92 protein-coding genes and 2 pseudogenes (2 of these 94 running past the window's edge) are annotated in these 115,343 nt (G+C 60.6%); 56 read left to right on the forward strand and 38 right to left on the reverse strand.

Translation table 11 applies throughout. The annotated features are described in order from the left end of the window. A protein-coding gene (locus tag U862_RS0123330; protein ID WP_025112627.1) for a GTP-binding protein crosses the window boundary here: on the forward strand, nucleotides 1-255 show its final stretch. Its footprint begins 717 nt before the window's first position; 255 of the gene's 972 nt are visible here — the last part of the coding sequence; its start codon lies off the left edge, out of view; its stop codon occupies nucleotides 253-255. A gap of 1 nt (nucleotide 256) precedes the next feature. On the opposite strand, the gene U862_RS0123335 is transcribed toward U862_RS0123330, so the two are convergent. Continuing rightward, nucleotides 257-670: a DUF3301 domain-containing protein gene (locus U862_RS0123335; protein WP_025112628.1), complete on the reverse strand. Its 414-nt coding sequence runs from the start codon at nucleotides 668-670 to the stop codon at nucleotides 257-259. A gap of 117 nt (nucleotides 671-787) precedes the next feature. On the opposite strand from U862_RS0123335, the gene pdxY reads away from it, so the two are divergent. Further along, complete coding sequence (gene pdxY / locus U862_RS0123340; protein ID WP_025112629.1) at nucleotides 788-1,660, forward strand: pyridoxal kinase PdxY; 873 nt, start codon at nucleotides 788-790, stop codon at nucleotides 1,658-1,660. Between the two features lie 135 nt (nucleotides 1,661-1,795). On the opposite strand, the gene U862_RS0123345 is transcribed toward pdxY, so the two are convergent. Then, a complete protein-coding gene (locus tag U862_RS0123345) occupies nucleotides 1,796-2,278 on the reverse strand; it encodes an acyl-CoA thioesterase (protein ID WP_003229693.1) in 483 nt (160 codons plus the stop codon). A 282-nt stretch (nucleotides 2,279-2,560) separates the two neighbouring features. Here U862_RS0123345 and U862_RS0123350 point away from each other — a divergent pair, with 282 nt between their 5' ends. Then, on the forward strand, nucleotides 2,561-4,324 hold the full coding sequence (locus U862_RS0123350) for a cation:proton antiporter (RefSeq protein WP_025112630.1): 1,764 nt from the start codon (nucleotides 2,561-2,563) through the stop codon (nucleotides 4,322-4,324). Nucleotides 4,325-4,345: 21 nt separating this feature from the next. On the opposite strand, the gene U862_RS0123355 is transcribed toward U862_RS0123350, so the two are convergent. The 4 genes from U862_RS0123355 to uvrD all read right to left on the reverse strand — a co-directional run bounded on the left by U862_RS0123355 (nucleotide 4,346) and on the right by uvrD (nucleotide 8,710). Then, nucleotides 4,346-4,753 carry an SMI1/KNR4 family protein gene (locus U862_RS0123355; protein WP_008078852.1) on the reverse strand — a complete coding sequence of 136 codons (408 nt, stop codon included), beginning with the start codon at nucleotides 4,751-4,753 and terminating at the stop codon, nucleotides 4,346-4,348. Between the two features lie 136 nt (nucleotides 4,754-4,889). Beyond that, nucleotides 4,890-5,765 carry a Tim44 domain-containing protein gene (locus tag U862_RS0123360; protein ID WP_025112631.1) on the reverse strand — a complete coding sequence of 292 codons (876 nt, stop codon included), beginning with the start codon at nucleotides 5,763-5,765 and terminating at the stop codon, nucleotides 4,890-4,892. 175 nt (nucleotides 5,766-5,940) lie between these two features. Then, on the reverse strand, nucleotides 5,941-6,381 hold the full coding sequence (locus U862_RS0123365) for an EamA family transporter (RefSeq protein WP_025112632.1): 441 nt from the start codon (nucleotides 6,379-6,381) through the stop codon (nucleotides 5,941-5,943). A 145-nt stretch (nucleotides 6,382-6,526) separates the two neighbouring features. After that, nucleotides 6,527-8,710 carry a DNA helicase II gene (gene uvrD / locus U862_RS0123370; RefSeq protein WP_025112633.1) on the reverse strand — a complete coding sequence of 728 codons (2,184 nt, stop codon included), beginning with the start codon at nucleotides 8,708-8,710 and terminating at the stop codon, nucleotides 6,527-6,529. A gap of 201 nt (nucleotides 8,711-8,911) precedes the next feature. On the opposite strand from uvrD, the gene U862_RS0123375 reads away from it, so the two are divergent. From U862_RS0123375 to U862_RS0123385, 3 genes are all read left to right on the forward strand, one after another. Continuing rightward, nucleotides 8,912-11,842 (forward strand): bifunctional diguanylate cyclase/phosphodiesterase, encoded by a 2,931-nt coding sequence (locus tag U862_RS0123375; protein ID WP_177327367.1) that lies wholly within the window; start codon nucleotides 8,912-8,914, stop codon nucleotides 11,840-11,842. Between the two features lie 127 nt (nucleotides 11,843-11,969). Continuing rightward, nucleotides 11,970-12,836: a transcriptional regulator HexR gene (gene hexR / locus U862_RS0123380; protein WP_007962240.1), complete on the forward strand. Its 867-nt coding sequence runs from the start codon at nucleotides 11,970-11,972 to the stop codon at nucleotides 12,834-12,836. A gap of 232 nt (nucleotides 12,837-13,068) precedes the next feature. Then, on the forward strand, nucleotides 13,069-13,281 hold the full coding sequence (locus U862_RS0123385) for a PA3496 family putative envelope integrity protein (RefSeq protein WP_025112635.1): 213 nt from the start codon (nucleotides 13,069-13,071) through the stop codon (nucleotides 13,279-13,281). Here U862_RS0123385 and U862_RS0123390 read toward each other — a convergent pair. Next, entirely contained in the window at nucleotides 13,223-14,185 is a 963-nt protein-coding gene (locus tag U862_RS0123390) for a LysR family transcriptional regulator (protein WP_025112636.1), read from the reverse strand. The genes U862_RS0123385 and U862_RS0123390 overlap by 59 nt on opposite strands. Before the next feature lie 190 nt (nucleotides 14,186-14,375). Here U862_RS0123390 and U862_RS0123395 point away from each other — a divergent pair, with 190 nt between their 5' ends. Both U862_RS0123395 and oadA read left to right on the forward strand, forming a co-directional pair. Then, nucleotides 14,376-15,791, forward strand: coding sequence for an acetyl-CoA carboxylase biotin carboxylase subunit (locus tag U862_RS0123395; protein WP_025112637.1), 1,416 nt, complete (start codon nucleotides 14,376-14,378; stop codon nucleotides 15,789-15,791). A gap of 98 nt (nucleotides 15,792-15,889) precedes the next feature. Then, nucleotides 15,890-17,698, forward strand: a complete 1,809-nt coding sequence (gene oadA / locus U862_RS0123400; RefSeq protein ID WP_025112638.1) for a sodium-extruding oxaloacetate decarboxylase subunit alpha — start codon at nucleotides 15,890-15,892, stop codon at nucleotides 17,696-17,698. Between the two features lie 179 nt (nucleotides 17,699-17,877). Here oadA and U862_RS0123405 read toward each other — a convergent pair whose 3' ends face one another. The 4 genes from U862_RS0123405 to U862_RS0123420 all read right to left on the reverse strand — a co-directional run bounded on the left by U862_RS0123405 (nucleotide 17,878) and on the right by U862_RS0123420 (nucleotide 22,105). Continuing rightward, complete coding sequence (locus U862_RS0123405) at nucleotides 17,878-20,073, reverse strand: autotransporter domain-containing protein (protein WP_025112639.1); 2,196 nt, start codon at nucleotides 20,071-20,073, stop codon at nucleotides 17,878-17,880. Nucleotides 20,074-20,340: 267 nt separating this feature from the next. Then, on the reverse strand, nucleotides 20,341-21,012 hold the full coding sequence (locus U862_RS0123410) for a GNAT family N-acetyltransferase (protein ID WP_025112640.1): 672 nt from the start codon (nucleotides 21,010-21,012) through the stop codon (nucleotides 20,341-20,343). 12 nt (nucleotides 21,013-21,024) lie between these two features. After that, nucleotides 21,025-21,471 carry a GNAT family N-acetyltransferase gene (locus U862_RS0123415; RefSeq protein ID WP_025112641.1) on the reverse strand — a complete coding sequence of 149 codons (447 nt, stop codon included), beginning with the start codon at nucleotides 21,469-21,471 and terminating at the stop codon, nucleotides 21,025-21,027. A gap of 10 nt (nucleotides 21,472-21,481) precedes the next feature. Beyond that, the gene (locus U862_RS0123420) at nucleotides 21,482-22,105 is read right to left on the reverse strand and encodes an FMN-binding negative transcriptional regulator (RefSeq protein ID WP_025112642.1); all 624 of its coding nucleotides are present in this window, start codon (nucleotides 22,103-22,105) and stop codon (nucleotides 21,482-21,484) included. A gap of 92 nt (nucleotides 22,106-22,197) precedes the next feature. Between U862_RS0123420 and U862_RS0123425 the strand changes: the two genes are divergently transcribed. Next, nucleotides 22,198-23,754: a PLP-dependent aminotransferase family protein gene (locus U862_RS0123425; protein ID WP_025112643.1), complete on the forward strand. Its 1,557-nt coding sequence runs from the start codon at nucleotides 22,198-22,200 to the stop codon at nucleotides 23,752-23,754. Nucleotides 23,755-23,766: 12 nt separating this feature from the next. Here the strand turns inward: U862_RS0123425 and U862_RS0123430 are convergent, their stop codons facing one another. The 8 genes from U862_RS0123430 to aspA form a co-directional block, all read right to left on the reverse strand. After that, nucleotides 23,767-28,302, reverse strand: a complete 4,536-nt coding sequence (locus U862_RS0123430) for a DUF6543 domain-containing protein (protein ID WP_025112644.1) — start codon at nucleotides 28,300-28,302, stop codon at nucleotides 23,767-23,769. 28 nt (nucleotides 28,303-28,330) lie between these two features. Next, on the reverse strand, nucleotides 28,331-32,899 hold the full coding sequence (locus U862_RS0123435) for a hypothetical protein (protein ID WP_025112645.1): 4,569 nt from the start codon (nucleotides 32,897-32,899) through the stop codon (nucleotides 28,331-28,333). 162 nt (nucleotides 32,900-33,061) lie between these two features. Continuing rightward, the gene (locus tag U862_RS0123440; protein WP_025112646.1) at nucleotides 33,062-34,162 is read right to left on the reverse strand and encodes a polyamine ABC transporter substrate-binding protein; all 1,101 of its coding nucleotides are present in this window, start codon (nucleotides 34,160-34,162) and stop codon (nucleotides 33,062-33,064) included. Beyond that, on the reverse strand, nucleotides 34,159-35,184 hold the full coding sequence (locus U862_RS0123445; protein ID WP_025112647.1) for a histone deacetylase family protein: 1,026 nt from the start codon (nucleotides 35,182-35,184) through the stop codon (nucleotides 34,159-34,161). The genes U862_RS0123440 and U862_RS0123445 overlap by 4 nt, the downstream gene beginning before the upstream one ends. A gap of 311 nt (nucleotides 35,185-35,495) precedes the next feature. Then, entirely contained in the window at nucleotides 35,496-36,491 is a 996-nt protein-coding gene (locus tag U862_RS0123450; RefSeq protein WP_025112648.1) for an AraC family transcriptional regulator, read from the reverse strand. A 167-nt stretch (nucleotides 36,492-36,658) separates the two neighbouring features. Further along, complete coding sequence (locus U862_RS0123455; protein ID WP_025112649.1) at nucleotides 36,659-37,663, reverse strand: asparaginase; 1,005 nt, start codon at nucleotides 37,661-37,663, stop codon at nucleotides 36,659-36,661. A 169-nt stretch (nucleotides 37,664-37,832) separates the two neighbouring features. Further along, on the reverse strand, nucleotides 37,833-39,278 hold the full coding sequence (locus U862_RS0123460; protein ID WP_025112650.1) for a sodium:alanine symporter family protein: 1,446 nt from the start codon (nucleotides 39,276-39,278) through the stop codon (nucleotides 37,833-37,835). 532 nt (nucleotides 39,279-39,810) lie between these two features. Next, entirely contained in the window at nucleotides 39,811-41,235 is a 1,425-nt protein-coding gene (gene aspA / locus U862_RS0123465; RefSeq protein ID WP_003229645.1) for an aspartate ammonia-lyase, read from the reverse strand. A gap of 180 nt (nucleotides 41,236-41,415) precedes the next feature. Here aspA and U862_RS0123470 point away from each other — a divergent pair, with 180 nt between their 5' ends. The 5 genes from U862_RS0123470 (at nucleotide 41,416) to U862_RS0123490 (ending at nucleotide 45,233) form a co-directional block, all read left to right on the forward strand. After that, a complete protein-coding gene (locus tag U862_RS0123470; RefSeq protein ID WP_007962273.1) occupies nucleotides 41,416-42,324 on the forward strand; it encodes a LysR substrate-binding domain-containing protein in 909 nt (302 codons plus the stop codon). 333 nt (nucleotides 42,325-42,657) lie between these two features. Continuing rightward, entirely contained in the window at nucleotides 42,658-43,149 is a 492-nt protein-coding gene (gene purE / locus U862_RS0123475; RefSeq protein ID WP_003229641.1) for a 5-(carboxyamino)imidazole ribonucleotide mutase, read from the forward strand. 10 nt (nucleotides 43,150-43,159) lie between these two features. Next, on the forward strand, nucleotides 43,160-44,242 hold the full coding sequence (locus tag U862_RS0123480; protein WP_025112651.1) for a 5-(carboxyamino)imidazole ribonucleotide synthase: 1,083 nt from the start codon (nucleotides 43,160-43,162) through the stop codon (nucleotides 44,240-44,242). 106 nt (nucleotides 44,243-44,348) lie between these two features. Further along, the gene (locus U862_RS0123485; RefSeq protein ID WP_003229635.1) at nucleotides 44,349-44,594 is read left to right on the forward strand and encodes a GlsB/YeaQ/YmgE family stress response membrane protein; all 246 of its coding nucleotides are present in this window, start codon (nucleotides 44,349-44,351) and stop codon (nucleotides 44,592-44,594) included. 102 nt (nucleotides 44,595-44,696) lie between these two features. After that, nucleotides 44,697-45,233, forward strand: coding sequence for a DUF3299 domain-containing protein (locus U862_RS0123490; RefSeq protein ID WP_025112652.1), 537 nt, complete (start codon nucleotides 44,697-44,699; stop codon nucleotides 45,231-45,233). 126 nt (nucleotides 45,234-45,359) lie between these two features. Here the strand turns inward: U862_RS0123490 and U862_RS0123495 are convergent, their stop codons facing one another. Both U862_RS0123495 and U862_RS0123500 read right to left on the reverse strand, forming a co-directional pair. After that, nucleotides 45,360-46,259, reverse strand: coding sequence for a D-hexose-6-phosphate mutarotase (locus tag U862_RS0123495; protein ID WP_025112653.1), 900 nt, complete (start codon nucleotides 46,257-46,259; stop codon nucleotides 45,360-45,362). 58 nt (nucleotides 46,260-46,317) lie between these two features. After that, nucleotides 46,318-46,722 (reverse strand): acyl-CoA thioesterase, encoded by a 405-nt coding sequence (locus U862_RS0123500; RefSeq protein ID WP_003229628.1) that lies wholly within the window; start codon nucleotides 46,720-46,722, stop codon nucleotides 46,318-46,320. Between the two features lie 378 nt (nucleotides 46,723-47,100). Between U862_RS0123500 and U862_RS0123505 the strand changes: the two genes are divergently transcribed. The 8 genes from U862_RS0123505 (at nucleotide 47,101) to U862_RS0123545 (ending at nucleotide 57,984) form a co-directional block, all read left to right on the forward strand. Beyond that, nucleotides 47,101-48,399 (forward strand): MFS transporter, encoded by a 1,299-nt coding sequence (locus U862_RS0123505; RefSeq protein ID WP_025112654.1) that lies wholly within the window; start codon nucleotides 47,101-47,103, stop codon nucleotides 48,397-48,399. A 256-nt stretch (nucleotides 48,400-48,655) separates the two neighbouring features. Then, complete coding sequence (locus U862_RS0123510) at nucleotides 48,656-49,660, forward strand: phosphate ABC transporter substrate-binding protein PstS (RefSeq protein ID WP_025112655.1); 1,005 nt, start codon at nucleotides 48,656-48,658, stop codon at nucleotides 49,658-49,660. Nucleotides 49,661-50,141: 481 nt separating this feature from the next. Next, complete coding sequence (locus U862_RS0123515; protein WP_177327368.1) at nucleotides 50,142-52,175, forward strand: ABC transporter permease subunit; 2,034 nt, start codon at nucleotides 50,142-50,144, stop codon at nucleotides 52,173-52,175. Between the two features lie 15 nt (nucleotides 52,176-52,190). Further along, nucleotides 52,191-53,861 (forward strand): phosphate ABC transporter permease PstA, encoded by a 1,671-nt coding sequence (gene pstA / locus U862_RS0123520; protein ID WP_025112657.1) that lies wholly within the window; start codon nucleotides 52,191-52,193, stop codon nucleotides 53,859-53,861. Nucleotides 53,862-54,022: 161 nt separating this feature from the next. Continuing rightward, nucleotides 54,023-54,856: a phosphate ABC transporter ATP-binding protein PstB gene (gene pstB / locus U862_RS0123525; protein ID WP_025112658.1), complete on the forward strand. Its 834-nt coding sequence runs from the start codon at nucleotides 54,023-54,025 to the stop codon at nucleotides 54,854-54,856. 125 nt (nucleotides 54,857-54,981) lie between these two features. Beyond that, nucleotides 54,982-55,743 carry a phosphate signaling complex protein PhoU gene (phoU, locus tag U862_RS0123530; RefSeq protein ID WP_007954334.1) on the forward strand — a complete coding sequence of 254 codons (762 nt, stop codon included), beginning with the start codon at nucleotides 54,982-54,984 and terminating at the stop codon, nucleotides 55,741-55,743. A 180-nt stretch (nucleotides 55,744-55,923) separates the two neighbouring features. After that, nucleotides 55,924-56,880 carry a response regulator gene (locus tag U862_RS0123535; protein ID WP_025112659.1) on the forward strand — a complete coding sequence of 319 codons (957 nt, stop codon included), beginning with the start codon at nucleotides 55,924-55,926 and terminating at the stop codon, nucleotides 56,878-56,880. 207 nt (nucleotides 56,881-57,087) lie between these two features. Next, nucleotides 57,088-57,984: a M23 family metallopeptidase gene (locus U862_RS0123545; RefSeq protein WP_025112660.1), complete on the forward strand. Its 897-nt coding sequence runs from the start codon at nucleotides 57,088-57,090 to the stop codon at nucleotides 57,982-57,984. A gap of 114 nt (nucleotides 57,985-58,098) precedes the next feature. Here U862_RS0123545 and U862_RS0123550 read toward each other — a convergent pair whose 3' ends face one another. From U862_RS0123550 to phoB, 3 genes are all read right to left on the reverse strand, one after another. Further along, nucleotides 58,099-59,439 (reverse strand): hemolysin family protein, encoded by a 1,341-nt coding sequence (locus U862_RS0123550; protein ID WP_025112661.1) that lies wholly within the window; start codon nucleotides 59,437-59,439, stop codon nucleotides 58,099-58,101. 123 nt (nucleotides 59,440-59,562) lie between these two features. Then, on the reverse strand, nucleotides 59,563-60,849 hold the full coding sequence (gene phoR, locus U862_RS0123555; protein WP_256214734.1) for a phosphate regulon sensor histidine kinase PhoR: 1,287 nt from the start codon (nucleotides 60,847-60,849) through the stop codon (nucleotides 59,563-59,565). 74 nt (nucleotides 60,850-60,923) lie between these two features. After that, the gene (gene phoB / locus U862_RS0123560) at nucleotides 60,924-61,613 is read right to left on the reverse strand and encodes a phosphate regulon transcriptional regulator PhoB (RefSeq protein WP_007896474.1); all 690 of its coding nucleotides are present in this window, start codon (nucleotides 61,611-61,613) and stop codon (nucleotides 60,924-60,926) included. A gap of 151 nt (nucleotides 61,614-61,764) precedes the next feature. Here phoB and U862_RS0123565 point away from each other — a divergent pair, with 151 nt between their 5' ends. Then, on the forward strand, nucleotides 61,765-62,148 hold the full coding sequence (locus U862_RS0123565; RefSeq protein ID WP_025112663.1) for a hypothetical protein: 384 nt from the start codon (nucleotides 61,765-61,767) through the stop codon (nucleotides 62,146-62,148). A gap of 113 nt (nucleotides 62,149-62,261) precedes the next feature. On the opposite strand, the gene ubiA is transcribed toward U862_RS0123565, so the two are convergent. Both ubiA and U862_RS0123575 read right to left on the reverse strand, forming a co-directional pair. After that, nucleotides 62,262-63,152 (reverse strand): 4-hydroxybenzoate octaprenyltransferase, encoded by an 891-nt coding sequence (gene ubiA, locus U862_RS0123570; RefSeq protein ID WP_025112664.1) that lies wholly within the window; start codon nucleotides 63,150-63,152, stop codon nucleotides 62,262-62,264. Further along, on the reverse strand, nucleotides 63,152-63,712 hold the full coding sequence (locus tag U862_RS0123575) for a chorismate lyase (RefSeq protein ID WP_025112665.1): 561 nt from the start codon (nucleotides 63,710-63,712) through the stop codon (nucleotides 63,152-63,154). The genes ubiA and U862_RS0123575 overlap by 1 nt, the downstream gene beginning before the upstream one ends. Nucleotides 63,713-63,911: 199 nt before the next feature. On the opposite strand from U862_RS0123575, the gene U862_RS0123580 reads away from it, so the two are divergent. From U862_RS0123580 to U862_RS0123590, 3 genes are all read left to right on the forward strand, one after another. Next, nucleotides 63,912-64,079 (forward strand): rubredoxin, encoded by a 168-nt coding sequence (locus tag U862_RS0123580; RefSeq protein ID WP_025112666.1) that lies wholly within the window; start codon nucleotides 63,912-63,914, stop codon nucleotides 64,077-64,079. A gap of 19 nt (nucleotides 64,080-64,098) precedes the next feature. Further along, entirely contained in the window at nucleotides 64,099-65,247 is a 1,149-nt protein-coding gene (locus U862_RS0123585) for an NAD(P)/FAD-dependent oxidoreductase (protein WP_025112667.1), read from the forward strand. A 190-nt stretch (nucleotides 65,248-65,437) separates the two neighbouring features. Beyond that, on the forward strand, nucleotides 65,438-65,713 hold the full coding sequence (locus U862_RS0123590; RefSeq protein ID WP_003213368.1) for an HU family DNA-binding protein: 276 nt from the start codon (nucleotides 65,438-65,440) through the stop codon (nucleotides 65,711-65,713). A 101-nt stretch (nucleotides 65,714-65,814) separates the two neighbouring features. On the opposite strand, the pseudogene U862_RS29805 reads toward U862_RS0123590, so the two are convergent. From U862_RS29805 to U862_RS0123620, 6 genes and pseudogenes are all read right to left on the reverse strand, one after another. Further along, a pseudogene (locus U862_RS29805) lies at nucleotides 65,815-65,960 on the reverse strand (phosphatidate cytidylyltransferase); the annotation flags it as partial. 108 nt (nucleotides 65,961-66,068) lie between these two features. After that, entirely contained in the window at nucleotides 66,069-66,452 is a 384-nt protein-coding gene (locus U862_RS0123600) for a DUF2388 domain-containing protein (protein ID WP_115675194.1), read from the reverse strand. A 118-nt stretch (nucleotides 66,453-66,570) separates the two neighbouring features. Then, nucleotides 66,571-68,907 (reverse strand): lipase, encoded by a 2,337-nt coding sequence (locus U862_RS0123605; protein WP_025112669.1) that lies wholly within the window; start codon nucleotides 68,905-68,907, stop codon nucleotides 66,571-66,573. Beyond that, nucleotides 68,904-69,695 (reverse strand): hypothetical protein, encoded by a 792-nt coding sequence (locus U862_RS0123610; protein ID WP_025112670.1) that lies wholly within the window; start codon nucleotides 69,693-69,695, stop codon nucleotides 68,904-68,906. Before U862_RS0123610 ends, U862_RS0123605 begins: the two co-directional genes overlap by 4 nt. Next, a complete protein-coding gene (locus U862_RS0123615; protein ID WP_025112671.1) occupies nucleotides 69,692-70,540 on the reverse strand; it encodes a DUF4123 domain-containing protein in 849 nt (282 codons plus the stop codon). The genes U862_RS0123610 and U862_RS0123615 overlap by 4 nt, the downstream gene beginning before the upstream one ends. Beyond that, nucleotides 70,537-72,561: pseudogene (locus U862_RS0123620) on the reverse strand (type VI secretion system tip protein VgrG). Before U862_RS0123620 ends, U862_RS0123615 begins: the two are co-directional and overlap by 4 nt. A 715-nt stretch (nucleotides 72,562-73,276) precedes the next feature. On the opposite strand from U862_RS0123620, the gene tssA reads away from it, so the two are divergent. The 30 genes from tssA (at nucleotide 73,277) to U862_RS0123770 (ending at nucleotide 108,507) form a co-directional block, all read left to right on the forward strand. After that, a complete protein-coding gene (gene tssA / locus U862_RS0123625; protein WP_025112672.1) occupies nucleotides 73,277-74,839 on the forward strand; it encodes a type VI secretion system protein TssA in 1,563 nt (520 codons plus the stop codon). A 32-nt stretch (nucleotides 74,840-74,871) separates the two neighbouring features. Further along, on the forward strand, nucleotides 74,872-75,375 hold the full coding sequence (tssB, locus tag U862_RS0123630; RefSeq protein ID WP_003229587.1) for a type VI secretion system contractile sheath small subunit: 504 nt from the start codon (nucleotides 74,872-74,874) through the stop codon (nucleotides 75,373-75,375). A gap of 28 nt (nucleotides 75,376-75,403) precedes the next feature. Next, a complete protein-coding gene (gene tssC / locus U862_RS0123635) occupies nucleotides 75,404-76,879 on the forward strand; it encodes a type VI secretion system contractile sheath large subunit (RefSeq protein ID WP_025112673.1) in 1,476 nt (491 codons plus the stop codon). 9 nt (nucleotides 76,880-76,888) lie between these two features. Then, the gene (gene tssE / locus U862_RS0123640) at nucleotides 76,889-77,296 is read left to right on the forward strand and encodes a type VI secretion system baseplate subunit TssE (RefSeq protein WP_003229582.1); all 408 of its coding nucleotides are present in this window, start codon (nucleotides 76,889-76,891) and stop codon (nucleotides 77,294-77,296) included. 11 nt (nucleotides 77,297-77,307) lie between these two features. Then, entirely contained in the window at nucleotides 77,308-77,832 is a 525-nt protein-coding gene (locus U862_RS0123645) for a PAAR domain-containing protein (RefSeq protein WP_025112674.1), read from the forward strand. 1 nt (nucleotide 77,833) lies between these two features. After that, nucleotides 77,834-78,511 (forward strand): DUF6695 family protein, encoded by a 678-nt coding sequence (locus U862_RS0123650; protein ID WP_025112675.1) that lies wholly within the window; start codon nucleotides 77,834-77,836, stop codon nucleotides 78,509-78,511. Beyond that, nucleotides 78,508-78,873 carry a hypothetical protein gene (locus U862_RS0123655; protein WP_025112676.1) on the forward strand — a complete coding sequence of 122 codons (366 nt, stop codon included), beginning with the start codon at nucleotides 78,508-78,510 and terminating at the stop codon, nucleotides 78,871-78,873. The genes U862_RS0123650 and U862_RS0123655 overlap by 4 nt, the downstream gene beginning before the upstream one ends. Before the next feature lie 11 nt (nucleotides 78,874-78,884). Further along, nucleotides 78,885-79,046 (forward strand): hypothetical protein, encoded by a 162-nt coding sequence (locus U862_RS30810; RefSeq protein ID WP_157836083.1) that lies wholly within the window; start codon nucleotides 78,885-78,887, stop codon nucleotides 79,044-79,046. 20 nt (nucleotides 79,047-79,066) lie between these two features. Then, nucleotides 79,067-79,450, forward strand: a complete 384-nt coding sequence (locus U862_RS0123665) for a hypothetical protein (protein WP_025112677.1) — start codon at nucleotides 79,067-79,069, stop codon at nucleotides 79,448-79,450. Between the two features lie 63 nt (nucleotides 79,451-79,513). After that, nucleotides 79,514-81,301, forward strand: a complete 1,788-nt coding sequence (gene tssF, locus U862_RS0123670; protein ID WP_025112678.1) for a type VI secretion system baseplate subunit TssF — start codon at nucleotides 79,514-79,516, stop codon at nucleotides 81,299-81,301. Next, nucleotides 81,265-82,272 (forward strand): type VI secretion system baseplate subunit TssG, encoded by a 1,008-nt coding sequence (gene tssG / locus U862_RS0123675; RefSeq protein ID WP_025112679.1) that lies wholly within the window; start codon nucleotides 81,265-81,267, stop codon nucleotides 82,270-82,272. Before tssF ends, tssG begins: the two co-directional genes overlap by 37 nt. An 11-nt stretch (nucleotides 82,273-82,283) precedes the next feature. Continuing rightward, complete coding sequence (gene tssH / locus U862_RS0123680) at nucleotides 82,284-84,941, forward strand: type VI secretion system ATPase TssH (protein WP_025112680.1); 2,658 nt, start codon at nucleotides 82,284-82,286, stop codon at nucleotides 84,939-84,941. Between the two features lie 10 nt (nucleotides 84,942-84,951). After that, nucleotides 84,952-86,472 (forward strand): sigma-54-dependent Fis family transcriptional regulator, encoded by a 1,521-nt coding sequence (locus tag U862_RS0123685; RefSeq protein ID WP_025112681.1) that lies wholly within the window; start codon nucleotides 84,952-84,954, stop codon nucleotides 86,470-86,472. A gap of 192 nt (nucleotides 86,473-86,664) precedes the next feature. Beyond that, a complete protein-coding gene (locus U862_RS0123690; protein ID WP_003229566.1) occupies nucleotides 86,665-86,805 on the forward strand; it encodes a hypothetical protein in 141 nt (46 codons plus the stop codon). An 18-nt stretch (nucleotides 86,806-86,823) separates the two neighbouring features. Beyond that, the gene (tagH, locus tag U862_RS0123695; RefSeq protein ID WP_025112682.1) at nucleotides 86,824-88,017 is read left to right on the forward strand and encodes a type VI secretion system-associated FHA domain protein TagH; all 1,194 of its coding nucleotides are present in this window, start codon (nucleotides 86,824-86,826) and stop codon (nucleotides 88,015-88,017) included. A gap of 5 nt (nucleotides 88,018-88,022) precedes the next feature. Then, nucleotides 88,023-88,523, forward strand: coding sequence for a type VI secretion system lipoprotein TssJ (gene tssJ, locus U862_RS0123700; RefSeq protein ID WP_025112683.1), 501 nt, complete (start codon nucleotides 88,023-88,025; stop codon nucleotides 88,521-88,523). 2 nt (nucleotides 88,524-88,525) lie between these two features. After that, nucleotides 88,526-89,857 carry a type VI secretion system baseplate subunit TssK gene (tssK, locus tag U862_RS0123705; RefSeq protein WP_025112684.1) on the forward strand — a complete coding sequence of 444 codons (1,332 nt, stop codon included), beginning with the start codon at nucleotides 88,526-88,528 and terminating at the stop codon, nucleotides 89,855-89,857. 5 nt (nucleotides 89,858-89,862) lie between these two features. Beyond that, on the forward strand, nucleotides 89,863-90,738 hold the full coding sequence (icmH, locus tag U862_RS0123710; RefSeq protein ID WP_008078709.1) for a type IVB secretion system protein IcmH/DotU: 876 nt from the start codon (nucleotides 89,863-89,865) through the stop codon (nucleotides 90,736-90,738). A gap of 12 nt (nucleotides 90,739-90,750) precedes the next feature. Continuing rightward, a complete protein-coding gene (gene tssM / locus U862_RS0123715; protein ID WP_025112685.1) occupies nucleotides 90,751-94,290 on the forward strand; it encodes a type VI secretion system membrane subunit TssM in 3,540 nt (1,179 codons plus the stop codon). Further along, entirely contained in the window at nucleotides 94,290-95,018 is a 729-nt protein-coding gene (locus U862_RS0123720; protein ID WP_025112686.1) for a PP2C family serine/threonine-protein phosphatase, read from the forward strand. The genes tssM and U862_RS0123720 overlap by 1 nt, the downstream gene beginning before the upstream one ends. Beyond that, nucleotides 95,015-96,016 carry a serine/threonine-protein kinase gene (locus U862_RS0123725; RefSeq protein WP_025112687.1) on the forward strand — a complete coding sequence of 334 codons (1,002 nt, stop codon included), beginning with the start codon at nucleotides 95,015-95,017 and terminating at the stop codon, nucleotides 96,014-96,016. The genes U862_RS0123720 and U862_RS0123725 overlap by 4 nt, the downstream gene beginning before the upstream one ends. A gap of 28 nt (nucleotides 96,017-96,044) precedes the next feature. After that, a complete protein-coding gene (locus U862_RS0123730; protein ID WP_025112688.1) occupies nucleotides 96,045-98,099 on the forward strand; it encodes a type VI secretion system tip protein VgrG in 2,055 nt (684 codons plus the stop codon). A 51-nt stretch (nucleotides 98,100-98,150) separates the two neighbouring features. Further along, nucleotides 98,151-100,859: a chitinase gene (locus tag U862_RS0123735; RefSeq protein WP_025112689.1), complete on the forward strand. Its 2,709-nt coding sequence runs from the start codon at nucleotides 98,151-98,153 to the stop codon at nucleotides 100,857-100,859. A 13-nt stretch (nucleotides 100,860-100,872) separates the two neighbouring features. Further along, nucleotides 100,873-101,409, forward strand: coding sequence for a hypothetical protein (locus tag U862_RS0123740; protein WP_025112690.1), 537 nt, complete (start codon nucleotides 100,873-100,875; stop codon nucleotides 101,407-101,409). 114 nt (nucleotides 101,410-101,523) lie between these two features. After that, complete coding sequence (locus U862_RS0123745; protein WP_025112691.1) at nucleotides 101,524-102,879, forward strand: lysozyme inhibitor LprI family protein; 1,356 nt, start codon at nucleotides 101,524-101,526, stop codon at nucleotides 102,877-102,879. Nucleotides 102,880-103,012: 133 nt separating this feature from the next. After that, nucleotides 103,013-104,407: a TIGR01777 family oxidoreductase gene (locus U862_RS0123750; RefSeq protein ID WP_081794915.1), complete on the forward strand. Its 1,395-nt coding sequence runs from the start codon at nucleotides 103,013-103,015 to the stop codon at nucleotides 104,405-104,407. 9 nt (nucleotides 104,408-104,416) lie between these two features. Beyond that, the gene (locus U862_RS0123755) at nucleotides 104,417-106,867 is read left to right on the forward strand and encodes an alpha/beta fold hydrolase (RefSeq protein ID WP_025112693.1); all 2,451 of its coding nucleotides are present in this window, start codon (nucleotides 104,417-104,419) and stop codon (nucleotides 106,865-106,867) included. Nucleotides 106,868-106,935: 68 nt separating this feature from the next. Further along, entirely contained in the window at nucleotides 106,936-107,385 is a 450-nt protein-coding gene (locus U862_RS0123760) for a hypothetical protein (protein ID WP_049828045.1), read from the forward strand. A 10-nt stretch (nucleotides 107,386-107,395) separates the two neighbouring features. Beyond that, nucleotides 107,396-107,794 (forward strand): hypothetical protein, encoded by a 399-nt coding sequence (locus U862_RS0123765; protein ID WP_025112695.1) that lies wholly within the window; start codon nucleotides 107,396-107,398, stop codon nucleotides 107,792-107,794. Nucleotides 107,795-108,123: 329 nt separating this feature from the next. After that, the gene (locus U862_RS0123770) at nucleotides 108,124-108,507 is read left to right on the forward strand and encodes a helicase (protein WP_025112696.1); all 384 of its coding nucleotides are present in this window, start codon (nucleotides 108,124-108,126) and stop codon (nucleotides 108,505-108,507) included. 90 nt (nucleotides 108,508-108,597) lie between these two features. Here the strand turns inward: U862_RS0123770 and U862_RS0123775 are convergent, their stop codons facing one another. The 6 genes from U862_RS0123775 to exbB all read right to left on the reverse strand — a co-directional run. Then, a complete protein-coding gene (locus U862_RS0123775) occupies nucleotides 108,598-109,998 on the reverse strand; it encodes an aminoacyl-tRNA deacylase and HDOD domain-containing protein (RefSeq protein WP_025112697.1) in 1,401 nt (466 codons plus the stop codon). 79 nt (nucleotides 109,999-110,077) lie between these two features. Beyond that, on the reverse strand, nucleotides 110,078-112,153 hold the full coding sequence (gene recG, locus U862_RS0123780; protein ID WP_025112698.1) for an ATP-dependent DNA helicase RecG: 2,076 nt from the start codon (nucleotides 112,151-112,153) through the stop codon (nucleotides 110,078-110,080). Between the two features lie 9 nt (nucleotides 112,154-112,162). After that, a complete protein-coding gene (locus tag U862_RS0123785; protein ID WP_025112699.1) occupies nucleotides 112,163-113,092 on the reverse strand; it encodes a hydrogen peroxide-inducible genes activator in 930 nt (309 codons plus the stop codon). Nucleotides 113,093-113,353: 261 nt separating this feature from the next. Next, complete coding sequence (locus U862_RS0123790) at nucleotides 113,354-114,100, reverse strand: energy transducer TonB (RefSeq protein ID WP_025112700.1); 747 nt, start codon at nucleotides 114,098-114,100, stop codon at nucleotides 113,354-113,356. Continuing rightward, nucleotides 114,097-114,525 (reverse strand): TonB system transport protein ExbD, encoded by a 429-nt coding sequence (exbD, locus tag U862_RS0123795; protein WP_025112701.1) that lies wholly within the window; start codon nucleotides 114,523-114,525, stop codon nucleotides 114,097-114,099. The genes U862_RS0123790 and exbD overlap by 4 nt, the downstream gene beginning before the upstream one ends. Before the next feature lie 6 nt (nucleotides 114,526-114,531). Further along, nucleotides 114,532-115,343 carry the 3' portion of a tonB-system energizer ExbB gene (gene exbB, locus U862_RS0123800; RefSeq protein WP_025112702.1) on the reverse strand. 142 nt of this gene lie beyond the right edge of the window, so 812 of the gene's 954 nt are visible here — the last part of the coding sequence; the start codon falls outside the window, past its right edge — the gene reads right to left on this strand; the stop codon is at nucleotides 114,532-114,534.

Consider the following 115,343-nt stretch of genomic DNA (forward strand, 5'->3'; position numbering starts at 1 on the left):
CGTTGGCATCCGGGCCAGACGTTCGATACGCAACGCATGAGCGCATGGCTACAGGCCCTGAACTGGCGGCGGGCCAAGCTGGTTATCCACAGCGATGAGGGCTGGGTTTCGGCCAATGCTCTGGATAACGTTGAGCTCAACTGGCAGCCGAGCGAATGGCGCCGGGATTCGCGTATCGAACTGATCTTCGCCGATTCGCAGCATATCGATGCTTTGCAGGCAGGCCTGGCGCGATGCCGGGTTCAGGCGGATTAGTTTACGGCTTCCACTTGTTGTGTTCCTGGCGCCACTGGCTCAGCTCGATCACCTCGGCCCGTGGGCGGGTGACTTCGACCACCGGCGGCGTATCGTCGAACGGCGCCGGGTAGGGCGCCAGTTCGATCTGCGCGCTGTGCGCGCCAAACTGGGTGATGGTGCCGTTGTGCCGGGTTTCGCCGGTCACGGTGAACTCGAAGTTGTAGACCCGGGCCAGGCGCCGCCGACCGCTGGCATCCTTGATCAAACCGATTTTCTTCAACGCCACGTTGCCGTCCAGCAGCTCGACGCCGACGTTGATGCAATGCTGCTTGACCCGCTCCAGCGCCCGCTCGCGCAAGCCGTGGTTGTGCCATAGCCATGCGCCGGCAGCGGCGAACAGCATCAGCACGAAGATGTTTTCAAGGGTCAGCATCAACAGGAAACTCCAAAAGATAGGTCCAGCTTAACTGCGTCGCCGGTCTGTCGTACAGGCTGTGTTTCGTCGCATACTGCGCGGCTTGAATTTCAATCGTTTTACGGAATAACCCGAATGAAACGTACGCCTCATCTGCTCGCCATTCAGTCCCATGTGGTCTTCGGCCATGCCGGCAACAGCGCTGCGGTTTTTCCGATGCAGCGGGTCGGGGTGAATGTCTGGCCGCTCAACACCGTGCAGTTTTCCAACCACACCCAGTACGGCCAATGGGCCGGTGAAGTGCTGGCGCCGCAGCAGATTCCCGAACTGGTCGAAGGCATCGCTGCCATTGGCGAGCTGGGCAACTGCGACGCGGTGCTCTCCGGCTACCTGGGCAGCGCGGCGCAGGGCCGGGCGATTCTCAGTGGCGTTGCGCGCATCAAGGCGGTCAACCCGAAGGCGCTGTACCTGTGTGACCCGGTCATGGGCCACCCGGAAAAAGGCTGCAGTGTGCCGGCTGAAGTCAGCGATTTCCTGCTGGAGGAAGCAGCGGCAGTGGCGGACATCATGTGCCCGAACCAGCTGGAGCTGGACAGCTTCTCCGGGCGCAAGCCGCAGTCGCTGTTCGATTGCCTGGCAATGGCTCGGGCGCTGCTGACGCGCGGACCCAAAGCAGTGCTGGTCAAGCATCTGGATTATCCGGGCAAGCCGGCAGATAGTTTCGAGATGTTGTTGGTGACCGCTGACGAAAGCTGGCACCTGCGCCGTCCGCTGCTGGCGTTTCCGCGTCAGCCGGTGGGCGTGGGCGATCTGACGTCGGGGCTGTTCCTGGCGCGGGTGCTGTTGGGCGACAGTCTGGTGGCGGCGTTTGAGTTCACCGCAGCGGCGGTGCATGAAGTGCTGCTGGAGACCCAGGCGTGTGCCAGCTATGAGCTGCAACTGGTACGGGCGCAGGACCGGATCGCGCATCCGCGGGTGAAATTCGAGGCGACGGCGATCAGTCTGTAAGACCGCGTTACGTCCATTCGCGAGCAAGCCCGCTCCCACATTCGGCGGCGTTCTCATGGGGGAACGGCGATTAAATGTGGGAGCGGGCTTGCTCGCGAAGGCTATCTGTAAAGCGACATCATTCCAAAGGGCTGATCAGGCGTCGCCCTTGATCTCCTGATAACGCTTCTCCAGCTCCTGGCGAATCTGCCGGCGCTGCTGAGCCTGCATGTAGCGGCGCTTGTCTTCGCTGTTCTGCGGTTGCAGCGGCGGTACTGCCGCCGGTTTGCGCTGGTCATCCACCGCGACCATGGTGAAGAAGCAGCTGTTGGTGTGGCGCACCGAGCGCTCGCGGATGTTCTCGGTCACCACTTTGATGCCGACTTCCATCGAGGTGTTGCCGGTGTAGTTGACCGACGCGAGGAAAGTCACCAGTTCGCCGACATGGATCGGCTCGCGGAAAATCACCTGATCCACCGACAGCGTCACCACGTAGCGGCCGGCATAGCGGCTCGCGCAGGCGTAGGCCACTTCGTCGAGGTATTTGAGCAGGGTACCGCCGTGGACATTGCCAGAGAAGTTGGCCATGTCGGGGGTCATCAGTACCGTCATCGACAGTTGGGCGTTTCCGGGTTCCATAACGTTCTCACGGATCAAGGCTGGATTGCTGGAAGCACCTCTGCGGGTGCCTGGTCGCTTTTTCAAAAGCACCGTTATCGGGACGCCAGGCGACTGGCTGCCGTCACGCCGGTATCGATCTGTTTCCTTATATTGCACCGCCTTCCAGCCGGAAGTCGCGGTGTTAACCTGCAAAAGGCCCTGCCCAAGGGCAATTCCCACACCAAAAGCGGATTTTTACCCAGCTCGCTCAGACCTTTCTGATGTCTGACCGCGGGTCACGTCATACAAGGAGCCCACACCATGCATGCCATCAGCTTTATTCAGGACCTGGCAGTGATCATGCTGGTCGCAGGTGTGGTCACCGTGCTGTTTCACCGCTTCAAGCAGCCGGTGGTGCTCGGCTACATTGTCGCCGGTTTCATCATCGGTCCGCACACGCCGCCGTTCGGCCTGATCCACGACGAAGAAACCATCAAGACCCTCGCCGAACTGGGGGTGATCTTCCTGATGTTCTGTCTCGGTCTCGAGTTCAGTCTGCGCAAGTTGTTCAAGGTCGGCGCCACGGCGTTCATCGCGGCGTTCCTCGAAATCGTGCTGATGATCTGGATCGGCTACGAAATCGGTCGCTGGTTCGACTGGAACACCATGGATTCGCTGTTTCTGGGGGCGATCCTGGCGATTTCCTCGACCACCATCATCGTCAAGGCGCTCAATGACCTGAAGATGAAGAACGAGCGCTTTGCCCAGCTGATCTTCGGCGTACTGATCGTCGAGGACATCCTCGGCATCGGCATCATCGCCTTGCTGTCGAGCATTGCCGTCAGCGGCACGGTGAGCTCAGGTGAAGTGTTTTCCACGGTCGGCAAGCTGTCGCTGTTCATGATCGTCGCGCTGGTGGTCGGCATTCTGCTGGTGCCGCGCCTGCTGGCGTACGTCGCCAAATTCGAAAGCAACGAAATGCTGCTGATCACCGTGCTGGGCCTGTGCTTCGGCTTCTGCCTGCTGGTGGTCAAGCTCGAATACAGCATGGTGCTCGGCGCCTTCCTGATCGGCGCGATCATGGCCGAGTCACGGCAGTTGCTGAAAATCGAGCGCCTGATCGAGCCGGTTCGCGACCTGTTCAGTGCGATCTTCTTTGTGGCGATCGGTCTGATGCTCGATCCGATGATCCTGCTGCAATATGCGTGGCCGATCGCGGTGATTACCGTGGCTGTTGTGCTCGGCAAGATGTTGTCCTGCGGCCTCGGCGCGTTTATCGCCGGCAATGACGGACGCACCTCACTGCGCGTCGGTATGGGGCTGTCACAGATTGGCGAATTTTCCTTCATCATCGCTGCACTCGGGATGACACTTCAGGTCACCAGCAACTTCCTGTATCCGGTAGCGGTGGCGGTTTCGGTGATTACCACGCTGCTGACGCCGTACCTGATCCGCGCGGCTGATCCGCTGTCGATCAAGCTGTCTGCCGCAGTGCCCAAGCGTCTCGGGCGGGTGTTCGGAATGTACGGCGAATGGCTGCGCAGCATCCAGCCGCAAGGTGAGGGTGCGATGCTGGCGGCGATGATTCGGCGGATCCTGCTGCAGGTCGGAGTCAATCTGGCGCTGGTGATCGCGATTTTCTTCAGCGGTGCGTTCTTTGCCGGACGGCTGTCGGTGTGGATGCAGGACTGGATCGGCGACCCGAGCTGGCAGAAAGCCTTGATCTGGGGCGGAGCGCTGATGCTGTCGTTGCCGTTTCTGATCGCCGCTTATCGCAAGCTCAAGGCGCTGTCGATGCTGCTGGCGGAGATGGGCGTGAAGCCGGAGATGGCCGGGCGGCACACCCAGCGAGTGCGGCGGGTGATCTCCGAGGTGATCCCGATTCTCTCGCTGCTGGTGATCTTCCTGCTGCTGGCAGCCTTGTCGGCCAGTATCCTGCCGACCAACAAGTTGCTGGTGCTGATCGCCGTGGTCGCGGCCGCCGTGGCGGCGCTGCTCTGGCGCTGGTTCATCCGCGTGCACACGCGGATGCAGGTAGCCCTGCTGGAAACCCTCGACAACCACAAGGAGTCGTCGGGGCACTGATCAGTCGGGGCGTCTGGCCACTCAGCTTTCCAGCCAGACGTCCCGTGCCCAGTGCCAGACCGATTCCCAGGACTCTTCGGTGATCAACTCTTCTTCGCCGGACCACAGCACCACGGTGCCGTCCTCTTCGACGCAGTAGTAGTTCTCGCCGTCCTGGCAGATCGGGATCAGGTCGCGCGGTACACCGATGTCCCACGCATTGGCTGCGACGTCCGGCAAGTAGGTGTGCGATTGCGGGTCGGTGACAGTCACCGGCTCAAGGCTGCCGTAAACCACATCGCTGACGGTCAGCAAAAACTCTTTGAAGACAAATGGGATGTTGATGAAGAGTTCTTCTTCGACTTCCACCAACTGGTCTTCGTCAGGCAACTCCAGGGGAACCGGTACGGGTTCGTTGGCTTCGCGCAGTTGTTCGATGATTTCTTCCACGTCCGGGATCCTCTTGCTTGAATGGCGCGGTTTATATGGGCCGGTTTATACAGTAGCTCGCTATAGATGCAACCGCGAAATAGAAAACCCCAGCCGAGGCTGGGGTTTTTATTACCACATGCGTAGCGCAGAGGGATCAGCCGTTCTGGCGGATACCGGCCACCAGCCAAGGCTGGTTGTCGCCCTGCGGACGTTCCATGTTCCAGCTTTCGCTGAACACTTCGCCCTGGTCGAAACGCGAGGTCTTCGACACGCCGCTGAAGGTCAGGGTGGCGATGGTCTTGTCGGCACGATCATCCACGCCGTCCAGCTGCACTTGCAGGTTGTCGATGTAGGTCGACTGGAAGCCTTCGCCCAGGTCCGCACGCTCACGCTTGAGGAAGTCGAGCATCTGCGGGGTCACGAACTCGGCGATCTTGTCCATTTCGTTGGCGTCCCAGTGCTGCTGCAGCGACTGGAAATGACTACGAGCGGCGGCAAGGAAGTTCTGCTCGTTGAACCAGGCCGGTGCGTTGATCACCGGACGAGCGGCAACCGGAGCGGCCGAGCCACCGAAGATCGAACCCATGGCAGCAGGCTTCTGCTCGAACACTTCACGCTGCATCGGCGCGCCGGCCGGAGCCAGGTGCTCCTGCTGCTTGCGTCGACGGGCGGCAATGAAGCGGAAGATCACGAACGCGATCACGGCCATGATCAGGATGTCGAAGATCTGCATGCCCTGGAAGCCGCCGCCCATGAACATGGAAGCGAGCAGGCCACCGGCGGCGATGCCGGCCAGAGGACCGAGCCATTTCGAGGCGCCACCGGCCTTGGCAGCGGCGCCAGCGGCACCGGCAGCACCAGCGGTCGCTGCTGCGCCGCCCATGCCTGGAGAAGAAGGAGCCATCTGGCTGGTCTGGTGCGTCGGCGCAGCGCCGGCGCTTTTGCCACCACCGAAGCGCTTGGCGTTGGCGTCGAGGCTCATCGTCAGGCCGATGCACAACGCCATGGCGATGCTAAGAAAACGTTTCATAAAGGGAATTCCCGTTTGTGGAGACACGCGCGCCATGTTGCACAGCTGAAGTGTTACTGGCTAGCGAGAGAGTGTTTCGGGCTTTTGCCTGACAGGTTACGTTCAGCTCGTTCGAGGCAATCAGGCCATGTACTTTTGGCTGTAGGAAAACTGGATAGGTTCAGCGAGAAATTGCTTAGCGACGAAACGCCAGCATCACCACACCCGCCGTGATCAGACCGATGCCGCCCCATTGGCGCAGGTCGAGTTTCTCGCCCAGCAGGATCACGCCGAGCACCGCCACGAGCACCACGCTGAGCTTGTCCACCGGGGCGACCAGCGAGGCCGGGCCGATTTTCAGCGCGCGGAAGTAGCACAGCCATGACGCGCCGGTACCCAGACCGGACAACAGCAGGAACAAGTAGCTCTTGGCGGAGATCGATCCCAAGGACTGATATTGGCCCGTGGCGTACAAAATCAAGGCCAGACTGACCAGTACCACGATGGTGCGCAGCAGGGTGGCGAAGTCGGAATTGACATTTTCGATGCCGACTTTGGCGAAGATCGCCGTCAATGCGGCGAAAGTCGCCGAGAGCAGGGCCCAGAATGTCCAGGAAGAAAAGAAGCCTGAGCCCATGAATTGCTCCCGTGTCGAATCGAGGTTTACACAAAACCCTGTGGGAGCGAGCCTGCTCGTGAAAGCTTCACTGCGGTTTATCAGATAAGCCGAGGTGATTTCATTCGCGAGCCGGCTCGCTCCCACAGAAACGCAAAACCAGTATTCAGATCGCTTCCAGCTTGGCGTAGCCCAGCATCAGCCACTTGCTGCCTTCGCTGAAATTCACCTGCACCCGCGCCTGCGCGCCGGCACCTTCGAAATTCAGGATCACACCGTCGCCAAAGATCGAATGGCGTACGGTCTGGCCCAGGCTGAAGCCGGTTTCCGGAATCTCGCTGCCGCTGAACAGGTTGCTGCCGCTCATCGACTGGTTGCCGCCGAACGGTCGGCTGACGCTGTTCGACAGGCGCACTTCCTGAATCAGGCCTTTCGGCACTTCTCGGACGAAGCGCGAGACCTTGTTGTAGGTTTCGCTGCCGTACAGGCGTCGGGTTTCAGCATAGGTCATCACCAGATTCTGCATGGCCCGGGTGATGCCCACGTAGGCCAGGCGTCGTTCTTCCTCAAGACGCCCAGGCTCTTCCAGGCTCATCTTGTGCGGGAACAGGCCTTCTTCCATGCCCACCAGGAACACGTAAGGGAATTCCAGGCCTTTGGCGCTGTGCAGTGTCATCAGCTGAATGCTGTCTTCGTGCTCGTCGGCCTGGGTGTCGCCGGCTTCCAGCGAGGCGTGGCCGAGGAACGCCGCCAGAGGCGACAGCTCTTCGTCTTCTTCGGTGTTCTCGAAGTTGCGCGCGGCGCTGACCAGTTCCTCAAGGTTTTCCACCCGGGCCTGGCCTTTCTCGCCTTTTTCCGCTTCGTGATAGGCGATGAGGCCCGATTGCTCGATGACAGTTTGCGTCATCAAGTGCAGCGGCATCTCCATGCACTTGGCGGCGAGGTTTTCGATCAGCTCGATAAACGCACCCAGTGCACCGGCGGCGCGTCCGGTCAGACCTTTATTGGCCACCAGTTGGCGCATCGCTTCCCACATCGACACGTCGCTGTGGCGTGCATGGTCGCGGATCGCTTCGACGGTTTTTTCGCCAATGCCACGGGCCGGCACGTTGATCACCCGCTCCAGCGCCGCATCGTTGCCGCGACCTTCGAGCAAACGCAGGTAGGCCATGGCGTTCTTGATTTCCGCGCGCTCGAAGAAGCGCTGGCCGCCGTAGATGCGGTACGGAATGCGTTCGCGCAGCAACGCTTCTTCGAGAACGCGCGATTGGGCGTTGGAGCGGTAGAGAATCGCGATATCGCTGCGTGCCAGGCCGGTTTTCAGCGCGCTTTCGATGGTTTCGACAACGTAGCGTGCTTCGTCGTGCTCGTTGAACGCGGCGTACAGGTTGATCGCTTCGCCGTCGCCGCCATCGGTCCACAGCTCTTTACCCAGACGCCCGGTGTTGTTGGCGATCAGGGCGTTGGCGGCCTTGAGGATGCCGGCGGTGGAGCGGTAGTTCTGCTCCAGACGAATGGTCACCGAATCCGCGAAGTCGGACGAGTACTGATGAATGTTCTCGATTTTCGCGCCACGCCAGCCGTAGATCGACTGGTCGTCGTCGCCGACCACCATCAGGCTGTCGCCGCCCTTGCCCAGCAGACGCAACCAGGCGTACTGCACGGCGTTGGTGTCCTGGAACTCGTCCACCAGAATGTGCCGGAAGCGCTTCTGATAGTGCGCCAGCAGGCCCGGGTGATCGCGCCACAAATCGAGGGCGCGCAGCAGCAGTTCGGAGAAGTCGATGACGCCGGCGCGCTGGCAAGCGGCCTCGTAGGCCTCATAGATGCCGCGCATGGTGGCCAGGTACAAATCGCCGCTGGCCTGAATGTGTTGCGGACGCAGACCTTCGTCTTTCTGCCCGTTGATGAACCACTGGGCCTGACGGGCCGGCCAGCGTTGTTCGTCCAGCCCCAGCTCGCGGATCACCCGCTTGACCAGCCTTTGCTGGTCGTCACTGTCGAGAATCTGGAAGGTCTGGCTCAAGCCCGCTTCCTGCCAGTGCGCCCGCAGCAAGCGGTGCGCCAGGCCGTGGAAGGTGCCGACCCACATGCCGGCCGGGTTGATACCCAGCAACTGCTCGATGCGGTGACGCATCTCGGCAGCGGCCTTGTTGGTGAAGGTCACCGACAGAATGGAGTGGGGCGAGGCGTTTTCGACCTGGATCAACCAGGCGATACGGTGCACCAGCACTCGGGTTTTACCGGAACCGGCACCGGCCAGGACCAACTGACGGCCAACGGGGGCTGCTACGGCCTGGCGTTGGGCATCGTTGAGGGAGTTCAGCAGAAGGGAGAGATCATCGCGCATCGGGGCATTCTAGGGTGCGCCGCAGGCCCGGGCAAACCGAGCTTTGCATTAGCCGATGAAAGTGCCGCCAATGACGACCGGTCGGTCACTGGCTACAGGCTTTGGCCCGCCTCGCTCTGCGGGTTTTGCCAGCGATCGGGCGGGGAAAAGTTTCGCTCAAATTATGATCTGGAGCAGTTTGGCAACGGGATCGGCTTGTGTATGCTCCGTCCACGTTTCGGGCCCATGCTCACTCCTATAAGAACAAAAACATTGCAAAAGACCCTCAGCTCAGACCTGTCGGGCCCCTCTGTGGAACCCCGGGTCATCCGCAAGCATTACGCCACCGAAATGGCGGTGGAACGCACGCGCCTGCTTTATCAGGGCTCACTGCTGCCCACGTTGTTCATGTTACTCAATGGTCTGGTCTGCGCCGGTTTGCTCTGGAGTCCGCAGCGCTATTTCGTGGTCAGCATCTGGCTGGTCTGGTTGTTGTCGCTGGTGGCGCTGCGAGTGATTCAGGTCGCCGCGTTCGATTCGGCGATCCCCGACCGTCAGGCCCAGCCGATCTGGTTCCGCATGTTCCTGCTGGGCTCGACCATGACCGGTCTGACCCTGGCCGGCGCCGGTATTGCGCTGGTGCCCGCCGACAACTTCATGCAGCAAGCCTGGGTGTTCGGCCTGATCGGCGCCGCGACGTTGTCCGCCAGCGTCGCCTACGCGGTCAGCCTGCCGGCGTTTCTGTCCTTTACCTTGCCGTGCCTGCTGCCGGCGATCGGTTACCTGTTCTGGGGCGGCGATGAACAGGCGCGCGGCTGGGGCTGGCTGGGGCTGATCCTGCTCGGCTCGCTGAGTGTGGTGGCGTGGCAAGTCAGTCGGTTGATCGATCGCGGGCTACTGCGGCGCTTCCAGAATCAGCACCTGATCGAGCATTTGCAGCAGGCGCAGAGCCGTAGCGAACAGCTCAATCAAGCACTGGGCAAAGAGGTCGAGCAGCGCCGTTGTGCCGAAGGTGCATTGCGTGAGGCGCAGGTCGAACTGGAAGACCGCGTGGCACAGCGCAGCCGCGAACTGGACGCGGCCAATCAGGCGCTGAGCAAAAGCGAAGCCCGTCTGGCTCTGGCTTTGAAGGCCAGCGAGCTGGGGCTGTGGGACTGGAACCTGCAAACCGACGAAGTTCACCACACACAGATCCAGGAGCTGTTCGGCCTGGCACCGGAATACGTCACGGCGATCCTGCGCGACCTCAAGCCACGCCTGCACCCCGAAGATGTGCCGTCGCTCAAGCAGGCGCTGATCGAGCACCTGAAAGGTCGCACCGAGGACTATCAGATCGAGTACCGCGTACGTCACGGCGACGGTCATTGGGTGTGGATCGAGGATCGCGGCCGCGCCGTGGAGCGCAGTGACAGTGGGCGGGTGATCCGCATGGTCGGCACCCGACGCGACATCAGCGCCAGCAAAAGCCTTGAAGAGCAGCAAAGACTGGCTGCCACGGTGTTCGAAGCGGCCAGCGAAGGCATTGTGATTCTCGACCCGAACTACGCGCTGATCGCGATCAATCAGGCGTTCAGCCGGGTCACCGGTTATGACATCGAAGACATGCTCGGGCGCAATGTCGTCGAACTGCCGTGCAGTCGTGATGCCCGGCGCCATTACGTCGCGATCCGTCACGCGCTGGAGCAGGACGGCAGCTGGCAGGGCGAACTGGTCGAGACCCGCAAGAACGGCGAGCTGTATCCGCAGTGGCTGCAACTCAACGCGGTGCGCGACCGTCGGGGAAATGTAAGCCATATTGTGGGCTTCTTCGCCGATCTTTCCGCGCGGCGCGAATCCGAAGAACGCATGCGCTACCTGACGCATTACGATGAACTCACCGGGCTGGCCAACCGCTCGCTGTTCCGCGAGCGCCTGCACGAAGCCCATCAGCGCGTGCGTCAGGGCGGACGGCGCAGTCTGGCATTGCTGCATATCAACCTGGATCGCTTCAAATTGCTCAACGACAGCCTCGGTCACGAGGTGGCGGACCAACTGCTGCAGAAAATGTCCCGGCGACTGGTCAACGCGTTGCCGGAGGCTGACACCATCGCGCGCTTGTCCGGTGATGAATTTGCCGTGCTGTTCGATGCCTATGGCAACTTGTCGAGTCTGGCGCGAGTCGCCACGCGACTATCGAGCAAGCTGCGCCTGCCACTGACCGTTGAGGGGCATGAGTTGGTGGTCAGCGCTTCGATGGGCATCAGCATGCTACCGGACAACGCCCGGGAAATTTCTGCGCTGGTCAGTCAGTCGAACATGGCCATGCAACACGCCAAGCACTTGGGCGGCAACAATTTCCAGTTCTATACCGACAGCCTGCAGGCCAGCACCCTGGAGCGGCTGCAACTGGAAAACCAGCTGCGCAAAGCCATCGAGGACAAACAGCTCAAAGTGTTCTATCAACCGAAGCTGTGCCTGCAAACCGGGCGCCTGAATGCGGCGGAAGCGCTGGTGCGCTGGGACCATCCGAGCATGGGTCGAGTGCCGCCGGGGGACTTCATCGGGCTGGCCGAGGAGACCGGGCTGATCGGGCCGATCGGCGAATTCGTCCTGCGCCAGGCTTGCTGGCAGGCGTGCGAGTGGCAGCGCCAGGGTCTGGAACCGATCCGCGTGTCGGTGAACCTGTCGGTGCATCAACTGCGTCAGGGCAAACTGGTCAGTCTGGTGCGCCAGGTGCTGGAAGAAACCGGGCTGGCGCCGCACTACCTGGAACTGGAGCTCACCGAAAGCCAGTTGCTCGACAGCGTTGAACACATCATCGCCACTTTCCAGCAACTGCGCGATCTGGGCGTGAAGCTGGCGATCGATGATTTTGGCACCGGCTATTCGTCGCTGAGTTACCTCAAGCGCATCCCGGTGGATTACGTGAAGATCGATCAGGCGTTCATTCGTGGACTGGGGCAGAGCAGTGAGGATGCGGCGATCACCCGCGCGATCATTGCCATGGCCCATGGATTGTCGTTGAAGGTGGTAGCCGAAGGTGTCGAGCGGCAAGAGCAGCTGGAGTTTTTACGCGTCGAGCATTGCGATGAAGTGCAGGGCTATCTGATCAGTCGCCCCGTGGAGGCTGCCGCTCTGGCCGGGCTTTTGCGCGAACAGGAAAAACCGTTTTAAGGGCTACATGCACCCCATCGCGCCTGATATGGGGACATGGAGTTACGCATTGAGCAGGCAAAAAGCCAATTCATGTAGTATAACTACAAGCGTGCTACATCCTTGCCCATAAGAAGAGTCCAGCCCCTTGAATCTGCTGCAACACATCGCCCAGTCACGTCACCTGTTACGCAAGTCGGAGCTCAAGGTCGCCGACCACGTGCTGCTTGACCCTGCGGCCGTGATGCACAGTTCCATGGCCGACCTGGCCCACAGCGTTGGCATCAGCGAGCCGACCATCGTGCGCTTCTGCCGGGCCATTGGCTGCTCCGGGTTTCAGGATCTCAAGCTCAAGCTGGCGCAGAGCCTGGCTGCCGGGGCCAGCTTCGGTCAGTTCGCGATTCACGAAGACGACTCGGTCGCCGACTACAGCCTGAAGATTTTCGACACCACGTTGCACACCCTGATGGAAGTTCGCGAGAAGCTCGATCCGGTGGAGTTGCAGCGGGCGGTGACGTTGATGTCGCAGGCGCAGCGCGTCGAGTTCTATGGCTTCGGCGCGTCCGGCGCGGTGGCGGCGGACGCGCAGCACAAGTTCTTCCGTTTGCTGCTGACCGCAGCGGCGTACTCCGATCCGCACATGCAGGCGATGTCAGCGGTAACTTTGAAGCCGACCGACGTGGCGATCTGCATTTCCCAGTCCGGCCGCTCTAAGGACCTGCTGATCACCGCCAACCTTGTTCGCGAGAGCGGCGCTTCGCTGATCACCCTGTGCCCGAGCCAGACACCGTTGGCTGAGCTGTCGACCGTCAACCTGGCGATCGATGTGCATGAAGACACCGAAATCTACACACCGCTGACCTCGCGCATCGCCCACCTGGTGGTGATCGATGTGCTGGCGATGGGCGTGGCCATGGCGCGCGGGCCGAGCCTGGTCAATCACCTCAAGAGCGTGAAACGCAGCCTGCGCAGCTTGCGTTTGTCGCCGAAGGCCGTAAAGGCGCTGGACGATTAAGCAAGGTCATTGCGACCTTGTTCGCGAGCAAGCCCGCTCCCATAGTTGATCTCGGTAGACACAGAATTTGTGGTCACCGTAGATCCTCTGTGGGAGCGGGCTTGCTCGCGAAGGCGGCCTCCAAAACACCACATCTCTGTGAAACTTTCATCGCACTGTCATCCCCGCGCAGCCAAACCGTCATCCCCCGCGCCTATCGTGAAACTCCCGTACTCGCCTTGGGAGACTCGAAATGGCTCAGCCCTACGAAGAACGCAACAGCGCCGCGAAAACCCGTCGTCAACAGGAAGACCAACGCCGCATGGAATTCCGTCGCGCGATCGAAGATCGCTTCGAACTCCGTCAGCTTCAGAGCGAAATCAGCGATTTTCCCGAGGACATCGAACTCAATTACTGGCAGGCCGCACCGGCAGTTTCCCGTCGAAGCGCTCAACCAGCGCGCTGATTTGCACCCGTTCGCTGCGGATAAACGCCAGGAAGGCGTGCGCCACCGGTGACAGCCGTTTGGCCTTGGCCTGCACCAGGCACCAGCTACGAAACAGCGGCAATTCTTCGACCGGCAGCTCGACCAGGCCGCCGGTCGCCAGCTCCAGGTTCAGGGCGTGGCGCGTCAACAGCGCCAGGCCCAGACCCGCCGCCACGCATTCGCGCTGAGCTTCGGCAGACGCCACTTCCTGGGTCTGGGTGAAGTGCACGCGTTTCTCTTTGAAGTATTCCTCGCAGGCCAGTCGTGTGCCCGAACCCGGTTCGCGGATCAGCAGTGTGTAAGGCTCAAGATCCTGCAGGCGCAGCGCTCCCATGTGCGCCAACGGATGATCCGGGCGTGCCACGGCGACAATCGGATTATTGAGAAACGGCAGAAACTCCAGGCCCATGTCCTGCGGCACCATCGACATGATCACCAGGTCGTCGCGGTTGTCCGAGAGGCGGCGGATCACCTGGCCACGGTTGACCACCGTCAGTTGCAGGTTCACTTCCGGGTGCTGGCGCTTGAAGGCGGCGAACAGGTGTGGCACGAAGTACTTGGCGCTGGATTCTACTGCCAGCTTCAGTTGGCCTTGCAGCGAGCCCTGCATGTCCGACAGCTGCATGTCGAGGTTTTCCAGGCGGCCGAAGATATCCCGGCTGGCCCGCTGCAGGGCTTCGGCAGCCTCGGTCATGTAGAGTTTTTTGCCGACATAATCGAATAATGGCTGGCCGATCAGCTCTTCGAGCTGACGAATCTGTAGGCTGACGGCCGGTTGTGTGAGAGACATTTCATCGGCTGCGCGGCTGTAGGAGCGCAAATCACACACTTCGTTGAAAATCTGCAATTGGCGTAATGTCATACGCATCAAGGACTTACGCATTTCTTATGGGCTCTGACGGCGGGCTGATGGTTTAACTATAAGTCTTTGCTTATGCCTGACCCAATTTTTATTCATTTTTGTTAATCCCTTGCGAGCGCTAGTGTGGGGCTGCGACTAAATTGAAACATTTAGTCACGCGTCGACCTGGGTCTAGCAGGTCGTGGTGCCACCGGCTCAAGGGAACCTCCAAGTGATAACAAAGATCCTGATCGCCAACCGTGGTGAGATTGCCGTACGAATCGTGCGAGCCTGCGCCGAAATGGGCATTCGCTCGGTTGCGATTTTTTCCGACGCCGACCGCCATGCCTTGCATGTAAAGCGCGCCGACGAAGCCCACAGCATCGGTGCCGAGCCACTGGCCGGTTACCTGAACCCGCGCAAGCTGGTGAACCTGGCGGTGGAAACCGGTTGCGATGCACTGCACCCCGGTTATGGCTTCCTTTCGGAAAACGCTGAGCTGGCAGACATCTGCGCCGAACGCGGAATCAAATTCATCGGCCCGTCGGCAGAAGTCATTCGCCGCATGGGCGACAAGACCGAAGCCCGGCGCAGCATGATCAAGGCCGGTGTACCGGTGACACCGGGCACCGAAGGCAACGTTGCCGACATCGAAGAAGCCTTGGCCGAGGGCGACCGCATCGGTTACCCGGTGATGCTCAAGGCCACCTCCGGTGGCGGCGGTCGTGGCATCCGTCGCTGCAACAGCCGCGAAGAGCTTGAACAGAATTTCCCTCGCGTCATCTCCGAGGCCACCAAGGCTTTCGGTTCGGCCGAAGTGTTCCTGGAAAAATGCATCGTTAACCCGAAACACATCGAAGCGCAGATCCTTGGCGACAGCTTTGGCAACGTGGTGCACCTGTTCGAGCGTGACTGCTCGATCCAGCGTCGCAACCAGAAGTTGATCGAGATCGCCCCGAGCCCGCAACTGACTCCGGAACAGCGCGCCTATATCGGTGACCTGTCGGTGCGCGCGGCCAAGGCCGTGGGTTACGAGAACGCCGGCACCGTGGAGTTCCTGCTCGCCGAGGGCGAGGTGTACTTCATGGAGATGAACACGCGGGTGCAGGTGGAACACACCATCACCGAAGAAATCACCGGGATCGACATTGTCCGCGAACAGATCCGTATCGCCTCCGGCCTGCCGTTGTCGGTCAAGCAGGAAGACATTCAGCACCGTGGTTTCGCGTTGCAGTTCCGCATCAACGCCGAAGACCCGAAGAACAACTTTCTGCCGAGCTTCGGCAAGATCACCCGTTACTACGCCCCCGGCGGTCCGGGCGTGCGCACCGACACGGCGATCTACACCGGTTACACCATTCCGCCGTTCTACGATTCGATGTGCCTGAAGCTGGTTGTCTGGGCACTGACCTGGGAAGAGGCGATGGACCGTGGGCTGCGCGCCCTCGACGACATGCGTCTGCAAGGCGTGAAGACCACCGCCGCGTATTACCAGGAAATCCTGCGCAATCCGGAATTCCGTAGCGGCCAGTTCAATACCAGCTTCGTTGAAAGCCATCCTGAACTGACCAACTACTCGATCAAGCGCAAACCCGAAGAGCTGGCCCTGGCCATCGCCGCCGCCATCGCCGCCCACGCAGGCCTATAAATCCAGCTGCGAGCTGTCAGCGACAAGTTTCAAGTGAGAGCGACTCGGCTTTTTCTTGCAGCTCGTAACTTGAAGCTTGCCGCTATGAGGAGATACCAATGACTAAGAAGATCTTCGTTACCGATACCATCCTGCGCGACGCTCACCAATCGCTGCTCGCTACCCGCATGCGTACCGAGGACATGCTGCCGATCTGCGACAAGCTCGACAAAGTCGGCTACTGGTCGCTGGAGTGCTGGGGCGGCGCGACGTTCGATGCCTGCGTGCGCTTTCTGAAAGAAGACCCGTGGGAGCGCCTGCGTCAACTGCGCGCGGCGTTGCCTAACACTCGCCTGCAAATGCTTCTGCGCGGGCAGAACCTGCTGGGCTACCGCCACTACAGCGACGATGTGGTCAAAGCCTTCGTCGCCAAAGCTGCAGTCAATGGCATCGACGTGTTCCGCATCTTCGACGCGATGAACGACGTGCGTAACCTGCGCGTGGCCATCGAAGCAGTGAAGGCTGCCGGCAAACACGCCCAAGGCACCATCGCCTACACCACCAGCCCGGTGCACACCATCGACGCTTTCGTCACGCAGGCCAAGCAGATGGAAGCCATGGGCTGCGACTCGGTAGCGATCAAGGACATGGCGGGTCTGCTGACCCCGTACGCCACTGGCGAACTGGTTCGCGCACTGAAGGCCGAGCAGTCGCTGCCGGTGTTCATCCACTCGCACGACACTGCCGGTCTGGCGACCATGTGCCAGCTCAAGGCCATCGAAAACGGCGCCGACCACATCGACACCGCAATCTCCAGCTTCGCTTCGGGCACCAGCCACCCAGGCACCGAGTCGATGGTCGCGGCGCTCAAGGGCACCGAGTTCGACACCGGTCTGAACCTCGAACTGCTGCAAGAGATCGGTCTGTACTTCTACGCCGTGCGCAAGAAGTACCACCAGTTCGAAAGCGAATTCACTGCGGTCGACACCCGCGTACAAGTCAACCAAGTGCCGGGCGGGATGATCTCCAACCTCGCCAACCAGTTGAAAGAGCAGGGTGCTCTCAACCGCATGGGTGAAGTCCTCGCGGAAATCCCGCGCGTGCGTGAAGACCTCGGCTTCCCGCCGCTGGTGACCCCGACTTCGCAGATCGTCGGCACTCAGGCGTTCTTCAACGTGCTGGCCGGCGAGCGCTACAAGACCATCACCAACGAGGTGAAGCTGTACTTGCAGGGCGGTTATGGCAAGGCGCCGGGCGTAGTGAACGAAAAACTGCGTCGCCAAGCGATTGGCAGCGAAGAGGTCATCGACGTGCGGCCGGCCGATCTGCTCAAGCCGGAAATGAACAAGCTGCGTGCCGACATCGGCGCGCTGGCCAAGTCTGAAGAAGACGTTCTGACCTTTGCGATGTTCCCGGACATCGGCCGCAAGTTCCTTGAAGAACGTGCCGCCGGCACTCTGACACCGGAAGTGTTGCTGCCGATTCCTGAAGCAGGTGGTGTGACGAAGGCGGGCGGCGAAGGCGTTCCGACCGAGTTCGTCATCGACGTCCACGGCGAAACCTACCGCGTCGATATCACCGGTGTGGGCGTCAAGGCTGAAGGCAAGCGTCACTTCTACCTGTCCATCGACGGCATGCCGGAAGAAGTGGTGTTCGAACCGCTCAACGAATTTGTCAGCGGTGGCAGCAGCAAACGCAAGCAAGCGTCGGCACCGGGTCACGTCAGCACCACCATGCCAGGCAACATCGTCGATGTGCTGGTCAAGGAGGGCGACACGGTCAAGGCCGGTCAGGCCGTGCTGATCACCGAAGCAATGAAGATGGAAACCGAAGTCCAGGCAGCCATTGCCGGCAAGGTCACCGCGATTCATGTCGCCAAAGGCGACCGGGTGAATCCGGGTGAAATCCTGATCGAGATCGAAGGCTGAGATAACTGCCGCGATCCAGCGTTTTAAACCTCGGGGGGGCATGTGCTCCCCTTTTTTTTGCCCGCGAGACCCTCTGCAGGAGTGAGCCTGCTCGCGATAGCAGGGTATCGGTCTCTACACAGGTCGACTGATCTACCGCTATCGCGAGCAGGCTCACTCCTACAGGGGGGCTCAACGCATCAGAAGGCCATGCGCCACTGGCCCATCACGCCGTAGCTGCGGCTGTCGCTGCCGGCCTCGCCAGTGATGCCGACGCCCAGGGTATTGCGCGCGGACAGGCTGAGGTCGAGACCGGCATCGAGCAGTGCGCTGTTGCGATCCATCTCGGCACCGGTCACCTCAAAGCTTTTCCCGCCCCTCACCAATTGCTGACGCGTGTCGTTGTCGAGCTCGCCGTAGGTGTGCTTCACGCTGGCGCTGAGACGCGGCGTGAGTTGCATGCCATTGGACAGGTGACTGGTTTTCGCCAGACGCAGGCCAACGGTGCTGCTTGGGTTCGCTCGGGTCTGCCCCTCAACGCTCAGCGCCGCATCGCCACCTTTCTCGGTATAAGCGTCGCGCTGGTAGCGCTGATAACCGAGACTGGCGAACGGTTCGATACTGACGTTGCCGCGGCCCAGGTCGTAGCCGACCTCGGCAAAGAGCTGCTGGGTATTGGCGGCGTAGTTGCTCTTCAGCCGGTCGCTGAAACCATTGAAGTCGACATGACGTTTGCCGCTGCCATCGTGTCTGCCATAAGAAGCGCCCAACCGCAGGGCGAATGGTCCATCCTGGCGCAGGGCGTAGGCACCGAGGTGCCAGCTGTCGAGGTCGCCATCGAACTGCCGGGCATCGAAGCGGGTTTGCGCTTTTGCGCCCATCAGGCCGACATGCCATTGCTCGGCGAGTTGCCAGTCGGCACCCAGGATCAGGCCTTGGGTGGAGTGTTTCAACGCACTGTCGACGTCACGGTCGACCTTGCCGCCATGCCCCAGCGCTTGCAGCCATACCCGTGCGGATCCGCCATCGCCCGCCGCCAGGCGCGGCGCATTTCCCGTCCCCTGCGCAGGCGTGCGTTTGTCCAGCTGGTGCATCGCCGAGAGCATGCTGGCGCTGATCGGACTGACGCTGCTCAATGTGGCTTTGGCGAGGTTGGCGTTGCTGCCGGCGGCCAACTGTTCCAGTGCCATGTTAGCTGTTGGCTTGTCGGCACCCAGCAGGGCAGTGACAGCCATGCTGGGAGCAACGGAAGAACTAATGGCTTTCGCAGACTCGCCAGAGGGCTCAGGCTTTTGAGGTTGCTGAGGTTGCTGAGGTTGCTGAGGTTGCTGAGGTTGCTGAGGTTGCCGAGGTGAGGAGGAGGGTTCGTCGATGCTTTGAGCGAGCGCCTGGCTATTCTCCGTGGTCGCGAGGCTTTCAAGTGGTATGTCGCTACGGGCGTACAGCAGACCTACGCGTTGTGCTTCGTAATGCAGCGTGGGAGTCATGAACGCCAGATCGTTTTCGACAGTGCCGAACTGTCCCTCAACCTTTCCCGCCTCAAGAATGGTGTGCTGGCTGCTTTGCGGATAATCGCCGGTGGTCACCAGTTTCAGGGTGGCGTCGCCCAGATGGGCAGTGCCTTTGACGAAGACGGTCGGGCTATTGCCGGAGGCATCCACGGCATAAGCCAGTACGGCGGTGCGAGAAAGGCTCAGGTCTCCCGAGACGTTGGGCGCGCCGTACACCTCGTCGACGCTCATGCGTCCGTCCACGTTCAGATGGTTCACCGCGCCACTGCCGGCAAAGTGACCGTTCTCCTGAACATTCACAACGCCGTCAATGAGGCCCTGGTTGGTCAGGTCTCCTCCTGACTGGACAGTAGCGCCGCCGCTGATTGCACCTTTGTTGATCAAGAGGCCCTCGGTCATTGCCGTGCCAAGAATATGCCCGTCGTTGACCAGCAAGGCCTTCGGATGGACCAGTACACCGAGGCTGAAGTCTCCCGGCCCACTGCGTATCCAGCTCCCGCGCCTGACCTCCAGTGCGCTGAAGTTACGGGTTTCACCCAGCGTCCCTTTCTTGTCTGCGTCGAGTTGCAGCAGGTTGTCACCGTCGCCTCCGTCAATCAGACCGGCGAAACTGCCTCGGGCTTGAACGGTGACGAGGTCATTGCGCCCGTCGAGCGCCAGAGCCACGCCATCCTGCGCCTTGTAAGCCTTGTTGACCTTGAGTTGAACGGTATCTGGATGACTGGCGAGGGTATCGATCTGTGATTTGAGTGTTTTTGGGGGGGCGGACGAGGTGTCTTGAAAGTCGAGCGGTGCCTCCTGGGCCATGGACAGATCAGCACATCCCAGTGCCAGGGCAATGGCCAGTGTCAGGTGTTTGGGTCGATAGTGGAATTGAACGGGCATCGAGTTCAGCCTCGGGTGGAAGGAGGCCAAACTCTAAGTTGGCGCCGGCAGACGCCGATGTCAGCTGGATCGCACGGTGCTGCGGGCTACGTCGGTTTGATCGGCGGAAAAGGGCAGCCCGGCGCAGAAGTACCGATTGCATCCTGCCGGTCTGTCGCCCTTTCCTACAAGTTGTGCTGCCGCTAGCCGCTGGTAATGATCAGAAACCCATCAGCCACTGCCCGATCAGCCCACGGCGAAGGTTTGCTGGCTGTTTGCTTTAAACACTCAGGAACGGCATTCGACCAACCCCTTCACCTGCCCCGTCGGCGTCTGGTTCTCATCGCTCAGCCATTGCTCGAACCCCGGCGCTATCGCCGGCCACTCCGAATCCAGAATCGAGTACCACGCGGTATCGCGGTTCTGGCCCTTGACCACCATGTGCTGGCGGAACACGCCTTCGAAGCTGAAGCCCAGACGCTCGGCGGCATATTTGGAGCGGGCATTGCCGTTATTGCATTTCCACTCCAGGCGCCGGTAGCCCAGTTCGAAGGCGTACTTGGCAAGCAGGTACACCGCCTCGGTGCTTTTCGGTGAGCGCTGCATCGGCGCGCCGAAGGTGACGTGGCCGATTTCGATGCGGCCTTGCGCCGGGACGATCGACATCAGGCTGAGGATGCCTTGCACCTGACCGGTGGTACGGTCGATGACGCTGAAGAAATACGGGTCACTGCTGGCGGCGTGGTTGTTCAGCCAATCGTTGAAGGCACTGCGTTGCGGGAACGGGCCATAAGGCAAGTAATCCCAGAGCTTCGGATCGGCACCGGGGCCTTCGAGTGCGGCGAACAGTTGGTCGCCATGGCGTGCCGGGTCGAGTCTTTCCAGACGAATGAAGCGGCCTTCGAGCAAGGTGGCGGTGGGGGCAGGCACGCCTTTCCAGTCGGCAAGTGAAGTGGTCATGTACGTGGCTCCTTAAATGGCTTTGCGAAACTGGATGAATCCCGGGCGCTCGGCGATGCGCTCGTAGAGCTGGATCGCAGTGGCATTGGTTTCGTGGGTCAGCCAATGCACTTTGCAGCAGCCGTCCGCCTTGGCCGTAGCGTAAACGTGTTCGATCAGCAGACGGCCCACGCCGGTACCACGGGTTTGCGCAGCCACCAGCAAATCCTGCAAGTAGCAGGAGTTTTCGATGCTCCAGTTCGAGCGATGATAGATGTAATGCACCATGCCTACTGCTTTGCCATCGGCCCAGGCCAAGGCCGCGTGGGTCGGTTCGCTCGGGTCGAGGAAGCGCTGCCAGGTGCTGTCGGTCACCGCGTCCGGCAGCTCGCTGTTGTAGAAACCCAGGTAGGCCTGCCACAGCGGCAGCCAGGCGGCGTGGTCGGCGGCGCTGACCTGGCGGATGTCGATCTGACTCATGGTGATTTCCTTAGCGCATCAATTGGGCGAGGGTTTGATCATTGATTTCGGGACTGGCGGCCAGAGCGTCGCGCACGCCGGCGATGTCTTCGGCGCTGCGGTTCTGACTGAGCTTGCGCTTGCCTTCGAGGCGGTCGATGGGAATGGCAAAACCGACGATGGCCTTGAGCATGCCGTCGATATAGTCGGCAGGGGCGTCGTCGACTGACCAGGGCTTTGCGCGGCCGGCTTCGTGACGGTCGGTGAGGGTACTGACGATATCGAGCAGACGACCGCCATCGCTGAAGGTTTCGGCGTGGCCGTAGGCGTGCACGGCGACGTAGTTCCAGGTCGGCACGACTTTGCCGTGTTCGGCCTTGCTGGGGTAAAAGCCCGGGCTGACGTAGGCGTCCGGGCCGGCAAAAATCAACAGGGCTTCGGCGCCGTCGCGTAGATCTTTCCACTGTGGATTGGCCTTGGCCAAGTGTCCGTACAGCGTGCCGTACTCGCCTTGTTCGCAATGCAACAGCACTGGCACATGGCTGGCTTGCAGACCATTTTCACCGTGCGTCACGAGGATGGCGAGGCGGGTGGCGAGGATCAGCTCGTGCAGTTGGGACAGCTCATCGATGGCAAAGGCGCGCGGCGTGTACATGGAGATATTTTCCTTGGCGAATGCCTGCATCCTAGGCAGGCTATTGGTCTGTTGTAAGAGCCATTGATGACCAATTTCATAGGTCCATTGCCATGCCCGAATCGCCCACACTGTCCATGCCGTTCAATCCGGCGGGAATCGAACTCGACCGCCGTCAGGGCTTGAGTCGCCAGTTGTATCAAGCGCTGCGGCTGCGTGTGCTGGACGGGCGTCTGGCCAGCGGTACGCGGTTGCCGGCCAGTCGCGATCTGGCGGCGGCGCTGGCCATCTCGCGCAACAGCGTGGTGCGCGCCTACGATCAGTTGTACGCCGAAGGCTTCATTGAAGGACGGGTGGGTGACGGCACTTACGTTGCGCAATTGCCGCAAACGGTGTTGCCGGCGAAAAAACTATCCACAAAAGTATCCACAGGGTTTTCAACAGGCTTACCCACAGCCTTATCCACAAATTGGTTGGATTTACCTGTGGATCCATCCAGCAAAGTTATCCACAGCGACCCGCTGACCCGAGTCAAAAACAATCATTTGGCGCATCCTCCCAGTGGTCCGCCGCGGGCTTTTCGGGTCGGTGTGCCGGCCTTCGATCTGTTCCCTTTCGACGTCTGGGCCAAGCTGAATGCGGCTTTTTGGCGCAAACCGGATTTGCAGCAGCTGTGTTATGGCGACCCTGCCGGCGATGCACGGTTGCGCGGGATGATCGCAGCCTATTTGCGCAGCTCCCGTGGCATGCAGTGCACGGCTGAGCAAATTGTGATCACCAGCGGCGCGCAGCAGGGGATTAGCCTTTGTGCACAGTTGCTGGTGGAGCCGGGGGACGGCGTGGCGATCGAGAATCCAGGCTACCGCGCGGCGGGCCATGCCTTCGCCGTGGCCGGTGCCCGGTTGCACGGGGTGGCGGTGGACAGTGAGGGCATCGACTGCCAGCAATTGGCGGGACTTGCCGATTGCCGTCTGACCTATGTCACGCCTTCCCACCAGTACCCCACGGGGGTGGTGATGAGTCTGGCGCGGCGGCTCGAACTGCTGGCGTGGGCCGAGCGCACGCAAGGCTGGATCGTCGAGGATGATTACGATGGCGAGTACCGCTACAGCGGGGCTCCGCTGGCGCCGTTGGCCGCGCTCGATCGACAGGGGCGGGTGCTGTATGTCGGCACGTTCGGCAAGGTCGCGTTCCCGGCGTTGCGCTTGGGGTATCTGGTGCTGCCGCCAGGGTTGGTCGATGCCTTTGCCCAGCGACGCGCGGTGGATGTGCGCCATTCCGAAGTCAGCACCCAGGCGGTGATGGCCGAGTTCATGGCCGCCGGGCACTTCCAGCGGCACATCCGCCGCATGCGCCGCGCGGCGCTGAGTCGGCGTAATGTTTTGCTCGATGGCTGGCCGCAGGCTATTGCGGGCGTCGGCCCGTTGCCCGGTGTCGCCGCCGGGCTGCACCTGACCGTGCCGGTCGAGAGCGTGGCGCGCGAAACCGAACTGATCGATCTGGCGCGTAGCGTCGACGTCGAGATCAACGGGTTGAGCAGCTATTGGTTACCGGACTCCAGCACCCCGGTCGATCAACGAGCCGGTCTGGTGCTGGGTTTTGCTGCGGTGCCTGAACGTGAGATCGAGGCGGCTCTCAAACGATTGCGTACGGTATGGCACAACCGCTGAAGCGGACGCCGGTCAAGGTCGCGCTTCCAGTTGCAGGAACGGGCCCGGGTCGCCAATCCGGCGCAGTACATAGTCGAGCGGCGTCAGGCTGGCCAGGGCCTGACGCCGTTCTGCGTTCAGGCTCTTGAGGTGTGCATCGGCGATCTTCAGGTGCGCCGCCGTGAACTGCTCCGGCGGTGCTTCAGGCGAGTCATAGTGAAAGTGTGCCACCCACAGCGGTTGGTCATGCTCAGTGATGTCGAGCACCTGATATTCCTGGAAGTAATCCTTGCGCTTTTGGGTCTTGATCCGGCCTTGGGCGTTTCTGACGATCCGTACCTGGTGATTGTCCAGCAGCCATTGCACATAGGCCTGTCGAGGCTGGCGTTGCTTGAGCAGGCTGGCCCGCACCGCGACACCTTGAGCGCGCAGGCGGACGGCGGCGCTGTTGAGTTCGGCGCTCAGGTCGCCCACCGGAAGTCGCGTCCCGCCTGAGGCGAGCAAGCGCGCCCGGGCCTGCTCGACACCGATCGCGCTTTGCTCCAGTCGGCGGGCCTGATGGTCGAACAGGTCCTGCATGTCCGCCGGAATCCGGTTGGGCCTCAGTGCGTCGCGACGAGTTCGCTCAATGAATCCTCGCACGTCCTCGTTTTGCGTCAGGGCGTTGGCAATGATGTCGATGTCGTCCAGTTGCATCGCTGGCGAGGGTTTGGGTCTGACGGGAAGCATTTCCTCCAGGGGCGACTCAGCGGCGGTCGAGGGTTTGCCGGGCGCAGGGTCGCGTGGCCGGCTCTTGGTGACCTTGGCAACCAGTCGGGAACGCCCGGCAACGGCGGGTTTGGCGGCGGGCGGCGGGGTGCTGGTGCCGGTTCCCGGCAGCAGGTCGCTCAACTGCTCCTGGGCGCGCTGCCTGAATTCGCCGATCAAGGCGCTTATCCGCGCCAGTTCGTCCGGGTCGACCATGCCGGGATGTTCGCCTGGCAAGTCGCCAAGACGCTGGTCGGCATCGACATAGATATCGAGCAGCCGACTCAGCCACTCGATGTGCTGAGTGGCGGATTCGGCGTTTTCAGGTTTTCTGATCAGGGCGGCATGCCGATGGGTGGCGGTTGCCGCTTCGATAATCAACAGGCCGGTCGCTTCGCGGGCCGCCTCGGTGGCGGTGTCGCGCATGCACACCTCATGGGACATGCCGATGGCATTGGATTTCAAGTCCCACGGGGTGAATGTCGGGAGCAGGTTTCGCAAGCGCTGCGCGGTGGTCATGCCTGCGCTGCCGCTAGCGTCGAGGGGCTCCAGCGAGGTCTGCGACAGTTGCAGGCGCTCGATCATGTCCTGGCTCAAGGCCAGGGCCTGGCGCACTTCTTCGACGTAACTGTGCCGGGCCGGCTCTGATTCGATCACGCGGTTATCTGCCAGGTTGCGGGTCAGTATCGAATACGCGTTCCGTTTGAGGACAAACCACAGGCTGAGGTTTTTTTGCAGCAACGTGGTCATGCGTTGCAGCTCAATGAAATAGCCGTCGCTCCCACCCTTGAGGCGCCACCGCCCAAGCGTTTTCAAGGCCTCGTGGTAATCGTCGATCTGCTTTTCGACCTGTTCGAGGTAGCGCCGGGTTGCCTCTTCGTAGGCATGCCCGGTGGTGCCGAGCAAGGCTTTCTGGGCTTTCTCCAGCTCGGCATGGCCGGCCGCTTCCCGGCTTCTGAATGTCTGCAGAGCGGTGCCCAGTTGTTGCCTTTGCAGTTCCTTTTCCTTGCGCTGAGCCTTGAGCTGGCTTTGCAGGCTGGTGCCGCCAGCACCGCCGCGCAGGCGCAAGCGCGTGTCCACGAACCACTGGCCCTGCGCGTTGTGAATCAATAACGGCCCGGTTTTCGAGGGCGTGTCGGGATAGACGATCTGGACCTGCTGGTCATCGTTTTCCGTCACTTGAAACCAGCGTTCGCCTACCTGCGCATAGGTCCGGGAATCGAGGCGATACAAGCTGGCCTTGTCGCGCAGCAGGGTTTCGATGGCCGTTGCGGTGAGATCCGGGGCCGGTACGGCCAGGCTGTTCAGAAACGTGGTCAATGCCGCAGGCGAGCGACGAGGCACCGAGCCGCTGGCCTCGAGCGAGGTGTAGTGGCTGGAGGGCAACTCGTCGCGCAACAAAGTCGGGAGGTGGGTGACCTTGGGTAGTGCAGGCTTTATCACCGGGGGCAGTTGAGGTTGGGGCAACAGTCCCCTGTCATTGCGCGGCACCGTGCGGGAGCCGGTTTTGCGGCGTACGGCGGCATGATGGGCGAGGATCATCCCCAGGTTCAGCAGCATGTCGGCAACGGCGCCCCACTGAGCCTGCGTATCCCCACGTTGATGGGCGTCCACCACCTGGTCGATCTCACTGATGCTTTGCCAGACCCAGATCGCCGCGCCTGCCGGGCCGCAGAGGAAATTCGCGGCAACGTTGAACAGCGCCCAGCCGCTATCACGCAATAAGGTCCAGCGACGTTGCGCGTTGGACAGCGACTGGCGGTCAGCAAGTTCGGCCATTGCCAGCGCATGGGTCTTGAACAGGACCGGGAACACATCGCCGCTCAGCGTTCTGGAGGAGAGCCCGACCGGCCCGGCCCAGCTCACTGAAGTCCAGGGTTCGGAAAGTAATTGCGCGCCCAGCCATGGGCTGGGCAGGCCAGTGGGGAAGGTGTATTGGGCATATTTGAAACTAGTGTCCGAGTCTGGCAGCCAGGCCAGCACCGAATCCCTCAGTTCGCCTGGCTGATGCAAGGCGTACAGCAGGTTTTGCGCGGAAGGGAATTGCAGCAACGGCTGATCAAGTAACGGGCGATACAACAGGCATGGCCCGGCGTCTGGCCGATGCGCGGCAATGATGAACATGTTGGTGACCGTGTCGCCCTGGGTTTCCCCGGCATGGACGAAGGTCAGCGGACGAATGACCACGGTCGGCGGCTGAGCGGGTGCCGGTTTCAGCCAATCGAGGACACGGCGATAGCCTTGTTCATCCACACCACCGAGGCGACGGAGCTTGCACTCCAGTGCAATCAACGGCAGTAGCGCACGCAGTTGACTGATGTAAAAACGTTGTTGCAAAGGGGCCTGGAGCGGGTCGTCGATCAGGCTGTTCTTGATCAGTTCGGGGTACACCTCACCGATGTTGACCTGGCTTGCCATCTTCGTCAGATAGGCGACGGTCAGCCATGACGGCAGCGCTTGTGGCGGGCTGAATTGCAGCGAGGCCAGATATGGCGCGCTGTTCTGCAAGGCGTACTCACCCAGGGTTTCGGTATGGGTGTCATGCGGGTTGGGCAGGGTCACGCCGCCGGATTCGAAGCTGTTGGTGATGTTGATTTGCAGGCGGTCCAGTGGCAATCCGACAGCTGTCGCCTGATCAGCGATGATCGCTTCACGCATACGGTTCTGTGCATAGGTGTTGATCGGCAGAACCGGTTTCAGTGCCGGGTCTGCCTGGCGGTACAGCAGACCCAGCGCGTTGATCGATTGACTGTACTGATCAAGGTCGGACGCCGTAGCGCCGGTCAGCCAGTCGGGGATTGAATCGTCCAGGCTAATCAGGGCTTTTTTCTGCGACTCACTGGCTTGCTCGATCAGCGGCGAGAAGTTGCTGCCGTCCTCGGCATCGGTGTCGAGACTTTGCTGGGTGATCGCCCGGATGGCATCGAGCTGATTGGCGATCAGTGCCCAGGCCATGTGGTCGAAAAAATTCCCCGCTGGCTCGAACAATTGCCACTGCAGGTTCTGTCCGTCTGGCTGCAAGTCGATACGTTGCGGCAACGACGCGCCCAACTGCTGCAGGGAGTCGAACGATTCATAACCGTCCTCTACGGTGTACATCATCACCACATTACGCAGCCCATAGCGGCCGGTCAGTACGGCGGCCCCACCCAGAATCAGGTGCTGGCGGTGGCCTTGGGCGTCGACAGCGTCAATGTCGATCAGGCAGACCTGGATGGCCGAGAGTGTCTGGTCATGGTTGCGGCGCTCCTGCTTGTCGGGGTGCAGCGAGACTGCCCGGGCGATTCGGCACTGTTCATCGTCCCAGCCGTGCGCGCTGCGAACGTTCAGCGCCTTGCGCAGTGAATCGGATAGCTCCTGCCAGTGCGGCATCTGGTGCCGGGTGCTGTTCCAGTAACCCAGTTGGCGCTCTGCAAAGGCCACGAACAGCAGAGGTGCGTAGTCGTTCAGCAACGCGGCAATGGCTTCGATATCGATGTCCAGATGCACCACGGGCGAGGCCTGGGGATTCAAGGTGAGAAAGTGTTGGCCCTCAAGGTAGTTGGCGTGGGAGCTGTTGAAAAATTGTCGGATCAGCGCCTGGGTCAGCGATTCAAACCGGGTGGGCAGAGCGGCCGGCTCGCCGTCGAGCCATTGCCAGTGCGGTGTGCCGATCATCGCCTGGTCAGGGTCGATGTCCTTGTGCGGATACAGCTGCTTCAGCGCCCGGCGCAGTATGCTGGCGGCAACTTCATCGATCGTCGGTCCACGACTGGTCTGATGGACGATCTGGCTCTTTTGCAGCAAAGCCTGGGTTTCGGTGTCATCTGAGTGCTCGGTCATCGTCATTTTCCTTTTTGACGTTCGGGGCTTATGAGAAAAACAGCGAGCGCGCCAGCTGCGGGCTGATTGCGCTGCGATAGACGGCGATCACCTGTGGGCTGCTTGCGGCATCCAGATCGAAGGCGCCGGCCAGTCGTTGATCCTGCAGTTTCAAGTGGGCGGCGGTGAACGCATCGACTGGTGCGTCGAGGCTGGCGTAATGGAAGTGGGCGTACCACAAGGTCTTCCCGGTGCGCCGCTCGCGAATTTCGTATTCCTGCAGGTAATCCCGACGCGGCCCTTTGAGGCGGCGTCGATCAGCGCCCGCCACAATCTCGATTTCATCCTTGCTCAATAGCCATTCGACGCGGGCGGCAGTGGGCGGCTGTTGCTTGATCATCTCGACCCGTACCCGGTAACCCTCGGCGTACAGGCGATTGCGCGCCTCCTGCAATTGCGCGATCAACGCTGGAGGCTCCTCGATGCTGTTCGCTCGCAGCCGGGCCTGCTCCAGGCTCCTGGCACTCTCATCGAGTTGCTCGGCCCTGTGCTGGAACAACTCCTCGATCTCCACCGGGATACGACCGGGCTTATTTGCATGCGCTTCGGTTTTCCGCACGAAGCTTTCCACGCCGTCGAGCAGCGTCTGCCCTTGAGTGATCTGGGTCGCGAGGTCCGGGGCCGGAGCGCTCGGGCGGCGACGTCGGGGTTGAACACGCTCGAGCCAGACGCCGGGGGTTTTCTCATGAAAGGTGGCGATCACGTTGCCGGTCAACGGTGCTTTGACGTCCAGCAGAGTCGGCTGCCCCGGTGCCGTTGGGCGTAATTCACCGACCACCGTGCCCTTGAAGCGGGTTTTGATCACTCGTTTGCGTGACGGTGGTGCGGACCTCGAGGGGCCGGGGCGAGGTTCCACCGGCCGGTGTTCGAGCAGCAGGTTCGCCAGGTGTTCTTCGGTTTGCTGCTGGAATTCACTGATGCGTGAGCGCAGGTGTCCGAACGGCTGATCGAGGACTACCTCCTGATGGTTGAGACTGAATTCTTCGAGCGTCTGGTCGATGGCGGCAAACTGTTCGAGCATGTCATTGAGGCCCTCGATTCGCTCGTTGGCATCCAGATTCGGGTGTTCGAGCATCAGTTCCTGCGAGGTCTGGATGACCAGGCCGGCCGTTTCGATCAGGTGAACCAGCTCGCCCTCGGCCTGACTCAGCGCAGCAGAGGCCTGCTCTTTCAGGCAGATATGGCGCCCCAGCGAAACCTGCAGTGCCTTGAGATCGTTGAGGCTGAAAGCGGGCAATTTTGCACGGTAGGTATTGGCGATTTCGGCGGCACTTTTGCCCAGTCGGCTCATTTCCTGAAAACGCGACTGAGCAAATTCGACTTTGTTGATCACGTCCTCGGTCAGATCGAACATTTGGCGGTAGGTCGCAGGATCCCCGGGACCTTCAGCCGTCTCTTCGGCGTCAAGCAGCACCAGGGTGTCCTTGAGGGTTTGAGTGAAGGCGGGATTGCGTTGATCGAGCCAGGTCTGGTTGAAAAACAACTGGGTCCCGAGCATCTCGGTCATGGCGCTGCGATAGTTGGGAACCGCCTCCAGCAGATTCAGCGATTTGAGCTGGTCAATGGGGGTGACGTATTCCCCGGTGCGGCGCTCCAGCACCTCGAGAAACTTCGCTTGTTCGGCAGGCCGGGTGTCGTCGCTGGCCGCCCTCATGGCGATGTGCGCGGCTGTCAGCTCTTTGCGTGCCTGCTCGCGCTCGGTATCGAATTCGGCCAGTTGTTTCCTGAGCTCGGCGATGTGCTCGAGGTTTTTCTGTTTTTTGGCTTTGCGTCGACTCGACAGACCGCCGCCACGCAGGCGCAGGCGCGTATCGACGAACCATTCGCCGCGCCGATTGCCGATCAATGCAGGTCCCGGGCGTCCTGGTTGCTCGCGTGAGTCGAAGATCGATACTTCGCTCTCGTCCCCGACCGTCACCTCGAACCAGCGTTCAGCCACCTGCGCGTAATAGCGGGTGCCCTGGCGATACAGGTAGCGATAAGGTCCGGTTTCGCTGGTTGGCGGGATGAGTGATTCGGGGCGGGTGATCGCGAAGCGGTCGAGTGTCTTGGCCAGGCTCAGGGCGGCGTCGGTCAGCAACGCCACTGGGTGCCGCGCTGGGGGCTCGCCGATCACATCAGGCCGTTGAACGATGTTCACCAACGGCTGTGGCGCGGGCTCCTTGGTTTCGACTGCAAGGGGCTCCGGCGCTTTTTCGGCCATGTGGCGGGACGGCGAGTTGCGCGTGCTGGCGTGATGCGCGAGGACCATGGCCAGGGTCAGCAACAGATCGGTCATCGCGGTTTTCTGTTGCCCGGTGTCGCCGGTTTCGGCGGCATCCAGGGTTTGTTGCAGATCGTCCAGGACCTGCCAGATCCAGGCGGCTGTGCCGACTGTTCGACCGAGAAAGGGCAGCACCGTGTTGAGGAGCATCCAGCCGGTGCGCTTGAAGCTTTCCCAGCGACTTTCGGCATTGGACAGCGATTGCCGATCGGCCAGTTCGATCATGGCGCTGACGCTGGCCTTGAACAGCGACGTCAGGTAATCCTCGGCGCCGACCCGAGTACCCAGCGCCAGTGTCCCGCTCATTTGCAGGGAGGTCAGTGGATCGGCGAGCAATTGTGAAAGTGTCCATACCGACGGCCGATCGTCGCTGAATACGTAGTTGGCGTAATTGGCCCGCACACGGTCCGGCAACCAGGCGAGTACCGATTGGCGCAGTTTCGGAGAGTGTTTGATGGCATACACCAGGTTGGCCGGCGACGGGTATTGGGCCAACGAGTGATCGAGCAGTGGCCGGTAAAGCAGGCACGGTCCCTTGTCCATCTGCCGTGGACCAATCACGAACATGTTGGCGACTTCGTCCGTGGTCGTGCCCGGGCGCCACGAGGGACTGAAGGCCAGCGGCCGAATGACGATCTCCTGACCGTCCACCCAACGGTTGGCATCGAGGACCTGAACCGCGGCTGCGACATAGCGATAGCCCAACGCGTCGATCCCGGCCTGCGCGCGGATTTTCTGCTGCAGGGCCAGCAACGGCAATTCGACGCGCAGCCGACTGGTAAACAGGTTCTGCCGCCGCAGGCTTTCCAGCGGATCATCGTGCAGCGTGCGTTTGATCAGCGCGGGATAGTGCTGACCGATGTCGACGCTGACGATCAACGCCTGCAGGTAATTGGCCGTCATCCACACCGGCACCACGGTGCTGCCGATACTGTGCACGGTCTTGTTGCCCAGCGGCAGGTCGATCAGGTTTTGCAGCGCCAGATCGACCAGGCTGAAGGTGCTGCGCTCGGGCTCCAGCAACGGCGTATAACTGCCCCAGACCACCACGCTCTCGACCACGATCTGAATATCGGCCAGGTTCAGTTGTGCGGCATCCGCGTGCTCCTTGAGCATGGCCGCGTGCAGTTGCTCCAGCGCATATTCGCGGATCGGTTTGATGCCGTCGTCAAAGGATTGCTCGGCGTTCTGGCTTTGCACCTGCGCAAGATCCATCAGGTGACGGCTGTAGGCAGTCAGGTCGCTGGGCGAAGCGTTGAGCATCCACTGCGGCAATGCCTGATCGACCTGGTTGAAGCGTGAGGAGGATTGTCTGTCTGTCGGGTCGAGCTCGTTGGTGGTGCGGCTGATGTGCGGCGCCAGGTTCGCCGCTGCGGGCTGCGTGGCCAGTGCGCCAATCGCGTCGGCCTGCAGCGCAATCAGATTGCAGGCCAGGTGATCGAAGTAGTTGCCATCAGGTTCGATCAGCCGCCATAACAGAGTCGCAGGCGGACGTCCGTCGATCTGCGTCAGCAGTGACGCCCCCAGTTCCTGCAGCGAGTCGAAGGCCTGAAAACCGCGAATGAGGGTGTGCGTGAGTATCAGCGTGCGGCTGCCGAGGCTGCCGACCAGTACCGCCATGTCGAGAACGTTGATATGCGCCGAAGTCCCGTTATGCGTGGTGTCCAGATCGATCAGGCAGGCGCGCGACTGATAGCGGTCATTGGCGCTGCGGGTACTTTTCTGCGGATCAGTGAAGAGACCTCGGGCCATGGCGCGCTGGTCGTCGTCCCACTCAGGATTGGTTTCGACGTTCCACAGATCGCGCAGGGACTGGGCCAACTCTTGCCAGCGCGGGGAGGAGGCGCGGGTGAACTGGTTCCAGTACTCGACCTGCTGTTCCTGGAACGCGATAAACAGCAGCGGCGCGATTTCGTTGAGCAGCCTGGCGATGGCTTCGATGTTGACCGGCAGTTGCACCGGCCTCTCGTCCAGTGGTTGCAAGGTGAGGTAGTGCTCGCCATCCAGGTAGGTCACCGGGGTATTGGCAACACCATGGTGTACCAGGGCGTCGGTCAGCGATTCGACATGCGTGGGCCCGGGCACGACGCGCTGGTCGCGCAAGGTCCATCGCGGTGTTATCACCATCGCCAGTCGGGGGTCGATCTGCAATTGCGGGTACAGCGCTTTCAGCGCTGGTTGCAGGGCGCGGGTGGCGACTTCCCTGATTGAGGGACCGGCGACCAGTTGGGTGAGCAGGGCATCCTGAGCGTTGGACAGCACGGGTTCGGCAGGGGGGCTGGAAGTTTCTGACATGGTCACATCCTTTGTGGGAGCAACAGGCACCGTGGCGGGTGCGGTGGGCGATCCGTTGCAAGGTAGTGACGGGCAGAGGGCTCTGGGTGGTAGATAGATATCGCAGGCAAAAAAAGACCTGCGCAGGCGCAGGTCCAGGTGACGGCGGGAAAGTGATACGGCTCAGGTGCCGGACTTGATTTTGGTCCAGGCCCGGGTCCGCGCCCGCTCGGCATCGCGGGGCAATGGTTGCAGGGTGTACAGCGTATTCATCGCCGCGTCGGTCGGGTACAGGTTGGGGTTGTTGCGGATCGCCGGATCGACCAGCCCGGTGGCGTCCTTGTTCGGGTTCGGGTAGCCGACGAAGTCGCTGACCGGGGCAATCACTGCCGGTTGCAGCAAGTAGTTGATAAAGGTGTAGGCGTCCTCGGTGTTCTTCGCACCCTTGGGAATCGCGAGCATGTCGAACCAGATCGGCGCGCCTTCCTTGGGCAGGCGCATGTCGACCACCACGCCGTTCTTCGCTTCTTTGGCGCGGTTGGCCGCCTGCGAGAAGCTGCCGGAATAGCCGACCGCGACGCAGATGTCACCGTTGGCGATATCGGCCATGTACTTGGAGGAGTGGAAGTAGGTGATGTACGGGCGGATCTTCATCAGCAGCGCTTCGGCTTTTGCGTAGTCCGCCGGGTTCTTGCTGTTGGGGTCCAGGCCCAGGTGTTGCAGGGCCAGCGGCAGAATCTCCGACGGCGAGTCGAGCAGGGCGACACCGCACTGCTTGAGCTTGCTGATGTTCTCTTCCTTGAAGATCAGGTCCCAGCTGTCCACCGGTGCGTTGTCACCCAGCGCGGCCTTGACCTTTGCCGGGTTGAAGCCGATCAGAATGGTGCCGTACATGTACGGCACGGCGAACTGGTTGCCCGGGTCGTTGGCTTCGATCAGCTTCATCAGTTTCGGATCGAGGTGGTTCCAGTTCGGCAGCTTGCTGCGATCCAGTGGCTGGAACACCCCGGCTTCGATCTGCTTGGCGAGGAACACGTTGGACGGTACCACCACGTCATAGCCGGAGTTGCCGGTCAGCAGCTTGGCTTCCAGGGCTTCGTTGGTGTCGAAGATGTCGTAGACCAGTTTGGTCTGAGTGTTCTGTGCCTTGAAGTCTTCCAGCGCCTTGGGCGTGATGTAGTCGAACCAGTTGTAGACGCGCAAGGTGCGTTCTTCGGCGTGGGCAGCGCTGCTCAGCAGCGCCGCGCACAGGGCTGGCGCGATCAATTGCTTGAAGCGGTTCATTGTTCAAACCCTTCCAGCACGTTCACCGCGTTGATGCCGATTTCTTCCACCGCGTAACCGCCTTCCATGACGAACAGGGTTGGTTTGCCAAGCGCGGCAATGCGTTTGCCCATGGCCAGATAATCCGGGCTGTCGAGTTTGAATTGCGAGATCGGATCGTCCTTGAACGTGTCGACGCCCAGCGACACGACAATGATGTCGGCGCCGTAGCTGTCGATTTCGTTGCAGGCCTGCTCCAGCGCCGCGCTCCACACGTCCCAGCCGGAACCGGCCGGCAGCGGGTAGTTGAAATTGAAGCCCTCACCGGCGCCTTCGCCGCGCTCATCGTCATAGCCAAGGAAGAATGGGAATTCTGCTTCCGGGTGGCCGTGGATCGAGGTGAACAGCACATCACTGCGCTCGTAGAAAATCGACTGCGTGCCGTTGCCATGGTGGTAGTCGACGTCGAGGATCGCGATCTTTTTGTGGCCCTGATCGAGGAAGGCCTGAGCGGCGATGGCGGCATTGTTGAGGTAGCAATAACCGCCCATCAAATCGCTGGCGGCATGGTGTCCCGGTGGACGGCACAGGGCGAAGGCACTGCGTGCGCCACGCTGGATTTCCGCTTGGGCGGTCAATGCCACTTGCGCTGCGCTGTAGGCCGCCTGCCAGGTGCCGGCGGTGATCGGTGCACCACCGTCGAAGCTGTAATAGCCAAGCTCGCCGTGCAAGCTGGTCGGTTTGATCTGCCGCAGCGTACGTGCCGGCCAGGTGTACGGCAGGAGGTCGCCGTCGGTGTTGAATTCGGTCCAGCGCTGCCAGGCACCCTTGAAGAAATCGAGGTAGTCGCGGCTATGGATCCGTGCGATCGGCTCGAGGCCGAAATCCTTCGGCGCTTCGACTGCGCCGAGGTTCTGGTTTCTGACCCGTTGCAGCACGTGGTCGGCGCGCGAGGGCATTTCGAAACATGGCTTGAGCTGGCCGTCGATGAGTTCGCAGCGGCCATGGTGCAGGTGGTGATCGTCTGAGTAGATCGTCAGCATTTGTTGTTCTCCGCAGGGCTGATTCGGTTGTCCCCAGTGTTGCGGCGCGCGGCGAATCGGAGAACGGCAGGAAAGGCCAAAAGGGGATCGATATGGCCAAAAGATCTGACCGAAATTCGCCCCTTTTCAATGCAGCCATGCCTCGATTCAAGGCATGGAATGCGTTACTTGTGGCAGCGGGCTTACTCGTGAATACAGTGTGTCAGATGCATTGATGACGACTGACACGACGCCTTCGCGAGCAAGCCCGCTCCCACAGGACTCCGTGCATGGCAGCAAATCGCTGAGCGCCCGCCTTCCAATGTGGGATATCAGTGCGGGCGAAACTGGCTCGGCGCCACACCGCTCCAGCGTACGAACGCGTGGCGGAAACTCGCGGTTTCGCTGAAGCCCAGCGTCTCGGCGATGCGGTAGATCGGCAACTGATCCTCACACAGCATCTGCTTGGCGCGCTCGAAACGCAGTTCGTCGAGCAGCTCCTGATAACTGCTGCCCATGTCTTTGAGGTGGCGGCGCAGGGTGCGCGGCGAGCATTTCATCTGCTGGGCCAGGCCTTCCAGCCCCGGCGCGGCATTCAGTTGAGCGCTGAGCAACTGGCGGATACGCCCGAGCCAGGCCTGGCGGCCGGTAAATTCGAGGTTCTGTTTGCGGCAGCGCTCGGCCATGGCCTGATGGGTGATGGCGTCGGCCAGCGGCAGCGGCTGTTCGAGCCAGCAGCGGTCGAAGGCGAACGCGTTGTCCCGGGCGGCGAAGTGCAGCGGGCTGTCGAAGTGTTCGGCGTAGCTGTCGCGGTAATCCGGCGCCGCGTGCTCGAACCGCGTGGCGAGCAAGGGCAGGGGATGGCCGAGCAGGTCGTCGCAAATCACTTTCAGCGACACCAGGCAGAACTCGGCGTTGAACACTGCCATCGCCGGGCTCTCGCGGTAATCGGCGGCGACGAACCAGATGCGCTCGCCATCGTCTTCCAGGCTCAGTTCGAAAAGTGTTCCCAACAGCGCCGGATAACGAATCGCCAGACGCAAAGCGTCACCGAAGGTGGCACAGGTCAGCAGCGCGTAACCGAGGATGCCGTAGCAGGACACGTGCATGCGTCGGCCCAGTTCAAGGCCGATGTCGTGCTTGAGCGCGACCGCGTTGGCGCAGACCTGCATTTCCTGATTGGTGGTGATGCGCGTGTCGGCGCGGTTCAGGTCCGCGGCACTGATGCCGCTGCCGGCCAGCAGCGCGTCACCGCAAAGGCCCTCGGTCTTGAAGGTGTTGAGGATCAGCGAGACGGCATTGAGGGTGGTGAGGTGGGAGTGCAGCATACGATCTTCCAGCCTGGGGATGGCTGGAGCGCAGCAAGTTACATGCCGGACGCAGATCCCATTGCGGGAGCGGGCTTGCTCGCGAAAGCGTCGTGTCAGTCGACATCAGCCTGTCTGACCTGACGCCTTCGCGCGCAAGCCCGCTCCTACAGGGGGAGTGTGTGGGGTCAGATCAACTCGCCACACAGGTCCAGTTCGATCAGTCGGCGCACTTCAGCCGATTCCAGGCCTGCACCCAGCAACGCCTGCAACTTGCCGAACGCCGCCTCGCGGGTCATGCCGCCACCGGACAGCACACCAACGCCACGCAACCGGCTGCCGGCTTCGTAAACATCCAGCTCGACGCCGCCTTCGTGGCACTGCGTGACTGCGACCACCACCACACCGTTGTCCCGCGCGCGGCCAAGGCTTTCGAGGAACTCGGGATTGTCGCTCGGTCCTGTGCCGCTGCCGTAGCACTCCAGCACCAGGCCTTGGATGCCGCCGTCGAGCAGGCCGTCGACAATCCCGGCGCTGATGCCGGGGAACAGCGGCAGCACTGCGACATTCGCCAGTTGCTTGGGTTGGTTGTAGTTCAGCGCTGCAGGAATCGACGTGGCTTTCACGCCGCCACCTTGACGCTCCAGGCGTTTGAATGGATGACGGCCGAAACTGCGCACTTTCGCGCAACGGGTCGGGGCCAGCAACTCGCCGTGGAAGTACAGGTGCACGCCCGGCGCCAGGCCCTGGCCGAGGGCAACCAGTGCGCCGCCGAGGTTTTCCCAGGCATCGCTGTCGGTGACGCCCGCCGGCAGCATGGAGCCGGTGAAGCAGACGCGGGCATGCAGGCCGAGCAACTGGAAACTCATCGCGGCGGCGCTGTAAGCCAGCGTGTCGGTGCCATGCAGGATCAACACACTGTCGCAGCCCTGCACGTCAACGGCATCGACCACCGCTTCACGCAATTGCTGCCAATAGGCCGGGGTCATGTTGGCGCTGTCGATCAGCGGCGACATTTCCCGGAAGCGCCACTGCGGCAGCACCAACTCAGGCTGGCTGTGCAGGTAGTCGCGCATGCGGGCTTCGAAACCGGACGCCGGGGCCAGGCCATTGGCGCTGGCCTGCATGCCGATGGTGCCACCGGTGTAGAGCACCATGACGTGTTGGGCGGCGGGGAAGGAATTGGCAATCATCTGAGGGTCTCCACAAGAGATGACAGGTGGGAGCGGGCTTGCTCGCGAAGGCGGTGGGTCAGCTAACGATATTTGACTGATTCACCGCCTTCGCGAGCAAGCCCGCTCTCACAGGTAATGCATTGCACTGTAACTGACGGGCGCAGGGGATGCGCCCGTCATTCACCTGTCAGCGTTGCGCTGCAGGGACGCCTTGCGGCTCGACTTCGGTCTTGCCGGCGGCTTGCGGGCTGGTCGGCCAGGCCTTCAGGTCCAGGTCCAGATCGGTAAATTTGCTGGAGTCGAACACGGGCTGTTTGACGCCGGCGCGGCGCTGTCCGTCGTAGTCGCGCATCACGCGCATGCCGACCTTGAACAGCATGGCCAAAGCCACCAGGTTGACGAAGGCCAGGCAGGTCATGGTGATGTCGGCGAAGGCGAACACGGTCGACAGGTCCTGCATCGAACCCCAGACCACCAGCGCCAGTACCAGGCCGCGGAAAGTCATCAGCGCAGCGCGGTTGCGGGTGAGGAACTGCAGGCTGTTTTCGCCCAGGTAGTAGTTGTAGAGGATGCAGGTGAAGACGAACAGCGACAGCGCGACGCTGACGAACATGCGACCCCAGTCACCGACCACCGCGGCCAGCGAGTTCTGGGTCAGGACGATGCCGTCACCTTCGAAGCCCGGGGTGTAGAAGCCCGACAGCAGGATCAGCAGCGCGGTGCAGGTGCAGATCACGAAGGTGTCGAGGAACACGCTGAACGCCTGGACCACACCTTGGGCGCCCGGGTGCTTCACGGCAGCCACGGCGGCGACGTTTGGCGCACTGCCCAGGCCCGCTTCGTTGGCGAACACGCCGCGCTTCACACCCATGACGATGGCGCTGCCGAGCAGGCCGCCGAAGGCCGGGTCGAGACCGAAGGCGCTCTTGAAGATGGTGACCAGCATGGCCGGTACGTGTTCGATCTGGGTGCCGATCACGTACAGGGTCACGGCGATATAGGCCAGGGTCTTGACCGGAACCAGCAGATCGGAGACCGAGGCAATGCGCTTGATGCCGCCGATGAAGGTGATGGCCAGCAGCACCGCCAGGACGATACCGGTGTGTTGCGGGTCAAAGGCAAAGGCGTTTTGCAGCGAGTGGGTCACGGTGTAGGACTGCAGGCCGATGAAGGCGAAGCCGTAGGTGACCAGCAGCAGGATCGAAAACACCACCGCCATGCCTTTGAGTTTCAGGCCGTGCTGGATGTAGTAAGCCGGACCGCCACGGTACAGGCCGTCGCCATCGGCGCGCTTGTAGACCTGGGCCAGCGTACATTCGAAGAAGCTGCTGGACATGCCGACCAGTGCGGTCACCCACATCCAGAACACCGCACCCGGCCCACCGAGGGTCACGGCGATGCCGACACCGGCGATGTTGCCTGCACCGACACGGCCGGCAAGGCTGAGCATCAGGGCCTGGAACGAGCTGAGCTGCCCGGCGCTGCCTTTGAGGCTGTCGCGGAACACCGCAAACATGTGGAAGAAGTGGCGCAATTGAACGAAACGCGAGCGAATCGTGAAGTAGCTACCGAGCCCGACAATGAGCACGATCAGTACTTTCCCTGAGAGGAAGTCGTTAATGACTTCGAGCATGGATTTTTCCTCGCTGTTTTTTGTGTGAGCAAATGCTGGATGGAAGAAACATCGTGTTACACCGGTGTGCGCGCGGCACGACGGGTGAGGCGAAGGTTTCGTCCCGGTTCCATATCGCGGGTTTGTTATTAGTTCGGGTTTCGCATGGGTTGTGGCCTCGTTACCGACGACCGCTCATGCGAAGAGGGGCGGCACTATACCGATCAGTGACGCGCCCGTCTGCACAGTCGTGGTGCAAGCGACGAAACGAGGCTTTGAAACACCCGGCGTTACCGGCGCCGGGCTTGTACGGGGATTGCTCTTTTGTGGGAGCGAGCCTGCTCGCGAAAGCGGTGGATCAGTCAACCAGTGCATCAACTGACAGGCACATTCGCGAGCAGGCTCGCTCCCACATTGATCAGTCCCCAGACATACGGGTCTCAGGATCAGAAAGTTAAAAAAAAGGGCTTGGGGAATCATCCCCAAGCCCTCAAAAGGTGAGAGGTGTCTAGTCCCTCGACCTGGTGAGCGGTGCTACAAGTTACGCGCGGGCTCAGGCTTTGAGCGGAACCAGACGCGGAGCAATCATGTTTTCCGGGCGCAGGATGTCGGCGAGCATGGCTTCGTCGAGCAGACCTTCTTCGCGCACCAGTTCCAGCACGCCGCGGCCGCTTTCAAGAGCGATACGGGCGATGCGGGTGGCGTTTTTGTAGCCGATGTACGGGTTCAGCGCGGTGACCAGACCGATCGAGTGTTCGACCAGTTCGCGGCAGCGGGCTTCGTTGGCGGTGATGCCGACGATGCAGTGCTCGCGCAGCATGTCCATGGCGCGTTGCAGCAGGCGGATCGAGTCGAGGATCTTGAAGGCGATCAGCGGCTCCATCACGTTCAGCTGCAGTTGGCCGCCTTCGGCTGCCATGGTCAGCGCCAGATCGTTACCGATGACCTGGAAGGCCACCTGGTTGACGGCTTCCGGAATCACCGGGTTGACCTTGCCAGGCATGATCGAGCTGCCTGGCTGACGCGCCGGCAGGTTGATTTCGTTGATCCCGGTACGTGGGCCGCTGGACAGCAGGCGCAGGTCGTTGCAGATCTTCGACAGCTTGACCGCGGTGCGCTTGAGCATGCCGGAGAACAGCACGAACGCGCCCATGTCGGAGGTGGCTTCGATCAGGTCGGCGGCTGGAACCAGCGGTTGACCGCTGATCAGCGCCAGACGCTGAACGGCCAGCGCCTGATAACGCGGGTCGGCGTTGATGCCGGTGCCGATCGCGGTGCCGCCCAGGTTCACTTCAGTCAGCAGTTCCGGGGCCAGCGTCTTCAGACGGGCCAGGTCTTCGCCCATGGTGGTGGCGAATGCGCGGAACTCTTGACCCAAGGTCATCGGCACGGCGTCTTGCAGTTGGGTACGACCCATCTTCAGGACGTGATTGAATTCTTCACCCTTGGCGGCGAAGGCCTGAATCAGGCTGTCGAGGCTGGCCAGCAGCGCGTCGTGACCCAGCAGCAGACCCAGGCGGATTGCGGTCGGGTAAGCATCGTTGGTCGACTGCGCCATGTTGACGTCGTCGTTCGGGTGCAGGTACTGGTACTCGCCTTTCTGGTGACCCATTGCTTCCAGAGCAATGTTGGCGATCACTTCGTTGGCGTTCATGTTGGTGGAAGTACCGGCGCCACCTTGAATCATGTCGACCACGAACTCTTCGTGGAAATCACCGCGGATCAATCGGGCACAGGCTTCGCTGATGGCAGCGTGCTTGGCTTCGCTCAGGTGACCCAACTCACGGTTGGCGTCAGCGGCGGCCTGTTTGACCATCGCCAGACCTACAACCAGTTTCGGGTAATGCGAAATCGGAACGCCGGAGAGACGGAAGTTGTTCACCGCTCGCAGGGTCTGGATGCCGTAATACGCTTGAGCCGGTACTTCGAGGGCGCCAAGCAGGTCGTTTTCTGTGCGGAAAGATGCAGCGGAGGACATGATAGAAATCATCTCGATATGGACCCGGTCTATGCCGGAACGCTGCGAATGCTAGGCTTGTGGGATTTTTTGGGCCAATGCTGTTAAACACTGGCCTATGCACATTCGGCATAATGCCCGTGTGACGCCGCGTGCGCGGCAAACGTGTGACCTGTTTTGGTGCGTTCCCGGGAGGACGTGATGAATCTGGAAAGCAAATGGCTCGAGGACTTCAGTGCTCTGGCCGCCACTCGCAGCTTCTCGCAGGCGGCCGAACGGCGCTTCGTGACCCAGCCGGCGTTCAGCCGCCGGATCCGCAGCCTCGAGGCAGCGCTCGGGTTGACGCTGGTCAACCGTTCGCGCACGCCGATCGAGCTGACGGCGGCCGGGCAGTTGTTTCTGGTGACCGCGCGCACCGTGGTCGAACAGCTCGGGGAAGTGCTGCGTCACCTGCACCACCTGGAAGGCGGGCAGGGCGAGGTGATGCAGGTTGCTGCCGCGCACTCGCTGGCACTGGGCTTCTTCCCGCGCTGGATCGCACAACTGCGCAATGAAGGGCTGAACATCGCCACGCGACTGGTGGCGACCAATGTCGGCGACGCGGTGCATGCGCTGCGCGAAGGCGGTTGTGACCTGATGCTGGCGTTCTACGACCCGGATGCAGCGATGCAGATGGACCCGGAAATCTTTCCATCGTTGCACCTGGGCCAGACCGAGATGCTGCCAGTGTGCGCGGCGGATGCCGATGGCAAGCCGTTGTTCGATCTGGAGGGCGAGGCCAGCGTGCCGTTGCTGGCCTACAGTGCCGGGGCGTTTCTCGGGCGTTCGGTAAACGGCTTGTTGCGCCAGCGCCAGCTGCGTTTCACCACCATCTACGAAACGGCCATGGCCGACAGCCTCAAGAGCATGGCCCTGGAAGGCCTCGGCATCGCCTGGGTGCCGCAACTGAGCGTGCGTGCCGAGCTGGCCCGTGGCGAGCTTGTGGTCTGCGGCGGCCCGCAATGGCACGTGCCGCTGGAGATTCGCCTGTACCGCTGCGCGCTGGTGCGCAAGGCCAACGTTCGGTTGCTCTGGCGCAAGCTCGAAGGCGGCGCTGCACAGGCTTCCTGAACCACGGTAGATCCACGTGTGGGAGCGGGCTTGCTCGCGAAGGCGACGTGTCAGTCGACATCCATGTAGCTGACCTGGCGCCTTCTCGAGCAAGCCCGCTCCCACCGGGGGATTTGCGGTGTTCTAGCGCTGACCTTTGAGTCAATAAAACCGGGCCTTTCGCTCATTTGACAGATGGTCGCATCGGGGGCTGTTTATTGGCTTCTTTGCGGTATACTGCGCGGCCTTCGGCCGGTACGTCCGGCCATTTTTCGTACAATCAAGCCACGCAACCTGCGTGGCTTGTTGTTTTATGACGCGCCTGCGGGCGCTCCAGAGAGAAGAGGCGCGACGATGAGTGCACTGGTTGGCGTGATCATGGGCTCCAAGTCCGATTGGTCCACCCTTAGCCACACCGCCGATATGCTGGAAAAGCTCGGCATCCCTTACGAGGTCAAGGTGGTTTCCGCCCACCGCACCCCGGATCTGCTGTTCCAGTACGCCGAAGAGGCTGAGGGCCGCGGCATCGAGGTGATCATCGCCGGTGCCGGTGGCGCAGCTCACCTGCCAGGCATGTGTGCGGCCAAGACCCACCTGCCGGTGCTGGGCGTGCCGGTGCAGTCGTCGATGCTTTCGGGCGTCGATTCGCTGCTGTCGATCGTGCAGATGCCAGCCGGCATTCCGGTTGCCACCCTGGCCATCGGCAAGGCCGGCGCGATCAACGCAGCCCTGCTCTCGGCGAGCATCCTGGGCGCCAAGCATCCACAGTTCCACGCGGTACTGAAAACCTTCCGTGCCGAGCAGACAGACAGCGTCCTGGACAATCCAGACCCACGTATTGCCTGAGGTTGTTGAGATGAAGATCGGTGTAATCGGTGGCGGCCAGTTGGGCCGCATGTTGGCGCTGGCGGGGACTCCGCTGGGCATGAACTTCGCTTTCCTCGACCCTGCGCCGGACGCTTGCGCCGCGGCACTGGGCGAACACCTGCGGGCCGATTACGGCGATCAGGATCACCTGCGCCAACTGGCCGACGAAGTCGACCTGGTGACCTTCGAGTTCGAAAGCGTCCCGGCTGAAACCGTGGCGTTCCTCTCGCAATTCGTGCCGGTGTACCCGAGCGCCGAAGCCCTGCGCATCGCTCGCGACCGCTGGTTCGAGAAGAGCATGTTCAAGGACCTGGGGATTCCAACCCCGGCCTTTGCCGACATTCAATCGCAAGCTGATCTGGATGCCGCCGTAGCTGCCATCGGTCTGCCGGCCGTGCTGAAAACCCGCACCCTGGGTTACGACGGCAAGGGCCAGAAAGTCCTGCGCAAGCCAGAAGACGTGGTCGGCACGTTCGCCGAACTGGGCAGCGTTGCCTGTCTGCTGGAAGGCTTCGTGCCGTTCACCGGCGAGGTCTCGCTGATCGCCGTGCGTGCCCGTGATGGCGAAACCAGGTTCTACCCACTGGTGCACAACACCCACGACAGCGGCATCCTCAAGCTGTCGGTCGCCAGCACCGATCACCCGTTGCAGGCCTTGGCCGAAGACTACTCCAGCCGTGTACTCAAGCAGCTCGATTATGTGGGCGTGATGGCGTTCGAGTTCTTTGAAGTCGACGGTGGCCTCAAGGCCAACGAAATCGCTCCGCGCGTACACAACTCCGGGCACTGGACCACCGAAGGCGCCGAGTGCAGCCAGTTCGAAAACCACCTGCGCGCCGTGGCCGGTCTGCCGCTGGGTTCGACGGCCAAGGTCGGCGAGAGCGCGATGCTCAATTTCATCGGCATGGTTCCGCCAGTGGAGAAAGTCGTCGCCATCGAAGATTGCCATCTGCACCACTATGGCAAAGCGTTCAAGGCCGGACGCAAGGTCGGCCACGCCAACCTGCGCTGCGCCGACATGGCCACGCTGCAGGCGCAGATCGTCAAGGTCGAAGCGCTGATCGCCGAGTAACGACAGTTTCATCTGGCAGCGGCGGAACCTTCGGGAACCGCCGTTCTCTGATGGCAGGATGCCAAAGTCTGGCTAGGCTATAGCCAATCAATCAGAGGGAAATGTCATGGGAATTATCGGAACCATTTTTATCGGCTTGATCGTCGGCCTGCTGGCACGCTTCCTCAAACCGGGCGATGACAGCATGGGCTGGATCATGACCATCCTGCTCGGTATCGGCGGTTCGCTGGCGGCCACTTACGGCGGCCAGGCCCTGGGTATCTATCAGGCCGGTCAAGGCGCAGGTTTCATTGGCGCGCTGGTCGGTGCGATCGTGCTGCTGGTGATCTACGGCCTGATCAAAAAGAACTGATCCAAGCGACCAAGCCCTCTCTGCCAACGCGGCAGGGAGGGCTAGAATGCTCGGCGATTCAACGTCCTTCCTTTATCCGAGCATCTTTTACCGAGCACTTCCATGCGCCGTCTTTTGTTGACTCTCCTTTTGCTGGGCAGCGGTCTGGCCCACGCCGGCGAACTGCCGGAAACCGACTGGCTGGAACTGATGCCCAAGTCGGACCAGAAAGCCCTCGAGGCCATGCCCGAAATCGATCACAACTCCCCCGAAGCCACCGGCACCTTCACCGAGAAGGGCGGCATGAAACAGGCCAAGGGCCTGCCGGCGGTGATGTATTCGACCAAAACCGTGGCGTCGATGAACGACAAGCACATCCGCATCGGTGGCTACCCGGTGCCGCTGGAGTCGGATGCCAAGGGGCGTAGCACGCTGTTCTTCCTCGTGCCGTACCCCGGCGCGTGCATCCATGTGCCGCCACCGCCGCCGAATCAACTGGTGCTGGTGCGTTATCCAAAGGGCTTGAAGCTGGATGACATCTACACGCCGCTGTGGGTGACCGGCACGCTGAAGATCGAGAAGGTCAGCAACGATCTGGCTGACGCGGCGTATGCGCTGGAGGCGGACAAGGTGCGGGTGGTGAAAGAGTCCGATCTCTGACACCTGCGCAAAACAACTGTGGGAGGGGGCGTGCTCCCGAAGGCGGTGTGTCAGTCAATGGATCAGTTGACTGAAGCATCGCCTTCGGGAGCAAGCCCCCTCCCACAGTTCGTTCTGTTGTTTGGTTTAAAGCGGTTTGCTGCCGACGCTGACGCCCATGGTGTGGCTGGCGCCCGAGGCCAGGTTCACCACGTCATCCATCACATTCGCGGTCTCGATGCACAGCATGCGTTGCCAGCCATCGTTGTCCATGTCGCTAAACGCCGCCGCGCGGTCGATCCACGGGTTCCAGATCACCGCGGTGCGCGAACCAGTGGCGGTCAGGGCGATTCGCCGTTCCCAGGCCGGGTCGACAATGCTCAGTTGCGGCGGCGCATTGAGGTAGATGCGGTCGGTTTCACCGGCAAAGCGCAGTTCGCCTTGCTGGCTGTGGGTATTCCAGTTGTCCAGGGTCTCGATGTAATTCAAACCATCGACACCGTCGACATGCACGTTGCGCACATCGCTGACGGCGAAATAAGTATGCAAAGCCTGGCTGAGGCTGACTGTTTCGGCGCCCCGGTTATGACTGGTCAGGCTGATGTGCAACTGATCATTCAGATGCAGGGTCAGGGTCAGATCGACCTGATGCGGCCAGCCCGGGAAACCCGCTTCAGGGTAGGGCAGCTTGAACTCGACCTTGATGCCATCGCCTTCGGCTTCGATGCCGCCCAATTCCCAATCCATCGCCCGGACAAAACCGTGAGCCGGCGCCGGTTCGTCGCTGACGCGCATGGCTTTGACGCTCTGCGGGTTGCGCTCGAAGACGCCGAACCACGGCCAGCACACCGGCACGCCGGCGCGGATGCTTTTGCCGGTCTTGAACACGGCCTTGTCGTTGAGCCAGATGATCGGCGGCTGGCCGTCGATCTGATAACTGAGGATGTGCGCGCCTTGCTGGGCCACCAGCACTTCGGCCTGACCGTGGCGGATGCGCCAGCAGTTCAGTTCATCCAGTTTCACCGCTTCAACGTTGGGCGTGTTCATGGGACAGCTCTCGATCAGACACTTGGGACGACTATCGACCGCAAAACCGCGGCGAGGTTTAGCGCGCGCGCGGCGGCACCGAACGGGTGCGCCCGCTGCCGTCGATGGCGACGAAGACGAATACCGCTTCGGTCACTTTACGCCACTCGCTGGACAGCGGATCGTCGCTCCACACCTCGACCATCATCTGGATCGAGCTGCGGCCGATTTCCAGGGTCTGGGTATAAAAGGACAATTGCGCGCCGACAGCGACCGGCACCAGAAACGCCATGCGGTCGATGGCTACGGTCGCTACACGACCACCTGCCACGCGGCTGGCCATTGCGGTGCCGGCCAGATCCATCTGCGCCACCAGCCAGCCACCGAAAATATCGCCGAAGCCGTTGGTTTCGCGGGGAAGTGCGGTAATTTGCAGGGCCAGGTCGCCTTGCGGGATCGGATCTTCTTGTTCGAGCTCTATCATGCCGGGGGTGCCTCTGACCCGTGACTCTTCGTTGGTATTGCTGGTGGTAGCCGTCTTCAGGAAAAACGATTCAGCACCGAACATACTACGTTCGTCACGTTTTCCATAAGGCGCCTAAAGGGGAAACTCTGCGAAAGCGGCTGGATCCACGCACCAAGGCGACCAACGACGTTTTCGCACAGCAACCCCCTACAAACCGGAGCAAGGTTGCGAGTATATCGGTCGGTAGACTCCGCGACGACCATCGGGTTCTGATTTTGACCGTCAAATACGCGCCTCTATGTGCTTTTTCGAACAATTTGCTATGGTGCCGAACCTGCCCAAGCCACAGCCAGCGTTGTTGTGGCGGTAGATCCGACTATAAGAGAAGCCCTTGCCATGACCACAGCGCCTTCGAGCCTCGCGCAGCCCGAGCAACCCGCACGACCGTTGACCCGCAATGACTACAAGACTCTGTCGCTATCGGCCCTGGGCGGTGCGCTGGAGTTTTACGACTTCATCATCTTCGTGTTCTTTGCCACTGTGGTCGGCAAGCTGTTCTTCCCGGCCGACATGCCCGAGTGGCTGCGGCTGATGCAAACCTTCGGTATTTTCGCCGCCGGTTACCTGGCGCGGCCGCTGGGCGGCATCGTCATGGCGCACTTCGGCGACCTGCTGGGACGCAAGAAGATGTTCACCCTGAGCATTTTCATGATGGCCGTGCCAACGCTGATCATGGGGCTGCTGCCGACCTACGCGCAGATCGGCCTGTGGGCGCCGATCCTGCTGTTGCTGATGCGGGTGATCCAGGGCGCGGCGATTGGCGGTGAGGTGCCGGGGGCGTGGGTCTTCGTTTCCGAACACGTGCCGCAAAAGCACATTGGCTACGCCTGCGGCACGCTGACCAGCGGCCTGACGGCGGGCATTCTCCTCGGGTCGCTGGTTGCTACCGCGATCAACAGCCTCTACACACCACTGGAAGTTGCAGATTACGCCTGGCGGATCCCGTTCCTGCTCGGCGGCGTGTTCGGCCTGTTCTCGGTTTACTTGCGCCGCTGGCTGCACGAAACGCCGGTGTTCGCCGAGCTGCAACTGCGCAAGGCGCTGGCTGAAGAGGTGCCGCTGCGAGCGGTGCTGCGTGACCATCGCGGGGCGATTGCGGTCTCGATGCTGCTGACCTGGTTGCTGTCGGCCGGGATCGTTGTAGTGATCCTGATGACCCCGACCGTACTGCAAACGGTCTATCACTTCTCACCGACGGTGGCACTGCAATCTAACAGCCTGGCGATCGTGTTCCTGAGCGTTGGCTGCATCATCTCCGGCGCCCTGGCGGATCGTTTCGGCGCCGGCCGGGTGTTTGTCTTCGGTAGCCTGGGGCTGCTGATCAGCTCCTGGACCTTCTATCACAGCCTCGCCGATCACCCGAACTGGCTGTTTCCGCTGTATGCCCTGACCGGCCTGCTGGTCGGCACCATCGGTGCGGTGCCGTACGTGATGGTCAAGGCGTTCCCGCCAGTGGTGCGCTTCAGTGGGTTGTCGTTCTCGTACAACGTGGCATACGCGATCTTCGGTGGCCTGACGCCAATGGTGGTCAGTCTGCTGCTTAAAGAAAGTGCGATGGGGCCGGCTTACTATGTAGCCGTCCTTTGCACGATGGGGATTCTGGTCGGCGCATGGCTGTGGAAGAAGGGGCGCTAAAAATTTTCACCTGTGGGAGCGGGCTTGCTCGCGAATGCGGTATGTCAGTCTCTATATGAATAGGATGACACGGCCTCTTCGCGAGCAAGCCCGCTCCCACATTGGTTCTGCGTTGCTCTCTAATATCTTTTGAATCATCTTGTAAAACCCCGATGCTGGCCTTTCATCCAATTGTCATATTTCAGCCATAGAGTGTTCACACGGCCTGCTGATACTTGGCCCCGACTTAACACACCCTATCTGCTAGGAGTAAGGCATGAAACTGAAGCGTTTGATGGCGGCAATGACTTTTGTCGCCGCTGGCGTTGCGACTGCCCACGCGGTAGCCGCTGGCGTTGACCCGGCAATTCCGGCTTACACCAAGGTCACTGGTGTATCGGGCAACTTGTCCAGCGTTGGTTCCGACACTCTGGCCAACCTCATGACCCTGTGGGCTGAGAACTACAAAAAAGAATACCCGAACGTAAACATCCAGATTCAGGCCGCTGGCTCCGCCACTGCGCCACCTGCGCTGACTGAAGGCACCTCCAACCTGGGCCCGATGAGCCGCAAGATGAAGGACACCGAACTGGCGGCCTTCGAGCAGAAGTATGGCTACAAGCCGACCGCTATCCCGGTTGCCGTGGACGCCCTGGCTGTGTTCGTGCACAAGGACAACCCGATCCAGCACCTGACCATGGAACAGGTTGACGCGATCTTCTCGTCCACCCGTCTGTGCGGCGCCAAGGCCGAAGTCAAAACCTGGGGCGACCTGGGCGTGACCGGCGACCTGGCCAACAAGCCAGTGCAGCTGTTCGGTCGTAACTCGGTATCCGGCACCTACGGCTACTTCAAGGAAGAAGCCCTGTGCAAAGGCGACTACAAGCCTAACGTCAACGAACAACCAGGTTCGGCGTCGGTTGTGCAGTCGATCAGCTCCTCGCTGAACGGTATCGGTTACTCGGGCATCGGTTACAAAACCGCCAGCGTGAAAACCGTTGCACTGTCGAAGAAAGGCAGCACCGAGTTCATTGAAGATTCGGAAGAGAACGCACTGAACGGCAAGTACCCGCTGTCGCGCTTCCTCTACGTTTACGTGAACAAGGCACCGAACAAGCCTCTGGCCCCGCTGGAAGCCGAGTTCGTGAAACTGGTTCTGTCCAAACAGGGTCAGGAAGTTGTGGTGAAGGACGGTTACATCCCACTGCCAGCCAAGGTTGCTGCAAAAGCACTGGCTGACCTGGGTCTGCAGGAAGGCGGCGCTGAAGTCGCAAAAAAGTAACAAACTGAGTCCGGAATAAACCCCTCCGGACTCGAGTGTGGGAGCGGGCTTGCTCGCGAAGAGGCCTTCAGATTCAGCACCTCAGTGACTGAGTCACCGCTTTGGCGAGCAAGCCCGCTCCCACACACCCTTCGAATTCTTTGATCCTCCTCCAGTCCCCGCTGGCGGTGGATTTGTTGCGTCACTGCACTGTCATCTTTCTGTCATACAGGATCGCTAGGGTGAGCGCATGAATGATCTGGCCAATTCCCCAATGACTACGACTTCCCCTCCCAAGCGCATTGATTTCAATACGCCTGAGCTGCAACGCAAGCGCCGCATTCGCGCGCTCAAGGATCGCTTCACCCGTTGGTACGTCCTCGTTGGCGGGCTGGCGGTGCTGGCAGCCATCACCCTGATCTTCTTCTTTCTCGCCTACGTCGTTGCGCCGTTATTCCACGGTGCCAGCCTGACCGCGAAAGATGCCATTACCCCGGCCTGGATGCAGGACGCTGGCAAGCCGCTGATGATTTCGCTCGAAGAGCAGAATCAGGTGGCGATGCGCGTTTCCGACAAAGGCCAGGCGCTGTTCTTCGACATCGACAGTGGCGCTGAATTGAAGCGCGTCGATCTGCCAGTCCCCGCCGGCACCCGCGTGACGTCCATCGGCGAAGATCAGCCAGGTCATCCGCTGGTGGCCGTGGGCCTGTCCAACGGCCAGGCACTGGTGTTCCGCCACACCTATAAAGTCAGCTACCCCGATGGCAAGAAAACCATCACCCCGGCCATCGAATACCCATACGGCAACACGCCGATCGCGGTGAACGAGAGCGGCGGGGCGCTGGAACACGTGAGCCTCAACGCCACCGATTCGACCCTGATGCTCGTGGGTTCGACCGGTTCGCAACTCAATGTGTTGTCGCTGACCAGCGAAGAAAACATGATGACCGGCGAAGTCACCAACGAGCAGAAGCGTATCGATCTGCCGCAGATGACCGAGCCGGTGAAAAACATCTTCGTCGACCCGCGCCAGCAATGGCTGTACGTGGTCAACGGGCGTGCTCAGGCCGACGTGTTCAGCCTGCGCGACAAGAGCCTCAACGGTCGCTACAAACTGCTGGAAAACGCCGACGCTGAAGTCACCGCGTCGACGCAGCTGGTCGGTGGTATCTCGCTGATCATCGGTGACTCCAAGGGCGGCCTGGCCCAGTGGTTCATGGCCCGTGATACCGATGGCGAGCTGCGCCTGAAACAGATCCGTACCTTCCAGATGGGCACTGCGCCAATCGTGGAAATCACTGCCGAAGAGCGTCGCAAAGGCTTCGTAGCCCTTGATGCTTCCGGCAAACTCGGAGTGTTCCACAGCACCGCACACCGCACCTTGCTGGTCGAGCCGGTGGCTGAAGGGCAGGGCCTGTTCGGTCTGTCGCCACGCGCCAACCGGGTGATCGTCGAAGCCGGCGGCAAGCTGCAACCGCTGCTGCTCGACAACCCGCACCCGGAAGTGTCGTGGAGCGCGCTGTGGAGCAAGGTCTGGTACGAGAACTACGACGAGCCTAAATACGTCTGGCAATCGACCGCAGCCAACACCGACTTCGAACCGAAACTGAGCCTCTCGCCACTGACCTTCGGCACCCTGAAAGCCGCGTTCTACGCGATGCTGCTGGCCGCGCCGCTGGCCGTTGCCGCAGCGATCTACACCGCGTATTTCATGGCCCCGGGCATGCGCCGCAAGGTCAAGCCAGTGATCGAGTTGATGGAAGCGATGCCGACGGTGATCCTCGGTTTCTTCGCCGGTCTGTTCCTCGCGCCGTATGTGGAAGGACATCTGCCGGGCATCTTCAGCCTGCTGATGCTGCTGCCGATCGGCATTCTGGTCGCCGGTTTCACCTTCAGCCGTCTGCCTGAGTCGATCCGCCTCAAGGTGCCGGACGGCTGGGAAAGTGCGCTGCTGATTCCGGTGATCCTGTTCGTGGGCTGGCTGTCGCTGTACATGAGTCCGTTCATGGAGAACTGGTTCTTCGGCGGTGACATGCGCATGTGGATCTCCCACGACCTGGGCATCACCTACGATCAGCGCAACGCCCTGGTGGTCGGTCTGGCCATGGGTTTTGCGGTGATCCCGAACATCTATTCGATTGCCGAAGACGCCGTGTTCAGTGTGCCGCGTGGCCTGACCCTCGGCTCCCTGGCCCTCGGTGCCACGCCGTGGCAGACCATGACCCGCGTGGTGATTCTCACCGCCAGCCCGGGGATCTTCTCGGCGCTGATGATCGGTATGGGCCGTGCGGTCGGGGAAACCATGATCGTGCTGATGGCCACGGGTAACACCCCGGTCATGGAAATGAACCTGTTCGAAGGCCTGCGCACCCTGGCCGCCAACGTCGCGGTGGAAATGCCCGAGTCGGAAGTCGGTGGCAGCCACTACCGCGTGCTGTTCCTCTCGGCGCTGGTGCTGCTGTTGTTCACCTTCGTCATGAACACCCTGGCAGAACTGATTCGTCAGCGTCTGCGCAAGAAATACTCGTCGCTTTAAGAAAGGTAGAAGTCTGTGAAACAGAACTCCCTGAATGGATGGTTCAAGAGCGGCGCCCCGGGCGTCTGGATCAGCGGTGGCGCGGTGTCCATCGCGGTCATCATGACCATTGGCCTGCTGGCGGTGATCGCCGTGCGCGGCCTCGGTCACTTCTGGCCGGCGGACCTGATCCACGCCAACTACGACGTACCGGGCCAGGCCAATCACCTGGTCATCGGCGAAGTGGTACAGAAAGAAGAAGTGCCTCGCGCCCGCCTGAAAAGCGCCGGCTTGCCGGTGCCCGACCAAGGCCCGGAATTCATGACTCGCGAGCTGATCAAGGTCGGCAACCGTGACTTGAATGGCAACGACTTCACCTGGATCGTCGGCGAGTGGCTGACCAACCAGACCACGCCGTCAGAATTGATGACGATCGAGCGTCGCGAGTGGGGCAACTTCTACGGCTACCTGGTCAACGTCAAACAGGACGGCAAGGTGATCGCCGAGGGCGAAGCCGCCTGGCCCGAGCTGCAAGCGCGGATCGACCGCGTGAACAAGCTCGCCGCGCAGCTCAAGTCCCTGGAAAAGACCGACATCGGCGCGATCAACTCAGGTCTGGAACGCATCCGTCTGCACGGCCGCAAACTGGAACTGGACGGCAAACTCGATGCCACCGCGCAAGCGGACATGGACGCCGAGCGCGCCGAGCTGAACGCTCGTTATCAGGACATCGAAGCACGTCTGGCCGACCTGCATGCACAGTTCAACCGCGACGCTTTGACTGCCCGCGATGCCAACGGCAAAGAGATCGAAATCGGCCTGGGCAAAGTGGTTCACGCTTACCAGCCGAATGCCATGGGCACGATGACCAAGATCGGTTTCTACTTCGGCAAGGTCTGGGAGTTCCTGTCCGACGACCCGCGTGAAGCGAACACCGAAGGCGGGATTTTCCCGGCGATCTTCGGCACCGTGATGATGACCCTGATCATGGCGATGATCGTCACCCCGTTCGGCGTGCTGGCGGCGGTGTACCTGCGTGAATACGCCAAGCAGAACGCCTTGACCCGGATCATCCGCATCGCGGTGAACAACCTCGCTGGCGTTCCGGCGATCGTTTACGGCGTGTTCGGTCTGGGCTTCTTCGTCTACGTGCTGGGTGGTTCGGTCGACCGTCTGTTCTTCCCCGAAGCACTGCCGGCACCGACCTTCGGTACGCCGGGCCTGCTCTGGGCTTCGTTGACCCTCGCGCTGCTGGCGGTGCCGGTGGTGATCGTGGCGACTGAGGAAGGTCTGGCGCGTATCCCGCGCACCGTCCGCGAAGGCTCGCTGGCACTGGGTGCGACCAAGGCGGAAACGCTGTGGAAGATCGTCCTGCCGATGGCCAGCCCGGCGATGATGACCGGCATGATCCTCGCCGTGGCCCGTGCTGCCGGTGAAGTGGCGCCGCTGATGCTGGTGGGTGTGGTGAAGCTGGCGCCGTCGCTGCCGGTGGATGGCAACTACCCGTACCTGCACCTGGACCAGAAGATCATGCACTTGGGGTTCCACATTTATGACGTCGGCTTCCAGAGCCCGAACGTCGAAGCCGCACGGCCACTGGTGTACGCCACGGCGCTGCTGCTGGTGCTGGTGATCGCCACGTTGAACCTGTCGGCAGTGTGGATTCGTAACCACCTGCGCGAAAAATACAAAGCTTTGGACAGTTGATATCCCGGTGGGAGCGGGCTTGCTCGCGAAGGCGGTGGGTCAGGCGACATTGAGGTTGAATGTGCCGACTGCTTCGCGAGCAAGCCCGCTCCCACCCTAGATTGAGTACAGCCGCACCAAGCGGCTAACCGAACCGAATTTGTTAGCACAGGGAGCCTCCCATGCAGCACGAAACACATACCCACGGCATCAACATGTCCGCCCTGGGTCGCGATAAACAGAGCCTGAACCTCGCGCAGGAAACCGTTGCCATCGAAGTCCCGGGCCTGAGCCTGTTCTACGGCGAGAAGCAGGCGCTGTTCGACGTCAGCATGAACATCCCGAAACAGCGCGTGACCGCCTTCATCGGCCCGTCCGGCTGCGGCAAGTCGACGCTGCTGCGTACCTTCAACCGCATGAACGACCTGGTTGACGGCTGCCGCGTCGAAGGCGAGATCAACCTGTACGGCAACAACATCTACCGCAAGGGCGAAGACGTCGCCGAGTTGCGTCGTCGCGTCGGCATGGTGTTCCAGAAGCCGAACCCGTTCCCGAAGACCATCTACGAAAACGTGGTCTACGGCTTGCGCATCCAGGGCATCAACAAGAAACGCATCCTCGACGAAGCGGTCGAGTGGGCGTTGAAAGGCGCGGCGCTGTGGGACGAAGTGAAGGATCGCCTGCATGATTCGGCACTCGGTCTGTCCGGTGGTCAGCAGCAGCGTCTGGTGATCGCTCGCACCATCGCGGTTGAGCCGGAAGTGTTGCTGCTCGACGAACCATGCTCGGCCCTCGACCCGATCTCGACCCTGAAAGTCGAAGAGCTGATCTACGAGCTGAAGTCCAAGTTCACCATCGTCATCGTGACCCACAACATGCAGCAGGCCGCACGGGTTTCCGACTACACGGCGTTCATGTACATGGGCAAACTGGTGGAGTTCGGCGACACCGATACCCTGTTCACCAATCCGGCGAAGAAGCAGACCGAAGACTACATCACCGGTCGTTACGGCTGATTGAAGCAGCTGCGAGCGGCAAGCTTCAAGCGGCGAGTTAGAAGCGAAACGGCATGGATCATCACATAACAGCTTGCAGCTTGTAGCTAGCAGCTCTTGGTTAAACGCTTTTTCGGAGCGAATGCATGATTTCCAAAGAAGGTCTTACCCACCATATCTCCGCGCAGTTCAACGCCGAGCTCGAGGAGGTGCGCAGCCACCTCCTGGCCATGGGTGGGCTGGTCGAGAAGCAGGTCAACGACGCAGTCACCGCGCTGATCGAGGCCGACTCCGGCCTGGCCCAGCAGGTGCGCGAGATCGACGACCAGATCAACCAGATGGAACGCAACATCGACGAAGAGTGCCTGCGCATTCTCGCCCGTCGGCAGCCGGCGGCGTCCGACCTGCGGCTGATCATCAGCATTTCCAAATCGGTGATCGACCTGGAACGCATCGGTGACGAAGCGACCAAGATCGCGCGCCGCGCGATTCAATTGTGCGAAGAAGGCGAAGCGCCGCGCGGTTACGTCGAGGTTCGCCACATTGGCGACCAGGTGCGCAACATGGTGCGCGATGCGCTGGACGCGTTTGCCCGTTTCGACGCTGATCTGGCGTTGTCGGTGGCGCAATACGACAAGATCATCGACCGCGAATACAAGACGGCCCTGCGTGAGCTGGCAACCTACATGATGGAAGACCCGCGCTCTATCTCGCGGGTTCTGAGCATCATCTGGGTGCTGCGTTCGCTGGAGCGGATTGGCGACCATGCGCGCAACATCTCGGAACTGGTGATCTACCTGGTGCGCGGGACCGATGTGCGGCACATGGGCCTCAAGCGCATGAAAGAAGAAGTTGAAGGCACAAGCGGCGAAACCGCTAATGTTCCGGGCGATGCTGACGATAAGTAAGATTGCCTGAGAAAAGCGCCCGGCCCTTTGGCCGGGCGTTTTTGTTTATGGCGCTTGAGTCAGGAAATCGAATTGAAAAGCAGCACCCGCGAACGAAAAGTCCCGGCGTGACTGAAGATTGTTGGCAATGTGCCATCAGCAAAAGCGGTATGCTTGCCGGGATTTTTATAGGGGTGTTGGATGAGCAAGATCAGTGTGTTGGTCGTGGACGACGCTTCGTTCATTCGCGACCTGGTGAAAAAGTGCCTGCGTAACTACTTCCCGGGGATTCGCACCGAGGATGCCATCAACGGCAAAAAGGCCCAGGCGATGCTGGCCAAGGAAGCGTTCGACCTGGTGCTGTGCGACTGGGAAATGCCGGAAATGTCCGGTCTCGAACTGCTGACCTGGTGCCGCCAGCAGGACAACCTCAAGTCCATGCCGTTCATCATGGTCACCAGCCGTGGCGATAAAGAGAACGTGGTGCAGGCGATTCAGGCTGGCGTTTCCGGCTATGTCAGCAAACCGTTCACCAACGAGCAACTGCTGACCAAGGTCAAGCAGGCGCTGAACAAGGTCGGCAAGCTCGACACCCTGATGAACAGCGCGCCGACCAAGATGAACTCGGCGTTCGGCAACGACTCCCTGAGCGCGTTGACCGGCGGCAAGCCTGCCGTGGTGGGTGGCGCTCCGGCAGCTGCTGCAGTCAACCCGTTCGCCAAGCCTGCGGTCGCTGCACCAACGCCTGCCGTTGCGCCATCGCGTGGCTTGCTCAACAGCCCGCCGGTGCAGGCACCGGCAGCCTCGAAAGCCCCCGTCGGTGGTCGTGGTCAGGGCCAGTTGCGCCTGCCGAGCGGCAACCAGCAATGCGTGATCAAGGCCCTGAGCATCAAGGAAGCGCTGTTGGTGGTGAAGCGCACCGAGACCCTGCCGCAGATCCTCGACAGCGCCGTGCTCGACCTGGAGCAGGGCGACAACGCTGAAATCGCCCGTCTCAACGGTTACCTGCATGCCATCGTCGCCCACGAGCAGAAAGCGGACAGCGACTGGCTGCAACTGACCTTCCGCTTCGTCGACCAGGACGCGCAGAAGCTCGACTACATCTCCCGCCTGATCGCCCGCGGCACGGCGCAGAAGCACTTCGTTCCGGGCGCGTGATTTTCGTCGCCTGACAGTCCGCTTTCCGAGCAGGCTCGCTCCCACATTGGAATGCATTTCAAAGGTGGGATCGGACTTGCTCGCTAAGGGGCCATCACTTGCACCATCAACCTCCCAGACTGCCCAATTTGAAACATCTGTCGACTAGCCTGGTCTGTCTCACCTGCTAGGCTCATTTCCAGGCCTTCCTTCGACAGACTCTTGCCCATGCTCGCGCGCCTGCTGTTTTTCTGTGGTCTTTTCATGGCCTCCACCTCGGCTGTGGCCATGACGATCTACAAATCCACCGATGCCAACGGCGTGGTCTCGTACAGCGACCGGCCGAGCAAAGGCTCGCAGGTGTTCGTGTTTCAGGACCGCATGGTCGAGCACCTGGAGCGCCAGGTGTATCTCGACATCAAGAAGCAGAAGGGCACCGATGTGGTGTTTGTGCGCAACGATCTGTACGCACCGGTCGAGGTCGCACTGGCATTTACCGGAATGAGTAACGTACGTGGCGCACCGGCTCAGACCATTCGCCGGGTGTTGCCGGCGCGCAGTAATACGCGTCTGGCGCTGCTGACGGCGATCACCGGCAGCAAGCCGCTGGTGTATTCGCCGCAGTTCCAGTATGCGCTGGGTGACCCTGCGGGAGCCGCTCAGAGCTATCGCTATCCGTTGCCATGGCGGGGCGGGCCGTTCCGCCTCAGCCAGGGTGCCAACGGCCAATACAGCCACTACGGGCCGAAGAACAAATACGCGATGGACATCGCCATGCCGGTCGGCACACAGATCATCGCGGCGCGGGCCGGGGTGGTGGTGAAAACCGAAAACTCGCAGAGTGGGCGCGGCAATGATGCCTCGGGCAATTTCGTCCGGGTGCTGCACGATGACGGCACGATGGGCGTGTACCTGCACCTCAAGCAAGGCTCGGTGAGCGTCCGTGAGGGGCAGCGGGTGACGGTCGGCAGCCCGCTGGCGCTGTCCGGCAACACCGGCAACAGCAGCGGCCCGCACCTGCACTTTGTGGTGCAGCGCAATACCGGGCAGGGGCTGGTGTCGATTCCGTATCAGTTCAACCAGCCGCTGGGGGCGTTGCCCAACTTTGCGTTGGGCAAGCAGTGATGTGTTGCCGCTGCAGGCCCATTCGCGAGCAAGCCCGCTCCCACAGTTGAAATGCATTCCAGTGTGGGAGCGGGCTTGCTCGCGAAAGGATCGGCGTGGTGCCGGATCAGCCGATCAATCCAGCATCAACACCTTCGCCAGCACAATCTTCGGCCCTTTCATCTTCTTGATGATGATCCGCAGGCCTTCGACTTCCAGTACTTCTTCCTCTTCCGGCACCCGTTTCAGAGTCTCGTAGACCAGCCCGGCGAGGGTTTCGGCTTCGATGTGGTCCAGATCAATGCCGAGCAGGCGCTCAACCTTGAACAACGGTGTATCACCGCGTACCAGCAGCTTGCCCGGCTGATAGGCGAGAATCCCGCGTTCGGCCTTGCGGTGTTCGTCCTGGATGTCGCCGACCAGCACTTCCAGCACGTCTTCCATGGTCAGGTAGCCGATGATGTTGCCGTCGGCTTCTTCAACCACAGCGAAGTGCGAGCCGCCCTTGCGGAACTGCTCCAGCAACTGCGACAGCGGCATATGTCGCGACACGCGCTCCAGCGGACGAGTCAGTTCTGCCAGGTTGAACGACTCGGGAATGTGGTCCAGCGCCGCCAGCTCCAGCAGCAGGTCCTTGATGTGCAGCAGGCCGACGAACTCCTGGCGCTCGCTGTCGTACACCGGGTAACGGCTGAACTTGTGGCGACGGAACATCGCCAGGATTTCTTTCAGCGGCGCATTGAATTCGAGGGTGATCAGGTCTTCCCGGGAGTTGGCCCAGTCGACCACTTCCAGCTCGCCCATTTCCACCGCCGAGGCCAGCACGCGCATGCCCTGGTCGCTCGGGTCCTGACCACGGCTGGAGTGCAGGATCAGTTTCAGTTCTTCGCGGCTGTAATGGTGTTCGTGGTGCGGGCCGGGCTCGCCTTGGCCGGCGATACGCAAAATCGCGTTGGCACTGGCGTTGAGCAGGTAGATCGCCGGGTACATCGCCCAGTAGAACAGGTACAGCGGCACCGCTGTCCACAGCGAGAGCAGCTCGGGTTTGCGGATCGCCCACGACTTGGGCGCCAGCTCACCGACCACGATGTGCAGGTAGGAAATGATGAAGAACGCGGTAAAGAACGAAATGCCTTTGACCACTTCCGGCGACTGCACGCCGATCGCGCTCAGCAGCGGCTCGAGAATGTGCGCGAACGCCGGCTCACCGACCCAGCCCAGGCCAAGGGAGGCCAGGGTGATACCGAGCTGACACGCCGAGAGGTAGGCATCGAGCTGACTGTGTACGGTGCGCAGGATATGCCCGCGCCAGCCGTTCTTGTCGGCGATGGCCTCGACCCGGGTCGAGCGCAGTTTGACCATGGCGAATTCCGCCGCAACGAAAAAGCCGTTGAGCAAAACCAGGATCAGAGCGAAAAGAATCATGCCGAAATCGGCGAATATTGTTGCGAGGGACAAGCCAGGGGAAGGGTCCATGATGGAGTTTTGCGGGTTCCGTGTGATTCGTAAGAGAGAAAAAATCGCGCCTGAAAGGCAGACGCAAGTCAGCCAATGTAGCGGCTGACATGGCGATTGCCTAGTGGCGCGTGCTGGCCGGCATCACTCGGCGGCGCTGATTGCCCGTGCCTGAGCGACCTGGGCCGGGGCGAAATGGCAGGTGAACGTGCTGCCGTGACCGGGCACGCTGCTGATCTCCATCCGCGCGCGGTGGCGCAGCAACACGTGTTTGACGATCGCCAGGCCCAGGCCAGTGCCACCGGTATTGGAATTGCGACTGGAATCGACGCGGTAGAAGCGTTCGGTCAGGCGCGGCAGGTGTTTGCTGTCGATGCCGATCCCGGAATCCTGCACGCTCAAGTGCGCGCCCTGATCGTCGCCCCACCAGCGAATGCGGATGTTGCCCTCGGCCGGGGTGTACTTCACGGCGTTGAACACCAAATTGGAAAACGCGCTGCGCAGTTCTGCCTCGCTGCCCTTGAGCAGGATCTTTGCGTCAGCTTCGAGAGTAATGCGCTGGTTTTTCTGTCCGGACAACTGCTGCGCATCGCTCTTGATCGATTGCAGCAGCGTATCGACCTGCACCGGCTGGTTGTCCGACGGGTAATCGGTGGCTTCCAGTTTCGCCAGCAGCAACAGATCGTTGAGCAGCGTCTGCATGCGTCCGCCCTGTTGTTGCATCTGTTGCAGGGCACGACTCCAGCGCGGATTCACCTCCTCGACGTTGTCGAGCAGGGTTTCCAGGTAGCCGCAGATCACCGTCAGCGGCGTGCGCAATTCGTGGGAGACGTTGGCGATGAAGTCTTTGCGCATCTGTTCCAGTTGATGGATGCGCGTGACGTCGCGCACCAGCATCAGATGCTCGTTGTTACCGTAGCGGGTGAGGTACAGCTGAATGCGTACGCGATCGTTGGTCGGTGAAGGGATTTCCAGCGGCTCGGCGTAGCTTTCCTGCTCGAAGTACTCCTTGAAGCGCGGATGGCGTACCAGGTTGGTCACCGGTTGGCCGCTGTCCTGCGGGGTCTTGAGGCCGAGCAGGGTTTCGGCGGCGCGGTTCCACCATTCCAGGTTGCCGTCGCTGTCGAGCATGATCACCGCGTCTTTCAGCGCGGCGGTGGACTCCTGCACGCGGTCGATCACCGCTTGCAGACGCCCGCGCACCCGTTGGTCGCGGCGTTGCAGGTGGTAGATGCTGTCGAACACCTCGCCCCACAGGCCGTAGCCGTCGGGCGGTGCTTCATCGGGTTGGTGCAGGCGCAGCCATTCGTGCAGGCGCAGCAATTGCTTGAGCGTCCAGGCCAGGTACAGGCCCAGGCCTGCAGCGAGGCTCCAGCCGTAATAGCCGCTGATCAGGCCGATCACCAGACAGGCGGTGACCAGCAACAGCATGTGGCGAATCAGGGTGCCATGCCAGTTTTGATTCACGGAAAATACGGTCCTTGTCAGCGAGTCTGGCGGTCGGGTCAGGCCTTGGTGGAAAACCGGTAGCCAGTGCCGCGCACGGTTTGTACCAGATTTTCGTAGGCGTCGCCGAGGGCCTTGCGCAGGCGCCGGATGTGCACGTCGACGGTGCGCTCTTCAACATAGACGTTGCCGCCCCAGACTTGATCCAGCAACTGCCCGCGGGTGTAGGCGCGTTCCTGGTGGGTCATGAAGAATTGAAGCAGACGGTATTCGGTCGGACCCATCTCGGCGGGTTTGCCATCGATGGTCACGCGGTGGCTGATCGGGTCGAGCAGCAGGCCGCCGACTTCAATCGGCGCTTCGCCATCGGTCGGGCCGGCGCGGCGCAGCACAGCCTTGAGGCGGGCAACCAGTTCGCGTGGCGAGAATGGCTTGGTGATGTAATCGTCGGCGCCGACTTCAAGGCCCTGGATCTTGTTGTCCTCTTCACCCTTGGCGGTGAGCATGATGATCGGGATGTCCCCGGTCAGCTCGTCGCGCTTGAGGCGTCGGGCCAGTTCGATGCCGGAGGTGCCGGGCAGCATCCAGTCGAGCAGGATCAGGTCCGGTTTGCGGTCAACGATAATGGCGTGTGCCTGCTGCGAGTTCTCTGCCTCGAGGCAGTCATAGCCGGCCATTTCCAACGCAACGGCGATCATTTCGCGAATGGGCGCTTCGTCGTCGACGATCAGAATGCTCCTGCCAACCATGCCTTAATCCTCTTGTCATTTAACTGTCTTGCGCCGCATTAGATAACGGAATTATTGCAGTCGTGTGACAGTATTTTAGTCGCCCGGCGGTTGGCGTGATCCTGGACTAAGCTCTAAGTCCGAATCCTGACAACCACAAAAGAAGGTTTCCATGACTCAAATGACTGCTTCTTTCAAAGCTCTGCTGATGGCTGCTGCGCTGACTCTGCCCGGACTGGCGATGGCGGCCGAACCGGCCATGATGAAAGACGGCATGATGGTCGATCACAAAGGCATGACCGTTTACACGTTCGACAAGGACGCTGGCGGCAAGTCGATGTGCAACGGTGATTGTGCGAAGAACTGGCCACCGATGATGGCGCCGGCGGGTGCCAAGGCTGAAGGCAAATGGACGGTGATCAAGCGTGACGACGGCATGATGCAGTACGCCTACGACGGTAAGCCGCTGTATACCTTCATGAAGGATGAAAAGCCCGGTGACATGAAGGGCGATGGCATGAAGGATGTCTGGCACGTGATGCACGAGCACAAGTAAACGCAAATCCCCTGTAGGAGTGAGTCTGCTCGCGAAGGCGTCGTGTCAGTCAGTAAATGTGTCAACTGATACACCGCTATCGCGAGCAAGCCCGCTCCCACAGGTCACGCACCTCAACGCAACGCGTAATCCAGCACGATCCCGACAAAAATCGCCAGCCCGGCCCAATGGTTGTGCAAAAACGCCTTGAAACAACGCATGCGGTCCCGGTCACGGGTGTACCAGAACTCCCACGCGTAACAACCCGCCGCTACCAGCAGGCCGAGATGGAACCACGTCCCCAGCTCGAACTTCGACCCGGCCAGCAGCAGGCAAGCCAATGACAGCGCCTGCAGCGTCAGGATGATCACCCGATCCGCATCGCCGAACAGAATCGCGGTGGATTTCACGCCGATCTTCAGGTCGTCGTCACGATCGGTCATCGCGTAATAAGTGTCGTAACCCACCGTCCACAGCAGGTTGGCGATCCACAGCAGCCATGCGGCGGCGGGCAGTTCACCGGTTTCGGCGGTGAATGCCATCGGCATGCCCCACGAGAACGCCGCGCCGAGCACCACTTGCGGGTAATAGGTATAGCGCTTCATGAACGGGTAGGTGAACGCCAGCGCCAGGCCGCCCAGCGATAGCCAGATGGTCGGCGCATTGGTGCATAGCACCAGCAGGAAACTCACGCCCATCAGCAGCGCGAAGAATACCAGCGCCTCTTTCGAACTGATCTTGCCGCTGGCCAGCGGTCGTTGCGCGGTGCGTTTGACGTGGCCGTCGACCTTGCGGTCGGCCCAGTCGTTGATCACACAGCCACCGGCGCGGGTCAGCACCACGCCGAGCACGAAAATCGCGATGTTGGCCAGCGACGGCGAGCCTTTGCCGGCAATCCACAGCGCCCACAGCGTTGGCCACAGCAGCAGGTAAATGCCGATCGGCTTGTCCATGCGCGTCAGCTGAATGAAATCCCAGGCACGCGGGTTCAAGCGGTTCAGGGACTTGAGCAGGCTCTGGTACATCAGCAGTTCTCCGGATGGGCGCGGGCGGCGCTCCACAACGTCGGCAGGAAAATCTCCGCCACCAGCACGCTCAAGGCGCCACGGTCGAAACGCGAGCGGCGCGCCCACAATTCAGGCGCACGGCAGGCGGCCGGCAACCAGCCTTGCGGGTAGTGGCAGACCTCAATGGCGCGACGCTGAAAGGCGTGGTCGCAAAACAGCAGTTCACCCAGCGAGCGGCTCCCCAGTTCGTCCATGTGCAAGCCGTCGCCTTGCAGGGCGGCGCGCGACGCCACGCTGCGGGCAAACACCCAGGCCTCGCCGTGACCGCGCAGATACACCTCGCGCACCCAGCCTTCGCTGCCTTCGGCCAGCTCCAGCGCCGCGCATTCGTCACTGCGCAGAGTGTCCCAGCCTTCGAACAACGGCGTGACGCTGAAGCCGTCATTGGACAGCCGCGTCAGGCGGCGGGTCAGCGAGCCTTCGTCGAACAACCAGTCGAGGGTCAACGAATCGGGAAGGGGCGTCAGTCGACTTTGAGTCAGCCAGAGCGGGGCCGGGCAGGCATTTGAATGGTGCACAATGAGTCATTATTGGCCGCAAATGAGGCGGCGAGCTTAACATGGCGTGCTGCGAATTTGATGGATCCGGGGCGCCGTTGCACCGAACAGGCTTGCATCTGCCCGGCACCATCAGTACAAAACGCCCTGAGCCGGATGGCAGCGCACCTCCATCGACCATTCGCGCCGACACAAGCCTGAATCCTGAGGAAGTACCTGAATGAACAAGTGGCAATGTATTGTCTGTGGCCTGATTTACGACGAGGCATTGGGTTGGCCGGATGACGGCATCGCGCCAGGCACTAAATGGGAAGACGTGCCGGAAGACTGGCTTTGCCCGGACTGCGGTGTCGGCAAGCAAGATTTCGAAATGTACGCAATCGGCTAATACGGAAAAGGAGTAAGGCATGAACGCACCTGTCGTAATCGTCGGCACCGGGCTTGCTGGCTACAACCTGGCCCGGGAGTTTCGCAAACTCGACAGCGAAACCCCGCTGCTGCTGATTACCGCCGATGACGGGCGCTCTTACTCCAAGCCGATGCTCTCCACCGGTTTCGGCAAGAACAAGGACGCCGATGGCCTGAGCATGGCCGAACCCGGCGCCATGGCCGAGCAGTTGAAGGCCGAGGTGCGCACCCACACGCGCATCAGTGGCATCGACGCCGGCCACAAGCGCCTGTGGATCGGCGAAGAAGCGGTGTACTACCGCGACCTGATCCTCGCCTGGGGCGCGGAAACCGTGCGTGTGCCGATCGAGGGCGATGGCGCCGAGCTGGTATTCCCGATCAACGATCTCGAAGACTACGCGCGCTTTCGTGCAGCCGCTGCGGGCAAGCGCCGCGTCTTGCTGCTCGGTGCCGGCCTGATCGGCTGCGAATTCGCCAACGACCTGATCCTCGGTGGTTACGAGGTGCAGCTGGTGGCGCCGTGCGAGCAAGTCATGCCGATGCTGTTGCACCCGGCCGCTGCGGCCGCCGTGCAGGCCGGGCTGGAAAGCCTGGGGGCCCGTTTCCACCTCGGCCCGGTGCTGACTCGTCTGCAAAAAGTCGCGGATGGGCTGGAGGCGCATCTGTCCGACGGTCAGGTGATTGCCTGCGATGTGGTGGTGTCGGCCATCGGCCTGCGCCCGCGCATCGATCTGGCGGCGGCGGCCGGCGTGCAGGTCAACCGTGGCGTCGTCGTTGACCGCCACCTGAAGACCTCTCACGCCAATATTTACGCCTTGGGCGACTGCGCCGAGGTCGATGGGCTGAATCTGTTGTACGTGATGCCCCTCATGAGCTGTGCGCGTGCGCTGGCACAAACCCTGGCGGGCAATCCGACGGCGGTGAGCTACGGCCCGATGCCGATCACCGTGAAAACCCCGGTGTGCCCGTTGGTCGTTTCGCCACCGCCACGGGGCAGCGAAGGGGTCTGGACCGTTGAAGGGCAGGGCGCCGACATCAAGGCCCTGTGCCACAGCGCCGACGGCCAGTTGCTCGGCTACGCGCTGACCGGCGCGGCGGTGATGGAAAAACTCACCCTGAACAAACAGCTTCCGGCCCTGCTGGCGTAAATACCGGTCGTTCTGTCGGAATCACCCCGCTTTTGCCCCTACAAAGGTCGCGGGGAGACTGGCGCAGCCGGTATCCGCGTGCCATCCTCACTCCCGTCTGCCGCAGAGTAGAGCCTGCGGCGCCTTGGGCGCTGTTCCAACGAGAACAGCACGGACATAACAACAAAAAACCGTCAAAGGGGCTTCACTAATGCGTAAACCAGAACTCGCCGCTGCAATCGCTGAAAAAGCGGATCTGACCAAAGAACAGGCCAACCGCGTTCTCAACGCCGTCCTCGAAGAAATCACCGGTGCTCTGCACCGCAAGGACAGCGTCACGCTGGTGGGCTTCGGCACCTTCCTGCAACGCCACCGCGGCGCCCGCACCGGCAAAAACCCGCAAACCGGCGAGCCGGTCAAAATCAAGGCCAGCAACACCGTGGCATTCAAGCCAGGCAAGTCGTTGAAAGACAGCGTCAATCCTTAATGGCGGCGCACTCCCTGATTAACGGGGAGCAGCGCAATAAAAAAATGGGCACACCGATTGCGGTCGGGTGCCCATTTTTTGTGGCTGACGAATGACTGGGATCAGGCCGAGAAAAAATACCGGGTCAGGTGAAAGAAGATCGGCGCCGCGAAGCAAATCGAGTCCATCCGACTAAGCATGCCACCGTGATCCTTGATCATCGTCCCTCATCTTTTGCGACCAAGCTGCGTTTGATGGCCGACATGAGGCAATCCGAGATTGGGGCGCATTCCCTGAAAAACAGGAGAAATCGTAAGTGCAAAATGGATACATCGATCGTGATATGTGGCCCACTTTGTTGTGAATATTGATTTGTTCAGCCATGGGTACCCAGAACCATGTGGGCAAACTCTTTCTTGCCTGACTGTAGATCCGCGTGCTGCTCCAGGTGCGCGCGCCACGCAGACTCCAGCATGGATCCATCGAAATCGCCGTCAGTAGCAACGAAAGCGGCGGCATCGTCCCTCACTGCCTGGATGTATTGTTTGGAGAGCGCTTTAAAATCGTCCGTCGTCGTAATAAACGGCATTACCGTGGTGATGAGTAATCCATATCCAGTTGTTGAAGAGGGGCTGAAATCTGGGTGGCCATTACTGCTCAATAGCTCAGATCGAACATTGGAGCTAGCGACGAGTGCCAGCGCGGCTAGCCAATAGCGCCCAAAGGCCATGATCCATCTTTTGTTTTGTCGAGTAGCCATGATCTGGTTGAGCTCCCTGTCTGATAACGCCCAAGGGGGGCGGTCGACCATAAGCGATGCGTGTCATCGTGTAGATTCAGCCAATGAAAAGCTCTCCGGGTCGCGTGAGCCACAAACACTAAACAATCGAGTCAATATCCAGATGAAACGGCGTGCCCACGGCATGCCCTCCGGTCATCGCTGCGATGGCGGCATCGTGGTCCTGGGCTGCCGGAGGGATCATCGCCAGTTGTTCCTGAACGAGGTTTTCCGGATGGGCGTTCCAACGCAGCAGGTTTTCCTGCACCCACTCGGGCTGTTCGGCATAGCTGCCGTAAACCTCGGCTTCGGTAACTCGCTGGTTCTTCAAGGCCAACAGGCGAGTCTGGGTCGTGGTGATCTTGTCGATTTCATTGTTGAGTGCATCGGTTTTTTGGGTACTTTCCTGGTGGCGGGCATAGGCGTGGGGGTGGTTTTGAATAGTGCGTTCAATGGCGCGCAATTGGCCTTTGATGTTTGCCAATGCACCGCTGACCCATTCGAACTCCCGGTGCGTCACCAGCGAGCGTTTGAGTAACTGCGCCTCTTGCCAGCGGCGCAGGCTGGCCCAGCAGCCGGGGATGTAACTGCTAACCATCGAGTGATCGCCCGCCGCCAAAAGCTGCTTCAGCAATGAACCGCGCTTGGGCAAGCCATTGATGTTCTGCAAGGCTTCGGCGCAGCCGTGATCGTTGATGAGGCTGCAGCCCGGCTGCCAGAGAATGGAGGACTGGTGTTCCTTGTCGAACACCACTGGCATGAAATGGCGCAAGGCACCGTGATGCCCGTAATTCTCACCCGAGAAGTTGATCATCCCCAGGATCAGCAAGGAAAAACCGGCGACCGGGTTAAGGACCAGCACCACTCCGTTTGCGATGTACATCGGCTTGGGGTTGGCAAAGGTGTTCATCCAGGTGGCGGGTACGCTAGGCACGGGGTCGTTCTGGTTGACGATGCGATGGTGGATCAGTGGCTGGGCGCTTTTGATGAAGGTCGTGTCGCCAGCGCGAGGGGCTCCGTAGGTGTAGAGCACGATATCCGGCTGGTAGCGCTGATTCCGGCGCAGCATCTCGGACAAGATCAGTGCTATCGCCCCGCCCAGGCTGTGTCCGGTAATCAGCAGTTTTTGCCCACTGTAAAACCTCTCCAGATAGCTCACGACAAGCGGGAAAACCGCTTGGGCGCCACCGTAGAAGCCACGGTGCACCTTGCCTTCTCCTTCTTGAAAAGGAACCTGATAGGCGTCTCCATCACGCAGGCCATCGGGTAACGTTTCATTGGTTCCCCGGACACTGATCAATATCACCTCGTCGTGATGCGTAATAAAGGCCTGGGTGTCCGTACTGTCGGCTTGTCTGCGATCATCGAAAAAGTGCAGCTTGGCCGGATGTTCCTGTTCATCCCCCAGTGCTGGATCATTCACCTCGGGGTAGAGCTGTGGATCGAACGGCACCACTTCCAACCGTTTCGAGTAAGGCACTTCTTCATACAACGGGTAGTACTTCTCCGTTTGCGCCGCATCGACTTGCCACAACTCATCAAACTGCGGCAGCGCATGGCCGAACCAATTACCGCTGCTTGGCTGCACGGGGAAACTCACACAGTCGGTCTTGACCGGTTGCGTGTTCGGCTCCTGGCCGAAGTCGGTGTAACTCAGGGTCGCCATCAATGACAGTTGATAGAGGTTGAGTGCGCAGAATTCATTGCCGGTCGACAGCATTGGACGTAGCGCTCGCATGGGGCGTACTTCCAGTACATGGTGCTTGTTCGGCAACAGGGCAATGCCCTTGGGTTTGGGCGGTGGCGGGGCGAAGCCCAACTCGACCGTGGCCATGCTGGCCTGACTGAAGATCGCGCTCATTCCTCCGTCCGGCGCATTGGTATCAATCTGCGCGAACGCTCGGGTTTGGGGCGTGGAGCGCATTAGTTTGTGCACCACCATATTCGGCGGATCACGACGCTCCGCCAGAGGCGGCAAGTGCGCCACATGTTTGACCAGTTCGCTCACTTCAACCTGGTAATAGGCGTTGGTCCCGGCAAGGTCTTTTGCTGGGTTGGCCTGGGTACGCACGCCTGATTTGGTGAAGAAGCGGGTTTTCTCGGCGCGAACCTGGAGTTCGGTGATGGGGAGGGGGTAGTGCTTCCTTCGAATTAACTCACTGTAGTCATCATCTCGACCTTGATATGAATGATTGAGTTTAAGTACCACTGGCCCACGAAAATGGTTTGTGACTTTTCCAGAGCCCTTTGCATCCAGCTTGCCCGTGTAAACGGTGTCCTCATAATCGATGATTTCGTAGATCAACCCGGCATAGGGCTTGCCATCACCAAACTCGTCCACCAATTGAAAGCTCGTCGAATGTCCGCGCATTGGGCAGGCGTGGATGTTGCCTTGCATAAAGGCAGCGACGCTCGGATCTAACGGTTCAATGCTCATGGGGTCTCGTCCTTGTTTTCCGTGCAGCCCGGATAAATGGTGCAAACCCGCTCATCCACCATCCTGAAGGTGCTGAAGTCTTTGTGGTTGCCGTAACAAAACGCATGTTGATCTTCGAAACCTTTCCCCATGCAACGCTTCCAGCCGTTAGGCACCTTTACCCAGGTATCCCCCATGTAGGGCTCCTCTTCTTCGGACAACCTGATCCTCAGCTTTATGGTTTTCCCCGAGAGCTGTGTCAGCGTGTAAGCCGTGAACGGACGACTTCGGCCGACATTGCCCTGCGCATCCATTTTTTTGCAGGTAAGCAGTTTGATCAGGTAACGCTTCGGCCCCACCGTGCGAAAAAACCACATGCACTCGCCGAAAAACTCACCTCTACCGTCTTCGCCGAAAGTCCCCATGTGCCGCTCCAGTAACTCTGGACGTACGGCAAATGACGCATAGTCATAACTGCTATCACTCCGTTCCGGACCAAAAACGCCGATGATCTTGACCTCTACATGATTCAGCGCCAGCGGGCAGTTGCTCACAGTTCTGTAAAGCGGGATTCGGGAAGTGGGCTCGTAGACCATGTTGGTTTTATTGAATCCAAGCTGGGTATTTTTTCCACCGGGAACCGAGCATGTCTGATCTTTGGCGGGCACGTAGGTGGCCGTCATGTCGTATTTGAAATTGGGCGGCAAGTCAGGAACAAAGGTGAAAGTGTTCGACTTGCCTGCAACAGAGCAACCCAGGTTCAGGGCGACGCAACCGACAAGTGCCAGACATCGAAGTCCTCGTCTCATAAGGCCCCGCTCTCCTGCAGATACAAGGTCTGCTGATACACCCGCTCAAAGTGCGTCGCCGGGTCTTCGCCGGTTTTGGGCAGCCAGATTTGCGGTGGTAGAAAGCCCGGTGCCTTCAGGCTTTGGGTCAGCAGGAAATGCACCTGTTGCGGCTGTTGCCAGCCCCACAGGTGACTCTGTTGAATTTGCCCCCAGACCCAGTCATCCACATCGAATTGCTCGGCGAGCGCCACCATCGCTTCAGTGTGTTCGCCGACCAGATAGCGCCGGGCGTTATCGAACAGCACGTTGGCGTAAATCCGCTCCGGAATCGGGGTGTGCAGCCACGGCGGATCCGCCGGCAGCGGATGCTCGCCCGGGTCAGGGTTGTTGGTGACCGTCCATTGCCCGTCGTGCCAGTAACAGACACTGGTCATCGGCCCGAGCAAGAGCGCGTGCTGCTCCGCTGGCAGATGAGCAAGCGTGCGACCGAGTACGCGACAGTCGTGCACGCGATACAGCGCCTGATTCGGTGGTTCGCCGGTCACCACACGTGCCCGCCAGTGCGCAGTCAGCGCATCGAGGTCAACGTGGCTGACGCTGGCCAGCCAGCCCCAATGCCGTCCGGGCGTATTCAGCAGCGTCTGGATCAGTGGATGCCTGACTGTGCCGATCTGAAAGAGAAACGGGCCGTTTTGTGCCAGCGAATTCGCCACCGTGCTGCCATACAGACTGCGGTAGTGAGCGGCACCCAATTCGGTGCTGAGCGCGATGCGCTCTTCGAGGTGGTCGAGCGAGTCGAGCATCAGCAACAGATCCCGACTCGATTGCGCTTGCTCGTGCAGCCATTGTTCAAGTGTGTTCATGCGACCTCTGTGATGCTGCACTGGCCGGCGCGACAGGCTTCGCACAGCGGGCAGTAGTCCGCGGCCTGTTGGCGGGCGCCGGCGACGATGGATGTCGGGCTGGCGATGTCTGCCATGGATCGGCCGGGCGGGGCTTGCAGCGCCTGCAGCGGCGCTATACCCGCCACAGGCGCGCCGCCCTGTACGATCGGCACGCTGCTGAAGATTCCGCTGGCGTCAATCACGATGTGATGACCGCCCGCCGTCAGCGTCAGGCTCATACCCGCATCGATCACGACATGGCTGGCGGTGACGCGGGCCTGCTGGCCGGCCTGAATCACCAGCGAACCTGCGGACAGGCTACTGGTGCCGCTGATGGTCAGCAGGTCATCGGCATTGATCACCGTGCTGCGCACGCCTTGTTGGGTGCGCAGTTCTTTGCCTTCGATCAGGGTGGTGCTGTCATTGCCCACCTGTTCAAAACGGTCATGGCTGATCTGACTGCGGCTGTCATTGAGGATCAGTTGCTCAATGTCACGCTGGGCGCGCAGGTAGATTTTCTCCTGCCCGGTGCGGTCTTCGATCGACAGCTCGTTGTAGCCGCCGCTGCGTGGTGAACTCTGACTGCGCAGAACCGTTCGGGTCTTGTGATTCGGTAATGGATGGGCGGGGGAGGTGACCTTGTTGGGCACGCAGCCGGTAATCAGCGGTTGATCCGGGTCGCCTTCCTGGAAGGTCACGACCACTTCCATGCCGACGCGCGGAATGGTCATTGCGCCGAAGCCTTCGCCCGCCCAACTGGAGGCAACCCGTATCCAGCAACTGCTCTTGTCGCTACCGAGTTCTGCCCGATCCCAGGGAAACTCGACGCATACCCGACCGTACTCATCGCAAAAGATCTCTTCACCGGGCGGGCCGGTGACGCGTGCGGTCTGGCAGACCAGCAAGGGCTTTTGTGCGGGCAGCGGAGGTCGGTAAATCACGTTCGCGGGTGTGGCGCTGAAGGTATTGCGATAGCCCTGAGTGAAACCGTCGACGGGTGTTGTAGCGCTGTCGGTGGCTTCCTCGAGAGCCTGTGGGAATTTGCCTCTATGTTGCAGGCTCACCAGCAACCACATGTCGTTGCAATCCTTGCGCGGATGCTCGCTCAGGTCGAACAAGTAGCCGCTGCGCAGCGTCGGCTGATTGCTGGCGCCCTCGACCCGCTGGTAGTCGCTGCGATGCCTCTCCAGAGCCTGGCGCGCGAGCTGTTTGCCCTGCTTTTCGCTCTTCATCAAGAGTGGGTAACGGTAGTCCTCCAATTCGGGCGTGAATTCGGCGGTGAAGCGACTTTCGAGCAACAGGCTGGGACGCTTCAGGTCATAGTCGCGACGGGTGACAGTACTGGTGCGGGTCTTGAAGGCCAGGGTAAAACGATCAATAACCGGGTGCTCGGCAACCATGCCGGAGTCTTGTCGATAAGGTGTCGGCCCAAGCCTGGGGAAAAACACCTGGTCGTCGGTGAACACCAGCGTGTGCTGCTCGGACGAGTGCTGGTGATGCCAGGCAAGGCCGTCCTCGGCACACAAACGCTGGATGAAGTCGAAGTCCGACTGCCCATATTGAATACATTATTCACGTACGGCGCTGGTGCTGACATGGAAGGTGAATACGTCGGTCTGGATGCCGTGCCCCTGGAGGACCTGCGTGATGATTTGCGGAACGGTCAGATTCTGAAAAATCCGCTGGTCATGACTGAACTGCAAATAGTGCAAGGCAGGCACCAGCGTCAGCTCGTAGTGGGTCAGGCGTTTTCCGCTTTCACCCACCCGTACATCTTCAATGCGTCCGTGAATACCTTCGTCGTTAAACCCCAATTGCAGAAACGCCGGCTGACTGAGCAGGCCTTCCAGATCGATATCCGCTCGTTCGCTGACCAGTTCGATGCGGATGGCGTACAGGCAGCTGATGGCTTCATCACCATCGAATGCGAGCACCTTGAAGTCGTGGCGAACTCCGGGAATTTGCAGGGTAAAAGGCGCGCAACTGCCCGTGCTGAACATACGCTTGTCCTTAAGCAAAGTGAGTCGATGCGCGGTGTTCGATCGTCCCTGATCGCCACGCGAAAAGAATTTGCCAAGGCACGCTAGCAATGCAGGAAATAAATTGATGTAAGAACTATCTCTGAGATTTGTCAGAGCATTCCGGGCTTGAAAGTTTTGCGCGAATTGAAGGAAATGACTGTAGGAAGTCACTTCGATAATTAGTGAGTTAGCACTGAAGTGCAGTTTCTTTCGAAGCGGTAAAAGTTTCAAAAAAATGAAATGACATCAAATTGATGGCACTTTTATTGTGGGTCGCTGTCTCCGGTAGATTTTTATAAAATCCAGCGAATTTTCGGAAGTGTCCTACTTCTATTTTTTTCGAGAGTTGTCATGCTTGCCGCCGTGTAATGGGACGGACGTTCGGGTCGATACGCTCAATCGGAATCGGGCCGCTCTGGATCAGGGCTTCTGAGGGGGCAGGGCAAATGCATGCAATATAAATCGCTATCAGGGATTCCCCTGCCACATATAGGGCGATCTCCTACACGGCTCAATGAACACTTCGTCTTGTTGTTTAACCAGATGCTTGCTAGTGGCCATCATAGTGATTACGATGCGCCCACTTGAAAGAGCACATCTCAATTGGATGAGTCGCTTTACTGCTCTTCGATACTGTCCAGCGCCGTGGCAATTCCAATAGGCGCATGACTGTAATCCTAAATAAAGGCCATGGATGTCCTACTCAAGCAAACTTTCCGCCCATTACCTCGAACTCGCAAAAGTCTCTGTTTCCAAAGAGAATTTCGCGGGCGAAGACGTTCGTTTCTCGAGCGAATTCGAGGCGCTGGAAAGCGAGCTGGCCAAAGCCTCGTCGATGCACGAAAGCGGGCAGATCGACTGGCTGAAAATCCGTGAAAACAGCGAAAATCTGCTGCGTACCCAATCCAAGGATTTGCGCGTTGGCGCCTGGCTGACCTGGTCGCTGTACCAGCGCGAATCCTTCCCCGGGCTGCTGGCCGGCCTCGGCTTGCTGCACCATCTGTCGGAAAACAACTGGGCCGACGTTCACCCGCTCAAACCCCGCACCCGTGCTGCTGCCATCGGCTGGCTGGTGCCGCGTCTGGAGCAGGTGCTCACCGAAAATATCGCGATCAAGGAACAGCTGCCGATGTTCCGGCAGTTGTCCGAGCATCTGGCCGGCCTCGATGCTGCGTGCACCGAGCACCTGGGCGACGACGCGCCGCTGCTGTTGCCGCTGTCACGTCGCCTGAAAACCATGATCCAGCGTGCGGCCGACAATCAGCCGGCCCCCGGTGTTGTGGGCGCAGCGGTGGCGCAGGTCAAGCAGGCCGCGAGCCAGTTGCTCACCCCCGGCGCACCGATCGACAACGAGAAAGACGCCTACAAGGCCTTGCGCGCCCAGCAGGAAAGCGCGCGCCCATTGTGCGCCTGGTGGCTCAAGCAGAAGGCCACGGACCTGCGCGCCCTGCGCCTGAACCGCACTTTGCTCTGGCTGCCGATCGACGCGGTGCCTGAGCGCAACGCCGAGCAGATCACCGTGCTGCGCGGCCTGCCGGTCGACAAGCTCAAGCAGTATCAGGATCGCTTCGATCAGGGCAAATATGCCGACCTGCTGGTGGAACTGGAGGCGAGCCTGGCGAAGGCGCCGTTCTGGTTCGATGGCCAGAGGATGGTCTGGGAATGTCTCCAGAACCTCAACGCCGAGATGGCAATGCGCGAAGTGGAAATCCACTTCGCGCTTTTGGTTCAGCGCCTGCCCGGCATCATCGAGTGCCGTTTCCATGACGGCGCGCCGTTTGCCGATCCGTCCACTCGGGCGTGGATCGCCGGCAATGTCATGCCGCACCTGCAAAGCGCCAGCGCGCCACGCAAGGTCGAAACCGACGACGTCGAAACCCAGCCTGCCTGGGAAAAAGCCCTGCAGGAAGTGCTGCCGCTACTGCGCAAGGAAGGCCTCAAGCCTGCCGTGCAGACGCTCAAGCAGGGGCTGCAATCGGCCCACGGCGGACGCGAGCGGTTCTTCTGGCAGTTCGCCCTCGCGCGGCTGTGCTTCATGGCCAAGAAGTACGAACTGGCCAAGAACCAGCTCGAAACCCTCGATCAGACATTACAGGACTCAGGCCTGCACGCCTGGGAGCCCGATCTTGCATTGGAAGTGCTGCACCTGCTGCACAGTTGCTGCGAGTTGTTGCCGCAGAACCATGCAGTGCGTGAACGCAAGGAAGAGATTTATCGCAGGCTGTGCCACCTCGATCTCGAAGTGGTACTCGAATAGGCCCCAGGGCCACAACCGCAAGGAGAAAAGCCATGGCCAAAGAAGGCTCGGTAGCCCCCAAGGAACGCATCAACGTCACCTTCAAACCCGCCACCGGCGGTGCTCAGGAAGAGATTGAACTGCCGCTGAAGCTGCTGGCAATCGGTGACTACACCCACCGCAAGGACGATCGCAAAATCGAAGATCGCAAGCCGATCAGCATCGACAAGATGACCTTCGACGAAGTGTTGGCCAAGCAAGAGCTGGGTCTGACGCTGAGCGTGCCGAACCGTCTGCAGGAAGATGGCGAGGCCGACGAGCTGGCTGTGCAACTGCGCGTCAATTCGATGAAGGACTTCAACCCGGCCAGCCTGGTCGAGCAAGTGCCTGAGCTGAAAAAACTGATGGAACTGCGCGATGCGCTGGTGGCCCTCAAAGGCCCTCTGGGTAACGCACCTGCGTTCCGTAAAGCGATCGAAGGCGTGCTCGCCGACGACGAATCCCGCGGTCGCGTACTCGGTGAGCTGGGCCTGAACGCCGCAGCCCCGGACGCCTGAGACTCCAGTAGCCAAGGAAGCCAACACAATGAGCACTAGTGCAGCACAAGAGAAGAGCGCCGAGAACGGCGAGTACAGCATTCTCGACAGCATCATCGCCGAAACCCGTCTGACTCCGGACGACGAAGCCTACGACATCGCCAAGCGTGGCGTGTCGGCATTCATCGAAGAACTGCTCAAGCCGCAGAACAACGGTGAGCCGGTCAAGAAGGCCATGGTTGACCGCATGATCGCCGAGATCGATGCCAAGCTCAGCCGTCAGATGGACGAAATCCTGCACCACCCGGACTTCCAGGCTCTGGAATCGTCGTGGCGTGGCCTGCAGTTGCTGGTCGATCGCACCAACTTCCGCGAAAACATCAAGATCGAAATCCTCAACGTCTCCAAAGAAGACCTGCTGGACGATTTCGAAGATTCGCCGGAAGTCATGCAGTCGGGCCTGTACAAGCACATCTACACCGCTGAATACGGCCAGTTCGGTGGTCAGCCGGTTGGCGCGATCATCGCCAACTACTACATGTCGCCAAGCTCGCCAGACGTGAAGCTGATGCAGTACGTGGCCAGTGTGTCGTGCATGTCCCACGCGCCGTTCATCGCGGCGGCCGGCCCGAAATTCTTCGGTCTGGAAAGCTTCACCGGCCTGCCGGATCTGAAAGATCTGAAAGACCACTTCGAAGGCCCGCAATTCGCCAAATGGCAGAGCTTCCGTACCTCGGAAGACTCCCGTTACGTTGGTCTGACCGTGCCGCGTTTCCTGCTGCGTAACCCGTACGATCCGGAAGAAAACCCGGTCAAGTCGTTCGTGTACAAGGAAACCGTTGCCAACAGCCACGAGCACTACCTGTGGGGCAACACCGCATACGCGTTCGGCACCAAGCTGACCGACAGCTTCGCCAAATTCCGCTGGTGCCCGAACATCATCGGCCCACAGAGCGGCGGCGCGGTTGAAGACCTGCCTCTGCACCACTTCGAAAGCATGGGCGAAATCGAAACCAAGATTCCTACGGAAGTTCTGGTTTCCGACCGTCGTGAATACGAACTGGCCGAGGAAGGCTTCATTTCCCTGACCATGCGTAAAGGCTCTGACAACGCAGCGTTCTTCTCCGCAAGCTCGGTGCAGAAGCCGAAGTTCTTCGGCATCAGCGCAGAAGGCAAGGCTGCAGAGCTGAACTACAAGCTCGGCACCCAACTGCCGTACATGATGATCGTCAACCGCCTGGCTCACTACCTGAAAGTGCTGCAGCGCGAGCAACTCGGTTCGTGGAAAGAGCGTACCGACCTCGAGCTGGAACTGAACAAGTGGATCCGCCAGTACGTGGCCGACCAGGAAAACCCGAGCGCCGAAGTGCGTGGCCGTCGTCCGCTGCGCGCTGCGCAAGTGATCGTCAGCGACGTTGAAGGCGAGCCGGGCTGGTACCGCGTCAGCTTGAACGTGCGTCCGCACTTCAAGTACATGGGTGCCGATTTCACCCTGTCGCTGGTTGGCAAGCTGGACAAAGAGTAAGAGCGACTCATGGACGGATACGGCAGCCTTTTCGAACGCCTCAACGGCGATGCGGAACTACGCAAGGGCAGGAGCCTCGAGGCTTCTGCCATGGCGTCGGTGGCTGCCCATCTGGCCAAAATGCTCAGCACCCGGGCGGGCAGCGTGCAAACGCTGTCCGACTACGGGTTGCCCGATCTCAATGACATGCGCCTGAGCCTGCACGACTCCCTGAGTCAGGCCCGCTTGGCCATCGAAAGCTTCATCGAAGCCTACGAGCCGCGCCTGAGCAACGTGCGTGTCATTTCCCTGCCGCGTGACCACGACCAGCTCCGTCTGGCCTTCAGCATCGAAGGCCTGCTGGAAGTCGAGGGTTTCAAGCGTCAGGTCAGTTTTTCCGCGCGCCTGGATGGCAGCGGTCAAGTGAAGGTCACCTAAGGAGAATCCCGATGTCTGGCAAACCCGCAGCACGAGTATCCGACCCCACCGCTTGCCCACTTCCTGGCCACGGTACCAACCCGATCGCCGCCGGTTCCGGTGACGTGTTCTTCGACGGCCTCGCGGCCGCCCGCCAAGGCGATGCCTCGGCGTGTGGTGGTGCGTTGGTCGGTGATCTGGCGACCACGGTTTTGATCAATGGCAAACCCGCCGCGACCGTGGGTTCGGTTGGTGCTCACGGCAACAAGGTCACGGCAGGTTCCGGGACGGTGATTATCGGTAATTCGCATTCGCCCGCTCCGTTCGTTCCACCGATTCCGTTGAATATTTTTGGGTTCAATGTTCGTGTTCAGCTCTTGGACGCTGGTTCTGGGGCACCACTCAAAAACATCTCCTATGTTGCGACACTAGAGGATGGGACGCAGGTGCAGGGAGTGACCGACGACGCGGGTTTTTCGAAGCCCCTGGGTCAAAAAGCTCAATCACAAAGCGTTCAGTTCGCTGCTAAGCCGAACTGGCTTTTGCGAGGAGAGTGAGATGGGACAACCGGCTCAAGTCACAACCGTAGTAACGACGCCTGCAGCTGATGTGGCGCCGGTTCAAATCTATTTGGTGGGTGACGACGACTACGTTATTCCAGTTGTTTTTCCAGACTACAAAATCCACATCGACGGCTATCAGACGACGTTTTTCGGTAAAAAAATAGAGATACCCGGTGGTAAAGCTCCCTACCTCGGACATGCGGGCGTTCTCGTAATTAACGGAAAAACGGGTCAGTCAAAATATTATGAATATGGTCGTTATCCCGGGCCTGGACCGGCAGGACGGGTACGTGTTGGTCGAATTCCTGACGTGGTACTGAAAGGTGGTTCGATCACTGAATCGTCCCTCAAGAAAACCCTCAGACACATCGCCATCGAGCACGGCCAATCCGGAAATATCACCGGGGTTGTTTTGAGAGGACATGTCTACGACCAAGCGCTTACTTGGCTCAAAGCGAAAGAGGCGGAAAACTCGAACTCCAAACGGCAAGAATATGATCTTGGAAATCATAACTGTGTGACGTTTGCGACGGATTTGGCAGAGGCGGTTGGTTTCTCGATTCCTTTTCGGACGCGGGTTGTCGTCCCAAGTGCTTACATGGCCCAGTTTCAATTCAGTGAGCCCGATCTGGACTACACCTTCGCAACCGACACTTTGGAGATTACCAAGTGAAGGTATTGAAGTGGACTTTCGTTTCCATATTTGCGCTGACGCTCTTTTTGGGGATCGCAGCCTACTCATTGCTTGAGCGTTCTGACGGAAAGGTACCGACCTTGAAAGATCATCCTAATGCTCATTGGAGCGGGGCGCAGGATGGAGGTGTTTTTTTTGAAATCACGAAATCAGATCCTCCAGCCTATTACGTTGAGATTCGTTATGAAAGTGGGGACATCTGGGCTGAGGGTTGGGTAAAGCACGACCTTAAAGAGGGCCGTAAGTTAACCAGCCAGAACCTACTCGGTTACGACGGTGGTGACGTTGTTTATTTACAGGATGGAACAGTTCTGGAACTGAATGCGGCAGCGGTCAAATGATGTGGCTGAGTATGATCCGGATGCCAGGCAACTATCAGTTGAACATCCACGATGCTGCGGGCAGCAAGACCCTTGACGCCGTTCAGTTGCAACAACTTCTGGCTGCGGTCAAGAAGGTCACTGAAGGCACGCAACGGGAGTGGACGATCCGTGAGGCTTCGATCTGCCCATGAAACAATCAAGGAAGAGTTTTATGTTGAGATGGGTGAGCCTCTGCGCGTGCTTCGTTTCGCTGACGGCATGCGCTGCACAGCAGGTCTACCGCAATGATGTGTACCTGCGGAACACATGTGGAGTACCGCTGGAGCTGACGCTGGCAAACGACTCCAACTACGACGACCAACCACGCAGCTTCATGTTGGCTCCGAATGAACGCAGCTCCATCGCCAACTATCAATCCTTCGGCGAAGACGTATTGGGACAGATAAGCGACCAATACAGCCTGACGCTGAAAAGTCCAACGGCCAGTAACACCATCGATGCGAAAGCGTTGCGCAAAGCGATAGCGGGCGTTGAAAAGACCGAAGAGAAAGCAGTTCGCTCCTGGACGCTCAATGACGGGGCTTTCTGCCCATGAAGCGCCTTGGCGCTGATCACCCACCCGGTTTTCTTGAAAAAAACGATAAACAGGTAACTCTCCGTGTCCTTTAACCACTACTACCAAAGCGAACTCACCGCACTGCGCCAACTCGGTCGCCGTTTCGCCGAGCGTAGTCCGGCGTTGGCGCCGTTCCTGGGCCAGGCCGGGCGGGATCCGGATGTTGAGCGGTTGCTGGAAGGTTTTGCGTTCCTCACCGGACGCCTGCGCCAGAAGCTCGATGACGAGTTGCCCGAGCTCAGCCATTCGCTGATGCAACTGCTGTGGCCGAACTACATGCGCCCGCTGCCGGCGTTCAGTATTTTGCAGTTCGATCCGCTGAAGCGTTCGGGGCCGGCGTTGTTGGTGGAGCGCGATACGCCGATTGAAAGCAAGCCGATCGAAGACGTGCGCTGCCGTTTCCGCACCTGCTACCCGACCGAGGTGCTGCCGCTGGATCTGGCTGCGCTGAACTACTCGGTGAAGGGCGACGGTTCGCTGCTCAGCCTGCGTCTGGAAATGAGTGCCGACGGCCACCTCGGTGAGCTGGAGCTGAGCAAACTGCGCCTGCACTTCGCCGGTGAGCGCTACATCAGCCAGATGCTCTACCTGAGCCTGCTGCGCAACCTTGAAGGCATCGAGCTGATCCCGCTCGACGGCGCCGGCAAGCCAATCGATGGCGTGGCCGGCAAGCCGATGGCGTTCAAGATTCCCGGTGACCGGGTCAAGCCGGTGGGTTTTGCCGAAGAAGAAGCGTTGATCCCGTATCCGCTGAACACCTTCCGTGGCTATCGCTACCTGCAGGAATACTTCGCCTTCCAGGACAAGTTCCTGTTCGTCGACGTCAACGGCCTGGACATCCTCAAGGCGCTGCCCGAAGACACGCTCAAGCAGATGCGCGGCCTGGAACTGCGCTTCGATATCCGCAAGAGCGGCATCATGCGCATGCGTCCTACGCTGGATAACGTGAAGCTGTTCTGCACGCCGATTGCCAACCTGTTCGCGCACGACGCACTGCCGATCCGCCTCGACGGCAAGCAGGATGAATACCTGCTGCTGCCGGCGGAATTCGATCTGGAAAACTGCGGCGTGTTCTCGGTCGAAACCGTGACCGGCTGGAAGCCCGGTGGCCTCGGTTATCAGGAATACGTGCCGTTCGAATCGTTCGAGCACGACCCGAGTTTCGACGTGCCCAACAGCCGCCCGCACTACAGCATCCGCCAGCGTTCGTCGCTGCTGCACGACGGCCTCGACACCTACCTGAGCTTCGGTATCCGCCACACCGAAGCCCATGAAACCCTGTCGATCGAGCTGATCTGCACCAACCAGAACCTGCCGCGCAAGCTCAAGCTCGGCGACATCTGCATGGCCTGCGAAGAGACGCCGGAGTTCCTCAGTTTCCGCAACATCACCCCGGCCACGTCGAGTTTCGCGCCACCGCTGAACCGTGACTTCCTGTGGAAGCTGATCAGCAACATGTCGCTCAACTATCTGTCGCTGGCCGACGTCAACGCGTTGAAGGTGATTCTCGAAACCTACGACCTGCCGCGCTACTACGACCAGCACGCGGAGAAGGTCAGCAAACGCCTGCTCGGCGGCCTCAAGCACATCAAGCACCAGCACGTCGACCGGCTGCACCGGGGCTTGCCGGTGCGGGGTCTGCGCACCGAACTGACCATCGACCCGGAAGGGTATATCGGCGAAGGCGACCTGTTCGTTTTCGCCTCGGTTCTTAACGAGTTTTTCGCGCTTTACGCCAGTCTCAATTCGTACCACGAGCTGCGGGTAAAAAGCACACAGGGAGAGGTGTACCAATGGACACCACGTATGGGCCTGCAGCCCCTGCTTTAAGCGGGCTGACGAAGGTAATACGCGAGTACTCGCTGTTTCAGGCCGTGCTGCTGGTGATCGACCGGCTGCGCGAGGCACACCCGTACCTGAGCGAAGACGATCTGTACGACCAGGTGGAGTTCCAGGCCAACCCGAGCCTGGGCTTTCCGCGCAGCGACGTCGACCGTGTGGAGTTTTTCGAAGAGCACGGGCAGATGCGCGCGCGCATGCGTTTCAACCTGATCGGGCTGGTTGGTTCCGGCTCGCCACTGCCGGCGTTCTACGGCGAGCAGGCGCTGGGCGACAGCGAAGACGGCAACCCGACGCGCAACTTCCTCGACCTGTTCCATCATCGCCTGCAACGGCTGATGCTGCCGATCTGGCGCAAGTACCGTTACCGCGCCAGCTTCCAGAGCGGTGCGCTCGATCCGTTCTCGGCGCAGCTGTTCGCGCTGATCGGCCTGGGCGGCGAAGAGATCCGCAAGGCCAAGGAACTGAACTGGAAACGCTTGCTGCCGTACCTCGGTCTGCTCAGTTTGCGGGCGCACTCGGCGGCGCTGATCGAGGCCGTGCTGCGTTACTACTTCAAGCACGAAGACCTGGTCATCGAGCAGTGTATCGAGCGTCGCGTGGAGATCCTCGACGAGCAGCGCAACCGTCTCGGTCGCGCCAACAGCCTGCTCGGTGAAGACCTGGTGCTGGGCGAGCAGGTGCGCGATCGCAGCGGCAAATTCCGCATTCACATCACCGAACTCGACTGGGAGCGATTCCACGAATTCCTGCCGATCGGGTTCGGTTACCAGCCGCTCTGTGCGCTGGTGCGGTTCACCCTGCGTGACCCGCTTGATTACGACATTCGCCTGGTGCTGCGCCCGGAAGAAATCCGCGAACTGCGCATTGGTGAAAAGAACGACTGTCGCCTGGGGTGGACCAGTTGGCTGGGCTGCGAGAAAGCAGACGGCGTGGTGACTCTGGGCAGCAAAATTCATTAAGGACGTGAGCCATGATCAACGTAGACCTGCAACAACTCATCCAGGCGCTGGACGCCGAAACCCGCCGTGACCTGGAACGTTCGGCCGAACGTTGCGTGGCCCGTGGCGGCAGCAAGATCCTCGTCGAAGACCTGCTGCTGGGTCTGCTGGAACGTCCGAACGGCTTGCTGTCACGTGCGCTGCAGGATGCAGACGTCGACGCCGGCGAACTGAGCGCCGCGCTGCAATCTCGCGTTGAACACAGTGCCTCGCGCAACCCGGTGTTTGCCCCGGAACTGGTGCAATGGCTGCAAGACGCGTTGCTGGTGGCCAACCTCGAACTGGGCCAGACCCAGGTCGAAGATGCCGCACTGATCCTCGCGCTGCTGCGCAACCCGATGCGCTATGCCGGCAGCCGTTATCAGCCGCTGCTCGCCAAGTTGAACATCGATCGCCTGAAAGAATTCGCCCTGTCGCAACAGGAGCAACCGGCCGCCAACGGCAAGCCGGCCGCTCAGGGCGAATCGCTGCTGCAGCGCTTCACCCACAATCTCACGCAACAGGCCCGCGACGGCAAACTCGACCCGGTGCTGTGCCGCGATGGTGCAATCCGTCAAATGGTCGACATCCTCGCCCGTCGGCGCAAAAACAACCCGATCGTGGTCGGTGAAGCCGGTGTCGGCAAGACCGCCATCGTCGAAGGCCTGGCCTCGCGCATCGCAGCCGGTGAAGTGCCGCAGGTGCTCAAGGGCGTGGAGCTGTTGTCGCTGGACATGGGCCTGCTGCAGGCGGGTGCCAGTGTCAAAGGTGAGTTCGAACGTCGTCTCAAAGGCGTGATCGACGAAGTCAAAGCCTCGCCAAAACCAATCATCCTGTTCATCGACGAAGCCCACACCCTGATCGGCGCTGGTGGCAATGCCGGTGGTTCCGACGCGGCCAACCTGCTGAAACCGGCGCTGGCGCGTGGCGAACTGCGCACCATCGCCGCCACCACCTGGGCCGAGTACAAGAAATACTTCGAGAAAGACCCGGCACTGGCCCGGCGTTTCCAGCCGGTGCAACTGCACGAACCGACCGTCAGCGAAGCGGTGACCATTTTGCGTGGTCTGGCGCAGGTCTACGAGAAGAGCCATGGCATCTACCTGCGTGATGACGCGGTGGTGTCCGCCGCTGAGCTGTCCGCGCGTTATCTGGCCGGTCGCCAACTGCCGGACAAAGCCGTCGACGTCCTCGATACCGCGTGTGCCCGCGTGCGCATCAGCCTCGCCGCCGCCCCGGAAAGCCTTGAGCGCCTGCGCGGCGAACTGGCCGAAGGTGGTCGTCAGCGTCAGGCCCTGCGTCGCGATGCCGAGGCCGGTCTGCTGATTGACCACGAAGCCCTGGATGCACTGGAAACGCGTCTGGACGAAGCCGAAAGCGAAATGGTCGCCCTGGAAAGCCTGTGGACTGAACAGAAACAACTGGCCGAGCGCCTGTTGGAACTGCGTCAGCAACTGGCCAAGGCCCGCGAAACTGCCGCGGTCGAGCCGACCGTCAGTGTGGAAGAAGACGCTGAAGGCACCGTGATCGAAACCCTCGTTGCCGAGGTCGAGGAAGGCCAGAGCGTCGAAGCGCTGGAAGCCCAGCTCAACGAAACCCACAGCGCCTTGACCGCCGCGCAGGTCAAGGAGCGTCTGGTCAGCTTCGAAGTCTGCCCGCGTCTGGTGGCTGAAGTGATCAGCGCCTGGACCGGCGTGCCGCTGGCGCAACTGGCTCGCGAGCACAACGCCAAGGTCGCGAGTTTCGCCACCGACCTTCGCACGCGCATCCGTGGTCAGGAACAAGCCGTGCACGCACTCGATCGTTCGATGCGCGCCACAGCGGCTGGCCTGAACAAGCCAGATGCACCGGTCGGCGTGTTCCTGCTGGTCGGTCCAAGCGGCGTCGGCAAAACCGAAACCGCGCTGGCCCTCGCTGACCTGTTGTATGGCGGCGATCGTTTCATCACCACCATCAACATGTCCGAGTTCCAGGAGAAGCACACCGTATCGCGCCTGATCGGTGCGCCACCGGGCTACGTCGGTTACGGCGAGGGCGGCATGCTCACCGAAGCGGTGCGCCAGAAGCCGTACTCGGTGGTGCTGCTCGATGAGGTCGAGAAGGCCGATCCGGACGTGCTCAACCTGTTCTACCAAATCTTCGACAAAGGCGTGGCCAACGACGGTGAAGGTCGCGAAATCGACTTCCGCAATACGTTGATCCTGATGACCTCGAACCTCGGCAGCGACAAGATCAGCGACCTCTGCGAAGACGGTGCACGCCCGACTGCCGAGCTGCTCGAAGAAACCATTCGCCCGGTACTGAGCAAACACTTCAAACCGGCGCTGCTGGCGCGGATGAAAGTGGTGCCGTACTACCCGGTCGGCGGCCCGGTGTTGCGCGAGCTGATCGAGATCAAACTCGGCCGTCTGGGCGAGCGCTTGAACCGTCGTCAGCTGGATTTCAGCTGGTGCCAGAACCTTGTCGATCACCTGTCCGAGCGTTGCACCCAAAGCGAAAGCGGCGCGCGCCTGATCGATCATCTGCTGGATCAGCACGTACTGCCGCTGGTGGCCGACCGCTTGCTCGATGCGATGGCTACCGGTGAAAGCCTCAAGCGGGTGCATGCCACGCTCGACGGCAACGCCAGCGTGACGTGCGAGTTCGCCTGAGGTGGGTGTGATGTTCACTCAAGTGCCGCAGCCACTGGTCTATGCCGAAGCCTTGCTGGCGCAGTTCGCCAGCCTGTCGCGCGCGGCGGACGGGGCTGCGCTGCTGGGTGACTTCGTGCGCGGCCTGGCCGAGCTGAGCGGTTGCGAGCTGACGCAGTTGTACCTGCTCGACGCCACCCACACTTGCCTGGGGATGAACGCCGAGTGCCTCGATGGCGCGCTGCAACCGCGCGCCGCGACCAGCCTGCCGGCGGATTACAACGGCGAGCAATTGCTGCAGTTTGCCCTGTGCCAGAACCGCGTGGTGTGCCTGGATGATCTGGGTGCCAGCCTGCACGAAACCAGCTTTCTGCCGGCCACCGCCGGCACCTGGCAATCGCTGCTGTGCGTGCCGTTGGTCAATCAGCAGAAGGCAGTGGAGGGCCTGTTGTTGTGTGCCAGTCGCCGCCACGTCGACCTGCAGGGTTTCGCCGATTCCCTCGGCCAGCTCGGCTCGTTCGTACTCGGTCAGTTGCACTTGCTGCAACGCCTGCGCCAGCCCGTCGGGGTGGAGGCGCCGGTGAGCCGCAGCGTGCCGAGTCTCAACGGTTACGGCCTGATCGGCAAAAGCGCGGCGATGCGCCAGACCCACTCGCTGATCAGCAAAGTCCTGCACAGCCCGTACACCGTGTTGCTGCGGGGCGAGACCGGTACCGGCAAAGAAGTGGTCGCCCGGGCGATTCACGATTGTGGCCCGCGTCGCTCCCAGGCATTCATCGTGCAAAACTGCGCGGCGTTCCCGGAAAACCTGCTGGAAAGCGAGCTGTTCGGCTACCGCAAAGGCGCCTTTACCGGCGCTGACCGCGATCGCGCCGGGCTGTTCGATGCGGCCAATGGCGGCACGCTGTTGCTGGATGAAATCGGCGACATGCCGCTGTCGCTGCAGGCGAAGATTCTGCGTGTGTTGCAGGAAGGCGAGATCCGTCCGCTGGGCTCCAACGACACCCATAAGATCGACGTGCGCATCATCGCCGCGACGCACCGCGACCTGGCAGTGCTGGTCAGCGAAGGCAAGTTCCGCGAGGACTTGTACTACCGCCTGGCGCAATTCCCGATCGAGTTGCCGGCCTTGCGTCAGCGCGAAGGCGACATCCTCGATCTGGCCCGGCACTTTGCCGAAAAGGCCTGTGCGTACTTGCAACGTGATCCGGTGCGCTGGTCCGACGCGGCGCTGGAACACCTGTCCGGTTACACCTTCCCCGGCAACGTGCGGGAACTCAAGGCACTGGTCGAACGCGCGGTGCTGTTGTGCGAGGGCGGCGAATTGCTCGCCGAGCATTTCTCCCTGCGCATGGAGCCGATGCCCGAAGACCACAGCGGCCTGAATCTGCGCGAACGCCTGGAAAAGGTCGAACGCACGCTGTTGCTTGATTGCCTGCGCAAGAACGACGGCAACCAGACCCTCGCCGCCCGCGAACTGGGCTTGCCGCGCCGCACGCTGCTGTACCGCCTCGGGCGCCTGAATATCAACCTGGGTGATTTCGATGGTTGATCTAGGGCTGTTTTCTGGAACAGGCGCCGCCTTTGTGGTCAGCCAAGTCCCCTCGCCACAGGGAGTTCGTGTGCCTCGGTGGTCAGGCTCAAGGCCGCGATGTAGAGCCTTCGCGATCACCTCAAAAACTTATTTCAGCGCCGCCCGCAAGGGTCGGCGCTTTGTGCTTTGTCTACCCCTGGAGACCCTCTGATGTCTGTTCGTCACTGGCACGCTGTCCTGCTGACCCTCGTCGTTCTATGCGGCCTTGGCGGCTGTAGCGGCAATTACAAATTCAACGACAACGACTATCGCCCGTTGGGTGATCCGCAAGCGGTCAATCGCGGCAAGTGACCGCAAGGAGCATCAAACATGGAATTGGTTTTCGAAATGCTGAACACCAAGCAGTTCGTGCCCACCGAGTTGTGCCAGAAGACCTTCAAACAGGCCGGCGGCGTGATCGGGCGGGGCGAGGACTGCGACTGGATCATTCCTGACCGCAAGCGTCATCTGTCCAATCACCACGCGATTGTCAGCTACCGCGAAGGCACGTTTTTTCTCACCGACACCAGCAGCAATGGGGTTCAGGACGGCGACAGCGGTGCACGCTTGCACAAGGGCGAACCGGTGCGCATCGAACACGGCAGCACCTACGTGCTCGGCGACTTCGAAATTCGCGCGCGACTGGTGCGTGACCCGGCGACCTTCGACGGTGAAGTCGGCCGTCCGCGTGCCGCCGGCAGCATCATTCCGGACGACGCGTTTCTCGATCTTGATCCGTTGAATGCGATCGAACAGCAAGAGCGCGTCTATTCGGAAATCGACGAACTGTTGGCCCCGACCGCCAAGCCCGAGGATTCCCGTCAGCGTGCCGACTATGCGCGCATCGACATGGAAAGCCTGATGGTGCCGGAGCTGATCGCACCGGTTGAACCCGAGCCTGCTCCGGCCCCGAAAGCCGTCGAGCGTCAGAGCGAAGGGTTCTGGGAGCATTTCGGTGCGGCGCTGGGCGTCGATGTCAAAAGCCTCAGCCACGACGAGCGCGAAGCACTGGCACTGAACGCTGCGCGTCTGCTGCGGCAGAGCATCGGTGGCTTGCAGCAGAGCCTGCGCACCCGTTCGGAGCTGAAAAACGAGCTGCGTCTGGCCCAGACCACCGTGCAAGGCACCAACAAGAACCCGCTGAAATTCGCCGTCGATCCGAGCGAAGCACTGCAGATTCTGTTGCAGCCGCACAAGCCCGGGCACCTGCCCGCCGAGCAGGCGATCTCTCGGGCGTTCCGCGATCTGCAGGCGCATCAGGTGGCCTTGCTTACCGCGAGCCGCGCCGCCGTACGCGGCACCCTGGAGCATTTCTCGCCGGAACAGCTGACCCTGCGTTTCGAGCGTGACAACAAGCCGTTGATCGCCACGTCGGGCGGCCGCTGGAGAGCGTTCGGCCGTTACCACCAGGCACTGCGTCAGGACGATGACTGGAGCGAGCGTCTGCTGGCCCGCGATTTCGCCCAGGCCTACGAAGAACAGATCCGCCTGATCTCCACCCTCCACACCGACCACCAAGGATGATGCGCATGTCTCGCCGCTCGACCGCTTTTTTCAAGACGCTGACTGCGCTCACCGTGCTGGTGCTGCTCGCCGGCTGCTCGTCGCTGTCGCCATACTCGAAAGTGACCAAGATCAACCTGAAACTGACCGGCAGCGATCAGCTCAACCCGGACCTCAACGGCCGTCCTTCGCCGATCGTGGTGCGCCTGTTCGAACTCAAGCACCCGGTGACCTTCGAGAACGCTGATTTCTTCAGCCTCTACGAGCGCGCCAAGGAATCCCTCAACCCGGACCTGGTGGCCAGCGAAGAACTCGAACTGCGCCCGGGTGAAACCGTGGAAATGAAACTCAGCGTGGAGGAGGGCAGCCGCTACGTCGGCGTTCTCGCCGCGTATCGCGATCTGCCGGAAACCAAGTGGCGCTATACCGTTCAGGTCACTCCGCTGGAGCTGACCGACGCCGATCTGACCCTGGATCAGGCCGGTATCCGCAACACCCATGAAGCGCTCGCCAAGGCGGATGACTGAACATGAATACCCATAAAGTCATTTGGCAGGAAGGCATGTTGCTGCGCCCGCAGCACTTCCAGCACAACGATCGCTATTACGATCACCAGATGAAAACCCGCACCCAGTTGCTGGGTGGCTACACCTGGGGTTTCCTCAATCTGGAGATCGACCTGCAGTTCCTCAACATGGGCAAGCTGGTGATCAGTGCCGCGTCGGGGATCCTGCCGGACGGCAGCCTGTTCGAACTCGGCGGCAACACCGAACCGCTGGCGCTGGACGTGCCGCCGAACACCGGCAACACGCCGATTTACCTGGCGCTGCCGTTGGTCACCGGTAACCACATCGAAGCGCGCCGTCCGGAGCAGTCTGACGTGCTGGCGCGTTACACCGCGTATGACGCCGAAGTCGCCGACTCCAACGCTGGCGACGACTCCGCGAGCCAGGTCAGCTGCGGCCGCCCGGACTTCAAACTGTTGCTCGGCGAGCAGCAGAGCGATCAGGCCTACGTGAAGCTGAAGATCTGCGACGTGCTCGACACCACGCCGGACGGTGTGATCAGTCTCGATCCGGATTTCGTGCCGACCTACATTCAGGCCCACGCCTCCAGCTACCTGCTGTCGTGCCTCAAAGAAGTCATCAGCATGCTCAACCACCGGGGCGACACGATTGCCGAGCGGATTCGCTCCAACGGCAAGGTCGGCGGCGCGGAGGTTGGCGACTTCATGATGCTGCAACTGATCAACCGTACCGAACTGCTGCTGCGCCATTACCTGGGCCTGGAGCAAGTGCACCCGGAAGAGTTGTACCGCACGCTGCTGACCATGCTCGGCGATCTGGCGACTTTCTCCAGCGACAGCAAACGCCCGCGCCTGGACAGCCGCTACTCCCACGCCGATCAGGGCGCGAGCTTCCGCAAACTGATGGAAGCGATTCGTCAGGTGCTGTCGATGGTGCTGGAGCAACACGCCATCGAGCTGATCCTGCAAGCGCGTCAATACGGCATCATCGTGTCGCCGTTGCACGACCACAAACTGCTGGGCTCGGCTTCGTTCGTGCTGGCAGCGAGTGCCAACTGCGACTCCGAAGAACTGCGCCAACGCTTGCCGGCGCACCTCAAGGTCGGCCCGGTGGAGCGCATTCGCCAACTGGTCAACCTGCACCTGCCGGGGATCAAGGTCAAACCCTTGCCCGTGGCCCCGCGGCAGATCGCGTTCCACTCGAACAAAACCTACTTCATCCTCGAACTCAGTTCCGAAGACCTGGCGCAACTCGAGCGCTCCGGCGGCTTCGCGTTCCACGTGTCCGGCGAATTCGCCGAGCTTGAACTGAAATTCTGGGCCATCAGGAACTGACCGACATGATCAAGGACATGGAACACAACCAGGACGACAAAACCGTCCTGCTCGACCGTCAGGGCCACGGCCCGGCGTCGAGTCCGCTGACCGACTTCGCTGCGCCACCGCGCTTCGAGCAACTGGAAGAACGGATGATCTACGCTGCGCGCCTGCGCCCGGCGGAGGCGTTCAACATCAGCCTCAATTCGCTGGTGGCGGCCTCGTCCGAACTGCTTTCGGAAGTGGTGCGTCTCAAGCACAGCGAAACCCGCGAAGACCTTTACGCGCTCAACGAGCGCCTGACCGCCGGGCTCAAGCTGTTTGAAGTGCGCGCCCTGCATAACGGCGCCGAAAGCAGCCAGGTGATGGCCGCTCGTTACGTGCTCTGCACCGTGGTCGACGAAGCCGTCGTGACCACGCCGTGGGGCAACGAAAGCGAGTGGTCGCAGATGAGCCTGCTGAGCAGCTTCCACAACGAGACCTTCGGTGGCGAGAAGTTCTTCCAGTTGCTTGATCGCCTGTCGAAGAACCCGGTCAAACACCTGCCGATGCTCGAGTTGATGTACCTGTGCCTGTCCCTCGGTTTCGAGGGCAAATACCGCGTGCAGGCGCGTGGCATGCTCGAACTCGAAGGCATCCGCGACGCCCTGTACCGGCAGATCCGTCAGCTGCGTGGCGACGTGCCGCGCGAGTTGTCGCCGCACTGGGAAGGCCTCAACGATCAGCGCCGCAACCTGGTGCGCATCGTGCCGGCGTGGATGGTGGTGCTGTTCACTTTCGTCTGCCTGGTGGTGATGTATTCGGGCTTCGCCTGGGTCCTGGGCGAGCAGCGCGACACCGTTCTGCAACCATATCAGCCGCTTGATCCGGCCGCGGTTCAACCGCAGTCGCAGCCGTAACAGGGACGTGTGATGAAAAAGTTTTTCAAGAAAGTCGGCGCCTTCCTGCGCCAGACCTGGGTCTGGACTCTGCTGCTGGTGCTGTTCGTGGCACTGCTGGTGTGGTTCGTTGGCCCGTTGTTGGCAGTGGATGACTACAAGTTCTGGGAAAGCGCGACCTCGCGTCTGCTGACCATCAGCGTGCTGTTCCTGATCTGGGGCCTGACCATGGTCTTCGTCAGCTGGCGCGCGGGTATCCGCAAGAAAGCCGTCGAAGAAACCGAAGACGGCCAGGATCGCATCCGTCGTGACGATCTGATCGAAGAAGAGCAGAAAGAGTTGAAGGCGCGGTTCAAGGACGCGCTGAAAACCCTGAAGACCTCGAGCCTGTATCGCGGCCGCAGCGAACGCTGGCGCAACGATTTGCCGTGGTACCTGCTGATCGGCCCGCAGTCCTGCGGCAAGACCAGCCTGCTGGACTTCTCCGGGCTCGAATTCCCGATCAACAAGATCGACCGCAAGCTGACCCGCGACACCCTCGGTACCCGTCATTGCGACTGGTACTTCGCCGACCACGGTGTGCTGATCGACACCGCCGGGCGCTACACCGCGCAGCCGGACGCGGAAGTCGACGGCAGTGCCTGGACCACCTTGCTCGAACTGTTGCGCAAGCGTCGTCGCGGGCGTCCGTTGAACGGCGTGCTGGTGACCATTCCGGTGGAATCGCTCATCGGTGGCAGCGAGCAGGACATCGACGCCCTGGCGCGCCAGGTACGCGGTCGCCTGCAAGATGTCTATCAGAAGCTGCACGTCGACGTACCGGTGTATCTGGTGCTGAGCAAGGCTGACAAGCTGCTCGGTTTCGACGAGTTCTTCGATCAACTGACCCGCGAAGAAAGCGATCAAGTGCTGGGTACCAGCTTCCGCAAGGATCAGCTCGGCACCGACGTCGCGGTACTGCGCAGCGAGTTCGAAGAGCTGCTGCGTCGCCTGAACAATCAGGTGATCATGCGCATGCACTCCGAGCGCGATACCCAGCGCCGTGGCCGCATCCTCGACTTCCCGCATCAACTGGGGCAGATCGGCGAGCATCTGTGCCTGTTCGTCGACCTGGCGTTCACCGGCAACCGCTACCAGCGCGCGACGCTGCTGCGTGGTTTCTACCTGACCAGCGCCCCGCACCTGACTCAGGAAATGGACGCGACCACCGCCGGCATCGGCGCCAATCTGGGCATGAATGCCGGCGTGTTGCCGACCCTGCGCAGTGGCCGTTCGCGTTTCATCCATCATCTGTTCAGCCGGGTGATTTTCCCGGAATCCGATCTGGCCGGCCTCGACAAGCGCGAGCGCAGCCGCATCCATTGGGGTCAGCGTGCGTTGTACGTCGGCGCACTGGCGGCACTGGCCCTGTTCGGCATGCTCTGGGCCGGTGGTTTCTCGGCCAACTACGAGCGTCTGGAAAACCTGCGCGCACTGGCGCAGAACTGGACTCAACAGCGTTCGGCGCTGACCCCGCGTGATGACGCGATGGGCGTGCTGAAAACCCTCGACACCAGCTACGCCGCGACTCAGGTGTTCCCGAAAAAGGGCGACGTCTCGTACCACGAGCGGGGCGGTCTGTATCAGGGCGAAGACGTCAATCCGGTGGTCAGGCAGGCCTACGAGCACGAACTCGAAGTGCAACTGCTGCCACGGGTCGCGACGATGCTCGAAGGGCAGATCCGCGCCAACATGAAGGACCGCGAAAAGCTGCTCAACAGCCTGCGCGCGTACCTGATGTTGAACATGAAAGACCGCCGTGACGCCGCGTGGCTCAAGGACTGGGTCGCCACTGACTGGTCGCAGCGCTATACCGGCAACACCGCGGTGCAGAACGGTCTGAACACTCACCTCGAGCGCCTGCTGAAGCAGCCGTTCATCTACCCGCTGAACGATCAGTTGGTGACTCAGGCGCGTCAGGTTCTGCGTTCCGAATCGCTGGCCACCGTGGTCTACCGCATGCTCCGCGAGCAGGCGCGCAACCTGCCGGAATACCGTTTCAGCCAGCACCTCGGCCCGCAGGGCTCGCTGTTCATCGGCACCGAATACGTGATCCCGGGGTTCTACACCCAGCAGGGTTATCAGCAGTATTTCTCGGTGCAGGGTTCGGCGCTGGTCACCGACATCCTGCGTGACAACTGGGTGCTGGGCGAAGGTGCGGGCATCAGCGACATGGACTTGCGTCGCCTGATGGTCGAGCTGGAGCAACTGTACTTCCGCGACTACGCCAACTACTGGAGCGAAGCCGTTGGCCAGGTGGCGTTGCCGCCGATCAGCGACGCCGGTGAAGGCGCCGAGCAACTGGCGGGCCTGACTTCGGCCAACTCACCGGTGCTGGCGTTGCTCACTGAAGTGCGCGAAAACACGCGCTTCCCGGCTGCTGCCGATCCGGTGGATGAAGCCGGTGATGCCGCTGATGCACTGGCGGGGCAGAAGGGCAAACTGGGCAAGGTCGGCAAGCTGGCCTCGGCAGTCGCGGACAAAGCCTCGGCGATGAACGTGGCGAAAAACCTGCCGGACACCGCGAAGAAGTCGCTGCAACGTCGTTTCGAGCCGCTGCACCGGTTGCTCGATGACAACAACGGCCCGGCCGCTGACCTGACCCCGGCCCTCAGTGCGCTCAACGACTTGCAACTGCAACTGTCCGGTCTGGCCCGTTCCAGTACGCCGGAACAAGCCGCGTTCGAACTGGCGAAAACCCGCATGAGCGGCCAGCGTGATGCGCTGACCAACCTGCGTGCTGCCTCGGGTCGCCTGCCGCGTCCGCTGAGCGTGTGGTTCAACGTGCTGGCCGAAGACTCGTGGCGCCTGGTGCTCAACGATGCCTACCAATACCTGAACGGCCGTTATCAGAACGAGCTGTACAGCGTGTATGGCAAGACCATCAGCAAGCGTTATCCGTTCAGCGCCAGCAGCACCAGCGACGTGGCGATCAGCGACTTCCGCGAGTTCTTCCGGGCGCAAGGCACCGTCGACCGCTTCTTCGACAGCTACATGCGTCCGTTCGTCAGCGGTGATCCGGGCAACTACCGGATGCGCAGCGTCGACGGCCACAGCCTGCCGGTGTCGAAGATGTATCTGGACCAGATGGCGGCAGCCCTGACGATTCGCCAGAGCTTCTTCTCGATCAACCCGGCCGAGCCGACCGTGCAGTTCAAACTGGAGCCGTACACCCTCGATCCGGCGGTGAGCCGTTCCGAGTTCAAGTTCGGCGACAAGACCATGGAATACCGCCACGGTCCGATCCTGCCAATGACGTTCAAGTGGCCGACCGATGCTGAAGACGGTCGTACCAGCCTGGTGATGGACAAGATGGCGGGGCGTCCGATCGGTATCGAGAAGAACTCCGGCCCATGGTCGCTGTTCCGTCTGTTCGACCTGATGCAGACCGAATACCTGACCGGTCGCGACGTGTTGGTGCTGAAAGCCGACGTGGGTGGCTTGCGCGCCAACTACCTGCTGACCAGCCAGCGCACGCCGAACCCGTTCGACATGGGCGTATTGCGCACCTTCCGTATGCCGGTGCAGCTCTGATGCTGGTGGCCAGTCCCTGGCGCAGCGCGGCGCGTACCGACCCGGGCAAGGTGCGGGCGCGCAACGAAGATGCCTTCCTCGACAATCCGCAGCAGGGGCTGTGGGTGGTCGCGGACGGCATGGGCGGTCATCAGGGTGGTGACATCGCCAGCCAGTTGATCGTCGCCAGCCTGGCTGAACTGCCGCAGCACGAGGACTTCGACGAACGCCTCAAAGCCATCCGCCAGTGCCTGCACTGGCTGAACCGGCGTTTGGGGCAAGAGTTGACGGTCACCGCCGGGCGTCACGACAGCATCATGGGCAGCACCGTCGTGGCGCTGCTGGTGGAAGGCAATCGCGCGGCCTGCATCTGGGCCGGCGACAGCCGCTGCTACCTGTGGCGTGGGCAGCGGTTGTATCAGCTGTCCAAGGACCATTCGCTGCAGCAGCAACTGATCGACGAGCAACAGATGAGCGTCGAACAGGCCGCTGCGCACCCAGCGGCCCAGGCCTTGACCCGGGCGGTCGGCGCGGCCGAACAACTGACCCTGGATGTCCTCGAACTCGAGGTCTACCCGGGCGATGCGTTCCTGTTGTGCAGCGATGGTTTGTACCAGGGCCTGAGCAGCGATGCCCTTGGCAACGCCCTCAGCCTGAGTGCGCCGCACGTGGCGCTGGAACGTCTGTTCGATGGTGCCCTGCGTGGCGCCGCCCGGGACAACCTGACTGCCGTGGTGATCCGCCAATGAGTGAAATCGAATCGTCAGTCGATGACTTGCTGATGAGCGAAGATCAGGCCAACAACCTGACCTACTTCGCCTTCGCCAAGGCAAACAACGCCGAGCCTTTGCTGGCGCCAACCAAGGCCAGCATCGGTGCATTGCCGGACGTACTCGCCGGCCGCTACCACCTCGAGCGTCTGCTCGGGGCAGGCGGCATGGGCGCCGTTTACCGGGCGCGGGATCTGCTGCACGAGCAGTTCGGCGATCCCGATCCTTACATCGCGCTGAAAATCCTCAGCGAAGAATTTGCCGAGTCGCCGGACGCCAGCGCCTTGCTCTACAGCGAGTTCGCCCTGACCCGACGCCTGCGCCACGACAATGTCGTGCGTGCACACACTTTTGAAGTCGACACCGACTGCCAGCGGGCCTTCATCACCATGGAATACATGCGTGGCCTGACCCTGGACAAATTGCTCTGCGAGCGGCCCCTGGGCCTGCCGTGGAAAGAAACGCGCGACATCGCGCTGCCGCTGCTCGATACGCTGGCCTATGCCCACCGTCGTGGCGTGCTGCATGGAGACATGAAACCGAGCAACGTCATGCTCAGCGAAGACGGTCTGCGCCTGTTCGACTTCGGTCTCGGTCAGGCAGACGCGGGCGTGTTGCCCGGCCTGCCGCACCTGAGCCGCGAGCGCTTCAACGCCTGGACCCCGGGCTACGCCGCCCCCGAACTGCTTGAGGGCCAACCGTTGTCGGCCAGCGCGGACGTGTACGGCGTGGCCTGCGTGATTTATGAACTGGCGAGCGGCAAACACCCGTTCCGCCGCTTGCCCTCGACCCAGGCCCGCGACGAGCACCTGGAGCGCGAGCTGCAAGCCCCGGCGAATCTGCCAAAACACGGCTGGCCAGCGCTGAAAACCGCGCTGAGCTTCAATGCGGCAGATCGCACCATCACTGCCGATCAATTGCGTGACGCCTTGGGCGCCACTTCGTCCTGGCTGCAACGGTTGCGACTTCGGGCGTAACGGATGACATTCGAACAGGGAGCACTTTATGTTCAACCCAGCTAACGAAACCCACTTCAGCCTCAAGGTCGAAGACTACGTGGGCGACCTGCAAGTGCTGTCGTTCACCGGCACCGAAGGCATCAGCCAGCCGTTTCGTTTCGACCTCGAACTGGTCAGCGAAAACCCCGATCTGGACCTGGAAAAACTCCTGCACAAGCAGGCGTTTCTCGCATTCGATCCACAGGGCTCAGGCATCCATGGCCAGATCTACCGCGTCGCCCAAGGCGATGCCGGCAAACGCCTGACCCGCTACAAAGTCTCGCTGGTGCCGCAACTGCAATACCTGCATCACCGCACCAACCAGCGCATCTACCAGCAGATGTCGGCGCCGAAAATCATCGCGCTGATCCTCGACGAACACGGGATCAAGGGCAACGCCTACAGCTTCCAGCTGAGCCAGCCGTGCCCGGATCGCGACTACTGCGTGCAGTACGACGAAACCGATCTGCACTTCGTCCAGCGCCTGTGCGAGGAGGAGGGCATTCACTACCACTTCCAGCACAGCGAAAAGGCTCATCTGCTGGTGTTCGGCGACGACCAGACCGTGTTCCCCGACCTCGGGCAGCCAACCGCGTACGTGCAAGGCAGCGGCATGGTCGCTGAAGAACCGGTGATCAAAGGTTTCAAACTGCGCCTGGAAACCCGCACCAGCCGCACCACGCGCCGCGACTACGACTTCGAAAAACCGCGCCTGCAAATGGAAGCGGCGTATAAACCGGATGGTGCTTGCGACAGCGAAAACAGCGAACCGGATCTGGAAGACTACGACTACCCGGGCCGCTTCATCGACCGCGCGCGCGGCAAGTTCCTCAGCCAGCGCGCCCTCGAACGCCACCGCGCCGACTACCGCCAGGCCGAAGGTCGCGGCGACCAGACCAAACTGGTCAGCGGCCACTTCATGGCCATGTCCGACCACCCGCGCAGTGAGTGGAACGACCTGTGGCTGCTCACCGAAATCTTCCACGAAGGCAAACAGCCGCAAGTCCTCGAAGAAGGCGTGACCAGCGACACCACCGACAACAAGGACGACTTCCACCAGGGTTACCGCAACACCTTCCTCGCCACCCCGTGGGATGTGTTCTACCGCCCGGCCCTCGAACACCCGAAACCGCGCGTGCTCGGCAGCCAGACCGCCATGGTCACCGGCCCCAAAGGTGAAGAAATCCACTGCGACCAATACGGCCGCATCAAGGTGCAATTCCACTGGGACCGCGAAGGCCTGGCCGACGACAAGACCAGTTGCTGGCTGCGCGTCTCCAGCTCCTGGGCCGGCGACCGCTACGGCGCCATCTCCATCCCGCGCATCGGCATGGAAGTCCTCGTCACCTTCCTTGAAGGCGACCCCGACCAACCGCTGGTCACAGGCTGCCTGTACCACAAGGAAAACCCGGTGCCGTATGCGTTGCCGGCAAACAAGACCCGCAGCGTGTTCAAAACCCTAAGCTCACCGGGAGGCGGCGGGTACAACGAACTGCGCATTGAAGACAAAAAGGGTGCGGAGCAGATCTACATCCATGCCCAGCGCGACTGGGATGAAAATGTCGAGCACGACCAGAAGATTCGCGTCGGCAACGAACGCCACGACACGGTGGTGAAGAACACCTACACCGAGCTGAAGGCCGAAGAACACCGCACCACGATTTCCGATCGTAAGATCGAAGCCAAGCTGGATGATCACCTGACGGTGGGGCAGAACCAGCATGTGAAGCTGGGGACGGCGCAACTGACCAGCGTGGGCAAAGAGATTCACCTTAAGGCTGGGGACAAGATTGTTATTGAGGCGGGGACAGAGCTGACCATTCTTGGAGGTGGGAGCTTTATCAAGCTCGATGGCGGTGGTGTGACGGTGGTTGGGCCGGTGATCAAGATCAATGCGGGTGGTTCTGCGGGATCGGGGACTGGCATCGGGATTAAACCGCCGGTGCTGCCGGGGGCGGCGGATAAGGATAAGGCGGGGAGTTTGATGGATCAGGCGTTGTTGAATGCGTCGGAGGAAAAGATCAAGCGCAAACCGAAGCGCATGCTCAATTTTTCCGGGTAAGACATCGACTGCAATCCAAGCCATCAGGGATCAGAATTCAGGTAATCGGTAATGACAGAGACAACCAGCAAGAAAGTAGAAAAATGGTCGTATCCATTAAAAGTTGGAGCGGCAGAGGCGACTGATCCGCAGCAGTTCTACAAGGCTTTAGCCAAGGCTAAAGATGGTTTCTTCCCGCTGGGTGCCAATGGCCTTTGGCATGGTGGTGTTCATTTCGATGAAGCCTCGGGTCTAGTGTCGGACTTGGCAGAAGTTAAATGCATCGCTGACGGTGAAGTAGTCGCTTATCGCATTGATAGCACGTACCCGAAATCCGCCTACGGTACGGCTGAGGCTAAGTTTTCGACTGGTTTTGTATTGGTTAAGCATCGTTTGGAAGTGTCGGTGCAACCTGCAACCCCAGATCCTGCTGGATCGCCTGCTTCTCCGCCAGCACCTGGTCCAAGCCTGATTTTTTTCAGTCTTTACATGCATTTGTTGCAGTGGAAGAACTACGAGGAAACTCCAGCATTGTCGCGACCGCCCTTTTGGGGAGGTGGTACGTTGCAAGTCAAAGCAACGGCCGACGACGAAATCCTCGGTTTGCGCGTTCGTCAGGAACCGCGTGGCAAGCCTGGGTACGCAACCGTGCTAACGGTTTTGAGCCGCGGTACGGTCGTCGAGACGGGGGAAGAGCAAAATGGTTGGCTCAAGGTGGTCAGCGTCACGCCGGCTAATACCGATCTCCAACCCGGAGCAGGCTGGGTTTTCAAGAGAGAAATGACGGCGGGCCCGACACCCAACACTTACGTCATTGGCACCGCTGCAAAAGACCCGATGAATCCACCTCAGAAAGGTCTGGTTGTTCGCGCTTCGGCAAGCCGGTCTGGCGCTGAAAAAGCCATTTTGCCCCACGGCACGCAAGTCAGAATCGGGAGCGATGGGACGCGTGGCAAGTACCAGAAACTGTTGGAGATTGTCAGCGGGAATGCTACTCCTCCGCTGGCACCTGCTGAGGTGCTTGGGTATGTCTGGGAGGGGCAACTTGAAACCAAAAGTGAGCCAGCCGAGAAGGACTCAGTACATGTTTTGGCGACTCCATTCCCGATTACGGCGGGGAGTCTGATCGGTCACGTAGGCAAATATCAAAACCATTCGGATTCGGCGCCAAAGAATCTGCTGCACGTTGAGGTTTTTAGCTGCGAAGACGTAAAGGCATTCACCGAACTGAGTAAAGAGAAAGCTGCGGGGATGCCTGCCGCTGGAAAAACGCTTGTAAAAATTCCAAAAGACAGCGTGTTGGTCACTCACACGCAAGGAATGAGCGCAACAAATCCTCCGAGAGTAACCGATCCCCACAAAAAGGTTGGCTATGACTTCTTTATCCCAGTCGGGGTATTGGAAGCGCTACCCGCGGAAAAAAAGATAAAGGTTCCTGTTGTGATGGGTGGAACCACTACCTATACGTTTTGGTGGCGTCTGGATGGGTTGCTGGGGGATGCCGAAGGGAATGAAATCAGCGGTTGGTTTGCAGAGCCGGATACTGCGTTGTCACGCCATTCACCATTTGAGTGGGAGGGTTTCAGCTTTATAGATGAGGCTGGAAGTAACGTGGATCATCTGGCCGCGTTTCTTCATGCACAGGAAGGTCTTAGTGAGGAAGAGCAAGCTAACTACCAGCCTAATATCGGCAACGCCGAAGAGGGATCTACAAAGCAAAAGCTTTACAAAATTCTAGACAGAAACGGCGATAAAAAACTCACGCCTTCGGAAATAAAAGAGGCTTTGAGTAAACCTTGGTTCGCACAGCCGATTTCTCAGATGGTTACACGCTATGAAAACGAGTGGAAATTCAAACAAGAAAAATGGGATTCTCTGGATGAATTGATGGGCCATAGTGAATCAGAGCCACATCATGAATGGATTGAAGAAAAGGCAAGAATTAAGAAGTTGAGCTGGTGGGACAAGCTTGTCGGGCAGCATGGAATTACCAGTGATACTAATGTTCGGCATATTCACCCGATTGCGCTTATCGGAAATTTTACTGCGCCACGTGATCTTATTACCTTAGAAATGCTTCGGGCTGCTAATCCAGCAGGAGCGGAAGCACATCACTCGAATATTTTGCCGTATCTCAATAAGTATGCTGCGGCGTATAAGCTTGAGCAACCTAAAGCTATTGCACATTTTCTCTCCCAAGTGGGCCATGAAAGTCAATTCAGGATTATTGAAGAGGGCTTGAATTATAGTGCCCGACAAATGAAGAAAACTTATGGGTGCAGACGCCATAACAATGTGAACGGCTATAATGAGCAAACGGATAGCTGCGATTTCGGTGTGCTGAGAAGCAAGCTTTGGTCAGAAACAAGTCATTACGCAATGAATGCTGAAAATCTTGCCAGTTACGTTTATGCGGATCGAATGGGTAATGGAAATGAGGCTAGTCGAGACGGTTATCGATATCGTGGCCGTGGAATGCTACAGGTAACCGGTAAGTCCGAGTATCAACGGTTTACTAATGTGCATAATCAGCGAAATCCTTTGGATATTCAGGATTTCGTAGCCAATCCAGATCTCCTGATTTCCTCAACCGAATACGGTGTTGAGTCCGCCTTCGTCTTCTGGTTTACCAAAACCGGTCAAGGAGGTACAAAATTGTGCGAAGTTGCCAAGACGGGCAGCGTGGTCGACGTAACACAAATGGTGAATGGCGGTCAAAACGGGTATACGGACAGGAACAACAGATACCAAGCCCTTGCTGCACTAACGAATATTAACTAAGAGGTCATTCGCTATGTTTCGTTTTTTCATGTTTGCTTTCGTTTTTCTTATAGCAAATTCCACTAGTGCGCAAGATGTTGATTATCTTCAGGGACGAGTAATTCAGGGCCCGTTTAAAACTAATATTGTAAAGGATGGGGAACTATCCTTTTTGCAGACAGGGAGCGCAGAGTTTCCGGTTTCTTTGGTTTTGGATGTTGTTGGTGCTGATAATAAAAAAAATAGAAGTCTTGTCGATAAATACGATGTGGCTGGGTCGGATCCAAAAATTGAGTCGATTTTCTTTTATCCGGTAAAGGGTAAAAAAAATGTGCTTGTTTTGGTTTCTTGGGAAATTACAAGCAGAGGAATCGGAACGTACGGAACCCTTTATCAAGTTTATGGGTATGAAAAAAGTGCGGATAATAAACTGGTTGTGAATAAGCTTGTCAGGTTTGATAAGAACTTGAGTGGGATGGAAGGGTATCAAGAAGGTGAGGAGCAACATTTTTCTTATGTTAATGCAGGGTTGATAAAATCTTATATTAAGAAAATAAATGCTGCTAAATAGCGATGGCTGCCAATGTTTTGCGTTTAATAGGGCAGGCCACGCTTTATTATGCGTGAACGTGGTTTGGCCCCGGTTCGCCAAGCGCAAAACCTGAATGACTCAAGGATGAACACAGTGAACCGTTTCGTTTTTACCCTGCTGGCCATGCTGCTGCCGGTTTCAGTGGCGTATGCGCAGGATGACTGCAGCCATGTCACCTCAAGCCTGGAAATGGTGCCCTGCTCGGAGGTGGCGAAGAAGGCTGCAGATGCGCAGTTGAATGTCAGCTATAAGCAGTTGATGTCGCGGCTTGAGTCTGACTATCGAACAGATCCTGCGTTAGGTGCGGAGTACGCGGCGAAGGTCAAGGAGTCGCAGCGTGCGTGGCTTAAATTGCGTGATGCGAACTGTCCGTTGGAGGCGTTCGAGATCGAGACCGGGATGCCGGCACATGTGTTCGCCGTCAACTCGTGTATCGCCAGAATGAGCCGCGAGCGTTCGGCGTATCTGGACAAGATTGTCCCTGCTCTTGCAGCCGATAAGAGCACTTCAACGGCGCCGGCCAGCGGCGCTTGTCCTTCGGAGGAGTTCGCTCCCTTCCTGACGGCGTTTTCCGCCAACAGCGAATCTCAACGCCGTCTCACGGCGATGACGGTCAAATCGATGGTGTTGAAACCGGTAGCGGGAAAGGATCGAAGTACCTTTGAGCCTTCGACCTCGGGTGTCAGTGGAGCTACTTTCACCTATCCGCTGATGGCTGCAATCACGCCCGGCAAGACTCCTGGAGTCGAGATCGAAGAGATCGATGACAGTCACGTCAATGTGGTGGATAAGCGAGCGGGCAACAGCAATGTGAAAGTCTTCAACTTCTCTCGTCAGGCATGTTGGGTGCTTGAGGGGATTGAGGATTGGTCGATCAGTGAGAGGGACCTTGTCGCAACACGTAATCCCGGCATGAGCCGCGCCGAGAACTTCTGTGAACAACGTGCTGAAGCTTTAGGAGGGCTGGGATTTCTTGAGCAATATCCGCTGACTGTGGAGTTGATTGAGGCGTCTCTGGAAAATTATGTATGTGCTGCAGAGTCGGGTGATGCGAAGGCGAGCCTGTCGGCGGCACGCCTGAGCCTTTCGCAGATGGCCTCTCAGCTGGAAACCAACAAGGTTGAGGCGTTGTTCAAAGCGGCCTCGAAAATACCAAGTGGGGCTTTGGGCTATGCCACGTTTCTTTGTTCAGGAAACTCCACCGACTATAACGGCCCTTGCCTTCATCCCGAGCAGGCAAAAGAGCAGGTCATTCGGGCGATCACCATGGGTTCCACAGACGCGATGAGTTATCTGGCTTCTACCTTTGAGGGTGGCGAGTTGGGAACTAAGGATATATCCCGAGCGTTAGCCTGTTATCAGATGGCGGCTGACAAAGGTGATCAGTCGAGCATCGACAGTGTGAAGCGATTGGGATCGCAGCCGATCAAGGCCAGTCACTGCATTTGAAGTTCGAGGGGCATGTTCGATGCGCTTTCGCACGCGTTGAGCCTGAGCCCCTCACGCTTAACACTTGAGCATCTGACGACCGCGATTTTCCTTTAAACTCCCCACCCCCAAAGGAATGCGCTCAGGACACGGAATGCCAGCCCCCTCAATCTCCCTTCGCCCCGCGTTAGTGCTCTGGCTATACGCCGCTGCGATCGTGCACATTTTCGCCGGCCTCACTCTGACCTGGGCCGGTCACTCCGGATTACTCGACGGTTACCTGCACAATCTCGAACTCGCATTCTGGGGCGCAGATGCAGTCCCCTCCGCCGGTCACGAACAGCAGGTCTGGTGGCTCGCGCTGTTCGGCGCGACGCTGCAAAGTTATTCGCTGTACATGCTCGCGCTGGTGCACCTGGGCAATCGCTTGAAAACCCCGGCAGTGTGGGGCTGGTTGATCGCCGGCATCCTGTTATGGGCGCCACAAGACATGTGGCTCTCAGCGCAACAACAGGTTTGGTCGCACCTTTGGCTCGACGGTTTTGCGTTGCTGGTGTTGTTGCCACCGCTGGTTTGGCTTTATCGCCATGACCGCCGAAAATCCCCTTCAGTAAAGACTCCGAGCACATCCAACCCGTTTGTTGGCAGCGTTTTCAAACGCGTACTGATCACCGGCGGCACAGGGTTTATAGGTGAAGCTTTAGTCCACCAATTACTCAATGCCGGTCATTCAATTAGCGTTCTAACGCGTGATTCGCTGAGCGCCGCCACCTTGTTCAACGGCCGCGTCCGCTGCGTGCACTCGCTCAGCGAACTCAGCCGCGACGAAGCCTTCGACGCAGTGATCAATCTCGCCGGCGCCCCCGTCGCCGGCCCACGCTGGACTCCTGAACGTCAGGCGCAACTGCTCGCCAGCCGAGTCGGCACCACCGAAGCACTGATGACCTGGCTGAAAAACACCAAGCACAAACCAAAGCTATGGATTCAAGCCTCGGCCATCGGTTTCTACGGCGTGCGCGATGCCAGCGAAAGGCTCGACGAACACGCCAGCAAGGGCGACGGCTTCATGGCCGAACTCTGCGCGCGTTGGGAAGCCGCCGCGCAACCGGCCACGGAATTTGGCGTGCGTCAGGTGGTACTGCGCCTCGGCGTGGTGTTCGGCCCGGGCGGTGCGTTGACGCCGTTGCTGCTGCCGTTCCGCCTGGGTTTCGGTGGTCGGATGGGTGACGGTCAGCAGATCATGAGCTGGGTGCACCGCGACGATGTGCTTAAGGTGATCGGGCGGGCGTTCAACGACGACAGTCTGCGCGGGACCTACAACATGGTGGCACCGGAAACGGTCAGTCAGGCAGTGTTCGCCGAGCAGGCCGGCAAGGTCCTCAAGCGTCCGGTGTGGTTCCATATTCCCGCCGCGCCAGTGCGAGCTTTAGCAGGAGAGATGGCGCAGTTGTTCTTCGACGGTCAGCGCGTGGTACCGCAGCGTTTGACCGAGGCTGGCTACACGTTCCGCTATCCAACCCTCGACGCCGCTCTGCGCGATCTGGCCTGAGGATCGCCCATGAGCAAGCCCTTGATGTACCTGCTGGCCGGCAACGGCAGCGCCGCCGATTGGTGGGATGACGCGCTGCCGCACTTCCAGCGCTACGATGTGGTGCCGCTGGAGTTGCCGGGCTTCGGCGCCAATCCGCAGCCGCCCTGCGAGGATCTCGCGGACTACGCGCATACCTTGCTGGCGATGACGCAGCAGGGCAGCGCGATCATGGCGGTGGGGGTCAATGCCTTGCTTGTGCTGCATGCGTTGCAACGTCGGCCCGGGCACTTTTCCCGCAGCGTTTTGTTGGCACCAGTCGGTGCATTTTTGTGGCAGCGGCGGTTGCCTGCCCTGATGTCGCCGCTGCCGATCCGCAAGACCATCCACTGGCTGCTGTCGAACAAACCCACGCTGTTTGCGCGCAAGTTTTCCAACCAGACGTGGACGCCTGCGCAGTACCAGCGCATGGGCGCTGGCTATACGCGCTGCCGTGCGTTCGTGCCGCATTGGGATCTGATCCGCGCCGATACGGCGTTGCCGCTGCTGGAGTGGATCACCGATCCGGTCGAGCTGGTTTGGGGCGATCAGGATGCCGTGCTCGGCATCGAGCAGGCGGCGGCGTGGTCGGCGATTCTGGCCCGCGCTGATCTGACTATCAGTCTCAAACCCGGTTGGGGCCATTACCCGTGGATCGACGCGCCGGCCGAATTTGCCGCGTGGCTGGAGTCCGGCGAGCGTGGTTTTGTCGCGCACACCAAGGGCGGCCGTTTGCGTCTGGCTGAACTGGCAAGGCAAGCGGTGCCGACGGCGCTGACCCTTAATGATTGCGATGATCCGCGTCTGTCAGCGTTTCTCGCCGCCCGACCTGACGTGACCTGGGCGGTGCGCTCCTCCAGTTATGGCGAAGATCAGGCCGATTCGGCGAACGCTGGTCTGAGCACGACTTACCTGCGCGAGCCGCGCGCCAACGTGCCGGCGCGCATCGCCGAGCTAACTGCCGCAGGCGTCGAGGAAGTGGTGGTGCAGCGCTTCATTACGCCGCTGGTTTCCGGGATCGCTTTCGTGCGGCACCTTTCGGTAGAACTGGAGTGGGTTGAAGGCCATCTGGAGTCGTTGGCCGATGGTCACGTCAGCCCTTCACAGACAACACTTTCGCGGCTCGGCAATGCGTGGCGCAGCGGCAAGTTCACGGCGTCCAACGGTTTGACCGAAGCGCTGCTGTGGGACTTTCTGCAAGACGTGTTGCGCGTGTTCCACTACGTGCCCGGCGACGTCGAATGGGCCTGGGACGGCGCGCAACTGTGGCTGCTGCAATACCGGCCGATCAGCGATTACGGCTGGCGCCGGCACCTGACCGCCGCCAACATCGCCGAGATCCTGCCGCCGCAACCGAGCGTACTGGTGGAGTACGCCCAGCGCCGCGCGGCAGCGAGTATCCCGGCGATCATGGCGCGCTGGGATGCGCGGGTGTTGCAGGACAACGAGCCGTTTACCGCAGTGTTCGGCGGTGCGTCCTACATCAACAATGACCTGTTTCTCGCCCGACTCGCCGACTGGGGCATCAGCGCCTCTAACTACGCCGGTGAGGTCGGCGGTGCGACGCCGCATTTGCCGTGGCAACCACTGAAGATGCTGCGTTCGCTGCCGCTGTTTTTGCGCATGCAGCGCAATGCTCGCGGCCATTTGCTGAATCTTGAAAGCGGCTTGCAGCGCTTCGATCAGGAACTGGCCGAACTCGTCGCCCAAGCTGCCGATGGCCAGCAATTGGCAGATTGGTTCACGCGGTTCTATGTGTTCGTGGTGCAAGGCAACCTGTGCATCGCCACGGCGCTGGCCAGCAGTGGCGGCGGCTGGCTGGGCCGCCCGCCGACCGCGTACGACAATCTGGAAAACAGTCCTCATCGATTGCCGTGGGAAACCGATCCGGCCACCCCGCGACCCGCGTCGAGCGAACTGCCGCTACAGCCATTCCCGCAATGGTCCGGGCTGATCCGCCTCGCGCACTCGGCTGGCCTGCCGGGCCTGCGTGGCTACTACCTGCAAGTGCGCGAGTGGTATCGCGACAATCTGATGCGCATCTTCTTCCGCCTGCACCATGCCATGCCGCTGGCGGATCGCGAGCACTGGTTTGCGCCGCATCCGGACGTGCGTACCCGCGATGGCAGCTTCTGGCAGGACGGTTGTGAAGGCGCTGAGCAGGCGATCGGATTCATGATTTATCCGGGTCAGGTGCAAGGTGTACTTGGCGAGGACATCTTGCTGGAGGACACCCTCGATCCGGGCCGTCACGCGCACTATCAGGCCGCGCGGGCGGTGATTGCGCGGATGGGTGGACGTTTGTCTCACGGCTCGACGTTGCTGCGCGAGTTGCGCAAGCCGTCGGCGGTGATGCCGCAGGTGGATCCGGCGTGGGTGGGGTGTGAGGTGGTGTATCGGGATGGTGAACTGGAATTGATGAATTCAAAGGATATGAAGTGAAGCGACAGTTGTTGTGTATGCGTTGGCTGTCGATGGCGGCGGTTAGTCTCTTGGCGGTTTCAGCAACCATGGCATTCGCTGCCGAACCGGAGTTCAACGACTACCGTGTTTCAGGCGTTTTCAGCGGCACTCACCATGAACTCGTGCCACAGGAAAGCAGCAGCCCGGGGATGGACAGTGCACAAGCGAAGGCCTTGAAAGGCAAGGTCAACTTCGCCGGCCATTTCATCCTTCACCAGCTCGGTTGCGGCGGTGGCGCCATCTGCGCCGAGGTGCTCGATGCGCGCACCGGAGAAGTCGTCGGCGGGCTGCCGAATGCCTATGACGGCAGCACGTTCGCCATGCTCTACCAACCTGACAGCCGCCTGATCTTCATCACCGGAATCACCCTCGACGGTGAAGAAGACGTTCAGGGCAATTCACTGGAAAGCATCAACCGGAATCGCTACTACGAATTTGTGAACAACGAATTCCGCCTGCTGACGATGACCGACGCGCAATCGCCGCCGCTTGAATAAGGATGATGGGATGAACCGTTTTTTAATTCCGAGCCTGCTGAGCGTGCTGCTGCTTTTGCCTTTCGCTCTGCCGGCGAGTGCCAGTGAAAGCAGTTGCTACGGCTACCTCACTGGAATGGTCAGGAGCAGCGACTTCCCGTTTCGGTATGTCGACAAGGACAAGGTCAATCTGCTGATTGATGAGGATGACGGAGAAAAGGTGCGCGCCCAACTGTTCTTTGACACCGATGGCACGGGGACCATTGGCTGGGTCAAATACACCCCCGCGACACGCGTATTGCTCAACACCTCGGCCGAACTGGACGAACCGATGGCATTGTCATTCGATGCCAAGCTTGCGGACGGCTATGCGAAATGCGTGGCTAGACAACCGCGCTCGGCGAAATGCCATCAACGAATGTGCACCTGAACCGGACTTGCACGTCCGAGTCGCCGATTTTGCGGCGACACACAGAGTCTATCGACGAACTGCCAACCTGCCTGGTTCATGGGTATCCCGGCACTTTGCAGGAAATTTCCCATAGGTTTGCAGGCTGGAAGATCAAAAGATCGCGGCCTTCGGCACCTCCTACAGGTATGTGTTTCAACAGGTGTAGGACGTTGGGTGCAGAAGCGTGACTTGGCGGTCATCGTGCAGGAAATAGCCAGCATCATCTCCCAATATCGTCATATAGTGGCGTTATCTCCCGAATCCCTTACACTTCCCCGGCCGTTCATTTTCCTTTTGAGGCTGTGCGCATGAAATTTCGTTTTCTTCTGTGGATGATGGGTTTGTTGATGGGTAAGGCCAGTCGGACAAATCCTGCGTTCCAGCAGCAGTTGGGTGACAAGGATCTGGTGTTTCAGCTGCAGACGCTGGACGGGAAAGTGGCGCGGCATTTCGTGGTGAAGAATCAGCGCATCACCAGCAAGTCTGGCGTGGTGGCAGAGCCGGCGTTTGCGATTGCGTTCAAGGATGCGGGTTATGGCTTTGCCACGATGCAGGCGAAGAACAAGCAACTGGCGTTTATGCAGGGGATTCAGGACAAGTCGATCCAGCTCAAGGGGAATCCGGCGCTGGTGATGTGGTTTCAGGGGTTGATGAAGTATTTGAAGCCTAGGAAGGCCAAGCCGAAGGCTTGATGCGGTCTGTTGGATCGAGGTGGATTTTTCGCGAGCAGGCTCGCTCCCACAGGGGTTGTGTAAAACCTGGGGGAGCGGGCCTGTTTGCTTTTAGGCCTGGCTGAACTGCGAGGCCAGTTCGCGCAGCAGAACTTCGGCTTCGAGGACTTTGCTGACGACGTCGTTGGCTTTGTCGCGGCTCAGGCCGACGCGGTCGAGCAGGGCGTCGGGAATGTCTTCGTCGGGGCCGGAGCCGATGCCGCGGCTGCGCAGCAGGCGTACGGCCAGGCAGACGAGGTTCGGGTATTCGGCGTAGGCGCCGTCGTAGCTTGGGTCGTGCTGGAAGCGCAGGGCGGTGGCCAGTTCATCCGGCATGTCCCAGTAGCGCATCAGCCACGAGCCGATCTGTTCGCGGCTGATGCCCAGCAGGTGCTGCTCGATGTAGCTGTGGCACAGGTGCGGGTTGACCTCCAGGTGGCGGCAGATCAGCGAGAAGTGCGGCGGGAACACGTGGGCCAGCAGCAGGTAGCCGAAGTTGTGCAGCAGACCGGCGAGGTAGGTCAGGCCGGCTTCTGGGCGCTGGGCACGCGGCATCGCGCGGGTCAGGCCTTCGATCACGGCGGCGGTGTAGATCGATTGCTGCCAGTACGGCGTGGTGTGTTGCGGGTGGTCTTTGGGCAGGCTCAGGGTCTTGCCGAGGGCCAGGCCCAGCGCCAAATTGATCACCAGATCGAAGCCGAGTACGCGAACGATCGCGTCTTCCACCGAACGGATCTTGCCCGGCGAAGCGTAGTACGGCGACGCGGCCCAGCTCACCACTTGCGCAGCCAGCGCCGGGTCGGTTTCGACGACGCCGGTGATGTCGTCGATGGTGGCGTTCGGGTCGACGCGCAGCTTGATGATTTTTTGCGCAGTCTCGGCCAGCGGCGGGATCTCGATGGTCGCTTCCAGGCGCTGCTGGATCCGGCGCGCGGTGAACGCTTGCACGGCCTGGGTGATTTCCTCGCGGTCATCGTCGGGGCGGTCGAGGTTCGGGCGGATGCTGCTCAGGGCTTCGCCAAAGTTGGCGGCGCTGGCCTTGGTCAGCATGGTTTTGAAGTCTTCGCTGGCGATTTCCAGCAACAGGCCCGGCTCGCCGGAGTTGATCAGCAACTTTGGCTCGCGCAGCAGGCTTTCTTCGTACAGGCACGGCGAACTGGTCAGCGCCGGCAGGCCCGGCAGCAGGCTCAGGCTGTGTTTGCCGAGCATCTTTTCCAGGCGCTCGGTCGACACGGCGGTCAGGCGACGGCCAGTCAGTTCGGCGAGGCGGTTGAGGTCGAGCAGCTGGCTCTGTGGAAACAGCACCATCAGCGCGCCGACGGCATCGTCCAGCAACACGGCTTGTACTTTGCGCGAGGCATTGAGGCCGTGGTGGTCGAGCACTTCTTCGTAGGCGATACCCAGCTTGCCGAGCAGCAGCCGAATTACAGACGGCGCGTGCGGGAGTTCGGGGGCGAGAGCTGCGTCAGTCATGGTGTGTATCCGTTTTTGAAACAATGGCAGGAGTATAACCAGCTCTGTCGGAACGAGCTGTCAGAAACTGCGACGGTGCTCACACTTGGCCGTATTGCTGCCCGTGGCGCAGCCAGCGGTCGAGCAAGGGGCTGACGTGCGTCGGCCAACGTTCCAGCAGGGCTTGGGCGGCGTCGCGCACGGCGGGTAGCAGGTCGGCGTCGCGCATCAGGTCGGCGACCTTGAATTGCAGCAGGCCGGTCTGGCGGGTGCCGAGCATTTCGCCGGGGCCACGCAGTTCGAGGTCTTTTTCGGCGATGACGAAACCGTCGTTGGTCTCGCGCATGATGCCCAGGCGCTGGCGACCGATCTGTGACAGCGGCGGATGGTAGAGCAGCACGCAATGGCTGACCGCGCTGCCCCGCCCGACGCGACCACGCAACTGGTGCAGTTGCGCGAGGCCGAGGCGCTCGGGGTTTTCGATGATCATCAGGCTGGCGTTGGGCACGTCGACGCCGACCTCGATCACCGTAGTGGCGACCAGCAGTTGCAGGTTGCCGGCCTTGAATTCAGCCATGACGGCGGCTTTCTCGGCAGGCTTCATGCGCCCGTGAATCAGCCCGACTTTCAACTCGCCGAGGGCGGCGGTCAGGTCTTCAAAGGTGGTTTCGGCGGCCTGACAGGTCAGTTCTTCCGACTCTTCGATCAGCGTGCACACCCAATAGGCCTGACGGCCCTCGGCGCAGGCGCTGCGCACCCGTTCGATGACTTCGACGCGGCGGGTGTCGGTGACCAGCACGGTGTTGACCGGGGTGCGACCGGGCGGTAGTTCGTCGAGGATCGAGGTATCGAGGTCGGCGTAGGCGCTCATCGCCAATGTTCGTGGAATCGGCGTGGCGGTCATGATCAGTTGATGCGGGCACATGCGCCCGCCGACGCCTTTCTGTCGCAGCGCCAGGCGTTGTTGCACGCCGAAGCGGTGTTGTTCGTCGATGATCACCAGCGCGAGGTTCTTGAACTGCACTTCGTCCTGGAACAGCGCGTGAGTGCCGACCACCATCGGTGTGCCGCTGGCGATCTGTTCCAGCGCGGTGACGCGGTTCTTGCCCTTGAGCTTGCCGGCCAGCCACGCGACGTCGATGCCCAGCGGTTCGAGCCAGCGCTTGAAGGTGATGAAGTGCTGCTCGGCGAGGATCTCGGTCGGCGCCATCAGCGCGACCTGATAACCGGCCTCCAGCGCTTGCAGCGCGGCAAGGGCGGCGACCACGGTTTTACCCGCGCCAACGTCGCCCTGAATCAGCCGCAGCATTGGTTCGTGCTGGCTGAGATCGTAGGCGATTTCGTTGCCAACGCGTTGCTGGGCACCGGTCGGGTTGAAGCCGAGGTTGGCCAGGTATTTCGGCGGCAGCTTCGTCGCTTTCGGCATCGCTGGCGCGCGCAGTGACCGCATGCTTTCACGCAGGCGTTGCTGCGACAGTTGATGGGTCAGCAGCTCTTCGAAGGCGAGGCGATGCTGGGCCCAGTGATGGCCGAGGGCGAGTTCATCGACGTCGGCATCGGCGGGTGGGTTGTGCAGATAGCGGATCGCATCAGCCAGCGGCGCCAGTTGATAGTCACGGGCCAGTTCGGTCGGCAGCCAGTCTGGCAGGGTAGCGGGCTTGAGCAGGGTTAACGTCTGCATGCACAACTGGCGCAGACGCTGCTGGGTCAGGCCTTCGGTGAGCGGGTAGACCGGGGTCAGGGTTTCGTCCACTGGCGGCGGTTCGTCACCGGTGATGGCGCGGTATTCCGGGTGGTAGATTTCCAGCCCCGAGGCGCCTGGCCGGACTTCGCCGTAGCAGCGAATCCGCGTGCCGCGCTTGAGGCCTTCTTTCTGCGCATTGCTGAAATGGTAGAAGCGCAGGCTCAGGCCGCCGGTGCCGTCCTGCATGCGCACGACGAGGCTGCGGCGCCGGCCCATGACCACGTCGGCGCCGCTGACGGTGCCTTCGACCACGGCGTCCTGGCCCGGCCGCAAGTGGCCGATCGGCACTACACGGGTGCGATCCTGATAACGCAGCGGCAGGTGAAACAGCACGTCCTGGAGGTTCTCCAGACCGACCTTGGCCAGTTTCTCGGCCATGGCTTCGCCGACACCCTTGAGTGCCGTCACCGACACTTGCGACAGCTCAGTCATGACGCTCGCTTAACCGGCCGTAACCGGTGCCGCGGGCTTGGCAACCGAGCACAGGCGAACGGAGTCGGCGAGGATTTCGATGGCTTTGGGCCGCGGGAAGCTGGCGCGCCAGGCAATCGCCACGGTGCGGAACGGTACCGGCGCCGACAGCGGCCGCACTTCGATCACACCCGGGGCGTAGTGATGGCTGTCCACCGCTGACAGCGGCAGGATCGAGATGCCCAGGCCGGACGCGACCATGTGGCGGATGGTTTCCAGCGAGCTGGACTCGACCGTGGTGTGCTTGGCGCCGTCGTTGCCCTTGGTCAGGGTCGGGCAGGCTTCGAGCACCTGGTCGCGGAAGCAGTGGCCTTCGCCGAGCAGCAGCAGGCTCTTGTCGTTGAGCAGGGCCGGGTCGATGGTTTCTTTTTGCGTCCACGGGTGCTGAGCCGGCATCAAGACGTAGAACGGCTCGTCGTACAGCGGCAGCGTCAGCACGTCGGCTTCGTTGAACGGCAGAGCGATGATGATCGCGTCCAGCTCGCCGTTGCGCAGTTTGTCGCGCAGCACGTGGGTGAAGTTTTCTTCGATGTACAACGGCATCTGCGGGGCGACCCGGTGCAGTTGCGGAATCAGGTGCGGGAACAGGTACGGCCCGACGGTGTAGATCGCGCCGACTTTCAGCGGTGCAGTCAGTTGGTTCTTGCCGGCCTGGGCCAGTTCACGGATGCCTTGCGCTTGCTCAAGCACTTTCTGCGCCTGGGCAACGATGCCCTCGCCGACCGGGGTCAGGCGCACAGCGCTTTTGCTGCGCTCGAAAATCAGCACACCGAGTTCGTCTTCAAGCTTTTTCACGCCCACCGAGAGGGTCGGCTGGCTGACGTGGCAACGCTCGGCCGCGTGGCCGAAGTGCTGCTCTTGCGCGAGGGTAACGATGTAGCGTAATTCTGTGAGAGTCATAGCGAGCGTCCATGAAGTTGCGGGCCAAGCATAACGGCTGCAATCGATAGACGCACGTTATCAGACTGAGTGAGGAATGCGACACCGGGCAATGTGAGTTTGCCGTTGCCACATATGCAAAAGGCACCTTTCGGTGCCTTCTCGATCCAACTGTCGACACATAAACCCTGTGGGAGCGGGCTTGCTCGCGAAGGCGGCATGTCAGATACATTGATGTCGACTGACAAGACGCCTTCGCGAGCAAGCCCGCTCCCACTTGGATCAGCGGCGTCTCTCGAGGGAGTACACAAACGGCGCAACAATTTCGATCGAGCCGTTGTTCAGCATATCGGCCGGGGGCTTGGGCAGCGGTTGCGCGCGGCGGATCATTTCCAGGGTGGCCCGGTCCAGATCGGCGTTGCCGGAGCGGCCCACCAGTTCGAACGACAACACATTACCTTCGGCATCGACTACAAAACGCAGTCGGTTCAAGCCTTCCTTGCCACGAGCCTGTGCGCTTTGCGGGTACTTTTTGTACTTCGCCAAATGCGCGAGCAGGGTGCCTTGCCAACTGGCCTTGGCGGCCATTTGTGCTGGCGACGGGCCTGGTGCCGGCTGGGCGGATTTCTCCGTTGGTGCCTGGGTCGGTTGGGTGTCAGCCGGTTTTTCCTCGGAAGGTTTTTCCTTTGGCGGATCCGGCAGCTTCTTCTCGACGGGCTTCGGCGGCTGAGGCTTTGGCTTCGGTTTAGGTTTCGGCACCGCGATTTCAGCCTTCGGTGCTTCGGCCAGTTTCGGAATCGGCAACTCTTCAACCGGAGCCGGTGGCTGTGGCGGTGTGACGACTTTCGGCGGAGCAGGCGGTGGCGGGGCTGGAACCGGTGCCAACTCGACCATCATTGCCTGCGGCGGCAATTCGATGGGCGGGCGGGCGGTCCAGTTCAGCGCCAGCGCGATGGCCAGCGCGTGAACGCCCAGCACCACGGCCAGGCTACCGCTGTAACGCGTCAGCTTATGGCGCGTCGTGATCATTTCTTGGCTGCGCTCTCAAGGCCCACCAGACCAACCTTCAGGTAACCCGCGGCACGCAGGTTATCCATCACGCTCATCAGGTCACCGTAATCCACGCCTTTGTCGGCCTGGAAGAAGATGGTGGTGTCTTTCTTGCCGTGAGTCTTGGCGTCGAGGATGACGCCGAGTGTTTCCGGCTTCACTTCGTCTTCGCCAATGAACAGGCGCTGGTCAGCCTTGACGCTGAGGAACACCGGTTTCTCTGGCCGCGGCGCCGGTTTGGCGGTCGAGGCAGGCAGGTCGACTTTGATGTCCACGGTGGCCAATGGAGCGGCCACCATAAAGATGATCAGCAGTACCAGCATCACGTCGATGAATGGCGTGACGTTGATTTCGTGGTTCTCGGCCAGATCGTCGTCTGCGCCTTCTTTCAAATGCAGGCCCATGGCCGATTACCCCACTTTGACCATGTGCGGCTGCGAGCTGCGCTCAGGCTGGTGGTCGAGGTCACGGCTGACCAGCAGCAGGACTTCTGCCGACGCATCGGACACCTGCGCCTTGTAACCGGCGATGGAGCGGGCGAATACGTTGTAGATCACCACCGCCGGAATCGCTGCAACCAGACCCAGGGCCGTTGCCAGCAGCGCTTCAGCGATACCCGGCGCCACGACAGCAAGGTTGGTGGTCTGGGTTTTGGCGATGCCGATGAAGGAGTTCATGATGCCCCACACGGTACCGAACAGACCGACGAACGGCGCAGTCGAACCGATGGTGGCGAGGACGCCGGTGCCGCTGCTCATGTTGCGGCCACAGGCGGCCACCAGGCGCTCAAGGCGGAAGCTGACGCGCTCCTTGATGCCTTCCTTCTCGCGGCTGTTGACCGACAGGCGCATCTCTTCGAGGGCGTCGTGCACCAGCAGGTTGGCGAGGGTGCCTTCTTTGGCTGCAGTCGCGCTGGCTTCCTTGAGGGTGGCGGCTTTTTTCAGGGCAGCGATTTCGCCACGCAGACGACGCTTGGCGCCCATCAGCTCGAAGCCTTTGGCGATCCAGATGGTCCAGGTGATGATGGAGGCAATGGCCAGACCGATCATCACGATTTTCACGATGATGTCGGCGTTCTGGTACATGCCCCATGGCGACAGATCGTGGGCCATGCCCAGGGTGTTATCCGGCTCGAGGACTTCAGGTACGTTCACTTCGCTGGCGTCCACAGCCTGAACCGGGTCGGTGGCGGCTGGAGCGGCGGCAGCAGGTGCGTGCTGTT

Origin of the sequence: Pseudomonas sp. H1h, assembly GCF_000633255.1 — a bacterium.
Classification (GTDB): Bacteria; Pseudomonadota; Gammaproteobacteria; order Pseudomonadales; family Pseudomonadaceae; genus Aquipseudomonas.

Coding starts and splice junctions, on each gene's coding strand:
- tssK (WP_025112684.1), top strand. CDS start 88,526: ATGAATACCCATAAAGTCATTTGGCAGGAAGGCATGTTGCTGCGCCCG.
- U862_RS0123565 (WP_025112663.1), top strand. CDS start 61,765: ATGACTCAAATGACTGCTTCTTTCAAAGCTCTGCTGATGGCTGCTGCG.
- phoU (WP_007954334.1), top strand. CDS start 54,982: ATGATTTCCAAAGAAGGTCTTACCCACCATATCTCCGCGCAGTTCAAC.
- oadA (WP_025112638.1), top strand. CDS start 15,890: ATGACTAAGAAGATCTTCGTTACCGATACCATCCTGCGCGACGCTCAC.
- U862_RS0123440 (WP_025112646.1), bottom strand. CDS start 34,162: ATGAACCGCTTCAAGCAATTGATCGCGCCAGCCCTGTGCGCGGCGCTG.
- U862_RS0123740 (WP_025112690.1), top strand. CDS start 100,873: ATGTTTCGTTTTTTCATGTTTGCTTTCGTTTTTCTTATAGCAAATTCC.
- U862_RS0123650 (WP_025112675.1), top strand. CDS start 77,834: ATGGGACAACCGGCTCAAGTCACAACCGTAGTAACGACGCCTGCAGCT.
- recG (WP_025112698.1), bottom strand. CDS start 112,153: ATGACTGAGCTGTCGCAAGTGTCGGTGACGGCACTCAAGGGTGTCGGC.
- U862_RS30810 (WP_157836083.1), top strand. CDS start 78,885: ATGATCCGGATGCCAGGCAACTATCAGTTGAACATCCACGATGCTGCG.
- U862_RS0123785 (WP_025112699.1), bottom strand. CDS start 113,092: ATGACTCTCACAGAATTACGCTACATCGTTACCCTCGCGCAAGAGCAG.
- U862_RS0123730 (WP_025112688.1), top strand. CDS start 96,045: ATGTTCAACCCAGCTAACGAAACCCACTTCAGCCTCAAGGTCGAAGAC.
- U862_RS0123535 (WP_025112659.1), top strand. CDS start 55,924: ATGAGCAAGATCAGTGTGTTGGTCGTGGACGACGCTTCGTTCATTCGC.
- U862_RS0123580 (WP_025112666.1), top strand. CDS start 63,912: ATGAACAAGTGGCAATGTATTGTCTGTGGCCTGATTTACGACGAGGCA.
- U862_RS0123470 (WP_007962273.1), top strand. CDS start 41,416: ATGAATCTGGAAAGCAAATGGCTCGAGGACTTCAGTGCTCTGGCCGCC.
- U862_RS0123770 (WP_025112696.1), top strand. CDS start 108,124: ATGAAATTTCGTTTTCTTCTGTGGATGATGGGTTTGTTGATGGGTAAG.
- U862_RS0123505 (WP_025112654.1), top strand. CDS start 47,101: ATGACCACAGCGCCTTCGAGCCTCGCGCAGCCCGAGCAACCCGCACGA.
- U862_RS0123490 (WP_025112652.1), top strand. CDS start 44,697: ATGCGCCGTCTTTTGTTGACTCTCCTTTTGCTGGGCAGCGGTCTGGCC.
- U862_RS0123720 (WP_025112686.1), top strand. CDS start 94,290: ATGCTGGTGGCCAGTCCCTGGCGCAGCGCGGCGCGTACCGACCCGGGC.
- U862_RS0123360 (WP_025112631.1), bottom strand. CDS start 5,765: ATGAAACGTTTTCTTAGCATCGCCATGGCGTTGTGCATCGGCCTGACG.
- U862_RS0123585 (WP_025112667.1), top strand. CDS start 64,099: ATGAACGCACCTGTCGTAATCGTCGGCACCGGGCTTGCTGGCTACAAC.
- U862_RS0123455 (WP_025112649.1), bottom strand. CDS start 37,663: ATGATTGCCAATTCCTTCCCCGCCGCCCAACACGTCATGGTGCTCTAC.
- tssA (WP_025112672.1), top strand. CDS start 73,277: ATGTCCTACTCAAGCAAACTTTCCGCCCATTACCTCGAACTCGCAAAA.
- U862_RS0123335 (WP_025112628.1), bottom strand. CDS start 670: ATGCTGACCCTTGAAAACATCTTCGTGCTGATGCTGTTCGCCGCTGCC.
- tssM (WP_025112685.1), top strand. CDS start 90,751: ATGAAAAAGTTTTTCAAGAAAGTCGGCGCCTTCCTGCGCCAGACCTGG.
- U862_RS0123550 (WP_025112661.1), bottom strand. CDS start 59,439: ATGGACCCTTCCCCTGGCTTGTCCCTCGCAACAATATTCGCCGATTTC.
- tssG (WP_025112679.1), top strand. CDS start 81,265: ATGGACACCACGTATGGGCCTGCAGCCCCTGCTTTAAGCGGGCTGACG.
- U862_RS0123405 (WP_025112639.1), bottom strand. CDS start 20,073: ATGCCCGTTCAATTCCACTATCGACCCAAACACCTGACACTGGCCATT.
- U862_RS0123350 (WP_025112630.1), top strand. CDS start 2,561: ATGCATGCCATCAGCTTTATTCAGGACCTGGCAGTGATCATGCTGGTC.
- pdxY (WP_025112629.1), top strand. CDS start 788: ATGAAACGTACGCCTCATCTGCTCGCCATTCAGTCCCATGTGGTCTTC.
- U862_RS0123365 (WP_025112632.1), bottom strand. CDS start 6,381: ATGGGCTCAGGCTTCTTTTCTTCCTGGACATTCTGGGCCCTGCTCTCG.
- U862_RS0123410 (WP_025112640.1), bottom strand. CDS start 21,012: ATGACCACTTCACTTGCCGACTGGAAAGGCGTGCCTGCCCCCACCGCC.
- U862_RS0123645 (WP_025112674.1), top strand. CDS start 77,308: ATGTCTGGCAAACCCGCAGCACGAGTATCCGACCCCACCGCTTGCCCA.
- U862_RS0123755 (WP_025112693.1), top strand. CDS start 104,417: ATGAGCAAGCCCTTGATGTACCTGCTGGCCGGCAACGGCAGCGCCGCC.
- U862_RS0123485 (WP_003229635.1), top strand. CDS start 44,349: ATGGGAATTATCGGAACCATTTTTATCGGCTTGATCGTCGGCCTGCTG.
- U862_RS0123430 (WP_025112644.1), bottom strand. CDS start 28,302: ATGACCGAGCACTCAGATGACACCGAAACCCAGGCTTTGCTGCAAAAG.
- U862_RS0123545 (WP_025112660.1), top strand. CDS start 57,088: ATGCTCGCGCGCCTGCTGTTTTTCTGTGGTCTTTTCATGGCCTCCACC.
- U862_RS0123615 (WP_025112671.1), bottom strand. CDS start 70,540: ATGAACACACTTGAACAATGGCTGCACGAGCAAGCGCAATCGAGTCGG.
- U862_RS0123460 (WP_025112650.1), bottom strand. CDS start 39,278: ATGCTCGAAGTCATTAACGACTTCCTCTCAGGGAAAGTACTGATCGTG.
- purE (WP_003229641.1), top strand. CDS start 42,658: ATGAGTGCACTGGTTGGCGTGATCATGGGCTCCAAGTCCGATTGGTCC.
- U862_RS0123420 (WP_025112642.1), bottom strand. CDS start 22,105: ATGTACACGCCGCGCGCCTTTGCCATCGATGAGCTGTCCCAACTGCAC.
- U862_RS0123385 (WP_025112635.1), top strand. CDS start 13,069: ATGGCTCAGCCCTACGAAGAACGCAACAGCGCCGCGAAAACCCGTCGT.
- U862_RS0123775 (WP_025112697.1), bottom strand. CDS start 109,998: ATGACTGACGCAGCTCTCGCCCCCGAACTCCCGCACGCGCCGTCTGTA.
- U862_RS0123500 (WP_003229628.1), bottom strand. CDS start 46,722: ATGATAGAGCTCGAACAAGAAGATCCGATCCCGCAAGGCGACCTGGCC.
- U862_RS0123445 (WP_025112647.1), bottom strand. CDS start 35,184: ATGCTGACGATCTACTCAGACGATCACCACCTGCACCATGGCCGCTGC.
- U862_RS0123390 (WP_025112636.1), bottom strand. CDS start 14,185: ATGCGTAAGTCCTTGATGCGTATGACATTACGCCAATTGCAGATTTTC.
- U862_RS0123450 (WP_025112648.1), bottom strand. CDS start 36,491: ATGCTGCACTCCCACCTCACCACCCTCAATGCCGTCTCGCTGATCCTC.
- U862_RS0123510 (WP_025112655.1), top strand. CDS start 48,656: ATGAAACTGAAGCGTTTGATGGCGGCAATGACTTTTGTCGCCGCTGGC.
- U862_RS0123750 (WP_081794915.1), top strand. CDS start 103,013: ATGCCAGCCCCCTCAATCTCCCTTCGCCCCGCGTTAGTGCTCTGGCTA.
- U862_RS0123415 (WP_025112641.1), bottom strand. CDS start 21,471: ATGAGTCAGATCGACATCCGCCAGGTCAGCGCCGCCGACCACGCCGCC.
- U862_RS0123435 (WP_025112645.1), bottom strand. CDS start 32,899: ATGTCAGAAACTTCCAGCCCCCCTGCCGAACCCGTGCTGTCCAACGCT.
- U862_RS0123515 (WP_177327368.1), top strand. CDS start 50,142: ATGCAGGACGCTGGCAAGCCGCTGATGATTTCGCTCGAAGAGCAGAAT.
- U862_RS0123590 (WP_003213368.1), top strand. CDS start 65,438: ATGCGTAAACCAGAACTCGCCGCTGCAATCGCTGAAAAAGCGGATCTG.
- U862_RS0123690 (WP_003229566.1), top strand. CDS start 86,665: ATGTCTGTTCGTCACTGGCACGCTGTCCTGCTGACCCTCGTCGTTCTA.
- U862_RS0123790 (WP_025112700.1), bottom strand. CDS start 114,100: ATGATCACGACGCGCCATAAGCTGACGCGTTACAGCGGTAGCCTGGCC.
- U862_RS0123375 (WP_177327367.1), top strand. CDS start 8,912: ATGCTCCGTCCACGTTTCGGGCCCATGCTCACTCCTATAAGAACAAAA.
- phoB (WP_007896474.1), bottom strand. CDS start 61,613: ATGGTTGGCAGGAGCATTCTGATCGTCGACGACGAAGCGCCCATTCGC.
- icmH (WP_008078709.1), top strand. CDS start 89,863: ATGATCAAGGACATGGAACACAACCAGGACGACAAAACCGTCCTGCTC.
- exbD (WP_025112701.1), bottom strand. CDS start 114,525: ATGGGCCTGCATTTGAAAGAAGGCGCAGACGACGATCTGGCCGAGAAC.
- U862_RS0123425 (WP_025112643.1), top strand. CDS start 22,198: ATGCCCGAATCGCCCACACTGTCCATGCCGTTCAATCCGGCGGGAATC.
- U862_RS0123345 (WP_003229693.1), bottom strand. CDS start 2,278: ATGGAACCCGGAAACGCCCAACTGTCGATGACGGTACTGATGACCCCC.
- tssC (WP_025112673.1), top strand. CDS start 75,404: ATGAGCACTAGTGCAGCACAAGAGAAGAGCGCCGAGAACGGCGAGTAC.
- aspA (WP_003229645.1), bottom strand. CDS start 41,235: ATGTCCTCCGCTGCATCTTTCCGCACAGAAAACGACCTGCTTGGCGCC.
- U862_RS0123765 (WP_025112695.1), top strand. CDS start 107,396: ATGAACCGTTTTTTAATTCCGAGCCTGCTGAGCGTGCTGCTGCTTTTG.
- tssB (WP_003229587.1), top strand. CDS start 74,872: ATGGCCAAAGAAGGCTCGGTAGCCCCCAAGGAACGCATCAACGTCACC.
- ubiA (WP_025112664.1), bottom strand. CDS start 63,152: ATGTACCAGAGCCTGCTCAAGTCCCTGAACCGCTTGAACCCGCGTGCC.
- tssJ (WP_025112683.1), top strand. CDS start 88,023: ATGTCTCGCCGCTCGACCGCTTTTTTCAAGACGCTGACTGCGCTCACC.
- phoR (WP_256214734.1), bottom strand. CDS start 60,849: ATGCTGTTGCTGGTCACCGCCTGTCTGGTGATCGGCCTGATCAGCGGC.
- pstB (WP_025112658.1), top strand. CDS start 54,023: ATGCAGCACGAAACACATACCCACGGCATCAACATGTCCGCCCTGGGT.
- U862_RS0123725 (WP_025112687.1), top strand. CDS start 95,015: ATGAGTGAAATCGAATCGTCAGTCGATGACTTGCTGATGAGCGAAGAT.
- uvrD (WP_025112633.1), bottom strand. CDS start 8,710: ATGCGCGATGATCTCTCCCTTCTGCTGAACTCCCTCAACGATGCCCAA.
- U862_RS0123685 (WP_025112681.1), top strand. CDS start 84,952: ATGTTCACTCAAGTGCCGCAGCCACTGGTCTATGCCGAAGCCTTGCTG.
- U862_RS0123605 (WP_025112669.1), bottom strand. CDS start 68,907: ATGAGCATTGAACCGTTAGATCCGAGCGTCGCTGCCTTTATGCAAGGC.
- tagH (WP_025112682.1), top strand. CDS start 86,824: ATGGAATTGGTTTTCGAAATGCTGAACACCAAGCAGTTCGTGCCCACC.
- U862_RS0123495 (WP_025112653.1), bottom strand. CDS start 46,259: ATGAACACGCCCAACGTTGAAGCGGTGAAACTGGATGAACTGAACTGC.
- U862_RS0123600 (WP_115675194.1), bottom strand. CDS start 66,452: ATGGCTACTCGACAAAACAAAAGATGGATCATGGCCTTTGGGCGCTAT.
- tssE (WP_003229582.1), top strand. CDS start 76,889: ATGGACGGATACGGCAGCCTTTTCGAACGCCTCAACGGCGATGCGGAA.
- tssH (WP_025112680.1), top strand. CDS start 82,284: ATGATCAACGTAGACCTGCAACAACTCATCCAGGCGCTGGACGCCGAA.
- U862_RS0123610 (WP_025112670.1), bottom strand. CDS start 69,695: ATGAGACGAGGACTTCGATGTCTGGCACTTGTCGGTTGCGTCGCCCTG.
- U862_RS0123735 (WP_025112689.1), top strand. CDS start 98,151: ATGACAGAGACAACCAGCAAGAAAGTAGAAAAATGGTCGTATCCATTA.
- U862_RS0123760 (WP_049828045.1), top strand. CDS start 106,936: ATGGCATTCGCTGCCGAACCGGAGTTCAACGACTACCGTGTTTCAGGC.
- U862_RS0123665 (WP_025112677.1), top strand. CDS start 79,067: ATGTTGAGATGGGTGAGCCTCTGCGCGTGCTTCGTTTCGCTGACGGCA.
- U862_RS0123480 (WP_025112651.1), top strand. CDS start 43,160: ATGAAGATCGGTGTAATCGGTGGCGGCCAGTTGGGCCGCATGTTGGCG.